Source organism: Halopseudomonas yangmingensis, from assembly GCF_900114825.1.
In the GTDB taxonomy this organism is placed as follows: Bacteria; Pseudomonadota; Gammaproteobacteria; order Pseudomonadales; family Pseudomonadaceae; genus Halopseudomonas; species Halopseudomonas yangmingensis.
The window spans coordinates 1-84,142 of record NZ_FOUI01000014.1 but is presented as its reverse complement, the minus strand read 5'-3'; the positions used below and the strand labels follow the sequence as shown (position 1 = coordinate 84,142).

Sequence of the window (84,142 nt, the reverse complement as noted above, 5' to 3'; positions counted from 1 at the left end):
GACAATGTGGAACTGCATGAGATTGCAAACCACCGAAGCCGTACTTCATCACTGACCCAATTCGCGATGGCGTGAAAGCATAGGCCCACACGACACCGCTAAAGAATTGCTTGACGACCATAGAGCGTTGGAACCACCTGATCCCATCCCGAACTCAGAAGTGAAACGACGCATCGCCGATGGTAGTGTGGGGTTTCCCCATGTGAGAGTAGGTCATCGTCAAGCTCCAAACAAAAACCCCGATCTGGAAACAGATCGGGGTTTTTACTTTGCGCGCGACCATACTTGTTGTCACTGCCACCCGCCCATCTGACAACTGCGCCTGGAGCAACGGTGGACAGCCGCAGGCTGCCCGCAGGGCGATGGCCGGGATGGGCCGGGTCAATGTAGGTCATCGTCAAGCTTCAAACAAAAAACGCCCACATCCTGAAGCCTCCATCCTCCATCCTCCATCCTCCAGGCCCAGGCCAACCTCAGCCGTTTTGCTGTTGTCAGTTTGTTGTCCTGAGAGAGGTTGTGATGAAATACCACGCGTTTGAGACTGGACAGGCAGAACACTTGGGTACATCCTCCCTTGTGCCAACCCAGTTTGCCTGCGCGGAGGATGCCGTGGTTTATGTGCAACGTGATGAAAATGGCCTGATCCTGCGAGTCGAGCCAAAGCCCTTCGACGAAATGACCGACCAGTTGGCGGTGCAGAGCGAAGAGCTGGAAGAGTGGTTGTGTGCCCGCGAGGAGGTCCAGCGCCGTTTGCAGCACTTGCGCAGTACCGATGCCGACATGGTGCGGGTAGTTGAGGATCTGGTAGCCCTGTTGGTCGAGCGGGATGTTATCCGTTTTACCGACTTGCCCGAGTTTGCCCGCCGCAAGCTGGATGAACGAGCCTTGGACAGAGCGGAAATCGAGGGTCTTAACAGCGAGATCGAGCAGCGACTGAGGCCTTTGGGCAAATAGCCGGCGGCTATCTTGCGTGGTCTTGCCAATCCTTATTCTTTAGCGGTTTAAGTAATAAGAAAATCATTCTAAGCTTTTTATTGTTCTAAATAAGCCGTCTTGGGTATCCTGTTGCTCCTTGAGTCAGCCTGTAGCCAGTTGCCGGAGCATCGCCATGTCACGCCAGCCTATCCTTTCTTCTTTGTTGTCGCGTTCAGGCGCCACCCTGGTGCTTGCCCTGGGTGTCAGCATGCTGAGCATGCAGGCTTCTGCCAGGGAGTTGCTCAACTCATCCTATGATATTTCGCGGGAGCTGTTTTCCGCTTACAACGAGCAGTTTGTCGAGCACTGGCAGGCGCAGAATGGTGAAGCCGTTCGCATTCGCCAGTCGCATGGCGGTTCCTCGCGTCAGGCTCAGGCAATCATCCAGGGCTTGCGGGCTGATGTGGTGACCTACAACCAGGTTACCGACGTGGATATCCTGCATGAACGCGGTAACCTGATTCCGGCTGACTGGCGTGAACGCCTGCCGAATGCCAGCTCGCCCTTCTATTCCACCATGGCTTTTCTGGTGCGCAAGGGCAATCCGAAAAATATCCGCAATTGGGATGACCTGGTTCGCGAGGACGTGAGCTCGGTATTGCCCAACCCGAAAACCTCCGGCAACGGACGCTACAGCTACCTGGCTGCTCTCGGCTATGCACAGAAAACCTTCGGTGACGACCAGTCGGCGATTGATGCTTATCTGCGTGGCTTTTTGGGCAATGTGGCCGTGTTCGATACTGGTGGCCGTGGCGCTACCACAACCTTTGTCGAGCGCGGCATCGCCGATGTGCTGCTGACCTTCGAGTCCGAGGTCAACAATATCATCGCCGAATACCCTGATGCGGGCTTTGAGGTTGTGCTGCCCAAGGTCAGCTTTCTGGCCGAGTTTCCGGTGACCTGGATTGACCGCAATGTGCAGCGTAACGGTACAGAGGAGCTGGCCAGGGCGTATCTGCAACACTTGTACAGCGAGCAAGCCCAACGCCTGATTGCCGGGTTCAGTTACCGCGTCCATGATCCTGTGGTGCAGGCCGAGTTTGCTGACCGTTTTCCGGCACTTGAGCTGTTGCCGATCGAGGCGATCACGGGTGACTGGGAAACCGCCATGCGCGAGCACTTTGCCAACGGCGGCAAACTCGACCAGTTGCAGCGGCGTTAAGCGGAATTGGCTGTGAATACCAAACGCGGCGGCTTGCTGCCGCGCCTTACCTCCCGTCCCGGCAAGCGTGTGCTGCCGGGATTTGCTTTGAGCATGGGCGTTTCACTGCTGTTTGTCAGTCTGGTGCTGCTGCTGCCGATCAGCGGGCTGGTGGTGGAAAGCGCCGGCATGAGCTGGGCCCAGTACTGGGCGGTTGTCAGTGATGAGCGGGTGGTGGCCTCCTATCGCGTGACGCTGTGGGCGGCCTTGATTGCGTCGTTGTTCAATGGGGTGGTCGGTCTGTTGCTGGCCTGGGTCCTGGTACGCTACAGCTTTCCCGGCAAGCGTGTGGTGGATGCGTTGATGGATCTGCCCTTTGCCCTGCCGACCGCGGTGGCCGGCATCACGCTGGCTGCACTGTTTGCCGAGAACGGCTGGTACGGACAATGGCTGGCAACCTTGGGCATCAAAGTGGCCTTTACCCCGCTGGGTATTATTGTGGCCATGTCCTTTACCAGTTTGCCCTTTGTTGTGCGGACTGTTCAGCCGGTGCTCGAGGACCTGCCAGTGGAGGACGAGGAGGCGGCAATCAGTATGGGAGCTTCCGACTGGACGGTGTTCCGTCGCATTCTGTTCCCCAGTCTGTGGCCGGCCCTGATGACCGGTATCGCCTTGTCCTTTACCCGCAGTCTCGGCGAGTTTGGCGCCATTATCTTTATTGCCGGTAACATGCCGTATGTCAGCGAAGTGACCAGCCTGATGATTTTCATTCGACTTCAGGAGTTCGACCATGCGGCGGCCAGCGCGATTGCCTCGGTGGTGCTGCTGGCCTCGCTGATTCTGCTGTTCGGCATCAATCTGTGGCAGGCCCGCTATCTGCGGCGTCTGCACGGACGTTGAGGAGTAGCCATGCAGCGTACGTCGGTTCATCGTGTCGGTGAGCAGCGCTGGGTGCGCTGGACGCTTATTTGCCTGGCGCTCGGGTTGACGCTGCTGTTACTGGTCATGCCTCTGCTGCTGATTTTTGTCGAAGCCTTTTCTGGCGGAGCGCAGACCTGGTGGGCCAACCTGACCGACTATTACACCCTCAGGGCAATCGGCCTGACGCTGCTGGTGGCCGCATTGACGGTGCCGCTGAACCTGCTGTTTGGCGTGTTCCTCGCCTGGCTGGTAACCCGCTTCGAGTTTCCCGGGCGCAAGCTGCTGATCACCCTGATCGATATCCCCTTTGCCGTGTCTCCGGTGGTGGCCGGTCTGCTGTATTTACTGTTGTACGGCAGCAACGGCTGGCTGGGCGGCTGGCTGATGCAGCACGATGTGCAGCTGATGTTTGCCTGGCCGGGTATTGTCATGGTCACTGTATTCGTTACCTGCCCCTTTGTTGCCCGTGAGCTGATTCCGCTGATGCAGCAGCAGGGTCGCGAGGAAGAAGAGGCTGCCGTGGTGCTGGGAGCCAGTGGCTGGCAGCTGTTCCGGCGGGTGACGCTACCGAATATCCAGTGGGCGTTGCTGTACGGCGTGGTACTGACCAATGCCCGTGCGGTCGGCGAGTTTGGAGCGGTTTCGGTGGTATCCGGCAATATCCGCGGAGAAACCAATACCCTGCCGCTGCATATCGAGCTGCTGTATCAGGACTATAACGCGGTAGGTGCCTTTACCAGTGCGTCCCTGCTGGCGGTAATCGCCCTGGTCACATTGCTGGTAAAGAGTTTTGTCGAGTGGCGCCAGGCGCGCCAGCGTGCCCCCTTGCATGAACAACAGGAGCAGGGCTGATGAGTATCACCCTCGAGCAGATCAACAAGTCCTTCGGGGCCTTCCGTGCGCTCGATGATATTTCCCTGGCAATCGGTGACGGGCAACTGGTTGGCCTGCTCGGGCCCTCGGGCTCTGGCAAGACCACCTTGCTGCGCATCATCGCAGGCCTGGAAAGCGCGGACAGGGGGCGCATCCTGTTCCAGGGCGAGGATGTCACCGGCTTGCACGTGCGTGAGCGGCGAGTGGGTTTTGTTTTCCAGCACTATGCGCTGTTCCGGCATATGACGGTTGCCGAGAACATTGCCTTCGGGCTGGATGTATTGCCGCGCAAGTCAAGACCTGTCGCTGGCGAAATCCGTCGGCGGGTCGGTGAGCTGCTGGAAATGGTACAGCTCTCGCATCTGGCCGGGCGTTATCCGTCGCAGTTGTCCGGTGGCCAGAAACAACGCATTGCACTGGCGCGCGCACTGGCGATGCAGCCCCAGATACTGCTGCTGGATGAACCTTTCGGCGCACTGGATGCCCGGGTGCGCAAGGATCTGCGCCGTTGGCTGCGTAACCTGCATGACGAACTGCACTTCACCAGCGTATTTGTTACCCATGACCAGGAAGAAGCTCTGGAGCTGTCTGACCAGGTGGTGGTGATGAGTGCCGGACGTATTGAACAGGTCGATCAACCCCAGGCACTCTATGCCCGTCCCGACAGCCGTTTCGTGTTTGATTTTCTTGGTCATGTGAACGTGTTTGACGGCACGCTGGACGGCCGTCTGCTGCAGCAGGGTGAGGCCTGGATACGTCTTCCCGAGAACCGCGAAGGGGCGTCGTCCGTGCAGGTCTATTTGCGTCCCCACGAAGTGCGTCTGCAGTTGCAGCCGGTGGCGCACGCCCATCTGCCGCTGCAGGTGGAGGCGATCAATCTGATCGGTGCCGAGGTTCGCCTGGAATTGCGTCCCTGTGGCTGGGAGGCTGCGCAGCTATGGGAAATAGGCATCACCCATGCCGAGTTCAACGCCTGGCAGCCCAGGCGTGGCGACCGCTGCTTTGCTGTGCCGGATGTCGGTCACCTGTTTGGCGCGGGCAATGCAGCGCCCGAGACGCTCTATTGGGGGTGAGTGCGGGGCTGGGCAGAATGCCTTGGGTCTGCTTAAATGCGGATGGAGCTCATGACGAGTTCATTACAGGACACCCGCCATGAAGGCGGAATCACTACCGGAGCAATGACCATGTTGAAAAAGACTCTGCTGGCGGCCCTCGTCAGCTGCCTCGGCGTTACCGCCGCCCATGCCAACCCCTATCAGCCCAATGGGTATCTGTTTGGCAGTGTCGGCCAGTCAAAAGCAGACGTTTCTCTTGGACCTGTTCCTGCAGGGCTGTCTGCTTCTTTGGACAAGAAAGATACAGCCTACAAGGTCGGTGCTGGTATTAATCTGAATCCCAATCTGGCGGTAGAATTCCAGTATGTAGATCTCGGTGAACTCACAATAAAAGCGACCGATGGCATTGATAGGCTGAAAGGCACTGAGGATTCATATGGTCTTGGTGCAAACTTGGTTGGCACCCTGCCACTTGATGATTTCGCGCTATTTGCCAAGGTTGGATACCATCAGGTGAAGACGAAATGGCGTACATCCATAACGAATTTTGGCTCTGGCAGTGATACTGAAAAAGAGTGGGTGACTTCTTACGGCATAGGTGCAGGCTATGCCGTAAATGAATCCTTTTCGATTGTTGCCGAGTATGAGCGCTACCGGAAAGTGGCTGGTGAATACCACGTTGATATGTTGTCAGCTGGTCTGCGCTACAACTTCTGATTGTTTCCGGCATGATACAAAAGGGCCTGCATTGCAGGCCCTTTTTTGTGCGTGTGTCATCAGTCTGTCGCAGGTGATCAGTAGGATTGGCAGCCCGGCCGGGGGATTTTTTGCTCGAAGCGGGCAGGGGGTTGTTTTATAATGCGCGGCTTTCTCGGGGTTGCCGGGCGCCGTCCGGCCGAATGACAGCTTCAGGGGGTATCAACGAATTGATCCAGACGCCGTACTATCTGATCGACAAGCTCAAGCTCAAGCGCAACATGGAAATCGTCCAGTACGTGCGCGAGCAGTCCGGAGCCAAGGCCCTGCTGGCCCTCAAGTGCTTCGCCACCTGGTCGGTGTTCGACCTGATGAGTCAGTATATGGACGGCACCACGTCCTCCTCGCTTAACGAGGTGAAACTGGGGCGACTCAAGTTCGGTGGCGAGACCCACGCCTACAGTGTGGCCTGGGCCGACCACGAGATCGATGAAGTGCTGGCGAACTCGGACAAGATCATTTTCAATTCGATCGGGCAGCTCGAGCGTTTCGAGCAGGACTCGGTGGGCCATACGCGTGGCCTGCGCCTCAATCCCGGTGTTTCAAGTTCTGAATTCATCATCGCCGATCCGTCACGTCCGTTCAGCCGCCTTGGCGAATGGGATGCGGAAAAGGTGATGAAAGTCATCGATAAAATATCCGGCTTCATGATCCACAACAACTGCGAGAACGGCTCGTTCGAGCTGTTTGATCGTATGTTGTCGCAGATCGAGGAGCGCTTTGGCGCGCTGCTGGAGCAGGTCGAGTGGGTCAGCCTGGGTGGCGGCATCCACTTTACCGGTGACGGTTATCCGCTGGATGCATTCTGCGCTCGCCTCAGGGCATTCTCTCAGCGCTATGGCGTACAGGTCTATCTGGAGCCTGGCGAAGCGTCCATTACCTTGAGTACCTCACTGGAAGTGACAGTGCTCGACACCCTGTACAACGGCAAACAGCTGGCGATCGTCGACAGTTCGATCGAGGCGCATATGCTTGACCTGCTGATCTACCGTCAACCGGCCAAAATGGCAGCCTGTGATGGCCCTCACCAGTACATGGTGTGCGGCAAGTCGTGCCTGGCCGGGGACATCTTCGGTGAGTTCAATTTTGACCATGAGCTGAAAGTCGGCGATCGACTGTCGTTTATCGATGCGGCTGGTTACACCATGGTCAAGAAGAACTGGTTCAACGGCGTGCAGATGCCGTCGATCGCGGTGCGCCAGCTGGATGGCAGCATCGAGCTGGTCAGGGAATTCGGATTCGAAGACTTCGTCAGCAGCCTCTCCTGAGGTGTCGTCCAACCACTCGCTCCTGGCCTGTTTCAAGGAGGCGTTTCGAGGAACTGAAATGAAGAAGAACGTTCTGATTGTTGGTGCCGGTGGCGTGGCCCAGGTGGTCGCGCACAAGTGCGCCCAGCACAATGATGTGCTGGGGGATATCCATATCGCCTCGCGGACGCTGGACAAGTGCCAGCAGATCGTCGACAGCGTTAGGGAGAAGGGCAGCCTCAAGGTTGCCGGTGAATTGCAAGCCCATGCCCTGGATGCGCTCGATGTCGAGGCCACCAAGGCGTTGATTGACAAGACACAGTCGCAACTGGTGATCAATGTCGGATCGGCTTTCATCAATATGTCGGTACTCCAGGCCTGCATCGAAACCGGTGCCGCCTACCTGGATACTGCCATTCACGAAGATCCGGACAAGATTTGCGAGAATCCGCCGTGGTATGCCAACTACGAATGGAAGCGCAAGGCGGTCTGTGCAGAGAAGGGTGTTACCGCGATTCTGGGTGTCGGCTTCGACCCGGGTGTGGTGAATGCCTATGCGGCACTGGCGGTCAACGACTACTTTGACAGCGTCGACGCGATCGACATCATCGATATCAATGCTGGTAGCCATGGCAAGTATTTCGCCACCAACTTTGATCCGGAGATCAACTTCCGCGAGTTTACCGGTCGGGTCTGGTCCTGGCAGAACAGCCAGTGGACCCAGAACAGCATGTTCGAGGTCAAGCGTACCGATGACCTGCCGGTGGTCGGCACGCAGACCAGTTATATGACCGGGCATGACGAGCTGCACTCGCTGTCCCAGAACCTCAAGGTGCCGAATATACGTTTCTGGATGGGCTTTGGCGAACACTACATCAACGTGTTCACCGTGCTGAAAAACCTGGGGCTGCTGTCCGAGCAGCCGGTCAGGACCGCCGAGGGGCTGGAAGTGGTTCCGCTCAAGGTGGTCAAGGCGGTGTTGCCGGACCCGTCTTCGCTGGCACCGAACTACAGCGGCAAGACCTGCATCGGCGATCTGGTCAAAGGCAAGAAGGGCGGCGTGGACAAGGAAGTGTTTATCTACAACGTTGCCGACCATGCCGAGGCCTACCAGGAAGTCGGTAGCCAGGGCATCTCCTACACTGCTGGCGTGCCGCCGGTGGCCGCCGCAATTTTGATCGCCAACGGCAGCTGGGATGTGCAGAAGATGGTCAACGTTGAAGAACTCGATCCCAAGCCGTTTATCAAGTTGCTCAACGAGATGGGTCTGCCGACCCGGATCAGGGACGATCAGGGCGATCGCGCCCTCGACGTCTGATCCACAGCACCGGGGCCGAAAGGCCCCGGTGTCGTTTCAGTAGCCTGCGCGTCCCGGTCGCAGGCGATTTTTCCGTGCGGGATTGTCATGCAGTCGGGCGACTGGCATGGTTTGGGGATTGCCTGTGCGGAGCCGTTCTGATGCTGCAGTTTACCCGTCTTGTTGTGTTGTGTTGTGCCATATGGGGCATGCCGGTATTGGCGGCTGATAGTGCCTGTCAGGCCTCCCTGTCGGGGTATCAGGCGTCGATTGAGCGTGCACCGGTTCGTCTGGTGTTGCTGGATTCGCGCGGACAGGTGCTGCGTGAGCATCCGTTGCGCAGCGCCGATCAGTTTCACGCCACGGCAGACAAGGTTTATTTGTTGGCCGCCGAACAGCGGCATTCATTCGTGCTTCTGGTGCCGGCCCTGGATGAGCTCTGGGAAATCAGTCTTGATCCGCAGGCAAAGGATATCCCCCAGGGTTTTATCCACGATTACCGAATGCGTGAAGGGGAATTTATTCCGGGCTATCTGAATCCGCGGCGCAGTCGGACGGGTACTGCCTATCAGCGCTGGCAATTGAGCGCTGACCAGTCCTTGCTCAGGCTGACTGAGGCGGATGGAGGCGGGGTGGTTTTCAGTCTTGATGCGCGGCGTGTAGTGGCACCATTGCCGGTAGATCAGCATCCGCAGCTTCATGCGGTACGCTGGGCTCAGACAGGGCATGGTCCCTGTCGTTGACTCAGTTGCGGCGTCGGCTGAACAGCATAAGCAGCATTCCCAACAGCACTATGCTGCCACCCAGCATGGCTACCTGTCCTGCCAGGCGCCGCTCATCTTCCAGAAGCGCCTGTGGGTTCAGTTCTCCGGCGGCGACCTGGTCGACCTTGTCACCGGCTCTGTTCTTGAAGGGATCGGCAGGGCTGTGGAACAGGTTCACCCTGCTGCCTACCGGAAAACGCTCGGCATAGTCGGCCCTGACCGACGTCGGCACTTCAAGATCTGCCGGTGAGTGAGGCAGGCGAACTACCAGTGAGTGTGTCTGGCCGCCGGCGGCGCGTTTCAGTTCGATATGCTCGATTACTTCAAAGCTGGCGATGCGTCCCTCGCGTGCCAGTGGCTGGTGTTCTATCCAGAACATGATGCCGAGCAGGGCGAGAAACAGTGAGCCGGTAATGATAAACAGCAGGCCGACATTCTTCATCAGCAGTAGTCCCTTGGGAATCAGGTCAAACGAGTGCCGTCACTGTGCAGCAGCGCAACCGGTTAGACAAGCGGCAATGGCTGGCGCCGCAAGATCCGCGACAGGTTGTCGCAGCTAGCTGCCTGGAAACGTTTCGATTCGGAGAAGGCTGGAATAGCCCGTTGCAGCACACCGCCTGCTGGCCAACGGGTGGCAGTGAAACCCGGCGATCAGCCTGTGAGTGTCTTCGCAGGCTGATCGCCGTACGGCCGCGTCAGTCGGTGTAATCGCGGAAATGTACCGATATGGAGCGCACCTTGCTGGATGCCCAGTTGGGCACATTGATGCGCTGTACGGCGCCGCCACGGCGGGAGGTCAGTTCGATGGCAATTACCCCGTCAGGCTCGAGCGTACCGGGAATATGCATGTCCAGTCCCGACATAAATGGAATGGCATGGAATACCGGGTCGGCCATTAGCAGATTGCTGACGCCGTCGGTATTGCGGTCATGCAGGAATATATTGCTCAGGCGCTTGAGCAGGGGGCCTGTTTGCGGAGTTACCACATTGATGCCATTGACCCGCAGCTGGTCATTGCGCTCCCCCTGGTCACCCCAGAGCTCCATGTCACGGCTGATGCTCAGGTTGCTGTGGTTGGCGCTGCGGGCCAGCAGTGCACCGACACCGGTACCTGGGGCTGAGGTGTTGAGCCGGATCTGATAGCTGTCTGTCTGGTAGGGCTCGCGGTAGAAGTAGTGATCGGCATTGGCCACGCCCGGACGACGCAGGACGAACTCATAGCTACCGCCACGGTTGATGGCAAACGGGCCCCAGTGGCCATCGCTGGCGATTGTCTGGCTGTGTGCCGGGAGGTCAGTCAGTGCGCGTCCTGTAGCAGGATCAACTTCGCTGACTTCCAGTACTGTTCCCAGTGCTCCGCTGTTGGCAGGAAACAGGTTGGCGCGTCCGGCAATCCACACCTGGTCACCACTGTTGACGGGGATAACTGTAGTGGCAGGGGCAGCGCCGGCATTGAAGAATGCATGCATGCGTGCAAAGGAGTCTGCCGAGGTGGCTACCTCAATGTGCCCTACCGGATCCTCTTCAGGTGGATAGACGTTTTCGGCACCGGTGACGGATTGGTCAACGTACTGCCCCCACAACACCAGATTTGGTACATCACCAGGCGGGCTGTCACCGGGACGACCGTCGAGGTTGATATAGGCTGCAACCTTGGTCGCCCGTGCTGGATCTGCAAGGTACAAGCGACTGACTTCGGTACCCATGGAGTGTCCCATCAGGTTGACCTGGTCGAAGCCGGTGGCCTGACGCAGGGCATCGATGGCTGCATCCAGTTCCGTGGTGGTCAGGGTAAAGTCCGGCGGGCTGGTGTTGTACTCGTAGGTGGCCAGGTGGCTGCGGGGGTAGCCATTGGCAATGAAACGCTGGGCCTGGGACTCGAATTGCGAGGCAGAACCGGCACCGCCATGAACGAAGATTACCGGACGCTTGTTGAAATCGATGCCCTTGCCATCGGCCGCATCCAGGGAGTCCTGCAGGTGCAGCCAGGCGGCCAGACGCTGGCGCAGATTTCGAGGGCCATTGGCAAATGCGCTGGCGCTGTTGAGTTGATCAAGCAGGTCTGCAAGCGAATCTTCGAATGCCGTGTTGTCATTGAAATCAATCTGGAAACCAGGGGTGCTCGAGATGTGATTACGAATCGCATCCTTTACGGCTGCCTCCAACTGTATTCCATTGTTCAGATTGCCATCGGCATCCAGAGTCTGCAGCAACCGGGTAATGTTGATGGCTGCTGTATGGCTGCTGTCATCGGCGTGGTTGACCAGGTCCAGTGGTGACAGCAATGACTGACCCGCAGCACTGCCCAGTTCCACGCCGCCCAGACTGAAGGTCAGGGTTTCACCCCGGCGATAGCTGAAAGCACCATCGGCATTGGTAACCCCCTCGCGGCTGGCGGTGCGGTATTCCAGTCCGCTTACCGGGCTGTCAATAAAGATACCGGTCTCCAGGCTGTTGGTGCTTCCTGAACCGCCACCGGAGAGACAGCCGGAGAGAGCGGTAACCACCAGTCCGAGCAGTGGCAGGGAGTAGGGGCGATGTTGTCTGAATAGTGCAGTGGGTTGCGGCATGGCCTTGCCTCATTCTTGTAATTGTTGATAAAGGCGCAATTGCTGTCATTTGTATTAAAAGGTTACTAATAAGACAAAATCGACAATAGGCTCGAAAAAGTTAGTCGAGGAGCTGGCTTTGGTCAAATAGATGGGTTTGCTGTGCCGCAAGGGTTTGGTTGTTTGGGGACATGCAACAAAAACCCCCGGGCAGCGAAGCTGGCCGGGGGTTTTGTCTTGCGTCGATGCTTAGCAGCCGAACTTGGCCTTGAACTCGCGGCGACGGCGGTGCAGGACCGGCTCGGTGTAGCCGTTGGGCTGCTTGCAACCCTCGATGCAGAGCTCCACGGCGGCCTGGAAGGCCACGCTGTCGTCGACGTTCGGCGCCATCGGACGGTAGGCCGGGTCACTGGCATTTTGCCGATCGACCACCGGTGCCATGCGCTTGAAGGTCTCCATCACCTGGGTCTCGCTGCAGATGCCGTGACGCAGCCAGTTGGCGATGTGCTGGCTGGAGATGCGCAGGGTAGCGCGGTCTTCCATCAGGCCGATATCGTTGATATCCGGCACCTTCGAGCAGCCGACACCCTGGTCGATCCAGCGCACCACGTAGCCAAGAATGCCCTGTACGTTGTTGTCCAGCTCCTGCTGGATTTCCTGCGCAGACCAGTTGGTATTTTCCGCCAGCGGGATGGTCAGGATGTCATCCACTGACGCCGGTGCGCGCTTGGCCAGTTCGGCCTGACGCTCGGCCACGTTGACCTTGTGGTAGTGCAGGGCGTGCAGGGTGGCAGCGGTCGGCGAGGGTACCCAGGCGGTGTTGGCACCGGCCATCGGGTGACCGATCTTCTGCTCGAGCATGGCGGCCATCAGGTCCGGCATCGCCCACATGCCCTTGCCGATCTGCGCGCGGCCCTTGAGACCGGTGGCCAGACCGATATCGACGTTGTTGTTCTCGTAGGCACCGATCCAGCGGGCGCCCTTGATGTCACCCTTGCGAATGAAGGCACCGGCCTCCATCGAGGTGTGGATTTCGTCCCCGGTACGGTCAAGGAAGCCGGTGTTGATGAACACCACGCGCTCGCTGGCGGCCTTGATGCAGGCCTTGAGGTTGACCGTGGTGCGGCGCTCCTCGTCCATGATGCCGACCTTCAGGGTGTTGCGGGCCATGCCCAGCATGTCTTCGACGCGACCGAACAGCTCGGTGGTGAAGGCGACTTCTTCCGGGCCGTGCATCTTCGGCTTGACGATGTAAACCGAACCGCAGCGGGTGTTCTTGCGGGTGGTGTTGCCATTCAGGTTGTGCAGGGCGATCAGGCTGGTGACTGCGCCATCCATGATGCCTTCCGGCACTTCGTTGCCGTCCTTGTCGAGGATTGCCTCGTTGGTCATCAGGTGGCCAACGTTACGCACGAACAGCATGGAACGGCCATGCAGGGTCAGCGTCGAGCCATCGACTGCGGTGTATTCGCGGTCCGGGTTCATGGTACGGGTGAAGGTGCTGCCGCCCTTGCTGACGCTTTCCGCCAGATTGCCCTGCATCAGGCCCAGCCAGTTGCCGTAGACCACTACCTTGTCCTCGGCATCCACGGCGGCCACCGAGTCCTCGCAGTCCATGATGGTGGTCAGCGCCGATTCCATCAGGATGTCCTTGATGCCGGCCGGGTCGGTCTGGCCGACATTGCTGGTCGGGTCGACCTGGATTTCGAAGTGCAAGCCGTTGTTCTTCAGCAGCACGCCCTGTGGTTCGGCCGGGTTGCCGACGAAGCCAACCAGCTGTGCCGGGTTACGCAGGCCGGTCTGGCTGCCGTCCTTCAGGCTGACCAGCAGCTGGCCATCGCGGATCACATAGGCGGTTGAGTCGAGGTGCGAGCCGCTGGCCAGCGGTGCTGCTTCGTTCAGGAAGTTGCGGGCAAAGGCAATCACCTTGTTGCCGCGTATCTCGTTGTAGCCTGGACCCTTGGTGGCGCCGCCGTCCTCGGAAATCGCGTCGGTGCCGTACAGCGCATCGTACAGCGAACCCCAGCGGGCGTTGGCGGCGTTCAGGGCAAAGCGGGCGTTCATCACCGGCACCACCAGCTGCGGGCCGGCGAGGGTGGCGATTTCCTCGTCAACACTCTGCGTGGTGGCCTGGAAATCGGCCGGCTCGGGCAGCAGATAGCCGATTTCCTGCAAGAATGCCTTGTATTCGGCGTGGTTGTGCGGCTGGCCGGCACGTGCCTGATGCCAGGCGTCGATCTTTGCCTGCAACTCGTCGCGCTTGGTCAGCAGGGCACGATTCTTCGGTGCCAGATCGTTGATCAGGGCTTCCAGGCCGGCCCAGAAGGCCTGGGCATCCACGCCGCTGCCGGGGATGGCGCGCTCGTTGATGAAATCGTGGAGAACCTTGGCAACCTGCAGACTGCCGACCTGGACGCGTTGAGTCATGGAAAATCCCTCACTCTTGAGACATTCCTGCGGCAAGCTGCAGCAGGGGGTGGATTCTGGAGACGCAGCATGTTACACGATGATCGGTTGCAAATCATGCCCGTCACATGGAAATCTGTGCCTGCTGACGTCTGTTGTGTCTCTCTTCCCCTGTATGGATTTTCCATGGATCACGCCCTGATAGAACGGCTGGCGCAACAGTTGCCAGCACTGGACCTGCAACGCCCGCTGGATCAGCAGGCGCAGCGCTATGCCGGCTACTACGGCATCGACTTCAGTGAGCGTGCCAGCCAGCATCTGGGACAGGTAGATGCCGGGCATGGCTCGCTGGCCGTGCAGGTCTGGCGGCCGCCGCAGGCGCGCGGCACGCTGATCATCCTGCATGGCTATTTCGACCATATGGGCCTGTACCGGCACCTGATCGAATGGGCGCTGGGCAGGCGTCTGGCGGTGCTTGCTTTTGATCTGCCGGGGCATGGTTTGTCGAGTGGCGCGCGTGCCAGCATTGACTGCTTTAGCGAGTATCAGCAGGCGTTGGATGTGGTGCTGCGGGAGGCTGCCCTGTGGCAGCTGCCGGCGCCCTGGCATCTGCTTGGCCAGAGTACCGGCGGGGCCATTCTTGTCGACCGCCTGCTGCATGGCAGTTTGCTCGAGCAGTGGGCGCAAACGGTCTTGATGGCGCCGCTGGTGCGTCCTCGGCAGTGGGGCTGGTCGCGTATGGGGCTGAAAGTACTTGGCCATTTTACCCGCCAGCTAGAGCGGCGATTTACCGATAACTCAGGCGATCAGGCTTTTTTGCAGTTTATTCGCGAGCAGGACCCGCTGCAGTCACGGGTATTGCCAGTGGCCTGGCTACGCGCGCTGGAACAGTGGATTCCCCGGATCGAGATGGCCGGCGCGGTTGCCCACGCGCCGCTGGTCGTGCAGGGCGAACAGGATGGCACGGTTGACTGGCACTACAACTTGCAGGTGCTCGAAAGCAAGTTTGCCGGTATTGAGTCATTTCTGCTGCCGCAAGCCCGCCACCACCTGGTGAATGAGCAGGACAGCCTGCGTGGGCACTATTTGCAGTGGCTCGAAGGCAAACTGCAGCTCAGGGATTGAGTGCCTCGCGGGCGGCCAGTTCGACCGCCGAGAGGAACTGCTGTCCAGCCTCGGATTCGGCCCAGCCAAGATAGTTGATCAGCTCCTGGTCGCTGAGCGGCGCATAGACCTGTGCCAGGCTGTCCGGGAGGTTGGCCTGCAGTTCGCCACGCAAGCGCTGGCGCTGGCCATCCAGGCTCTGTGTCGGAATCTGCAGCAGCCCGCCCAACAGGTCATTGGCGCCTTGTACCGCCAGCGAACCTATCGCCACGCCGGCTTCAACACCCAGTTCGACCACCGGCAATCGTTCTCCCAGACGCTGCAACAGAGCCTGACGGGTCGCCGGTACGGCGGGCCTGGCTGTGCGTTGCTGTAGGGCGCGGATGCCTGTGCTCGAGGTGGCTTTGGTTTCCAGACCGACAATTTTGCGGCCCAGTTCGCTGGTGTAGAAAGCGTGGGCCTTTTGTTCGGTTTGCGTGTCCAGTGCCACGGCAAGGCGCGCTTGGGCACGTTGGTGCATACCCTCTGGCTCGAAGCGCTGCCGGCTGCGCTGTTCCAGCGGCTGGCGCAGGCTCTCCGGCAGAACGCCCAGATAACGCTGCTGCGCCTGTTTCAAGGCTATCTGGAAGTGCTCCTGGTGGCGCTGCATGCCTGAGTCACGGTAAAGGTCGGCGTGCGTAGCCAGGCTGAAGAGGCACAGCAGCAGGCCGCCGAGAGTTGGTCCGGCGAAGCGTGTGAACAATGGCATGGTGCAGTCAATCTCCGGAAAGGGTGGGGCTGCGGGGTGGCGAGTGTGCCGCAGCCGAGGGGGCTTGTCGATGCACGGCAAAGCGCTACAATGCGCGGCCTCCCGCGCGAAGCCGGCCCTGTCGTCCGACCGGCTGCTTCGACGCGCAGCATTGCTGTCTGTCCCCTTTGAGTACATCCATGATGAGCGAGTTCCGTTTGCCCGAGACGGCGGCCTTTGATGCCGTGGTCGACGATCTGGTGCAGCGCGGCTGGTCGGTGTGTCCCGGTCTGCTGCCGGCGCCGCTGGCACAGGCGCTGGAGCAGCGTTGTCGCTGGTTGTGGCAGAGTGATGCGCTGACCCCGGCGGCGATTGGGCGCGGCAGTGACGAGCAGGTGATCAGTGAAATCCGCGGCGATCATACCCGCTGGCTGGAGCAATGCCCGCCGCATCCGGCGCAACAGGCCTACCTGCAACTGGCCGACAGCCTGCGCGAGGCGCTGAATCGCAGCCTGTTCCTCGGGTTGGAGAGTTTCGAGACCCACTATGCACTGTATCCGCCGGGCAGTGGCTACCGCACGCACCTGGACCGCTTTCGTGACAGCCCGTTGCGCACTGTGACGCTGGTCAGCTACCTGAACAGCGGCTGGAGTCCTGAGCTGGGTGGCCAGCTGCGCTTGCATCTGCCGGAGCAGACGCTGGATGTGCAGCCGTTATCGGGCACCATGGTGGTCTTTATGAGTGATCGTATCCTGCACGAGGTGTTGCCGGCACAGGCCGAGCGCGCCAGCCTGACCGGCTGGTTCCGCCGCCGCCCGGACAATCCGCTACAGTGGTAACAGGCCTATGGCTGGGGGGACGGATGGAGAGGGTTCTGGTGAGCAGTTGCCTGCTCGGTGAGGCGGTCCGCTACGACGGTGGCCGCTTTGCCATGTCGGCGCTGCTGCTGCGCTGGCAGTCCGAAGGGCGTCTGCTGTCATTCTGTCCCGAGGTGGCCGGCGGGTTGCCGGTGCCACGGCGCCCGGCGGAAGTGCCCGGCGGGCAGGGGGCTGCGGTGCTGGCTGGGCTGATTCCGGTGCACACGGTCGATGGTGAGGATGTCACCGGTGCCTTTCTGCGAGGTGCTGCGCGGGCCTGCCAGCTGGCAGCCGAGCAGGGTGTCCGCTTTGCCCTGCTGAAGGCGCGCAGCCCGTCCTGCGGCAACCGGCAGACCTACGATGGCCGCTTTGCCGGGCAACTGGTGGATGGCGAGGGCGTCACCGCCGCCGCGTTGCGCCAGGCCGGGGTGCGGGTGTTCAATGAAGCGGAGGCTGAACAGCTGGCGGCCCTGCTGGATCAAAACTTATAACGCAAAACGCCGCCGGGCACGGGTGCGCGGCGGCGTTTGCTGGTACATCAGTAGTCAGAACAGCACGCGGCAGCGGATGGTGCCTTTGACGTGCTGCAGCTTCTCCTGGGCCAGATCCGAGTACTCGGCATCCACATCGATCACGACATAGCCGACCTTTTCGTTGGTCTGCAGGTACTGACCGGAGATGTTGATGCCGTTTTCCGCGAATACCCGGTTGATTTCGCTCATCACGCCGGGGATGTTCTGGTGGATGTGCAGCAGACGGTGCTTGCCCGGGTGCGACGGCAGCGCCACTTCGGGGAAGTTGACCGAGGTGATCGAGGTGCCGTTGTCGCTGTAGCGGACCAGCTTCTCGGCCACTTCCAGACCGATATTGGCCTGCGCTTCCATGGTCGAGCCGCCGATATGCGGAGTCAGGATGCAGTTGTCGAACTCTCGCAGCGGGCTGATGAACTCATCCTTGTTCGAGCGCGGCTCAACCGGGAACACGTCAATGGCAGCGCCATTCAGGTGCTTGTCGCGCAGTGCGCCGGCCAGGGCATCGATATCCACTACGGTGCCGCGTGCGGCATTGATCAGGATGCCGCCCTTTTTCATTGCACGGATTTCCTTCTCGCCGATCATCCATTTGGTGGCGGCGGTTTCCGGTACGTGCAGGGTAACGATGTCGGCTTCACCGAGCAGTTCGTTCAGCGAGCTGACCTGACGGGCATTGCCCAGGGGCAGCTTGGTTACTACGTCATAGAACAGCACTTGCATGCCCAGGCCTTCGGCCAGCACGGACAGCTGGGTGCCGATCGAGCCGTAGCCGACGATGCCGAGTTTTTTGCCGCGGATTTCGTAGGAGTTGTCGGCGCTCTTGATCCAGCCGCCACGGTGGCAGGAGGCGTTCTTTTCGGGAATACCGCGCAGCAGCAGTATGGCTTCGGCCAGCACCAGTTCGGCTACCGAGCGGGTGTTCGAGTAGGGTGCATTGAACACCGCAACACCGCGCTGCATGGCGGCGCTCAGGTCGACCTGGTTGGTGCCGATGCAGAAGCAGCCGACGGCAACCAGCTTGGGTGCGTGGGCAAAGATATCTTCGGTCAGCTGGGTGCGTGAGCGGATGCCAATAAAGTGTGCATCGGCAATCGATGCTTTCAGCTGGTCGTCCGGCAGCGAACTGGTGTGGTACTCGATGTTGGTGTAGCCAGCGGCCTTCAGGGTGTCGACGGCCGACTGGTGTACGCCCTCGAGGAGCAGAAACTTGATCTTGCCTTTGTCCAGCGAGGTCTTGCTCATGGTCTCAGTTACCCGCAATGCTGATTGGAGAAGCCTGGAGGACAAATTCGGCAGCCGGGCTGTCGGAGTTGTCCTGTTTCGGAAGCCGCGTATGCTAGCATAATCTCCCTTTTTTGATGCCTGCATGCGTATGAATTGTGTTCAGGCGCTGCGTGAATTTCCTTTGAGGCGCACATGACCCCGCAAGCCATCATCGAAACCCTGAAAACCCTGGTTGACCCGGACAAGGTGCGCACCGATGCCGATTCCCTGAATGCCTGGGGCAAGGACTGGACCAAGCATTTCGAGCCGGCGCCGCTGGCCATCGTGTTCCCCAGGAGCATCGAGCAGGTGCAGGCGGTTGTGCGCTTTGCCAATGCCGAGCGGCTGGCGCTGGTGCCCTCGGGCGGACGTACCGGGCTGTCGGCTGGCGCGGTGGCGGCCAATGGCGAAATCGTGGTGTCCTTCGATTACATGAACAGGATCATCGGGTTCAACGAATTTGATCGCACCGTGGTCTGTCAGCCCGGGGTGGTGACGGTGCAGCTGCAGCAGTTTGCTGAGGAACAGGGGCTGTATTACCCGGTGGATTTTGCCTCGGCGGGTTCCAGCAACATCGGCGGCAATATCGGTACCAATGCCGGCGGCATCAAGGTCATTCGTTATGGCATGACCCGTAATTGGGTGGCCGGGCTGAAGGTGGTCACCGGTACCGGCGAGCTGCTGGAGCTGAACAAGGATCTGATCAAGAACGCCACCGGCTACGATTTGCGCCAGCTGTTTATCGGTGCCGAGGGCACCCTGGGCTTTGTCGTCGAGGCGACCATGCGCCTGGAGCGGGCGCCGAAGAATCTCACGGCGATGGTGCTGGGTACGCCGGATTTCGATTCGATCATGCCGGTCTTGCATGCCTTCCAGGGCAAGCTGGATCTGACCGCCTTCGAGTTCTTTTCGGACAAGGCGATGGCCAAGATCATGGGGCGCGGTGACGTGCCGGCGCCGTTCGAGACCGATTGCCCGTTTTATGCGCTGCTGGAGTTCGAGGCGCTCAACGAGGATATCGCCAATCAGGCGCTGGAGATCTTCGAGCACTGCGTAGAGCAGGGTTGGGTGCTGGACGGGGTGATGAGCCAGAGCGAGCAGCAACTGCAGAACCTGTGGAAATTGCGCGAGTTCATTTCCGAGACGATTTCGCACTGGACACCCTACAAGAACGATATTTCGGTAACGGTCGGCCAGGTGCCGGCCTTCCTGCACGATATTGATGCGATCGTCGGTGAACACTACCCGGATTTCGAGATTGTCTGGTTCGGCCATATCGGCGACGGCAACCTGCACCTGAATATCCTCAAGCCGGAAGCCATGTCCAAGGATGAGTTCTTCGGCAAGTGCGCGACGGTGAACAAGTGGGTATTCGAGATCGTGCAGAAGTACAACGGTTCGATCTCCGCCGAGCATGGTGTGGGCATGACCAAGCGCGATTACCTGCACTACAGCCGCAGCCCGGCCGAGATTGCGCTGATGAAGGGGGTCAAGGCGGTATTCGACCCCAACGGCATCATGAATCCGGGCAAGATTTTTGTCTGAACCCTAACCCCCGGGTTGCTTTGTTTGCAGGGTGAGCGGCATTGCCAGGCCCCTGTTCTGGACACGCTGTAAATACGTCCCTGTACGCTCGGCGATGCCCATCCCTGGGCATCGACGGTCCAGATCAGGGGCCTGCCAACACCGCTTGCGGACGCTGCGGCTGCCAGCTTCAACCCACCTCTTTCAAGGATTTGTGATGTCTTACCAGCACCATTTTGCCGACAACAGCCCGATCAGCCTGCCCTTGGGCAAGGTGGTCTGTGTCGGGCGCAATTACGCCGAACATGCCCGCGAGCTGAACAACCCGGTGCCGGCCGAGCCGCTGCTGTTTATCAAGCCGGCCACGGCGGTGGTGGCGCTGGATCAGCCGCTGCACCTGCCGCAGGGCCTCGGTGCGGTGCATTACGAAACCGAGATCGCCCTGCTGATCGGTCAGACCCTGAGCGGCGACGTCAGCGAGCAGCAGGCAATCGCGGCGATTGCCGGCATTGGTCTGGCGCTGGACCTGACCCTGCGCGAACTGCAGGACCAGCTTAAGGCCAAGGGGCATCCCTGGGAGCGCGCCAAGGCGTTTGACGGCGCCTGTCCGCTGTCGGCCTTTGTCGAGCCCGCGCAACTGCCTGATCTGACCGCGATTCCCCTGCAACTGCGGATCAACGGCGAGCTGCGCCAGCAGGGCAACAGTGCCGAGATGATCACCCCGATCATCGCCTTGCTGCGGCACATCGCCGGGGTATTTACCCTGCAGCCGGGGGATGTGGTGATTACCGGCACGCCGGCCGGGGTCGGCGTGCTGGCCAGTGGTGATCAGCTGCAGCTGGCCATTCCCGGTGTGCTGGAGCAGACGGCTTCTATTGCCTGAAGCACTCAAAGTCACAGGCTTGTCATTGGCTTGCCTGTGGTCTGAACTTTTTCGGACTCACTCCCTCCAACCTGCACCTTGCGCTGTCCCGGAGTCTGCGTGTGAGAATCAGGTTGTGGTTGTTACTACCCATTGTTGTGCTGCTTTTGGCTGCTCTTGTGCTGCATTTTTTGCGGCTGGATGTGCTGCTGTGGCAAAGCTGGCGGCTAAGCTCGCAGGCCTTGCCCGAGCAGGCGCTGAACCTGGCGCGCTACCGGGTAGATATCGAGGCGTTGCCGGTCGCGGGTATTGATGATGACTTGTCGGCGCTGACCTTCAACAGCCAGACCGGCACGCTGTGGTCGGTACTCAACGGCGAGCCGCTGCTGGTCGAATTGAGCACCGACGGGCGCTTGCTGCGAAGCGTGCGCCTCGAGGGTGTCAGCGACATGGAAGGTCTGACCCATGTCGAGGGCAGGCGTTTTGTGATTGCCGAGGAACGCAGCCAGCGCCTGATTCTTCTGGATTTGCCTGATGAGGCCCAGGTGCTGGATGTGTCGGGTCTGCCGAGTCTCAGTCTGGGACTGGATGGCGAGGGTAACAAGGGCTTCGAGGGGTTGTCCTGGGACGAGCGCCAGCAGCGTCTGCTGGTGGTGCGCGAGCGTGATCCGCTGCGGGTGTTGGAGGTGCGCGGCTTTGTCGATGCCGACCCGCAGACGTCGCTGCGGGTCGAGGTGCGTGAACTCAAGCCCAGCGATTCGCCGACCCTGTTTATGCGCGATCTGTCATCGCTGACCTGGCATGCTCCCAGCGGTCATCTGCTGCTACTGAGTGACGAGTCGCACATGCTGGTGGAGTATGCCGCTGATGGGCAGCCGTTGAGCCTGCTCGGCCTGTGGCGCGGCATGGCCGGTTTGCGCCGCACGGTGCCGCAGGCTGAAGGGGTAACTGTCGGCCCGGACGGCGCTATCTATCTGGTCAGCGAGCCAAACCTGTTCTACCGTTTTACGCCGCAGCCCTGAGCCGTTGGCTCAGGCTTTCAGCTGTTTGACCCCGTCCGCCGTGCCAAGCAACAGGATATCGGCCGGGCGGGCGGCGAACAGGCCGTTGCAGACCACCCCGACGATGGCGTTAAGTTGCTCCTCAAGGCGTCGCGGATCGTGGATCAGCATATTGTGCACATCCAGAATCACATTGCCGTTGTCGGTGATGCAGCCATCCCGATAGACCGGGTCGCCGCCGAGTTTGACGATTTGTCGGGCAACGTGACTGCGCGCCATGGGAATTACCTCGACTGGCAGCGGAAAGGCCCCAAGGGTATCCACCAGCTTGCTCTGGTCGGCGATGCAGATAAAGGTTCTGGCGACGGCGGCAACAATCTTCTCGCGGGTCAGCGCAGCGCCGCCGCCCTTGATCAGTTCCAGGTGAGCGTTGGCCTCGTCGGCGCCATCCACATAAAAATCCAGCTCTGCCACGCTGTTCAGATCGTAGACCGGAATGCCATGTTGTTTCAGGCGCTGGGCGGTGGCCTCGGAGCTGGCCACGGCGCCGTCGAAGAAGCCCTTGTGGCGCGCCAGTGCATCGATAAAGCAGTTGGCGGTGGAGCCGGTGCCCACGCCGATGATGCTGGAATCCTGCAGGCTGGGCAGTATCAGGTCGACAGCCGCCTGGCCAACGGCCTGTTTCAGTTCGTCCTGGGTCATGGACTGGTCCCCTCCGATCACGGGCAAAGCGCGGATTATACGGCCGGCAGGCCGTCTGCGTGTAGTCGCCTGCCGGTCGATTCGCTAGACTGGCGGCTTTGCAGTCGACCCGGATCAGGCCCGCCATGCTGGAAACCTACGTCAAGAAGATACTTTGCTCCCGCGTTTACGACGTGGCGGTGGAGACGCCGATTCACCCGGCGCCGTTCCTTTCCGAGCGCCTCGGCAACACCGTGCTGCTCAAGCGCGAGGACCTGCAGCCGGTGTTCTCTTTCAAGATCCGCGGCGCCTACAACAAGCTGGCACAGCTGACTGATGAGCAGCGGGCCAAGGGTGTCGTAGCCGCCTCGGCTGGCAATCATGCCCAGGGGCTGGCCTATGCCGCCCGGCATATGGGCGTCAAGGCGACCATTGTGATGCCGCGCACCACGCCGGAAATCAAGGTCAAGGCGGTGCGCGCGCGTGGTGCCCGGGTCGTGCTGCATGGCGATGCCTTTGACGAGGCGCTGGCCTACTCGCAGAAGCTGGTCAAGGAGAAGGGCTTCACCTACATCCATCCCTATGATGATCCGGACACCATTGCCGGGCAGGGCACGGTGGCCATGGAGATTCTGCGCCAGCACCAGGGCCATATTGATGCGATCTTCGTGCCGGTCGGCGGTGGCGGGCTGGCCGCCGGTATTGCCGCCTACGTCAAATACCTGCGCCCGCAGATCAAGGTGATCGGCGTCGAGCCGACCGAGGCTGCCTGCCTGAAGGCGGCGATGGATGCCGGTGAGCGGGTGGTGCTGAGTCAGGTCGGGCTGTTCGCCGACGGTGTTGCGGTGGCGCAGATCGGCGAGCATACCTTCGAGGTTTGCCGGCACTATGTGGATGAGGTGATCACCGTTTCCACCGACGAAATGTGCGCGGCGATCAAGGATATCTACGACGATACCCGCTCGATCTGTGAGCCGGCCGGTTGCCTGGGCGTGGCCGGCATCAAGAAATATGTCGAGCGCGAGGGCTGTCAGGGCCAGGTGCTGATTGCCATCGATTCCGGTGCCAACATCAATTTTGACCGCCTGCGGCATGTCGCCGAGCGCGCCGAGCTGGGTGAGCAGCGCGAGGCGCTGCTGGCAGTCACCATTCCGGAGCGGCCGGGCAGTTTCAAGGCGTTCTGCCAGGCGATCGGCAAGCGCGCCATCACCGAGTTCAACTACCGTTACCACGACAGTGGCGAGGCGCATATCTTTGTTGGTGTGCAGACCCACCCTGAGCTGGACCCGCGCGGTGCTCTGGTGCAACAGCTGTGCGATCAGGGCTTCCCGGTGCTGGACCTGACCGACAACGAGCTGGCCAAGCTGCATATCCGTCACATGGTCGGTGGGCACGCGGCGCAGGTGACTGACGAGGTGGTGCTGCGTTTCGAATTCCCCGAGCGCCCCGGCGCGCTGTTCAACTTCCTCAACAAGCTCGGCGGGCGCTGGAATATCTCGATGTTCCACTACCGTAACCATGGTGCTGCCTGGGGGCGGGTAGTGGCCGGTCTGCAGGTGCCGGAGGACGAGCGCAGCCAGGTGCCGGAGGCGCTGGCGTCGATCGGTTATCCGTACTGGGATGAGAGTGACAATCCGGCCTACCGGCTGTTTCTTGGTTAGTGCTGCTCCTGTTCGGCGTGACAGGTGCGGTTGCGGCCCTGGGATTTGGCCTGGTACAGGGCCTGGTCGGCCAGTCGAATCAGATCCGAGGGGCTGAGTTCGGCCATGGGCATCAGGCTGGCTGCGCCTATGCTGACAGTCAGGCGCTGTAGAGGGCTGCCCGGATGGGCAATCTGTAAACGTTCGATTGCCCGGTGCAGGTGCTTTGCTGCCCGCTCACACTCGGCTGCATCAGCCCCCGGCAGTATTACCGCAAACTCCTCGCCACCGTAGCGGCAGGCGCATTCTCCCTCGCGCATCAGACCTTGTCCCAGTGCTGAGGCCAGTTTGCGCAGGGCATCATCGCCAGCCTGATGACCAAGCAGGTCGTTAAAGGATTTGAAGTGATCCACATCCAGCATCAACAGGGCGAGGGGCTGCTGCTGTCGACGCTGTCGGCGCCATTCACTGGCCAGCGCCTGGTCGAAGTAGCGCCTGTTGAACAGGCCGGTCAGCCCGTCCTGTTGTGATTGGCGACGTAACTGCTCGGCAGCTTCCAGTTGGGCTGCGTTGTTGCGGCCGATACAGATCAGGTAATCGCGGCAATGCCTGGACAAGACCCTTGTGCTTATCTCGACAGGTATTGTGTGACCGTTGCGGTGCCGGAGTGTTTGCTGGCTGACGCTGGCCCCTGCATGTGCTGCTGAGGTTTGCCAGCTATCTATCCATTTGCCATAACCGCACATCACGTCTTGCGGAGCAATGCGCAGCAAATCGCGCAACTCATGTTCGCTGTAACCCAAGGCTACCCAGCAGGTGCGGTTCATGTAGATGACTTCTGTTGGCTGCAAACCGATCAGAAACAAAGCGTCCTTGCTGTGATCGGTCATGTCCAGAATCAGTTGCAGTTTGCTCTGGCTGGCCTGCAGGCTTTGCTCGATATCAAGGCGATGGGCAATCTCGCTCTGCAGGCGACGGTTGCTGATCCGTAAGGCTTTGGCCTTGCGTCTGCTCCCGAGCAGCAGCCACAAACTACTGACCAGAAGCAGGCTGGTCAGCACGCCACTGAACAAAACCATTTCCGGTAAATGGGTCTGGCTCTGGCGGACCAATGACTGGCTGGGTCTGGCGGTCAGCAGGATATCGCTACGATTGGCCAGACGCAGGGGCATTTGTATGGCTGGCAGGTGATCAGCGAGCGTGTCTGGCTGGTGGATGAACAGCCGCTCTCCGGCAGTCGAGAAATCCAGTATCAGGTGACGGTTGCCAATGCTGCCGGTTAGCTCGGCGAGCAGTTTCTGCGGTCGAAATACGCCGATCAGAAAGCCATCGAATACAGGCGGCTGGCTGCGCTGTGCAACCACGGGCACATAGTAGGTCAGCCCCGGGCCGCCCTGGCGCAACTCGAACAGCGGGCTGAGTGCCGGTTGCAGCGTATCGCGGATCTGCATCAGTACCGGATACCCTGGGTGCTCTGGCGAATACTGGAAGCCCAGAGCCGCTTCGTTGCCGATCAGGGGCTCGGTCCAGCGGATGCGCAAGTCCGGGTCAAGCCACTGGATCGCCTGAAAACTGCTGTAGTCGCGGGTCAGCATCAGTGCGTCATGGCGCCACAAATCAGGGGTGTCACGGTGCACAGGCCAGCGTTCCGCAAGCCGTTCCAGCGCGGTAATCTGCTGGTCGAAACGGCTCTCTATGCGCTCGGCAAGCGCACTTGTTTCAAGTTTGAGGCGTGCCAGTGTTTGCTGTTGCTCGGCCGTCTGCAAGGCATGCCAGGACCACAGGCTGCTGCCGATCAATATGGCCAGCAATACTCCCAACAGACATTCAGGGATCAGGGAGTGGGCTGTCTGGCGCGCTGCAGGCATGGGTAAATCTATCCTTGTGCCATGCTGTCAGTCAGTTGCAGCACGGCACCCTGAGTGGAATTACCTTGACGGCATAGGACTGAAGCTCCTGTCCTGCACATTCTTTTCCGTTATTTCCCGGCGGCGTTCAGCAGAATCTGCCATTGCTCCGGTGTTACCGGCATGACCGAAAGCCGGCTGCCACGAGCCAGTAACGGGAGGGCTTCGAGGCCTTCCAGTGTGCGAATCTGTGCAAGTGACAACAGGGCGGCAAACTTTTTCTGGAAAACCACTGGAACCGCTACCCAGGGCAACTGCTGTTCAGTGCTGCGTGGGTCGTAGCCCGCTGCTGCAGGATCAAGAGCGCTTAGATCCGGTCTGGCCTGGCCGTCAATCCGGCCAATGCCGGCGATCCCCGGGGGCTGGCAGCTTGAGTGATAGAACAGAAACAGGTCGTCGGCCTGCATTTCTGCCAGGTAGTTGCGCGCCTGATAGTTGCGCACTCCGTCCCACAGGGCCGGGCCACGAGAAAGGTCATCAATCGAAAAACAGTCGGGTTCGGACTTCATCAGCCAGTAGGCCATGCGCGTTACCTGTGAAGGGGGTGTTGACAGATTCTGTTTTCAGGGGTAATAAAGCCTTCGCTCGTGATACCAAAAGCGGGAATGTCTCATGGCTCTTGGCCATCAAGTATCGAGGCATCAACAACAAGATTGCCCTTAAGCATTGAAATGGAGGCAACCATGCGGCGCAAGCCCGATCTTCTATGGGTTCTGGTTCTGATTTTCGGACTGGGAATAGTGACCACAGGCTATACGGAAAGTTATTTCGAGCGTTCTGCCGGAAATGGTTCGACGCTCAACGCCCCTTGAACAGCAGCTGCCGGTCGCTGGCTATAAGATCTGCCGGGATATCCCAGTCGGCAATCGGGAGCCGGTCAACCTGCTGGCAATGGTGAGCCAGGCCGACCAGTTGCGGTCCTGGCCAGTTGCGCCGGAGGCGCCGCCAGGCCAGCGCTCTGTCATAAAAGCCGCCACCCATGCCCAAGCGGTTGCCCTGCGCATCAAAGCCAACCAGCGGCATCAGCAGGAGCTGCAGACGCCAGAGCGCTACCTGTTGTCGAGGGTTGGCAACAGGCTCACGGATACCAAAGCGGTTGGTATGCCAGCGGGTGTCTGCGGTGAGGCGCTGGAATTGCATGCGCCGGCGGGGCCAGCCAGCAACTACCGGCAGATAGCAGTGTTTGCCCTGGCGTCGGGCTTTTTGCAGCAGTCGCTGTGGATCGATTTCACCGTCATTGGCCAGATAGAAAGCAATGTGACGGCTGCGCAGAAAAAGCATGCTGCCGCCAAGCAGGCGCTCCAGGGCGCGGCTGGCGTCACGCTGCTGACGCGGAGTAAGGGCGCGGCGCGCTTCTCGCAGTTTACGGCGAAGTGATTGGCGTGAGTCTGTCATGCTGGACAAGGCAAACTGGAATCCCCGGGAATGCCGCTGTCGGGTTAGCCCTTGAACCCGAAAGTTCAAGGCGGAGAGCAGGGTGCGGCTTCAGGCTTTCCGGCGAGCGGACATGCACACCGCCGCGACGGCCACCCCCCTGGTACAGAAGTATCGGCTCAGGGACATCTCCGACTGGCAAACACCCCAGGGACGAATTCACTATACCTGAGTCCGGAGGCTTACCCAAGCGGCTTGGGTCTAAACCGCCTGGCCGGGGGACAGTATCTGGTCAAGACGTTTGACCAGATCATCGATCATCTGTTGCTGGCGGCCTGACTGTTCATCGTGGCTGCGACTGCCGGTAATCATTGCATGACTGATATTGAGTGCTGCCATCACTGCAATACGTTCCACGCCTACAACCTTGCCGCTGCTGCGAATCTCTCGCATGGTTTCATCCAGATGGCGTGCAGCCTGCTCCAGATTATAACGCTCCTCCGGGGGGCAGCTGACGCGGTATTCCTTGTCGAGGATATGCAGGGTGACGGTCGACGGCTGGGTCATGCATCGTGCTCCAGGGCTTTCAGGCGGATGATCATGGCTTCGACCTTCTGTCGGGCCAGATCGTTCTTCTCGATCAGTTGCTGGCGTTCTTCACGCCAGTGTCTTTCCTGCGACAGCAGGTGCTGGTTCTGCTGTTGCAGGTGCAGGCACAGATCGATCAATTGGTTGACCCGCGCAGCCAGAGCGGTGATGTCGGATTGATCCATGGGCGTAGGCAAGTCCAGACGAATGGAGTGGGGTGGCGATGGTGCCGGAAGGCAAACAGCTTCCCGGCCGTTTGATCTGCCGGCCACTATAGCAGGCCGCTGGCGGCGGTCAAAGCGCCGCACGGCGGCTGGCAGCAAGCCGGGGGCTGCTTCTGTTATCCTTGCGCGGTTGCTCACGTTTCGAGGCCCTAGATGATGCCTGCCCTGCCCGCCGTATTCGAATTTGATCGTTATCTCGACGTATTTGCCGACATGGCTGCCAGCGGCTCGCCCGCGGAGCTGCACGGCCATCTGGTTGGCCGGTTGGCCGCCGGCACGCGGTTTGATCATGCCACCTGGCTGAATCTGGCCAGTGAACTTGCAGAGGCTACCCAGAGCGCCAACGAGGCGGGCAAGCTGCTGCTGATCCAGCTGCAGGATGCCAGTCTGGCACTACTGGCTGGCAGCGGTTTCGAGTTCACCCTGCTGCTGCCCGACGACAGTCAGCCGATGCTGCTGCGCAGCGAGGCGCTGGGGCGCTGGTGTCAGGGCTTTCTTGGCGGCTTCGGTCTGGTCCCGCGCGAGGCGGCGTTGACCGAAGAAGTCGAAGGTGTGCTCGCCGACTTTGCCGCTATCGCCCAGATTCAGGGTGAGGAAGAGGATTCGGACCAGGCGGAATCCGACTTTATGGAACTGGTCGAATATGTGCGCATGGCCAGCCTGCTGGTATTCAGCGAATGCCAGCCGTCCGAGCGCGATGACCAGCCGCCGGCCGCCCTGCACTGATACCCCGGAGACCCCTGATGCAGATCCCCCGACAGGAATACAGTCGTCGGCGCAAGGCGCTGATGGCGCAGATGGTGCCGAACAGCATCGCCGTGTTGCCAGCGGCGCAAGTACGCACGCGCAACCGCGACACTGAATACCCCTACCGGCAGGACAGCGATTTCCAGTATTTGACCGGTTTTCCCGAACCGGAGGCGGTGGCGGTTCTGATTCCCGGTCGGGCGCACGGCGAGTTCGTACTGTTCTGCCGTGAGCGTGATCCCGAGCGCGAGCTGTGGGACGGCTACCGGGCCGGTCAGGAGGGCGCGGTGGCCAGCTATGGCGCCGATGATGCCTTCCCGATCAGCGATATCGACGACATCCTGCCCGGCCTGATCGAGGGGCGCGAGCGGGTCTACTACGCGATGGGTGCCAACCCCGAGTTCGATCGCCGGCTGACCGGCTGGATCAACAGCATCCGCAGCAAGGCGCGCCTTGGCGCGCAGCCACCGAACGAGTTCGAGGCCCTTGATCATCTGTTGCACGACCTGCGCCTGTACAAAAGCGCGGCGGAACTCAAGGTAATGCGCGAGGCGGCAAAAATTTCCGCGCGGGCGCATGTCCGCGCCATGCAGATCTGCCGCCCCGGTCTCCATGAATACCAGCTGGAGGCCGAGCTGATACACGAATTCATGCGCAGCGGCAGCCGTGCCCCGGCTTATTCGTCGATCGTCGCTGCCGGCCGCAATGCCTGCATCCTGCACTACACGGAAAACACCAGTCAGATCCGTGATGGCGATCTGGTGCTGATTGATGCCGGCTGCGAGCTGGACTGCTATGCCAGCGACATCACCCGCACCTTCCCGGCCAACGGGCGCTTTTCCGCCGAGCAGCGGGCCATCTACCAACTGGTGCTGGATGCCCAGCGCGCCGCCTTTGCGGTGATTGCACCGGGGCGGCACTGGAACGAGGTGCATGAGGCCTCGGTGCGGGTGATTACCGCCGGCCTTATAGAGCTGGGGCTGCTGCAGGGCGAGGTGGATGAGCTTGTAGCCGCCGAGGCCTACCGGCCGTTCTACATGCACCGGGTCGGTCACTGGCTGGGCATGGATGTGCACGATGTCGGCGAGTACCGTGTGGGTGGTGAATGGCGGGTGCTCGAACCGGGCATGTTGATGACCGTCGAGCCCGGTATCTATATCGCCCAGGACAACAGCGACGTGGCGCGCAAGTGGCGTGGCATCGGCGTGCGTATCGAGGACGACGTGCTGGTTACCCGTAATGGCTGCGAGATTCTTACCGGCGATGTGCCGCGCGAGATCGACGAGATCGAGGCGCTGATGGCTGCGGCGCGCAGCGGGGAGCACTGAGCATGGCCGGGGTGATCAGCATTGTCGGCGGTGGCATGGTTGGTGCCAGCCTGGCGCTGGCACTGCAGCGCAGCGATGCCGGGCGTGACTGGCGCATCCGCCTGATCGAGGCGCTGCCGCCCGCTGCCAATGCCTGGCAACCCAGTTACGATGCCCGTTCCACCGCCCTGTCCTGGGGCAGCAGCCAGCTGTTGCGCGAACTGGGTGTGTGGTCGCAGCTGGCCGAGCGTGCCGAGCCGATCCGCCATATCCATGTGTCCGACCGTGGCCATCCCGGCATGCTGCGCATGCATGCCGAGCAGGAAGGGGTGCCGGCACTCGGCTATGTGGTGGAGAACGCCTGGCTGGGCCAGGTGCTGCTTGGCGCCCTGGATCAGCAGCGCATCGACTGGCTGGCGCCGGCGCGGGTCACCGCCCTTCAGCCGGCTGATCAGGGCTATCGACTGCAGGTCGAGGGTGACGGCCAGTCGCACTGGCTGGATACCGACCTGCTGGTGCTGGCCGATGGTGGCCGTTCCGGACTGCTCGAGCAGTTGGGGATTCACCGTCAGGCGCGACCCTACGGGCAAACCGCGATCATTGCCAACGTCAGTACCAGCCGCGCCCATCAGGGCGAAGCTTTCGAGCGATTCACCGCCGATGGCCCGATGGCCCTGCTGCCGCTGGTCGAGCAGCGTAGCGCGCTGGTCTGGACCCTGCCCGAGGATCAGGCCCGGCAGGTGCTGGCATTGACCGATGCGGCCTTTCTGCGCCGCCTGCAGGAGGCCTTTGGCTATCGCCTTGGCGAACTGTTGCGGGTTGGCGAGCGTTCCAGCTACCCGTTGCAGCTGATCGAAAGTGACGAGCAGGTGCGCCCGCATCTGGTGGTGCTGGGCAATGCAGCGCACAGCCTGCATCCGATTGCCGGACAGGGCTTCAACCTGTCGCTGCGCGATGCCATGGCGCTGGCCCGGCATATCCGGCAGGCGTGGGCAGAACAGGCCGCCCCTGGCGAACTGGCGCGGTTGCAGGCCTATCTGGTCGAGCAGCGCGATGACCAACGCCTGACCATCGACTTCAGTGATCGCCTGACCCGGCTGTTCAGCAACCGCCAGACCCTGCTGGGGGTGGGTCGTACCCTGGGCTTGCTCGGGTTGGATCTGCTGGCACCGGCCAAATCCCTTTTTGCCCGCCGCGCCATGGGCCTGCGCAGCTGATACGGAGAGCCTGTCATGCAATTCGATGCGGATGTGATCATTGTCGGTGCCGGCATGGTCGGTGCCACCCTGGCCAATGCGCTGGCCGACAGCCCGCTGCGGGTGTTGCTGGTGGACGCGCTGGATCTGCAGCAGCGCTTGCCGGTGCAGCCCGGCGCCTCCGGCTACGAGCCGCGGGTCAGCGCCTTCAGTGCTGCCTCCGAACGTATCCTGCAACGCCTTGGCGTCTGGCAGCGGCTGCCGCCGGAGCGCCTGTGCGGTTACCGGCACATGCGCGTATGGGATGCCGAGGGCACTGGTGCGATAGCCTTCGATGCCGAGGCGTTGGGTGAGTTGCGCCTTGGCCACATCATCGAGAACACCCCGGTGCAGCAGGCGTTGCTGGATGCGCTGCAACAGACGCCGGTGCGCGTACAGGGCCAGCGGCGCACCCGGGTGCTGGTCAAGGAGGATGCAGGCTGGCGGCTGGAGTTCGAACAGGGCGAGGCGCTGCGCACACCTTTGCTGGTAGCAGCGGATGGCGCCCAGTCGCGGGTTCGTGACCTGGCCGGCTTCGAGATGCGCGAATGGGATTACCTGCACCACGCACTGGTCACCACGGTGCAAGTGGAGCAACCGCATGCCGATACGGCCTGGCAGCGTTTTTTGCCGAGCGGCCCGCTGGCTTTCCTGCCGCTGCCGTCGCGCGATGGCCGGCACTATTGCTCGATTGTCTGGTCGCTGCTGGCCGAGCCGGCCGAGGCAATGATGGCGCTGGACGATCAGGCCTTTGCTGCGGCGCTCAGCGAAGCCATCGAGCAGCGGCTCGGGCGGGTGCTGGCAGTGGATCGGCGCTACCGCATTCCGCTGCGCCAGCGCCATGCCAAACGCTATGTGATGCCGGGACTGGCACTGGTTGGTGATGCTGCCCATAGCATTCACCCGCTGGCCGGGCAGGGCGTCAACCTGGGCATGCTGGATGCTGCCTGTCTGGCCGAGGTGCTGATGCAGGCGCAGTCGCGCGGCGAATCCTGCGCCGAACTGCAGGTGCTGGAGCGTTACCAGCGCCAGCGTATCGGACACAATCTGGGCATGATGGCGGCGATGGAGGGCTTTGAGCGGCTGTTCCATGCGGAGGCGCTGCCGCTGCGCTGGTTGCGCAATGCCGGGATGAACTGGATGGACGGCCATGGCGTCCTCAAGGCGGCGATCATTCGGCGCGCCATGGGGCTGGAGGGTGACCTGCCGGCACTGGCCAGGGGCTCGCTTACAGTCTAGGCGGATGTGACGAGAGGACGCAGTTGCAACTATAAAGGTGAATCATTATCATCTACGGCAAGTCCACCATCACGAGGCTTCATCATGTTCCTCAAGCGTTCTGCCGTCATTGCCAGTCTGGCCCTGGCCAGCTTTACCGGGTTTGCCCAGGCCAAGGAGTTGGTCGTCTACTCCGCTCGCCAGGAGCACCTGGTCAAGCCGGCCTTCGATCTGTACACCGAAACCACCGGCGTCAAGATCAACTACATCACTGATGGTGAAGCGCCGTTGCTGGCGCGTCTGCGTGCCGAGGGTGCCAACACCCGCGCCGACCTGCTGATTACCGTGGATGCCGGTAACCTCTGGCAGGCCGAGGAGCAGGGCGTGCTGCGTGCAGTCAAGTCGGACGTGATCGAGGCCAATATTCCTGCCCAGTACCGTTCCAGCAACGGCCAGTGGACCGGCTTGTCGCTGCGTGCACGGACCATCGTGTATTCCACCGAGCGGGTCGATCCGGCCAGCCTGAGTACCTATGAAGCGCTGGCTGACGATGCCTGGAAGGGTCGCATGTGTCTGCGCACCTCGAAGAAGGTGTACAACCAGTCGCTGACCGCGACCATGCTGGAAACCCTGGGTGAGCAGAAGACCGCTGAAATCATCCGTGGCTGGGTCGCCAATCTGGCAACACCGGTGTTTGCCAACGACACCGCGCTGGTAGAGGCAATTGATGCAGGCCAGTGTGATGTAGGTATCGTCAATACCTACTACTTCGGCCGTCTGCAGAAAGACAAGCCGGGCATCAAGGCGGCGCTGTTCTGGCCGAACCAGAATGATCGCGGGGTGCATGTGAACATTTCCGGTGCCGGTGTTACCAAGCACTCGAAGAACCCCGAAGAGGCGATCCGTTTCCTCGAGTGGCTGACCACCGAGCCGGCCCAGCGGGTATTTGCCGACATCAATCAGGAGTTTCCGGCCAACACAGCGCTGGCGCCCTCCGAAGAGGTGGCGGCCTGGGGGCCGATGAAGACCGACACCATCAACGTCGAGGTGGCAGGGCGTCGTCAGGCCGAGGCAGTGATGCTGATGGATCGCCTGCGTTGGGACTGAATTGCGTCTGATCAATATTCGCGTTTGACAATGCGTTTATACTGCACGCCCGGCCATAGTGCCGGGCGTGTGTTTTTCTGATCCGGAGTTGCCGTGCTGCCCAAGAGCCTGCCCGACCTGCCACACTGGCGCCTGCTGAGTTATTTCAGCGCGGCGCTGGTGATGATGCCGCTGCTGGTGCTGCTGCTGAGCTGGCAGCAGGTGGACAGCATGATCTGGGGGCATCTGCTGCAGACCCAGTTGTTCAGGCTGATCGGCAATACCCTGGTGCTGGTTGGTGGTGTGGGCGTTGGTGTGGTGCTGCTGGGGGTGTCACTGGCCTGGTTGACCAGCATGTGCCAGTTTCCCGGCCGGCGTTACTTCGACTGGGCGCTGATGCTGCCCTTTGCTGTGCCGGCCTACGTGCTGGCTTTTGTGATGATCGGTGTGCTGGATTTTGCCGGGCCCTTGCAAACCTGGCTGCGCAGCTGGCTGGGCAACGACTTCCAGCTGTGGCCGGTGCGTTCGACTGGCGGGGTGGTTATCGGTCTGGTGCTGGTGTTCTACCCCTACGTCTACATGCTGGCGCGCAGTGCCTTTATGGCGCAGGGCCGCGGGCTGATGGAGGCGGCGCGGATTCTCGGGCTGACCCCCTGGCAGGGTTTTCTGCGGGTGGCCTTGCCGATGGCGCGCCCGGCCATCGGTGCCGGTGCGGCATTGGCGATCATGGAGACGCTGGCTGACTTCGGCGCGGTCTCGGTGTTCAACTACGATACCTTCACCACGGCCATCTACAAGACCTGGTACGGTTTCTACAGCCTGCAGACCGCCACGCAGCTGGCCTGTCTGCTGCTGCTGTTTGTCTTTCTGGCCCTGTTTGCCGAACGCCGGGCGCAAGGCAGCAAGCGCTTTCCGGCGCTGGACCGGCCGCGTGCCGGTGCGCTCTACCAGTTGACCGGCTGGCGCGGCTGGCTGGCCACCGGGTTCTGCCTGCTGGTGCTGATGGTGGCCTTTATCATCCCGGTGGCGCAGCTGCTCTGGTGGTTGTTTGGCAGCGGGCTGGGGGATCTGGACAGTCGCTGGTGGGCGGTGATCCGCAATACCCTGATGCTCGGTGCCATGGCGGCTTTAATGACCGTAACGCTGGCGATACTGCTGGTGCTGGCGCGCCGCCTGCAACCGCTGCGGCGGGTCAAGGCAGCGGTGGCGCTGGCCAATCTGGGCTATGCACTGCCCGGTTCGGTGCTGGCGGTCGGCATCATGTTTGCCTTCAGCTTCCTCGATAACCAGTTGCTGATTCCGCTGCGTCAATGGCTGGGTAACGAGCAGGCCGGACAGTTGCTGCTGGGCAGCCTGTTCGCGCTGTTGCTGGCCTACCTGATCCGCTTTATGGCGGTTGCCCACGGGCCGCTGGATACCGCGCTGGCGCGAATCCGCCCGTCGCTGCCGGAGGCCGCGCAGAGCCTTGGGCAGAATGGCTGGGCGGTGTTCTGGCGGGTCTACCTGCCGTTGCTGCTGCCCGGTGTGCTGAGTGCTGCACTGCTGGTGTTCGTCGATGTGCTGAAGGAAATGCCAGCCACCCTGCTGATGCGTCCCTTCGGCTGGGATACCCTGGCGGTGCGCATCTACGGCATGACCACCGAAGGCGAGTGGGCGCGCGCGGCCCTGCCGGCGCTGACCCTGGTAGCGGTCGGCCTGCTGCCGGTAATCGTACTGATCCGCCGCTCGGCACGCGGGTATTAGGGAAACACTAACTAATTGCAGTGAGCCGGAAAGCGCAATCCCCGGCAAGCGGTTCTGGACCGTCGATAGCCAGGGATGGCTAGCGGCGAGCCCCCAGGGATGGGTTTACGGCGTGTCCGGAACCGCTTGCCGGGGATTGCGCGTGCACTGTAATTATTTGGTCCGAAGTCCCCCACCCCGTCAACCGACCAGCCGTCATCCACAGGCCGAGACAGCGCCGAACAATCTGGCTACAATTCGCCCTTTCCGTCGGGTGGCTGCATGCCGTCATCCGTGTCCAACCTGATCCGTGATTGAAGGAAGGCGCCATGGGCCTGCGTACCCCCCTCTATGATTGCCATCTGGCTGCTGCGGCCAAGATAGTCGACTTCGGTGGCTGGGACATGCCGCTGCACTACGGGTCGCAGGTCGAGGAGCACCATTTGGTGCGCCGTGACCTGGGCATGTTCGATGTGTCGCACATGTGCGTGGTGGATGTCACCGGCAGCGAGGCTACAGCCTTTCTGCGACACCTGCTGGCGAACGATGTCGAGCGCCTGAAACTGGTCGGCAAGGCCCTGTACAGCGCCATGCTCAACGAGCAGGGCGGGGTGATCGATGACCTGATTGTCTACCTGACCGCCGACGGCTACCGGCTGGTGGTGAATGCCGGCACCCGCGACAAGGACATCCAGTGGATGACTCGTCAGGCTGAAGGTTATGCTGTGCGCGTTGAACCGCGTCTGGATCTGGCCATGCTGGCGGTACAGGGGCCGCGCGCCCGTGAGGTGGTGGCCTCGGTGGTCAGCGACCGGCGTGCCGCGCTGATCAATGACCTCAAGGTGTTCCAAGGGCTGCCGGAGGGCGACTGGTTTATTGCCCGTACCGGCTACACCGGGGAAGACGGCCTGGAAATCATGCTGCCGGCCGGCGAGATTGCCGAGCTGTGGAACACCCTGCTGGCCGAGGGCTGCAAGCCCTGCGGGCTGGGTGCGCGGGATACCCTGCGGCTCGAGGCGGGCATGAACCTGTATGGCTCGGATATGGACGAAACTGTCTCGCCGCTGGCGGCCAATATGGGCTGGACCATTGCCTGGGAGCCGGACAGCCGTGACTTTATCGGGCGCAAGGCGCTTGAGGCGCAACGTGCCGCCGGCGACCAGCCGAAGCTGGTCGGGCTGGTATTGACCGAGCGTGCGGTGCTGCGTGGTCACCAGAAGGTGCTGGTGCCAGGTGTTGGCGAAGGTGAAATTACCAGCGGCAGCTTCTCACCGACCCTTGGCTGCTCGATTGCCCTGGCCCGGGTGCCGGCGGCCACCGCCGAGCAGGCCCAGGTCGATATTCGCGGCAAGCTGCTGGATGTGCGGGTGATCAAGCCCGGTTTCGTGCGTCACGGCAAGGCCGTGTTCGAATAATCATTTTATTGTCCCTGTCGAGGATTCTTCCATGAGCAACATTCCCGCCGATCTGCGTTATGCCTCCAGCCACGAGTGGGTGCGCGTCGAGGCCGATGGCACTGTCACCGTCGGCATTACCGATCACGCCCAGGACCTGCTCGGCGATGTGGTGTTTGTCGAGTTGCCGGAGGTCGGTCGCCAGCTGAAGGCTGGTGAAGAGTGTGCGGTGGTCGAGTCGGTCAAGGCCGCCTCGGACATCTACGCTCCGCTCAGCGGCGAGGTGGTGGCGATCAACGAGGTGCTGGTGGATGCCCCGGAAACCGTCAATGGCGACCCCTACGGTGCTGCCTGGTTCTTCCGTATCCAGCCCGCCGACAGCGCCGAACTGGACAAGCTGCTGGACGCCGACGGTTACGGCGCCTCGCTCTGAGCCAGCGTCCGGCCAGCACTGCCAGCGTCGGCTGACGCTGGTGTTTTCTCAGGCCCCGTCATGCACGGGGCCTTTGTACTTATCCATGCGTGCAGGTGAATACCCATGAGTCACACCCCGAGTCTCCGCGAGCTGGAACAGACCGATGCCTTTATCCGCCGCCATATCGGCCCGGATGCCGCCGAACAACAGGCCATGCTGGAGACCCTCGGCGTCCCCTCGCTGGATGCGCTGATCACCGAAACCGTCCCCGGCAGCATCCTGCGCAGCGAGCCGCTGGCGCTGGGTGAGCCGCGCAGCGAGGCCGAGGTGCTGGCCTACCTGAAGGCGGTTGCCGGACGCAATCAGGTGTTCACCTCCTGTATCGGCATGGGTTACCACGGCACCCTGACGCCCAACGTGATCCTGCGCAATGTGCTGGAAAATCCGGGTTGGTACACCGCCTACACGCCCTATCAGCCGGAAATCGCCCAGGGCCGTCTGGAAGCCATTCTCAACTTCCAGCAGCTGTCGATCGACCTGACCGGCATGGAATTGGCCAGCGCCTCCTTGCTGGACGAGGCCACCGCCGCCGCCGAGGCCATGGCGCTGGCCAAGCGTCAGGCCAGGAGCAAGAGCAACCTGTTCTTTATCGACCGTGACTGCCACCCACAGACCATCTCGGTGGTACAGACCCGCGCCGAGGCCTTCGGCTTCGAAACGGTGGTGGATGATGTGGCCAATCTGGGCGCCCATCAGGTGTTCGGCGGCCTGCTGCAGTACCCGACCACCTGGGGCGAGATCCGCGACCTGCGTCCGCTGATCGAACAGTTGCACGCGCAGAACGCGCTGGCCTGCGTCTCCGCCGACCTGCTCAGTCTGGTGCTGCTGACGCCGCCGGGCGAGCTGGGTGCCGATGTGGTGTTCGGCTCGGCCCAGCGTTTCGGCGTGCCGATGGGCTACGGCGGCCCGCATGCGGCCTTCTTCGCCACCCGCGATGCCTACAAGCGCGCCATGCCGGGCCGCATCATCGGCGTGTCGGTGGACAGCCGTGGCAAGCGTGCGCTGCGCATGGCGCTGCAGACCCGCGAGCAGCATATCCGCCGGGAAAAGGCCAACTCGAATATCTGTACCGCACAGGTGCTGCTGGCCAATATCGCCAGCTTCTACGCGGTCTACCATGGGCCGGAAGGGCTGAAAACCATCGCCCGCCGGGTGCAGCGGCTGACCGCGATTCTGGCCGCCGGCCTTGAGGCCTGTGGCATCCGCCGGGTCAACCGGTACTTCTTTGATACCCTGACCCTGCAAGTGCCGGGTCGTGCCGCCGAGATTGCCGAGCGCGCCCGTGCTGCCCGCATCAACCTGCGGCTGATCGATGCCGACCAGTTGGGTGTCAGTCTGGATGAAACCAGCACCCGCGCCACCGTCGAGCAACTGCTGGCCTGCTTTGCCGGCGATGCCCACGGCCAGCAGATCGAGCGTCTGGATGCCGCTATTCAGGGCGAGCCGGGGATTCCGCAGGAACTGCAGCGCCAGTCGGCCTTCCTCAGCCATCCGGTGTTCAACAGTTACCACTCGGAAACCGAGATGCTGCGCTATCTGAAGTCGCTGGAAAACCGCGACCTGGCGCTGAACCATTCGATGATTCCGCTCGGCTCCTGCACCATGAAACTGAATGCCACCGCCGAGATGATCCCGATCACCTGGCCGGAGTTCGGCCAGCTGCACCCCTTCGTGCCGCGTGAGCAGGCCGCCGGCTACACGCAGATGATCGGCGAACTGGAGAGCTGGCTGCGCGAGATCACCGGTTTCGATGCGATCTGCATGCAGCCCAACTCGGGCGCGCAGGGCGAATACGCCGGCCTGCTGGCGATCAATGCCTATCACCAGTCGCGTGGCGAGGGGCACCGCAATGTCTGCCTGATCCCGACGTCGGCGCACGGCACCAACCCGGCCTCGGCGATGATGGTCAGCATGCGCGTGGTGCTGGTGGCCTGTGACGAGCAGGGCAACGTGGATATCGAGGACCTGCGCCTGAAGGCTGCCGACAATGCCGACAACCTGTCCTGCCTGATGATTACCTATCCCTCGACCCACGGGGTGTACGAGGAAGGCATCCGCGAGATCTGCCAGATCATCCACCAGCACGGCGGTCAGGTGTACATGGACGGCGCCAACCTGAATGCCCAGGTGGCCCTCAGCCGTCCGGCGGACATCGGCGCCGACGTGTCGCACATGAACCTGCACAAGACCTTCTGCATCCCGCATGGTGGCGGCGGTCCGGGCATGGGGCCGATCGGCGTCAAGGCGCATCTGGCGCCCTTCGTCGCCAATCACCCGGTGGTGCAGCTGGATGGCCCGCAGCCGGGCAATGGTGCGGTCAGTGCCGCGCCCTGGGGCAGCGCCAGCATTCTGCCTATCAGCTGGACCTATATCGCCCTGATGGGCGCGCGCGGCCTGCGCCAGGCCACCGAAGTGGCGATCCTGAATGCCAACTATCTAGCCAGGCGGCTGGGCGAGGCCTACCCGGTGCTTTACAGCGGCCGCAATGGCCGGGTGGCGCACGAGTGCATCATCGACATCCGCCCGCTCAAGGCCGCTTCCGGGATCAGCGAGGAGGATGTCGCCAAGCGCCTGATGGACTTTGGCTTCCATGCCCCGACCATGTCCTTCCCGGTGGCCGGCACCCTGATGATCGAGCCGACCGAGAGCGAGTCGAAGGCCGAGCTGGATCGCTTTGTCGACGCCATGCTGACCATCCGTGCGGAAATCGCCCGGGTCGAAAGTGGCGAGTGGAGTGCCGAGGACAACCCGCTGCACAACGCCCCGCACACCCTGGCTGATATCACCGGTGACTGGCAGCGCGGCTACTCGCGGGAGCAGGCGGTATTTCCGCAGCCCTGGGTGGCGGCCAACAAGTTCTGGCCGGCGGTCAACCGTATCGACAACGTCTACGGCGACCGCAACCTGTTCTGCGCCTGCCCGCCGCTGGAAGACTATCAGGCCTGAGGTGCACCCGCCCTGTCGCCGGGCTGGCGGCAGGGCTGGTGTTGTGGTTACCCGTGGGGGTAGAGTCAATGGATGGAAGACAGCGAGATCTGCCCGATGAAAAAATCCCCTGCCAATGCAACTGGCGCCGACAGCAACAACCAGCTGCGGCTGTGCCGGGTTGGCATAGACACCTACCGCGAAAACGTCGCCTACCTGCACCGTGACTGTGCCATCTACCGCGCCGAGGGCTTCCAGGCACTGGCCAAGGTCGAGGTGCGCGCCAATGGCCGGCGCATTCTGGCCAGCCTCAACGTGGTGGATGATCCGCGGATTGTCGAGTGCAACCAGCTGGGGTTGTCCGAGGATGCCTTTGCCCAGCTGGGGGCTGAAGAGGGACACCCGGTCAGCGTCTCGCCGGCCGAACCGGCCACCTCGATTCCGGCCTTGCACCGCAAGATTGCCGGCGAGCGCCTGAGTCGTGCGGACTTTGCCGGGATAGTCCAGGACATTGCCGAGCACCGTTACTCGAAGATCGAACTGACCGCCTTTGTGGTGGCCTGCAACCAGGGCGAACTCGATCGCGAGGAGGTGTTCTTCCTCAGTGATGCCATGAGCCGGGTCGGTCGGCGGCTGGACTGGCAGGAACACCCGGTGGTCGACAAGCACTGTATCGGCGGGATTCCCGGTAACCGTACCTCGATGCTGGTGGTGCCGATTGTCGCGGCGCACGGCATGCTCTGCCCGAAGACCTCGTCGCGGGCCATCACCTCGCCAGCCGGCACCGCCGACACCATGGAGGTGCTGGCACAGGTCGAAATGCCCTTCGAGCAGCTCACCGAAATCGTCCACCGACATCGTGGCTGTCTGGCCTGGGGCGGTACCAGTGACCTGTCGCCGGCGGATGATGTGCTGATCTCGGTGGAGCGCCCGCTGTCGATCGACTCGCCGGGGCAGATGGTCGCCTCGATCCTGTCGAAGAAGGTCGCCGCCGGCTCCACCCATCTGCTGCTGGATATTCCGGTGGGCCCCTCGGCTAAGGTGCGCTCGATGCCCGAGGCACAGCGCCTGCGCAAGCTGTTCGAGTTCGTTGCCGGGCGTATGGGGCTGACCATCGATGTGGTAATCACCGATGGCCGCCAGCCGATCGGCAGCGGAATCGGTCCGGTGCTGGAGGCGCGGGATGTGATGCGGGTATTGATGAATCACCCCGAGGCGCCCAACGACCTGCGCCAGAAATCCCTGCGTCTGGCCGGGCGCATGCTCGAGTTCGATCCCGATGTGCGCGGCGGCGACGGTTTTGGCATTGCCCGCGACATCCTCGATTCCGGCCGTGCGCTGGAGCGCATGCGGGCGATCATTGAAGCCCAGGGTATGCGCGATTTTGACCCGGAAAATCCGCCGCTGGCGGCGCTGGCCTTCGAGGTCCATGCGCCGGCCGCCGGCTGCGTGATCGGTATCGACAACCTGCAACTGGCGCGCATCGCCCGCAGTGCCGGCGCACCGCGCTCCCAGGGCAGCGGTGTCGATCTGCTGGTCAAGCTGGGTGAAAACGTGACTGCCGGACAGCCGCTGTATCGAGTGCACGCCGCCTATCCGACCGAGCTGGCGTTTGCCAGAGCCGCCTGCGAGCGCGCCTCCGGCTATACGCTGGGTGAGCGTGGAGAATTCAGTCCCCTTAATGTGGAGTTTTGATGGACGCACAACTCTTGTATCTGCCCGAGGAACGGGCCGCCGCCGAACGACTGGCCAGTGTCTGCGGGATTCCTGCCGCCGAAGTCAGCAGTCACCGCTTCCCCGATCAGGAGCTGCGCCTGACCCTGCCCTGGGCTGAGGATCAGCCGCTGCCCGAGACGCTGGTGCTGTACCGCTCGCTGGACCGTCCCAACGACAAGCTGGTCGAGCTGCTGCTGATCGCCCGGCATGCCCAGTCCCTGGGTATCCCGCGTCTGCTGCTGGTGGCGCCCTATCTGGCCTATATGCGCCAGGATATTGCGTTTAATCCCGGAGAAATCGTCAGCCAGCGCATTGTCGGACAGTTTCTTGCCGAGCTGTTTGACGGGGTGATAACGGTTGATCCGCACCTGCATCGCATCAGCCACCTGAGTGAGGCGATACCGCTGGCGGACGCCATCGCCTTGTCCGGTGCGCCGCGCCTGGCGGATCTGATCGGTCAGCGCCGCCAGCAGCCGCTGCTGATCGGCCCGGATGCCGAATCGGCACAGTGGGTGGAACTGGCGGCGGCGCGTATCGGCTGTGACTACGCGATATGCAGCAAGGTCCGGCATGGCGATCGGCAGGTCGAGGTGAGCCTGCCGGTGCTGGATGTCAGCGGCCGTCAGGTAGTACTGATGGATGATGTGGCCAGCTCCGGACGCACCCTGGCGCGGGCCTGCGAACAACTGCTGGTGGCCGGTGCCGCCTCGGTGGATGTGGCGGTGACCCACGCGCTGTTTGCCGGCGATGCGCTGCAGGAGATACATGCGGCCGGGGTCGGCGAGGTATGGAGCACTGATTGTATTGCCCACCCGAGCAATGCCATCGATATGTCACCAGTACTGGCCGAGGCCTTGCTGCGGCTACTGCGTTGAACTGACGCCATTGTCGGCGGTCTTCAGCTGGTAGTCGCTGATTGGCTGCGAGGGTACGAGATGATTGAAAAACTTTTCCAGAGCAGCCGCTATCTGGTGCTGGTGGCGGTGCTGACCTCGGCGGTTTCGTCGCTGATTCTCTATCTGCTGAGCATCAATGTGGTTGGGCATATGCTGCTGGATCTGGTGGAGCAAATACCAAGTGGCCCGGATGGCGGAAAGCTGGTTGCGGTTCGTCTGCTGAAAGTGCTGGATCTGTTGTTTATCGCTATCACCTTTCAGATCATCGCGGTCAGCCTGTTTCGGATTTTCATTACGCCGATGCGGGTAGAGGATAGCGCCTTCCTGCGTGCGCTGAATGTGAAAAGCTTCCACGATCTGAAGATAACCCTGCTGCAGGTATCCATGGTTATTCTGATGATCCTGTTTCTGGAGCAAGCGGTGGAGGCTGGCGGTTCGCTGGAAACCCTGTATTTCGGAATAGCGGTCGGGCTGGTTACCTTCTCAGCGGTATATGCCTGCAAGGCACTGAAGTAGACAGGTTTCAGTTGCTCATCTGCTGCTGGCGTGCCCTGTGCACCAGTGCCTGAAACAGGCGGCGCTGACGGCGTTGCAGCAGCAGAAACTCCGGATGCCACTGCACGCCCAGCAGGAAGGGATGGTCCTTTGCCTCAACCGCCTGGATGATGTTGTCCAGATCGCGGCCACTGACCTGCAGTCCCTCGCCAACCCGGTCGATGGCCTGATTGTGCAGGCTGTTGATGCGTCCTTGCGAGGTTTCAAGTAATTGCTGTAGACGACTGCCCTCGGAAACCAGCAGGGTTTTCAGCGGCAGGACGGTCCAGCGGTTCGAGGTCATACGCCGGTGCGAGCGTAACTCTTGCAACAGGTTGCCGCCGCAGCGAGCGTTCAGCAGTTGTGCCCCACGGCAGATGCCCAGCAGTGGCAGGCGCTGTTGCAGCGCATGGTCGATGATCGCCGCCTCAAGTGCGTCGCGTTCAGGATCATGTCTTGGCTGTATTTCCGGCTCGGCGGCATACAGCACCGGGTCTATGTCGTGGCCGCCGGTAATCACCACGCCGTGGTGGCCGATCGTTTCCAAGATATCCCCAGGCCTGACCTGTATGGGCCGGGCGCCGTAGCGGTACAGGGCTGCCGCTACCAGCCAGCGTGGCGCCAGGGCGCCGCGACCTGGTCCGGTCACCAGAATGGTCGGACGCATCAGCCTGACCCGGTCAGCCACTGCTGTTCGACCTGTGCCGGCCAGTCATCCAGTAGTCGCATCAGTCCGCCGTCCAGATGCTCCAGACAGGCCCGTCGACAGGCGGCCAGTCGCTGTGGCTCAGCCGCCAGCCGTTCGACCTGCAGCCAGTCCTCCCAGGCATCGCGCACACCCCAGCCAGGCTGGTCGATACGGCAGTCGGGCAGACGGTAGTGAAAGGTCGGACGTGCCTTGATGCGCGAGTCGTCGATGGCGCGTGTAACCCGTTGCTCATCAAGGTGGCGAAACAGCGGCAGCATGTCGAGCGCCCGGTTGCGGGTCGGGTTGTATTGCAGGTAGTCGTCGATCAGGGTTGGCAGGTCCGGCTGGTAATTGTCGTCCAGCACCCGTTGCAGGTATTCTGCGGGGAAGGGGTCGACATAGCTGGTCAGGCGCCGGGTCAGGTCGATATCACAACGCTGGCGCAGCCAGTCATGCAGGCAGAGGAAGGCTTGCAGGTGAGCCAGCAGGCTGGCGGCAGAGCTGTCAGCCACCTCCGGATTGAGTTGCATGCCAAAGGCATTGGTCAACTGGTCGCCGGTGCCCTTGGCACCGGCCACACGCAGTCGCTCAATCAGTCGGTCGACCTGGGGCAGGCGCTCCAGCGGCAGTGGCGGACTGACCAGTTCCAGCGGCACCAGCGCCTCCGACAACCAGGCCAGTACAGCCTCCGCAGAGCTCATCAGCTCATCACTGAGCTGGTTGTTGTCGCGTTGTTCACGACCAAGCTGCTTGAGCAGCGCAAAGTCCAGCTCGACTACCCAGTCTCCGGCTGGATCACCAACGAGGGTCCGCTCGTAGCGGCTGCTGTGTTCTATCCGGCAGTCGAGAAAGTCCGCTGCCAGTTCGGCCAGCCGGTCGAGAGACAGGCCGTTCATCTCCAGTTCGACACCTATCCTGCGTTGTTTGCCGTCTTTGCCATGAGTGTGTGGCGGCATCGGGTAGTTGTGACTGTCCATGGGGCTCTCCAGTGTTACGACGGGCAGGCAGTAAGCATGCTGCATACAGCCGGTAACCGGTTGGTGTAGAATTGCCTTGTGCTCACTCCACAGGACAGTTCAGGGTCTTTTGTCATCAATGAGCAAAACCGCCGATTTTCGTGCCATAGAAAGGCAGCTTGCCGAGCAGCTGGCAGCACTTGAGCGCAAGCAGCCATCACGCCAGCCATTCTCCGAACAGTTGCAGACATTGATGCGCGAGTACAGCCTGTCTGCCGCTGATGTAGCGGCCATTCTCGAGTCCTCCCAAGACTGACATCTCTGCTGTGGCCGGGTCAAAGCCTCCTTCCTTCCTTGCGCGGCGACAGTGACTGTTGTCGGGCAATCTCAGGCCGCAGCTTCGTAGTTGCGCTATTGATTGTTTCATATTGTTACCGCCCCAAAGGTTTCATGCTGGCCGAATGCCGGTTATCATTGGGGTGTCATTGAATAAATCAATCAGAAGATAAAAGATTGGAGCAAAATACTATGGCAAACGAGCATGATGCCGCCGATGCCAGGCAGGCCACCGAGATGGCTGATGGCATTCCTGCGCCGACAGGGGCAGCCAACCTGATCGATACCGACTATGTGGTGGGTCAGGACAACTTTTCCGGTGGGATTACCATACGGCTGGATATACACAGCGTGGTGTTTCTGGTCTCGGCATTCAGCATCGTACTTTTTGTTGTACTGACGCTGGCACTCCAGGCGGAGGCTGCCGCCGTGTTTACCAGCATGCGCGGCTGGCTGACCACTAATCTGGCTTGGTTCTTCATTGGTGCTGCGAATATTTTTGTGGTGCTGTGTCTGGCACTTATCGTTTCGCCACTGGGCAGGGTTCGCATTGGTGGGCGGGACGCTACGCCGGACTTCTCCCGCCTGGGCTGGTTTTCCATGCTGTTTGCCGCTGGCATGGGCATTGGCCTGATGTTTTATGGCGTCTCCGAGCCGATGTCACATTACGCAACCGCCTATGCTGGTGTGTCGGTTGGCGAGGATGGGCTGCGCACCGACTGGGCACCTTTGGCAGGCGCCGCCGGTGATAGTGAGCAGGCCCTGCGGCTGGGCATGGCGGCCACCATATTCCATTGGGGGCTGCATCCCTGGGCAATCTACGCGATTGTGGCGCTGGCGCTGGCGTTGTTTTCCTTTAACAAAGGATTGCCGTTAAGCGTGCGCTCGATCTTCTATCCGATTCTGGGCGAGCGGGTCTGGGGCTGGCCCGGGCATGTGATCGATATTCTGGCAGTATTTGCCACCATCTTCGGGCTGGTGACCTCCCTTGGCTTCGGCGCCGAGCAGGCAACGGCGGGACTCGGCTATCTGTTTGGCTGGTCGACCGGCAATGTCACCAAGGTACTGCTGATTGTCGGCATCACGGCGATTGCGCTGCTGTCGGTGCTGGCCGGTCTGGACAAGGGCGTGCAGCGGCTATCGCAGCTGAATATGGGTCTGGCTTTTGCCCTGCTGTTGTTCATCATTCTGGTGGGACCGACGCTGGCGATACTGGGCGGCTTTTTCAGCAACCTCGGCAGCTACCTGACACACCTGCCGGCACTGTCGAACCCGATCGGGCGTGAGGATGCCAACTTCAGTCAGGGCTGGACCGCCTTCTACTGGGCCTGGTGGATCAGCTGGTCACCCTTTGTCGGCATGTTTATCGCGCGGGTCAGCCGTGGTCGTACGGTTCGTGAATTCCTGATTGCCGTCTTGCTGGTGCCGTCGCTGGTATCGGTATTGTGGATGAGCGCTTTTGGGGGCACGGCGATTGACCAGCTTGCCGGCAGCGGTTTTACCGCCGTGCGCGATGCCGCGCTTGAGCTGCAGTTGTTCGTGATGCTCGGTGAGTTGCCACTCACAGCCATAGCGTCTTTTATCGGCATCGTGCTGGTGGTGGTGTTCTTTGTTACGTCGTCGGATTCAGGGTCGCTGGTAATTGACACCATCACCGCGGGCGGCAAGGTCAATGCCCCGGTTCCGCAACGGGTGTTCTGGGTGATCATCGAGGGTGTGTTGGCGATTGCCTTGCTGCTGGGCGGCGGCCTGGTCGCTCTGCAGGCAATGGCAGTATCTACCGGGCTGCCCTTTACCCTGGTGCTGCTGGTTGGCTGTGTGGCGATCGTCAAGGGCCTGATGAGTGAGCCGCGCGACTAGCGCGGCTGTTCAGCTCCAGAAGTTGCGCACAGGCTGTTGCGGGTCGAAATGGGTGGCGACCTGTGCTTGCAGCAGTTCGGCAGTAGCCAGCGCATCGCTCAGGGCGTGGTGTGCCGGGTACAGCGGCAAACCGTAACGCAAGCGGCTGTCAGCCAGCCGGATCGAAGCGGGCTGGCGGCCCAGCAGCCGCGCCAGCATGCCCGGCTGACGCCTGCCTCGGTGCAGGCGGGCCTCCAGCTCCATGCTGTCGATCAGTGGAAACTGCAACCCCTCGGCAAAGCGCCGGCGCACTGCCATGTCGAGAAAACCGCGCTCAATGGTGCGGTAATGCACCACCATCACCTTCCCGCGTAACTGCTGCAACAACTCGTCCATGACCTCGTCAAGCGAGGGCGCCTGGCTGATCTCGCTGTGGGTGATGCGATGGAAGGTCACCGATTCCGGACTCAGTGGGGTGTCCGGGCGAACCACCCGGTACCAGGCATCGGCGCAGCGAATCCTCTGTAGATCAAAGGGCATCAGCCCGATGCTGACAATCGAGTGCCGGCGCGGGTCCAGGCCGGTGGTTTCCACATCCAGAGCGACCAGCGGCACTTCAGCCAATGGTGTGTCGGCTGACACGCAGCCACTCTGGTAAAAATCGCGCAAACCGGGCGCGCGGGCAGTCTGTCCAAGGCTGGCCAGCAGGCGCTGCCAGTCCGGGCCTCGCGGTTGGGGGGGGGGCGGCCTCACAACTTGCGTACCGCAGGCAGGCTGGGATAGCGGAAGCGCAGGAATTTCTGCGCATTGCTCAATACCTGGAAGGCATCCTTGAGGCTGTGGCGTTCGGCGGCGGAAATCTTTTCCGGCTCGATATCGTTATCCGGCTCGCGTCCCGCCTCGATATCCATGGCTTGATGACGTATCCGTACCAGACTGAGAAACTCCAGGGCATAACGCAATTTTTCCACTGACTCCGGCGGCATCAACTTTGTGGCGGCAATCGCATCCAGCCGTTCAAAGGAGTTCTGTGCCTTGCTGCCACAGGCCAGCGCATGCACACGGATCAGGTCGGTGAGGGGGGCGGTGCCACGGCGCTTGAGGTTGATGATGTTGTTCTGTTCGCCGTCCTTTTCCATCACAAAGGTGCGGAAGATTCCCAGCGGCGGTGTGCGGTTCAGCGCATTACGCGCCAGCGCCGCGAGGAATGGCTCGTTGCGTGCAGCCTGTTCGGCCAGCAAATCACGCAGGCTCTCTGCCAGCTCGATTTCGCCGGCTACCGGGTCCAGGTCGAAGAAAATGCTGCTGTTGAGCAGGGCTTCCGGGTTGGGGCGGCGAATCCAGTCGCTGAAATAGTTCTTCCACACGCGCAACGGCTGGCGCCATTGCTCATTGCTGGCCATGATGCCGCCCTTGCAATGGGTGTAACCGCAGGCGGCCAGACCATCACAGACGAACTCCGCCAGTTGCCGGAAATACTCGCCATGCAGCGCCGGGTCATAGCTGTCATCGAGGATCAGCGCATTGTCCTGATCGGTGACCACCAGTTGCTCGTCGCGCGCCATTGAGCCGTGGGCCATAAAGCAGTAGGGAACGGGAGCTGGCCCGAAGCGCTCATGCGCCAGTTCCAGCAGGCGCTGGGTAAAGCCGCGCCCGATGCTGGACATGGATCGACCGATCATTTGAGCAGTGGCCTGATCATTGACCATGCGGACATAGGTGGCACGCACATCCGGCTGCAGCGCCGCCAGATCCTCAATGCTGTGCTTGTTAAAGATGTTGGTAACCAGATACAGGCTGCTCTGGGTCTCGTAGCGGATAATGTCGGAGAGACTGATAACACCCACCGGACGCCGCCGGTGCAGGATCGGCAGGTGATGGATGTTGTGCCTGAGCATGCACAGCATGGCATCGAACACCGAATCGTCATCCTGCACGGTAATTGGATCGCGCGACATCACCTCGCAGATCAGGGTGCTGGCGGGCAGGCTTTCGGCTACCACCCGGGTGCGAAAATCACGGTCGGTGACAATGCCGACCATTTGCGGTCCCTGGTGCGCGATGTCAGTGCCCTCGGCCGCCACGACCATCAGCGAGGAAATGCTCTGCTCGGTCATGATCTGTGCGGCCTGTTGCAGGGTGGCATCTTCCTGTACGGTCACCGGCAGCCGATTGATCAGCGTGCGCACGCGGATGTTCTGCAGTTCGCTGGCTTTGCCCTGATTGGTGATTGCCGACTTCAGCGGTGACTGACCTTCAGCGCCAACAAACTCGGCAAAACCGTCGTGCTCGTCACATAACTGCTGGAACAGTACATCGGGAATAAAATAGATCAGCGTGTCTTCGATGGCGCGTACCGGAAAGCGCGTACGGTTATGCCGAAGCAAACCGGCCTGACCGAAGAAGTCTCCCTCACCCAGCCGGTTGTACAGATCCCCGTTGCGCCGCTGCACCTCAACGGCTCCGCTGCGGATGTAGTGCAAATCGGTAATCGGCTGGGCAAATTCGAGAATTTGCGTGCCCGCTTTGAAATAGCCGATCTCAACCTGTCTTGCGAGGTCTGCCAGCGTGTCCTCGGGCAGACCGTCGAAGGGCGGAAAACGGCTAAGATGGTCGCGAATCTCGATCAGTTCGACCTGCATGGCGGCCTCGTTGGCTGGGTGGGCAACACAGGTTAACAGCGGCCCGAGCCAAGGAAAACCTTGGGCTGGCGCAGACCAGGCCTTGGTCTCTAACCGTGATCCTGACCATGCTGCATCTGGTGCTGATGCTGGTGGTCCTGCTGATGTTCCTGCATTTGCGGCATGCTGTGCTGGCGAGGAGGCTGGTCGCCGCGGAAATTCTCGAAGTTCAGATCGGCATAGGCAAACAATCGGCCGCCATGACGCTCGGAAAACGCCTTGGCATCCGGGCGCGAAGAGAAGGGCGCCGGCGAATGGCCCATGGCCCCCGGCTGGTCATGACCGATCACATAGATCGCATCTTCTGCGGGCATCCAGGCATCGTCCGCCGGCTCGTGCCAGCTGGTGCGCGACAGGTCGTGCACCATCAGCAGACTGATGGCTGGCGCTGATTCCGGCTGCCAGGCCCAGGACAGCATGTCATGTACCGAACAGAAAGGCAGAATGCGGCCGTCGCGCAGGCAAGCCTGAGCCTTCGGACCCGGGTAGTTGACAATGGTCATGCCGCACAAGGCGCAGTCATGCTCATCAGTAAGAATCAACGGGGTGCAGCTGGCGGCCTGGTTGCCACCGTCGCCACTGCAGCCAACCAGTTTCAGTACCGGTACGCTGGCCAGCAGCAGGAGCATCTGTCGACGATTGATCATGGGGCTTCTCCTTGGGGAAATCAGCTCTTGCGCGCGGCGAACAGCGCCGCAGCCAGTGACAGGGGCACCAGAATCCAGCCAGCAAGAATCGCCAGCAAGCCGCCCACAGAATGGCTCTGGTCCTGGAATACACTCAACAGACCGCTACTGGCGGCACTTTCTTCAAAGCCCAGCAGGTTGACCAGACGGAACACATCGGTCGGGTTGATCAACAGCAGGAAGCGGAACAAGCCACCGTCGATCTTGCCTTCGGTACCTACCAGCATGCCCAGAAGCACCAGATCGTAGACCAGCACAAAGAGGAACCAGGTCAACAATGCCAGGCCGGCTGCCCGTGACTTGATCCGGGTGCTGACACTGATCAGATAGGCCAGCGCCAGAAAGCACCAGCCGAGCAGGATCGCACTGAGGATGAACAGACCGAAGGGGCCGGCCAGATTGGCGAAGGTGGCCTGTTCCGCCAGCAAGACGATCAGAACAGCTGCAATACCGAAGCCCAGTGCGGTGGACAGCGCCAGAATCAGTCCGTGGCCAAGGAACTTGCCTGCCAGCAGACCGCTGCGGGTCAGCGGATAGGTCAGCAGAAGCAGCAGTGTACCCTGCTCATCCTCGCCAACGATGCTGTCATAGGCCAGCAGCAGAGCGATCAGGGGGATCAGGAAAACCGCCAGGCTGGCCAGACTGACAATGGTGGTGGAAATGCGGGTAAAGCCGACCTCACCCGAGGCGGCAGCACCGAACCAGGCGAGTCCCATTGCCAGCAGCGCAAAGGCCAGGGTAATGGCAACTATCCAGCGGTTGCGCAGTCCGTCACGGAACTCCTTGCCGGCTACGATCAGAATGGCTTGCATCAGTGGGCCTCCGCGCTGCGGCCAACAGTGTCGAAATGGGCATACAGGGCATCCAGTGCCGGTGCCTGTACATTGATGTCGCTGATGCTGGGTTGCTGCAGCAGCAGGCGCAGGGCGTCCAGCTTGCTGGCGGGCGGCGATTCCAGCAGCAGTTGCTGGCGATCATGGCTGACCAGTTGCACGGCTATCTCTGCCAGCTGGTGGCCAAGGCGTGCGTCCAGTTCCTCGCCGCGAGCCTCTATGCGTAGCGGCAGACCAGCCTGCTGGCGCAGTTCATCGATAGTGCCGGTCGCCAGCAACTGACCCTGGCAGAGAATCGCCACGCGGTCGATGTAGGGTTCGACACCCGGTAAAACATGGGAGCAGAGAATCACACTGGTGCCCTTGCCACGCAGTTCATCAATCATGCCGTAGACATCCAGTACTGCCATAGGGTCCAGGCCCACGGTAGGCTCGTCAAGCACCAGCAAGCGTGGCTCGCCGAGCAGTGCCTGAGCCAGCCCGAGTCGTTGGCGCATGCCCTTGGAGTAGGTGCGCACACGACGATCGGCGGCATGCGCCAGCCCCACACGCTCGAGTAACTGGTCTGCCTGGCGTCTGTCGATACGCTTGAGACGGGCAAAATAGTGAAGTACTTCACGGCCGTTAAGGTTGTCATAGAAACTGACGTTTTCCGGCAGGTAGCCCAGCCGGGTGCGCAAGGTATGCGCATTGGCGCCACGCGGGTCCTCGCCGAGCACCTTTACACTGCCCGTGCTGGGCGCCAGTACACCAAGCACCATTTTCATCATGGTCGATTTGCCGGCGCCGTTGTGGCCGAGCAAGCCAAGCACTTCGCCGGGTTCAACACTCAGGGTCAGGGGTTTCAGCGCTTCGAGCTTGCCGAAGCTGCGACCGGCCTGATGCAGGCTGACAACTGAACTCATGAAACTTCCTCCAGGGAACGGGTAGGGCGCATCAGCGGGAAGCTGTCCTTGACTCCCGGCGGTCGCAGGACCGGGAAGGCGCGCTGCACCCAGCGCAGTAATTGCACAGCCGGGCTGTTCATCAAAACCCGGGCCATCGGGTAGGTCCACAGCAAGCGGTCGACGGCATCATTGGGTTCGTGGGCGACATCGCCAATGCCGTCGCTGTCCATATCCCAACCAACGTAGTCGGTCCAGAAGTTGCCTTGCCCGTCGTGGGACCACTCGCTGCCGCCGGTTGCCACATACATGACCTGGGAGCGGTTGTTGACCAGATTGTTACGGTAGATGCGGTTGTTGCTGGAGCCGGCAGTCAGGTGCACGCCAATGGCGGTGTTGGCCATCAGGTTGTCGCGGATCACGTTGCTGTTGGCGTTATACAGGAACAGCGCCTTGCCCTCGGCACCGGTAATCCGGACATCAGTGCCGGGTGATGTGCCGTGGTCGATGTTCAGGGCGGTATTGTTCTCGATGGTCGAGTTCTTCAGGTCATTCAGCAGAAAGCCGTAGTTCTGGTCGCCATCGGCATGGTTGCCGTGAACGTGCAGTGTGTGTGAAGCCATCAGCGCAAAGCCGGTACGGTTGCCCCAGGTACGGTTGCCGGCAATCTCGTTGAAGTGTGAAAACATGTAGTGCACGCCGTAACGCTGGTCGTGCAGCTGGTTGCCGATCAGCCGGTTGTTATTGCTGGCATCCATGTAGATACCGTCACGGGTCAGTTCGACGCGATTATTCTTGACGGTGGCCTTGCTGACGTTGAACAGGTGCAGGCCGTTGCCGCGATCCTGGGAACGCAGACTTACGTCACCACTGATATGGTTGCCCTCCAGCCAGCTGTCCTTCGAGGAATCCAGCCAGATGCCAAAGGCGCGGGCATAGATGCGGTTGTTGAGGATGCGTGCATTGTCAGCATTGCGGCCAACGAATATGCCTGCTTCCAGTTCGGCAATCAGCCGGCCGGCATTGCGTAGCGTCAGGCCGTCCACGGTGACATCCGGGGCCTTGACTGTGAGGATGCTGCCGGTGCCCTCGCCGTCAACAACAGCGTCGGGTTCAGCGGTCAGTCGAATGCTGCGCTCGATGACGATCGAACCGATATGTTCGCCAGCCAGCAAGTGCAGATGGTCGCCGTCCTGCGCTTCGGCCAGGCGTGCGGGCAACTCACCCGGAGCAACCTGGATGATGGCGGCTGACAGCAGTGTTGACCAGCCGATCAGGGCGGTCAGCAAGAAAGTCTGTGTGATCTTCATGTTTATGAAGACCGGGGGCATCCCTAACGGATGCCCCCGGTCAGATCTCCCGAGTGAGGATCAGGCTTCAACCAGCATGCGCCCGCCCATCTCCATATGCAGGGCGTGGCAGAACCAGTTGCAGTAGTACCAGAACACGCCGGCCCTGTCTGCGGTGAAGGTGATCGAGGCGGTCTGTTGCGGGCTGACCTCCATGCTCACGCCGTGGTCGACCATGCAGAAGCCGTGGGTCAGGTCCTCGATCTGGTCGAGGTTGGTGACGATCACGGTAACTTCATTGCCCTTCTTCACGGTGAACTCGTTGATGCCGAAGCTCGGCGCCACCGAGGTCATGTATACGCGTACCTTGTTGCCGTCGCGGATGATCTTGCTTTCGGTGTAGACGTCCACGCCGTCGGCCTTGGCCATGGCGATGGTGTCGGCGAAGTAGGGGTCGTTACGCTCCCAGATCTGCTTGGTCTTGATCTGGTCGCGACGGATGACGGTGGCATCATGCGGTTCGGCAAAGGTCGGGGTGTCGTGCACCAGTACCATCTGGTCACCGGAGATATCGATCATCTGATCGTTTTCCGGGTGCAGCGGGCCTACCGGCAGGTAACGGTCCTTGGAGAACTTGTTCAGCGAGAACAGCCACTTGCCATCAGCGTCCTTGGACTCCGAGAGGGTCGCATGGTTGTGGCCCGGCTGATAGTGCACGTCCAGCTTTTGTACGATGTACTCGACGTTCTCGCCGTTGTAGTTGCGTACCGCCTTTTCCATGTCCCACTTGACGATCTGGCTGTCGAGGAACAGTGAGGTGTAGGCAAAGCCGCGACCGTCATAGGTGGTGTGCAGTGGCCCGAGGCCCAGCTCCGGCTCGGCGGCTACCACATCACGCTCATCACTCAGTTTGCCGGCGAACAGGTCGTCGAGCTTGGCGATTTCGATCATGGTAACGGTCGGCGACAGCTTGCCGGCGGCGATGAAGTACTTGCCATCGGTGGAGGTGTTGCAGCCATGCGGGTTCTTTGGAACCGGAATGTAGCGGGTTACCTTGGAGCCCCGGCGACCGTTCACTACCGGCACCTTGGAGTCGCCGATGGTAGTGAAGTCACCGTTCTTGACGGCTTCCTCGATCAGGTGGATGTTGAATACCACCACCCAGTCACGCTCGGCGCGCATCTTGCCGGCCAGGCTGACCTCTCCCTCGGAGTTGTAGCAGGTAGCGGCAGCGTACTTGCCGGTGTAGTCGGCATCGGTGTTGTCGAGGTTGCCATCGACCAGTACCTGCCACTTGACTTCCATGGTGTCGGCGTCAATCGCGCTGTACATGGTGAAGTACTTGCTGGGATCGTTCAGGTCACGGCCGTCATTCGGCTTTGGCACCATGTACTCGCCGTTGGCAAATACATAGCCGGTACGCGGGGCTTTCTGCAGACGCAGGCCGTGAATCGCCTGGACGTTCGGTACAGTAACCATGGCGTCGGTCTTGAATACATCCAGGCGGATACGTGCGACGCGGGTGTTGGCCTTGTCGTTGATAAACAGGTAGCGGCCGTCGTGGCTACCGTCGGTATAGCTGACGTGCGGGTGGTGAGCATCACCGTTGAAGAAGCGGTGGCTGTCGCCCATGATCCGCTTGGATTCGTTGGTGTGGCCCCAGCCGGTGGCCGAGCAGTGGTTGAATACCGGAATGCGCATGATTTCGCGCATCGAGGGTACGCCATAGACGCGTACTTCGCCGGAGTGACCGCCACTCCAGAAACCGTAGTACTCATCCAGCTCACCCAGCGGGACGTGCGGGCTGTTGCCGGATTTTGCCGGGGCGGCGGTAGCCGGGGTGCTTTTCATCAGCATGCCGCCGGTGGCACCGGCTGCGCCCAGCAGGCCAACGGCTGCGGTGCCTCCGAGGAAGCGGCGACGGCTGGGGCTGTCGGGCTTTTGCTCGTCCTTCTTGATTTCGTCAGTCATGGTTGATTTCCTCTCTGCTTTTGATCGCTTGCCAGTGAATCCGGCGGGTTACAGCTGTTTGACCGGGATGTCGCCGACAACCTGATCGCGTGCAGCGGGTGCTGCACGTGATGCCTTTTGCCGCCGCTTGCGGCGTGCCACCAGCGGCGGGCATTTTTCGTCGTTCCAGTAGGTCACCTGGCAATCCAGGCAGTAATGGCATTCATTGGCGTTGATGGTGCCGTCCGGATGAATGGCCTGTACTTCACACTCGTTGGCGCAGATACGGCAGGGCTTGCCGCACTCGTTATGCCGCTTCAGCCAGTCAAACAGACGGATACGCGCCGGAATTGCCAGGCCAGCACCCAGCGGGCAGACATAGCGGCAGTAGAACTTGCGGTTGACGATGGAAATCAACAGCAGAACCACAGCGTAGAAGACAAAGCCCCACTCACGCTGGAATTTCAGCGAAATGGCGGTCTTGAACGGTTCCACCTCGGCATACACTTCGGCGGTGGCCATCGACTGCAGGGAAATCGCGAACAGCCCCAGCAGTACCAGATATTTCAGTGCCCAGAGTCGCTCATGGACGGCCCAGGGCAGTTCGATCTGACGGATTTTCAGTTTGCGTGCCGCCTCGTTGATCAGCTCCTGCATGGCACCGAACGGGCACAGCCAGCCGCAATACACGCCACGCCCCCAAAGCAGCAGGCTGACGGCCACAAAGCCCCAGAGGATGAACATCATCGGGTCCATCAGGAAGGTGGACCACTTGAAGTCGGTGAACAGCGCGTTGACGAAGGTCAGGATGTTCACCACTGACAGTTGCGCCAGCGCGTACCAGCCGATGAACACCACAGTCCAGATCAAAAAGCCGGTGCGCAACGTGTGTAGCAGGTTCGGGCGACGCGCCAGCCAGTCCTGGAACAGCAGGATCAGGGTCAGCACAAACAGGCCGATTGACAGTACAACGATATGCAGCACACGGTCTTCCCAGATAGATACCCACAGCGGCTTGCTGGTATCGCTGGCATCCATGGCTGATTGCGGTGCAGCCGGGTAATCAAAGAGTGCCGCCGGCGGGTCATAATCCATGCCAAAATTGACGAAGGCTGAATCCAGTGCGCCTATCTGGCGACGTACCAGCAGCTCCAGTTCCCAGTGGCGGCCAGGGTCGAAGCCGTGCTCGTCACGCACCACGAAAATATCCAGTTCGCTGAACGATGGCGTACCTTCGGCAACAATGTAGGGAGCGCGAATCAGGTCGGTGTCGCGAAACTGGATGGAACGGTCGCCTTGGTGCAGCTGGATGCGGTCGAAGATGCCGCCCCGCACAAAGCCGGACCCCTTGAATGAATAGCGTCCGTTGGCCATCAGCAGGATCGCGTGTTCGCCTTCCTGCAGGCGCCCCATGACCTGTTCGAAATGGTAGTCGCCGAGCAGGTTGCGGCCGATGGTCGGAGCATTCAGGTAGGCCGCATAGAGGTCGATAAAGGTGTCGCTCTTCTGCTCGGGCCGGGATACGTCAACCTTCTCGGCGGGTGTGCCGATAAAGGCCTCGTCAATTTCGCCGCGGGTCAGGTGTAGCAGCGAAATTCCGCCGCTGGCACGCAGCTGGTCCCAGCTGGCCGCCTCGAACTGGTCGCTGCGCACCAGTGCCAGCGGTGCCGCGCCGGCATCACTGACCAGGCCATGCCCCAGCGCTACTTCACGGGCACTGCGCATGATGCCTTCACCCATCACCACCACGGTCACTGTGGCACCGGACAGCGCATCGACATACTCGAAGCCTTCACGCTGGCGGCTGGACAGTCCGACACGCACGTTGTCGTGGATGCTGCGGCCAATGTACTGGTCAACGAACTCGGTCAGCTTGTGTTCGGGAATCCCCACCAGCATGATCGGCTCGCTGTGCTCCAGCACCTGCACACCGGTGACCAGACCCTGCATGTCCATACCGACACGCATGTTGACCGGCTTGCCGGAATAGGCCGGAATTGGCGCTACATCATTGGTCTCGAAGATCAGGCCGACTTGCTGGTCGCCCTGGAATACCGGCTGTGCCGGCGGTGTCCCGGTTACTTCCTCAAGGCGGTCGGCATCGGCAAAGAAATGGCTGAGTTCGAAGGCAGTGGCCTGCCCGCTGACAAGCAGGCTGGTGCAGATCAGTAACAGGGTTGGCAACAGCAATGATGGACGCATGTCGGCTCTCTTCAGGCTGCAGGTTCTGTGGCGGTAAGCCACCGGAAAAGCGACCGGGCGGAAAAGGCCGCCAGTCTCACGGAGGTGCTTTGCGTCGCGGCGCAAAACACGGATTGGTCGCTGTCAGGCGACCATTGCCGGAGAGCCTGCGTGGGGCAGGTATCCAGGCTGCTGCAGATCATTTGATGAATCCCTTCTGCTATAGTGCCGCAAGGTCTGGGGCAGACTTTGCAGCACTTGATTATTGGCAATCAGGTTATCAGTACCAAACCTGCGGTTATTTGACTGGGGTCAAACATGATCCCGAAAGCGACCATAGGTCGCAGGAGAAAAGAGATGAGTCAGGACAGTGTTGCCGAGCGCTTCAATCGCCCCGGTATTGCGCATGCCCGTTTTCTGTATCGCGAGTTCGCTTTTCAGCTGGATGGCATTCCCGAGCTGATCCGTTTGCGTCTGTATCGTCGTCTGGGAGAGAACTGGTTCGAGGTGGAGCAGAGCCACTATTTGCAGACCCCGGGAATGGCTTTGCCGGCTATGCCGGACAGTGCTGGCTATGATAACGAGCAGGCGGCACTGGATGAGGTGTTGGGGCAGTTTTCCGAGACCTGGCAGGCCGCCACCAAGGCCGGTCATGATCCCGATGCCGACTGGCTGTTGCCCAATCGTGATTTCCACTGATCGGGGTTGCGCACTTATCCGGGCTTTCCGCTAAGTGCGCGTTTGCCGGGGGCTCGTCCTGAGCCGCCGGCAATGCTGGCTGCCAGTCTTACGCGCTTTGCTTGATGGCTTGCTGTAGCAGCGAGAAGGCCCATTCGTCCATGCGGGTAATCTGCTCCAGGCTCACCTCGTGACCCAGTTCGTATTCCACCAGCTCAACCGGATGGCCCAGTTCAGTCAGGCGGTCACGGGCATGCCGAGCCAGTTCGATGGGCGTGTTTTCGTCGTTGCTGCCATGCAGTAGCAGAATCGGTAGTGTGGCATTGGCCGGGTGGCGTTCGGCCTGCAAGGTATCTTCCAGCAGTAATTCTCCGGCAAACATCACGGCGCCGGCCAGCGGCTGTGAATAGCGCAACGCACTGAACAGTGCCAGGCTGGCTCCCTGGGAAAAACCGCCGAGCAGAATACAGGTCGAGGGAATGCCGCGAGCGCACTCGTCATCCAGCAGGGTATGGATGCGCGCGGCATTCTCGCGAATACCTTCGACATCTTCGCCGGCTTCAGCCGGATCGCCTTTGATATCGAACCAGGCGCGCATCGGCATTCCGCCCCTGACGGTCACCCGGCGCAGCCCGGCGTTAGGTGCCAGATGGTGCAGCCCCAGTTCGCGACTTTGGTGCATGTGTGTGATGAACGAGTCCATGTCTGTCCCCGTAGCGCCCAGGCCATGCAGCCAAAAGGTGCTGGCGTAAAGCTCCGGGCGGGTATAGACCTCGATGCAGTCCTGTTGTTGTGCAGTTCTCATGCGTTCTCCTCATGTCGCAATGCGCGGATGGTAGCACGTCGTTGTTCGGCTCTGCGGGTATGCGGCGCCTTGCCGCTGTTCTCCATGCTCCGCAGAGTATTGCTGGCGCGACAAGGCGTCACATGTACAGACAAAGTTGATTTGCATCAAGCGCCCAAGGGCTTGGGCTGATTATCCTCACAGCCATATCAATGCCTCAAGGAGTCAGGTATGGACCTCCCCAAGCCCCGGTGGCTGTTGTCTCTATGTCTCATTGCTGTGGTACCTGCAAGTCATGCGCTGGACGAAGCGCGCCAGCAGACGCTCAAGCACCTGCTGGTCCAGGACTGTGGTTCCTGCCATGGGCTGTGGATGAAAGGCGGGCTGGGCCCGGCACTGACCCCCGAGGCACTGGCCGGCAAGAGTCGCGAGTATCTGGTGGGTACAGTCATTCACGGCCGGCCCGGCACCGCCATGCCGCCGTGGAAGGCGTTGCTCAGTGAAGAGGAAGCCGGCTGGATGATCGATCGACTGCTGCAAGGAGTGGAACCATGAAAGCCCTGATAAGTCTGGCATTGGCCAGTGTGTTGCTGAGCGGCTGTGCCCTGCAGTCAGGCCCTGTGGAAAGACCGCTGCGTGCTACCGGTGATTTGGGTCTGGTGATTGAACGGGCTACCGGCAGTGTGCAGATCGTTGAGCACAGCAACAACAGCAGCCTGGCGCGGATCGAGGGGTTGGGCGATCTGTCGCATGCCACGGCCGTGTTCTCGCGGGACCAGCGCTATGCCTACGTGTTTGGTCGCGATGGTGGCCTGACGCAGATCGACATGCTGCAGGACCGCATCGTCAACCGGGTGATCCAGGGTGGCAACAGTATCGGCGGTGCGATCAGCCAGGATGGCCGGCTGATTGCCGTGGGCAACTACGAGCCGGGCGGTGTGCGCGTGTTCGATGCGCAGACGCTGGACATGCTGGCGGACATTCCGGCCACGCCGATGCCGGACGGCAGCCGCAATGCGCGGGTGGTTGGCGTGGTGGATGCCCCTGGACAGCAGTTCCTGTTCAGCCTGTTCGACACCGGTGAGATCTGGCAGGCCGATTTCAGCCAGCCGACGGCACCGCAGCTGACCCGCTTTGAAAATATCGGTCGCCAGCCCTATGACGCGCTGCTGACCCCGGATGGTCGCTACTACATCGCCGGACTGTTCGGCGAAGACGGTCTGGCCAAGCTGGATCTGTGGAACCCGCAGCAGGGCGTCACCCGGGTGCTGGATGGCTATGGTCGCGGCCAGGAAGCACTGCCGGTATACAAGATGCCGCATCTGGAAGGCTGGGCACAGGCCGGCCAGCTGATGTTCCTGCCGGCGATCGGTCAGCACCGGGTGCTGGTGATGAATGCCGAGAACTGGGAGCAGCAGGCCGCCATCAAGGTTGCCGGGCAACCGGTGTTCGTCATGGCGCGTCCGGATGCGCGGCAGGTCTGGGTCAACTTTGCCTTCCCGGACAATCAGCTGATCCAGGTGATCGATACCCAGAGTCTGCAAGTAATCAAGACCATCGAGCCGGGCCCTGGCGTGTTGCATATGGAATTTACCCCGCGTGGCGAGCAGGTCTGGCTGTCGGTGCGTGACCGCAATGAATTGCAGGTATGGGACACAGAGACACTGGAGCTGGTGAAGACCCTGCCGGCGCAAACGCCGAGCGGCATCTTCTTCAGCAGCCGCGCACACCGTATCGGTCTCTAGGAGCCGCCCATGGACGATCTGACCCTGGCAATCATCGACGGCTTCCAGCACGGCCTGCCAATTTGCGCCAATCCCTGGCAGGCGATTGCCGAGCAACTGGGCTGTAGCGAACAGCAGGTGCTGCAGTGCCTGCAACAACTGGAGCAGCAGGGCGCGCTGTCGCGGGTCGGGCCGGTGTTCGAACACAGCCGTGCCGGCGCCAGCACGTTGGCCGCGCTGGCGGTACCCCCGGGACGCATCGAGGAGGTGGCAGCGCGCATCAACGCGTTGCCGGAGGTCAATCACAATTACCAGCGCGAGCACCAGTGGAACCTCTGGTTCGTGCTGACTGCCCCGGATCAGGCACACCTGCAGCGGGTGCTGGAAAACATCCGCCGGGACATCGACCTGCCGTTGCTGGATCTGCCGATGCTCACCGGCTATCGCATCGACCTGGGCTTTCCGCTGGGGCAGCGCTCGCGGGTGCCGGTATGAACGCCATGCAACAGAAGGCCCTGCGCGCCCTGCTGGAGCGCGGCTTGCCATTGGTCGAGCAGCCCTGGCAGCAGCTGGCCGGGCAGATCGGCTGCAGCGAGCAGCAGGTGCTGGAACAGGCGCAGCGCTGGCAGGATGAAGGGTTGTTTCGGCGTTTCGGGCTGGTACTCAAGCACCGGGCGCTGGGCATCGACGCCAACGTGATGCTGGTAATGGATATCGATGATGCCGAGGTCGACGCGCTGGGCCAACGCCTTGGGCGCGCCGCCGGCGTCAACCTGTGCTACCGCCGTCCACGGCGTCCGCCGCACTGGAATTTCAATTTGTTCTGCATGATTCACGGGCGTAACCGTGCTGCTGTCGAGGCCCGCGTTGCCGAGCTGCTGGAAGAGCATGGCCTGTCACGACGTCCCCACCAACTGCTGTTCAGTACCCGCGCCTTCAAACAGCGTGGTGCCCGCTACAGCCTGTCGGAGCCACAGCATGGATGAGTTTGATCGGCGTTTATTGAATCGCCTGCAACAGGGCCTGCCGCTGGTGCCGCAGCCCTGGCAGCAGCTGGCTGCCGAGTTGCAGTGCAGCAGCCAGCAGTTGCGCCAGCGGGTGCAGCAACTGCTGGACGACGGCACCCTGACCCGTTTCGGGCCGATGTTCGACATCGAACAGCTCGGCGGCGCCTTCACCCTGGCCGCGCTGGCAGTGCCCGAGGAACGCTTTGATGCGGTGGCCGCGCAGCTCGACGGTATGCCGGAAGTGGCCCACAACTACCGCCGCGAGCACGCCTGGAACATGTGGTTCGTGCTGGCTTGCGACAGCCCCGAGGGCATTGACCGGACTGTTGCGGCGATTGAAGCCGCCACGGGCCTGCCGGTACTCAACCTGCCCAAGGAGAAGACATTTCATGTCGGCCTGCATTTCGCCCTCTGACCTGCGCCTGGCGCGCCAGCTGGTCGAGCTTACCGAAGCCGGCCTGCCGCTGGTCGACGACCCCTGGCAGTGGATCGCCGAACACCTTGGTCTGGATCTGCAACAGACCCTGTCGTTGCTGCAGCGCTTGCAGGATAGCGGGGCAATCCGTCGGATTGCCGCAGTACCCAACCACTATCGGCTCGGTTACCGGCACAACGGCATGACCGTCTGGGATATTGCCGACGAACAGGTCGATGAGCTTGGTGCCCAGGTCGGCGCCTTGCCCTTTGTCAGTCACTGTTACCGGCGTCCGCGTCGCGATGGCTGGCACTACAACCTGTTTGCCATGGTGCACGGCACCGATGCCGCCGCCATCGAGGACTATCGCGCGCAGATCCGCCAATTGCTCGGCAGCGCCAGCCGCGCCGACAGCATGCTGGTGAGCAGCCGCATCCTGAAAAAAACCGGGCTGCGCATTGCCCGCCGCCGCGAGGAAACCACGCCATGATGAGAATCAGTCACTACCTGCGCGCATTGGCCGGGGTCAGCCCGCCACCGCGCGTCGCCAAACCCGGCAGCACCCGCCCGCCAGTGGTGATCTGGAATCTGCTGCGCCGCTGCAACCTGACCTGCCGGCACTGCTACGCCACGTCCGCCGACAGCGAGTTCCGTGACGAGCTGGATACTGCCGAGGCGCACCGGGTGATCGACGACCTGCACGAAGCCGGTGTGCGGGTGCTGATTCTCAGCGGCGGTGAGCCGCTGCTGCGTCCGGACATCTTCGAGTTGGCCGACCACGCGCGCGACAAGGGCTTCTATGTGGCGCTGTCGAGCAACGGCACGCTGATCGATGAAAGCAATATCGAGCGCATTGCTGCTGCCGACTTTGACTATGTCGGCATCAGCATCGACGGGCTGGAAGCGGTGCACGACGACTGGCGCCAGCTCAAGGGCAGCTTCGCCGCCTCGATGCGTGCCATCGACCTGTGCCGCAGCCGCGATATCCGGGTCGGCCTGCGCACCACCCTGACCCAGAACAACTATCCGCAGCTGGATGCGCTGCTGGAGCTGATGCGCGAACACGATGTGCAGAAGTTCTACCTGTCGCACCTCAATTACAGTGGCCGCGGTCGCCGTAGCCGTAGCATGGATGCGCACCGGCAGATGACCCGTGATGCCATGTGGCGGATTTTCGACCGCGCCTGGGAAGACGTACAGGCCCATCGCGATACCGATTTCGTCAGTGGCAACAACGATGCCGATGCGGTGCTGTTGCTGCAGTGGGCAGCGCAGAACCTGCCGCACAAGGTCGAGGAACTGGAAGGACTGCTGCGCGCCTGGGGCGGCAATGCCTCGGGAGCCGGGGTGGCGAATATCGACAATATTGGCGACGTGCACCCGGATACCTACTGGTGGCAACACAGCGTCGGCAACGTACGTCGGCAGAGCTTCCGCGAGATCTGGCTGGAGCGTCCCGAACCCTTGCTGCAGCAACTGCGCCAGCATCCGCGGGCGGTCACCGGTCGCTGCGGCGACTGCCGCTGGCTGTCGATCTGCAACGGCAACACCCGGACCCGAGCCTGGGCCGATGGTGACCTGTGGGCAGAAGATCCTGGTTGCTACCTGAGCGATGAAGAGATCGGCCTTGAGCCGGCGCAACGAATTCCCAGCGTGGCCCTCTAGGCCACCTGCCCGTGATGCTTTGATCAGTCAAGGAGCCAGTATGGCCCAGACAATACCCTTTCCGGCGTTGGCCGGAACCCCACTGGCGGCCGGCGAAGTAGCGCTGGTCGGCGCTGGCCCCGGCGATGCCGGACTGCTGACCCTGCGCGGCTGGAGCCTGCTGCAACAGGCCGATGTGCTGGTCTACGACCGGCTGGTCAGCCCGGAAATCATGGCTCTGCTGCCCGACAGCCTGCCGCGCCACTTTGCCGGCAAGGCCAGCGGTCATCACAGCATGCCGCAGGAGCAGATCAACGATCTGTTGCTGCAACTGGCCCGTGAAGGCCTCCGCGTGGTGCGGCTTAAGGGCGGAGACCCCTTTGTGTTCGGGCGTGGCGGCGAGGAAATCGAATACCTGCTGCAACATGGCATCAGCTGTCAGGTGGTGCCGGGCATCACCGCTGCCGCCGGTTGTACCGCCTACGCCGGCATCCCGCTGACGCACCGCGACTGTGCGCAGTCCTGCCAGTTTATAACTGGTCATTTGCAGGATGACGGCGCCCTGAGCCTGCCATGGCAGAGTCTGGCGGTATCCACCAATACCCTGGTGTTCTACATGGGGCTGGCCAGTCTGGATGAGATCAGCCGTCAGCTGAGCGCCCACGGCATGTCGCCAGAGATGCCGGCAGCGCTGATTGCCAACGGCGCGCGGGTCGACCAGAAGGTACTGCGTGGCACCCTGGCCACGCTGCCACGGCTGGCGGCCGAGGCCGGGCTGGTGCCACCGACACTGACCGTGATCGGCAAGGTGGTCGCGCTGTTTGATGACAAAGCCGTAAGTTTTCCCGCACGCCTGCTGGCGCAAACCCAGCCCGTGGAGGCATGCCCATGCGAGTGATACGTTCCCTGCTGCTGGGTGTCAGTCTGCTGCCGGTGCTGCCGCTGGCTGCCAGTGAGGCCTTGTATGTCCAGCATTGCCAGTCCTGTCATGGCGAGCAGCGCCTGGGCGGTGCCGGCCCGGCGCTGTTGCCGGTAAGTCTAGGCCGCCTGAAGCCGGATGATGCCCGCGAGGTGATCCGGCATGGCCGGGTTGCCAGCCAGATGCCAGCCTATGAGGCGCTGCTGGACAGCAGTCAGATCGATAGCCTGGTTGACTACCTGTACCAGCCGCCGTCAGTGCCGCCGGTATGGACCGATCAGGACATCCTGGCGAGCCATAGGCAACTGGTCGATCTGGCCAGCCTGCCAGATACCCCGCAGCACGGTGCCGATCCGCTCAACCTGTTTGTGGTGGTGGAAGCCGGCAATCACCATGTAGTGATTCTGGATGGCGACCGTTTCGAGCCGCTGGCACGTTTCCAGTCGCACTTCGCCCTGCATGGCGGCCCCAAGTTCTCGCCGGATGGGCGTTTCGTCTACTTTGCCTCGCGTGACGGCTGGGTTACCAAGTACGACCTGCACAACCTGACCATGGTCGCCGAGGTGCGGGCTGGGCTGAACACCCGCAACATGGCGGTCAGTGATGACGGGCGCTGGATAATGGTTGGCAACTACCTGCCGGGTAATCTGGTGTTGATGGATGCCACTAACCTGTCACTGATCAAACAGATTTCTGCCGACGGACTGGATGGCCGCAACTCACGGGTCAGCGCCGTGTATACCGCGCCGCCACGCCACAGCTTTGTGGTGGCACTGAAGGACGTGCAGGAAGTTTGGGAGTTCCCCTATGCCGGGGAGCCGGATTTCGTGCCGCGCCGGATGCCCGCTGCCGACTACCTCGACGACTTCTCCTTTACCCCCGATTATCGCTTCCTGCTGGCCTCCTCGCGCAAGGCCCATGGTGGTCAGGTGATCGATCTGGATAGCGGCGAGGCAGTGACCGATGTGCCCTTGCCGGGCATGCCGCACCTGAGCTCTGGTATCTACTGGCAGCGTGACGGGCGCTGGGTGTTTGCCACACCGAATATCCGACAGGGGCTGATCAGCGTGCTGGATCTGGAAAGCTGGCAATTGATTACCGAGATTCCTACCGAGGGTCCGGGCTTCTTTATGCGCAGCCATGCCGATTCCAAGTATGCCTGGACCGACGTGTTTTTCGGCCCCAACAGCGAGGCGGTGCATCTGATCGACAAGCAGACGCTGACGCTGGCGCATACCCTGCGACCGATGCCTGGCAAGAATGCCGCGCACGTTGAGTTCAGCCGTGACGGCAGCCATGTGCTGCTGAGTGTCTGGGATACCGACGGGGCGCTGCTGGTGTACGACGCGCGCACCCTGGAAGAGGTCAAGCGTATTCCGATGAACAAGCCGTCCGGCAAGTACAACGTCTACAACAAGATCAACTACGCGGAGGGGACCTCGCACTGAGCGAGGCCCCCGGCCCAGGGGTTACACCTTGGGCAGCGTAGCCAGCGCGGCGCGGATTGCCTCGTCCGGGTAGCTGTAGTTTTGCAGCTCACCGGCCAGGTACTTGTCGTAGGAGGCCATGTCGAAGTGGCCGTGCCCGGACAGGGTGAACAGGATGGTCTTCGCCTCGCCACTTTCCTTGCAGCGCAGCGCCTCCTGGATGGCCGCATGTACCGCGTGGTTGGACTCCGGTGCGGGAATGATGCCCATGGTCTTGGAGAACAGTACGCCGGATTCGAAGGTGCCCAGCTGCGGTACGGCCACCGCCTCCAGAATGCCCTCATGGTAAAGCTGCGAAACCAGCGCCGAATCGCCGTGGTAGCGCAGTCCGCCGGCATGGATGCCGGGCGGCATGAAATCGTGGCCGAGGGTGTACATCTTCATCATCGGTGTGAGGCCTGCGACATCGCCGAAGTCGTAGGCATAGTGGCCACGGGTCAGGGTCGGGCAGGAGTCCGGCTCCACCGCCACCAGCCGGATATCGCGACCGGCGGCCTTGTCGGCGAGGAACGGGAACATCATGCCGCCGACGTTCGAGCCGCCGCCACAGGGCGCAAAGATCACATCCGGGTAGTCCCCAACCTTCTCCAGCTGCTTCTTCGCCTCCAGGCCGATCACCGTCTGGTGCAGCAGTACGTGGTTGAGCACCGAACCCAGCGCATAGTTGGTGTCGCTGCGCGAGGCGGCTTCTTCCACCGCTTCGGAGATCGCGGTACCCAGCGAACCCTGGTTGTCCGGGTCGGCGGCCAGCACCCGGCGACCGGCCTCGGTATGCATCGACGGGCTGGGGATCACCTCGCCGCCCCAGGTCTGCATCATCGAGCGGCGGAACGGCTTCTGGCCGTGGCTGACCTTGACCATGTAGATACGCACCTGCAGGCCGAACATGCTGCCGGCCAGCGACAGCGACGAGCCCCACTGGCCGGCGCCGGTCTCGGTGGTCAGTCGTTTGATGCCGGCCTCGCGGTTGTACCAGGCCTGTGCCACCGCCGAATTGACCTTGTGCGAGCCGGCCGGGCTGACGCCTTCGTACTTGAAGTAGATCTTTGCCGGCGTGCCCAGTGCCTGTTCCAGCCGGTGTGCACGATACAGCGGAGCCGGGCGCCAGAGACGCAGAATCTCGCGCACCTCGTTGGGGATCTCGATCCAGCGCTGGCTGCTCATTTCCTGCTCGATGATCGCTGGCGGGAAAATCGCCTGCATCGCATCCGGCGTCAGCAACTGGCCGTCCGGCCCCAGATAGGGCGCCGGCGGGTTGGGCATGTCGGCCACCACGTTGTACCAGTGGGTGGGAATCTCGGATTCGTCGAGCAGGATCTTGGTGTCGGTCACAGTGGTCTCCGGTGCAATGACTATGGATGACTGGGCGCTACCGGGTGGCAGCGCGCCCTGTGCCAGCATTCTGCACCATTTTGGCGCTGAAACATTTGTCCGGGATCAGCTTTCAGTGGCTGGCGGCCTGTTCCAGTGCCGGCAGATCAACAATCTCGATACAGCCCGGCTGCAATCGCAGCACGCCCTGCTGCTCCAGTTCGCGCAGTAGCTGGTTGGTGGTCTGGCGGCTCAGCGACAGCATCTGCGCCAGACGCTCCTGGGTCAGGCGGATCTGCTGCTGGGTGGTGCGGGCATCGCCGTAGCCACGGGCAATCAGTAACAATCGCCGGGCCAGTCTTGGTCCCGCCGGAAGCAGACTGAGATCCTCGGCATTGTTGAACGCCAGGCGCAGTTTGTGGCACAGCAGCAGGGCAAACTCGCGCCACCAGTGCGGTTGTTCGGCGAGCAACTGCTGCAAGGCCGCCTGCGGAATGCACAGCAGGGTGGTCGGGCCGGCGGCGCGCACATCGTGGGTGCGCGGCTGGGCATCGAACAGCGCGATCTCGCCAAACCAGGTGACCGGCTCGGCCACCGTCAGCAGCACCTCGCGGCCCTCGGCATCCAGGGTGCCGACGCACAGCGCGCCCTGCAGCACGGCAAACAGATCGGCGGATTGCTCACCACGCGGAAACAGCAACTGGTTCGACTGTAACTGGCGCAGTTGTGCCGCCTGCAGCAGTGATTGCTGCAGCGCCGGCGGCAGATGGCGGAACCACAGGCTATTGTTCAGCAGGGGCAGCCATTGGCTGATCGAATCGGGCATGGGTGTCGGCTGGCTGACAGACAGGCAGTGAATGGACCGCCATCATAGCGGCAAAACAACAGGAGGGTGAGCTATGCAGGACGCCCAGAACAACCGGGTGATCGTGGTCGGTGGCGGGATTGCCGGGATTGTCACCGCGCTGGAGCTGCTTGAGCACGGCCAGCCGGTGACCCTGCTCGAGCGCGGCACGCGTGAGCGCTTTGGCGGGCTGGCCAACGAAGCGTTTGGCGGCATGCTGTTTGCCGGTACCGACCTGCAGCGGCGCAACGGCATTGCCGACAGCGCCGAGCTGCTGCGCGCCGACTGGTACCGCGCCGCCGAATTTGCCGAGGATGATCACTGGCCGATGCGCTGGGCCGACACCTACATCCAGCGCAGCACCAGCGATGTCTACCAGTGGTTGCGCAGCCATGGCATCGGCTTTGTGCCGGCGGTGCAGTGGGTCGAGCGTGGCGAGTTCACCGCACTGAATACGCTGCCGCGCTACCACGTGATCTGGGGTACCGGCTGGCACCTGACGCAGACGCTGATCAAGGCGCTGCTGGAGCATCCCCAACGCGGTCTGCTGGAGCTGCGCTTCGGTCACCGGGTCGAGCAGTTTTTCCAGCAGCAGGACCGCATCTGTGGCGTGCAGGGCGAGGCCGATGGCCAGCCGTTCGAGCTGCACGGACGGGCCGTGGTGGTCGCCAGCGGGGGCATCAACGGCAATCTTCAGCGGGTGCGTCAGGTCTGGGACCGGGCCCGCTATGGCGAGCCGCCGCAGCTGTTGCTGAACGGCTCGCACCCGGAGGCCGACGGCCATCTGCACGATCAGGTGGCCGAGCTCGGCGGTCGGGTGCTGCGCCTCGGGCAGATGTGGAACTACGCCGCCGGTATCCGCCATCCGCAGCCTCGCTTTGCCGATCAGGGCCTGTCGCTGATACCGCCGCGCTCGGCGCTGTGGCTGGACTGCCGCGGCCGGCGGGTCGGACCTCACCCGATGATGAGTGGTTTTGATACCCATCAGCTGTGTGGCCGGCTGGGCCGGCTGGAGGACCAGTACGGCTGGCTGCTGCTGAACCGGCGCATCCTGCTCAAGGAAATGGCCATCTCCGGCTCCGAGGTCAACCACGCCTTCCGCGAGCGTGACAGCCTGCGACTGATTCGCGAAATGCTGTTCGGCAACCGGGCCCAGGCAAGGCTGCTGCTTGAGCAGTGCCCGGATGTGCTGAGTGCCGACAGCTACGAGGCGCTGGCGCAGCAGATGAATGCGCTGGTCGGCAATCACAAGGTCAGCGCGGACCAGCTGCGCGCCAGCGTCGAACCCTATGATGCGATGATTGCGCGTGGCCCGCGCTTCCATAACGACGCCCAGTTGCGCCGCCTGCGCCAGCTGCGCAACTGGCGCGGCGACCGCCTGCGGCTGCTGAAGAACCAGCCGATCAACGACCCGAAGGCGCTGCCACTGGTGGCGATCCGCGTCATGCTGCTGTCACGCAAGAGCATGGGCGGTATCGAGACCGACGTGCAGTCGCGGGTGCTGGACGCCGCCGGCCAGCCGATCCCCGGCCTGTATGCGGTGGGTGAGGCCTGCGGCTTTGGCGGTGGCGGCATCAGCGGCATCCGCTCGCTGGAAGGCACCTTCCTGTCCGGCTGCATACTCACCGCACGCATCGCCGGTCAGGCGCTGGCCGGCATCAGCGCTTCTTCCCCAACCCTGCCTCAAGGACCCCAACAATGAAAAAGACCGGCGCCTGGCTGCTGCGATACGCCCTGGAACAGATAGGTGTGCGTTATACCTTCGGCATTCCCGGTGTGCACAACACCGAGCTGTACGATGCCCTCAACAGCAGCGAGCAGATCACCCCGCTGCTGGTCACCCACGAGGGCGGCGGCGCCTTTATGGCCGATGCCATCAGCCGCACCACCGACAGCCTCGGCACCCTGCTGGTGGTGCCGGCGGCCGGCCTCACGCATGCCGCCAGCGGGATTGGCGAGGCCTATCTGGACGGCATTCCGATGCTGGTGCTGTCCGGCGGCATCCGTACCGACTCGGCGTTCCGTTACCAGCTGCACGACATCAACCAGCAGCAGCTGCTGCAGGCGATTACCAAGGCGCAGTTCAAGGTTGAATCCCAGGCCGAGCTGGTGCCGACCCTGTTCGAGGCGGCGCGGATTGCCCTGGAGGGCGAGCAGGGGCCGGTTTTCGTCGAGATTCCGATGAATATCGGGATTTTCTCCGCCGAGATTGCCGAACCGCTGCCGACCTTCAGCGCGCCGACCCCGCCGCCGCTGGACCAGGCCGGGCTCGACGGCCAGCTGGAGCTGGCCCAGCGGCTGTTGCAGAGCGCCAGGCGGCCGGGCATTTTCGCTGGCTGGGGCGCACGCGACTGCGAGGCGCAACTGATCGAGCTGGCCGAGCGCCTCGGCGCGCCGGTGGCCACCACCCTGCAGGGACTGTCGGTCTTCCCCGCCAGCCACCCGCTGGCGGTCGGCTTCTCGTTCGGCCCGCACGCGGTCCCGGCGGCGCAGAATGCCTTCGCCGAGTGCGACTGCCTGCTTGCCATCGGTACGCGCTTCTCGGAAATCCCCACCGGCAGCTTCGGCCTGCCGGTGCCCGAGCAACTGATCCATCTGGATATCAATCCGGCGGTGTTCGACGCCAACTACCCGGCCAGCGTGCGTCTGCCGGGTGATGCCGGCCAGCTGCTGGCGGCGCTGCTGGATCGGCTGCGCAGCAGTCAGGCCGAGCCCCGCGACAGTCGCGAGCTGCAGGCGCGCATCGCCGCCGACAAGCAGGCCTATCTGGACGAGTGGTATGCGCACAAGGGCAAGTTCGAGCGGGTCAATCCGGCGCGCTTCTTCAGCGGCCTGCGCGCGCTGCTGGCGGATGACGCGATAGTGGTAGCCGACGACGGCAACCACACCTTCCTCACCGCCGAGCTGATGCCGATCCTGCGCAACCGGCATTTCATTTCACCCACCGATTTCAACTGCATGGGCTACTGCGTGCCGGCCAGCATCGGCGCCAAGCTGGCGCATCCGCAGCAGCAGGTGGTCGGTATTGTCGGTGACGGCGCCTTCCTGATGACCTGCATGGAGCTGTTGACCGCCAGCAGCAACCGCCTCGGCGTGGTGCAGTGCGTGTTCAACGATGGCGAGCTGTCACAGATCTCCCAGGCCCAGGAAATCCCCTACAACCGCAAGGTCTGCACTGTGCTGCCCAAACCCGACTTTGCCGGCGTGGCCCAGGCCACCGGCAGTGCCTATCTGCGACTGGACAACGACCAGCAGATCGACTCGGTACTGAAGCAGGCGCTGGCGATTGCCGAGGGCGGGCAGCCGGTGGTGGTCGATGTGCGCATCGACTATTCCAAGCGCACTCGCTTTACCAAGGGCATAGTCGCAACCAACCTGAAGCGGCTGGATACCGGCACCAAGCTGCGCTTTGTCGGCAGGGCGCTGCTGCGGCGGGTGACTGGCTGAGGTTCAGGTCCCGCAAAAGGTTTGCTGTACCTGCTCGTGGGGCAGCGGCAGCTGGCACCAGGGCGCGCAGCCGGGGCGGCTGGCATAGGGCTGGCGCAGCTGCTCCAGCAACCCCAGCAGCGGTTGCAGGTCGTCGCGTTCGGCAGCCTGCAGTGCCCGCTCCACCTGATGGTTGCGGGCAATCAGTTGCGGGTTGTGGCGGTTCATCAGCGCGCTGGATTCGGCCAGTGACTGCGCCTGCTGGCTGCGCCGCTGCTGCCAGCGCTGCTGCCAGGCAGCGAATTCTGCGCTGTCGAACAGCGGCTGCGGCGGCAACTCGGCGAGCGCTGCCGGGTCGCCGCCAAGGGCGCGGAAACTGTTGGTGAAGTCGGCCTGCTGCGCCTGCAGCAAATCCAGCCAGTCCTCGATCAGCGCGGTATCCTCCGGCTGCGCCTCGAACAGCCCCAGCTTGGCGGCCATGCCATCCAGCCAGTGTTGCTGGTAAAGCCTGGCGTAGTCGGCCAGTGCCTGCTGCGCCAGTTCAATGGCGACTTCCTGCGACGGATCCAGCAGCGGCAGCAGTGCTTCGGCAAGGCGGGTCAGGTTCCACTGGCCGATGCCCGGCTGGTTGACCCAGGCGTAGCGGCCCTGCTCGTCAATCGAACTGAACACCTGACGACGGTTGAAGGCATCCATAAAGGCACAGGGGCCGAAGTCGATGCTCTCGCCGGCAATGCTCATGTTGTCGGTATTCATCACCCCGTGGATAAAGCCGACCTGCATCCAGCGCGCAATCAGCGCAGCCTGGCCCGCCACCACCGCCTGCAGCAGCGCCAGCCAGGGATTGTCGGCCGCGCGGCAGTGCGGGTAATGGCGCTCGATGCACCAGTCGGCGAGCGCCCTGACCAGCTCGGCGCCACCCCGGCGGATGGCATATTCGAAGGTGCCGACCCGCACATGGCTGGCCGCCACCCGGGTCAGTACCGCGCCGGGTTGCGGCAGCGGGCGCAGCACCGTATCGCCGCTGGCCACCACCGCCAGACTGCGCGTGCAGGGAATCCCCAGCCCGTGCAGCGCCTCGCTGATGATGTACTCGCGCAGCATCGGCCCGAGTGCCGAACGGCCATCCCCGCGTCGGGAAAAGGGCGTCATCCCCGAACCCTTCAGCTGAATGTCGTAGCGCTGGCCGTCCTGCGCCAGCTGCTCGCCGAGCAGCACCGCGCGGCCATCGCCAAGCAGGGTGAAATGGCCGAACTGGTGCCCGGCATAGGCCTGTGCCAGCGGCTGGCTGCCAGCGGGCAGGGCATTGCCGGCCAGCACGGCCACACCCTCAGCACTGTCCAGCTCGGCAACGGACAAACCCAGCGCCTCGGCCAGCGGCTGATTCAGCAACAGCAAACGCGGGGCCGGTACCGGCACCGGTGGCTGGGCCTGATGCAGGCTGTCGGGCAGGCGTGCGTAGCTGTTGTCGAGGTTCCACATGGCGGGCTCCGGGTGGCTCAGGGCAGAAGGCGGGAATCACTGCGGGGCATTGTGCAGCAGCCGGTGCCGGCGCGCCAAACCGTCTTGGCAGCACCCGGCAAAAGGCGCAGTATTTGCGCTGCTGCCAACCGGATAAACACTGCCAGGCATGGCGCCATTCCAACAACAAGATAAATCCGGAAAGCCGCTTTGCAGCGATTTTCCCGCCGTCTGTCAGGGAGACAGGATGCAAGCCCCCTCCGCTATCCAGCACCGTGAACACGCAATGGATAACCTGCGCGCGCTGATGATGTGGCTGGGCATTGTCCTGCATTCGGCAATCAACCATATGACCGGGCCGCAGATCGTGCCCTGGCGCGACGCCGCAACCACCCAGCTGGCCGATCTGCTGGTGGTGGTGATTCACAGTTTCCGTATGCCGGTGTTTCTTATCATCGCCGGCTACTTTGTCGCCTTGCTGGTCGAGCGGCGCGGTGCCCGGCAGATGCTCGGGCATCGACTGCGCCGTCTGGCGCTGCCCTTTGTGCTGTTCTGGCCGGTGATCTTTGTCGCCACCGCGTTGCTGGTGATGCTCTATGTGCACCGCGCCGAACTCGGTCATTTCGGCCTGCAGCCGGATCTGGTGCCGGTGCTGCCGGACGCCCCGCGCATTGCCACCATGCATATGTGGTTTCTCTACCAGCTGAGCGGGCTGGCGTTGCTGACCTTCGCCCTTCTCTGGCTGGCGCCAAGGCTGCCCGCCGCACTGCGCACGCTTACGCCTGGGCTGTTCCATTGGCTGGCCGAGCGCCCCTGGGGGTTTGCCGTGCTGGCCCTGCCGCTGGCATTGATCGGCATGCAGTACCCGCATGCGGTGCTGGTGGTCAACGGCTCCTTTGTCCCGCCGCTGGCCGAATGGCTGTACCACGGGCTGTTCTACGCCTTCGGCTATTGCCTGTATCAGCAACGGCAGAGGCTGCTGGCTGGCTACAAGCGGTTGGCCGGTTATTACTTCTGGGGCGGCTTGCTGAGTTGTCTGCTGGCGCTGCTGCTGCTCGACCAGTTGCTCAGGGGCGCCTCCGGCTTTGCCCTGCAGCTGCTGACCGCCTTCAGCTACAACGCCACCACCTGGCTGTGGAGCTTCGCCCTGATCGGCCTGGCGCTGCGCTACCTGAATCGCCAGCATGCCGTGCTGCGCTACCTCGCCGACAGCTCCTACTGGGTCTATCTGGTACACATGCTCGGCACCATTGGCTTTGGTGCCTTGCTCTACGGGGCGCCGTTGCCGGCCGAGCTGAAGATACTGCTGAATATCATCGCCACCACGCTGGTCGGGCTGGCCAGCTATCAGCTGCTGGTACGCAATACCCGGATTGGCCAGTTGCTGAATGGCAAGCGCATAGCGCCGGCAGGTAAGGCGGGGCATCTGTCGGCGGGCTGAACAGCCGGCAGAAATCCGCCCACTGTCGCCTTTGCCGCTACAATGCCCAGTCAGGTACTTGCACCGCATCTACACAGGAATAACCGCATGACCAGCAGCCAAACCCCGGTGATTAAAGACACCCGCTTTGGTGTGCTGGCACCCAAGCACAGGGCCGTCACCTGATATGAGCTACAAACCGCCCTTCACCATTACCGCCGAGATTCTGAATCTGGCACCCGCTGTTTTTGTCGCTGCCGCTGGAAAGTGTGATCAAGGAACACCAGCAGCAGTACTACCAGGCCCTTGAGCAGGCGGATCGGCAGGCTGATAGCACGCCTTTTATCCACTTTATGTTGTCGGTGATTGCGCAAACGCTGGCACAAAACGCCCCTGTAATCGCCTCTGCAAATGCCCCTGTAAATTGGCAGGTGGACGTGAGCGGGTTGAAAACCCCGGACGCCATTGTGGCCTTGCTGACCGAAAATCCTGAATTAACGCGCCAGCAACTGGCCGATGCCATCGGCAAAGACCTGCGTACCATTGCCCGTGCGCTGGCCAAACTGCAACAAGCCGGAAAAATAACGCGAATCGGTTCGGATAAAACCGGCCATTGGGAGGTTCACCTGTGACGGATCGCAAGCCATTCGCACCCTTGCATTGTGAGTACGGGCGCTGACACAGTACCTTGCTGGCAGCCTACAAAAAGAGATGGGAAGGCAGAAGCCCTATACCTGCCCGCAATGCCGGGTTTACAACCGCACCCTGCAACAAGGAGGTTGTCATGAGCAATAGCATCGAGATCTACCAGTCTGAAGATGGCCAGGTGCAGCTGGAGCTCCGGCTGGAGCAGGAAAGCCTGTGGCTGACCCAGGCCCAGATGGCCGAACTGTTTCAGGTCAAGCCGCAAAACATCACCATGCACCTGAAAAATGTCTTTGCTGACGGGGAGTTAGAGGAGGCGGCAACCTGTAAGGATTTCTTACAGGTTCAGGCGGAGGGCGGCAGGGAAGTCAGGCGCAAACGTAAGTTCTATAACCTCGATGCCGTCATCTCGGTCGGCTACCGGGTCAATTCGGCCCGCGCCACCCAGTTCCGCATCTGGGCCACCCGAACCCTGAAGCAGCATCTGGTGCAGGGCTATACCGTCAACCGGCGCCGTCTGCAGGAACGAGGCATCGAGTTCGAGCAGGCCGTGCGCCTGTTGTCGCGCACCCTGGCCAACCAGCAGCTGGTCAACCCCGAGGGCGAGGCGGTGCTGTCGGTGATCAGCGACTATGCCCGTAGCTGGAGCCTTTTGCAGGGTTATGACGAGCAGAGCCTCGGTGCGCTACCCAACAAGCAGGCCAGCATGCGGGCGCTGGGGCTGGATGAGTCGCTGACCGCAATAGCCGCGCTGAAAAAGACACTGATCACCAAGGGCGAGGCCACAGAACTGTTCGGGCAACTGCGCGGTGACGGTCTGGCCTCGGCGCTGGCCACCATCGAGCAGGGCTTTGGTGACGAGCTGTTTTATCCCAACGTGGCCAGCCGGGCGGCCCATCTGCTGTATTTCGTTATCAAGAATCACCCGCTGGCAGATGGCAACAAGCGCAGCGGGTCGTTCCTGTTTTTGTGGTATTTGCGCATCAACCAACACCTGTTGGCCAGGCCGGTGGAACAGCTGATCAATGACAATACTCTGGTGGCACTGGCACTGCTGGTGGCCGAAAGCCAACCCGACCAGAAGGCGCTGATGATCCGGCTGGTCGAGCACTTTATCCTGCTGAAGGCGGATAGCTGAGTGAGCCCGATACGAGACAAGCCCCCTTTTACCCTCACCTCCGATATCCTCAATCTGGCGGCCGATATCAGCCAGCAGGTGGGGCGGCTGGATGCCAGTTTGTTAAATGCCTCACCGCAGTTACGCAAGCAAAACCGCATCAAAACCATTACCGGCACGCTGGCCATTGAAGGCAATACCCTGACGGAAGAACAAATCACCGCCATTGTGGAGGGCAAGCCGGTGCTGGGCAGCGTGTGCGAACTGGCCGAGGTGAAAGGCGCCATTGTCGCCTATGATGCGCTGCCCCGGTTTCAGCCAGCCAATCTTGATGACCTGCTCGCTGCCCATGCCTGGATGATGAGCGAGGTGCTGCTGGATGCCGGCGCGTTTCGCAATAAAGGGGTAGGTATTCATAAAGCCGGGGTGATGCAGCATGTGGCGCCACCCGCGCATCAGGTAGCGGGCTTGATGGCGGATTTGGCGGGGTGGCTGCAACAGGCCAACGACCACCCGCTGATTACCAGCAGCGTGTTTCACTACGAATTCGAGTTTATTCACCCCTTCAGTGATGGCAACGGCCGCATGGGCCGACTGTGGCAAACCCTGATCCTGTCGTGCTGGCACCCGCTGTTTTTGTCGCTGCCGCTGGAAAGTGTGATCAAGGAACACCAGCAGCAGTACTACCAGGCCCTTGAGCAGGCGGATCGGCAGGCTGATAGCACGCCTTTTATCCACTTTATGTTGTCGGTGATTGCGCAAACGCTGGCACAAAACGCCCCTGTAATCGCCTCTGCAAATGCCCCTGTAAATTGGCAGGTGGACGTGAGCGGGTTGAAAACCCCGGACGCCATTGTGGCCTTGCTGACCGAAAATCCTGAATTAACGCGCCAGCAACTGGCCGATGCCATCGGCAAAGACCTGCGTACCATTGCCCGTGCGCTGGCCAAACTGCAACAAGCTGGAAAAATAACGCGAATCGGTTCGGATAAAACCGGCCATTGGGAGGTTCATCTTTGACGGATCACCAGCCTTTTGCTGATACGGTTGTCCCAGGTGTGCTGGTGGTTGTGGGTATCTATCTGCTGCTGCAGTGAAGCAGTCTTAAAGGGAGTTTTGAATGGGATTCAAGGTAGAGCCAGTCACGCTGGCGGGTGAGCATGTGCGGCTGGAGCCGCTGTCGCTGGCGCATGTCGAGGGTCTGTTTGCCATCGGCCAGCAGCGCGAGGACTGGGCCTACCTGCCGGTGCCTGGCCTTTGCGCAGCAGCCGATGCACGGCAGTGGGTGGAGCAGTCACTGCAGCTGGCCGAACGCGGGGCGCAGTGCCCCTTTGTGCTGGTGCACCCGGCAAGCGGGCGGCCGATGGGCAGCACGCGCTTCATGAATATTCGTGAGCGTGATCGCGGACTGGAAATTGGTTACAGCTGGCTGGGCCGGGATTATCAGCGCACGGCGGTGAATACCGAGGCCAAGTACCTGTTGCTCAGTCATGCCTTCGACGCACTTGACGCCCTGCGTGTCGAGCTGAAGACCGACCTGCGCAACCTGCGATCACAGCGGGCCATCGAGCGTCTGGGTGCCCGGCGTGAAGGGGTATTTCGCCGGCACATGCTGGCCCAGGATGGCCATGTGCGCGACTCGGTGTACTACAGCATTACCGATCTGGACTGGCCGGGTGTACGGGCCGGACTGCAATCCCGCCTGCAGCACACTACTCCAGCAACGCCACCGACTTGATCAGCGCAAAGACCGCCAGCCCCGGCGCCAGTTGCAGTTGCTCGACGGCGCGGCGGGTGACTTCGGCCAGCAGCAGCTGGCCGTCGGCGGTGCGGCAGGACACCAGCTGCTGTGACGGGCGGATCGGGTCGATGCGTTCGATGCGTACCGGCAGGTGGTTCTGGATGCTGATGCGTTGCGGGTCGTCGAGGGCCAGGCTGACATCCTGGGCGCGAATATGCAGGCGTTGCAGCTGACCGGGCCGGGATGGCTGACGGCTGCTCAGCCACAGTCGCGATGCGGCCGGGCCGAAGGCGCGCAGGCCGTCAGCCTGCGGCTCGCCCAGTTCGCCGAGCAGGATGCTGGCGGCGCCCTGATCGGCGAACAGCGGCGAATCCGGGCGGGCCAGTGCCTGTTGCAGCGACTCGATGCACTGGATGCGCCCGTCCTGCATGAAGACCACGCGATCCGCCAACCGCTGCACCTCTTCCGGGGCATGGGTGACCAGCAGCATGGGCACGCCGGCCTCCGTCGCCAGCCGCGACAGGAACGGCATGATCTCGCGCTTGGTCTGGCTATCCAGTGCCGACAGTGGCTCGTCCAGCAGCAGCAACTGCGGGCTGGTCAGCAGTGCCCGGCCAAGGGCAAAGCGCTGGCGCTGGCCGCCGGACAGCTGGTCGATGCGCCGCTGCAGCAGATCCTCAATCCCCAGCAGCGCGCACACCTGATCCGGGTGCAGCCGGCGCAGTGCCTCGGGGGTGCGCCGGTAGCCGTACAGCAGGTTGTCGCGGGCCGACAGGTGCGGCAACAGGCTGGGTTCCTGAAACACCAGACCGATGCGCCGGCGATGCAGCGGCACAAACTGCCGGCCATCCTGCCAGCACTGCCCGGCAAACTGCACCCGCGCGCCGCGCACCCGCTCCAGCCCGGCAACAATCCGCAGCAAGGTGGTCTTGCCGCAGCCGGATCGGCCGAACAGCGCGGTCACGCCCTGCAGCGGCAGTTCGGTATCGACCTGCAGGCGAAATTCATCGGCCAGTTGCAGCTCGGCGCTGATCCGCAGGTTCATGGGCGCACCACCTGAAAGCGCCGGCTGATGCCGTAGACCAGAAACAGCGTGACAAAGGCAAACAGCAGCAACAGCAGCGACAGGCGATGGGCCGCGGCATGGTTCATCGCCTCGGCATGGTCGTAGATCAGTACCGAGAGCACCTTGGTTTCACCGGGAATGCTGCCGCCGAGCATCAAAATCACCCCGAATTCACCCAACGTATGGGCGAAGGTCAGGGTGGCGGCAATCACAAAGCCGCCCTTGCTCAATGGCAGCACCACGCTGACAAAGCGGTCGAACCCGCTGGCGCCGAGACTGCTGGCCACCTCCAGCGGGCGCCGCCCGAGCGAGCTGAACGCCTCGCACAGGGGCTGCACGGCAAACGGCATGGAATAGATCACCGAGGCCAGCAGAATGCCCTCGAAGGTGAAGGCCAGGTGCGGCAGGCCGAAGCGCTCCAGGGTGCCACCGACCCAGCCGTGCGGGCCCAGCGTCACCAGCAGGTAAAAGCCCAGCACCGTCGGCGGCAACACCAGCGGCAGAGCCACCAGCGCCTGCACCACGCCGCGCAGGCGCGAGCGGCCATGCGCCAGCCACCAGGCCAGCGGGGTGGCCAGCAGCAACAGGATCAGCGTGGTGTACAGGCACAGTTTGAGGGTCAGCTCAATCGCCTGCCAGTCCGCCGGGCCGAGTCCAAGAAGATCCATCAGGGTTGCTCACCCGGCAGCAAAAAACCGTAGCGGCGCATGATCGCGTGCACCTCGGGGCTCTCGATAAACGCCACAAAGGCCTGCGCCTGCGGCTTGTCGGCAGCGCGCCGGGTAATCACATAGCCCTGCAGCAGCGGGCTGTGCAGGGCATCATCGATCAACAGGTAAGGATGCTCGGCCAGCCCCGGCGCCATCGCCAGCGACATCGCGATGATGCCGACCTGCGCCGCACCGGACTGGGCCATCTGCGCCGCGTGGGCGATGTTCTCGGCAAACACCAGTTTCGGCTCAACCGCCTCCCAGACCCCGGCAGCCTGCAGCGCCTGCTGGGCACGCAGCCCGTAGGGGGCATGTGCCGGCTGGGCAATGGCGATGCGCCGGATCGCCGGGTCGCTCAGCTGCGCCAGGCTCAGTTGCCCGGCATCCAGCGTATTGCTCCACAGCACAATCCGGCCCAGGGCATGTACCTGCGGTTCACTGCTGGTCAGGCCGCGCTCATGCAACTGCTCGGCAAAAGCGATATCGGCGGCGAACAGCAGGTCGAAGGGCGCGCCGTTGATGATCTGCGTGGTCAGCTTGCCGGACGAGCCGTAGATCACCTGCACCTGGGTATCCGGCTGCTGTTGCTGCCAGAGCGCGACAATCTCGTCGAGGGCAAAGCGCAGGTCGGAGGCCGCGGCAATGCGCAGCGACTGGGCCAGCAAGGGGCCGCTGGACAGCAGCAGGGTCAGCAGCAGGGTGGCGCGGGCAAGGTATTTGAGCAGTGACATCGGCGCTCCTCGGAGCCGGGTTGAAAGGTACCAGGTGGTGGCGGGTAAGACGCAGCTTAGGGCCTTACGCAGGGCAGTGCAATTGCCAGTCATTATGATAGCGGGCTGTCACTCGGTGTCGCCTCGGCCTGCAGCCCGGCTGCCTGGCTAATGTCAGCGTCCGGCTGCACCGATGCTGCATCCTCCAGCGCCAGATAGCGCCGCAACAACGCCTGCTCAATACGGCCCTTCCGGCGCGCCGGCACCGGGAACCGCACCAGCAGATCAATTTCATCGGGCTTGGGAAACAGCAGCGTCACCCGTGGCTCCACCGAAGGCACATCCAGCCCCTGGCGCCGGCCCAGACGAACCAGATGCTTGCGCGCCGCCTCGATAAACTCCTCACAGACCTCATTGGCAGCCTGTAGCAGATGCCGCTCGGCACGCGCCCAGTCATCCTTGCGCGCCAGCGGCAGCACCGTGGTGTGCAGCACATAGTCCTCGGTAAAGCTCTCGTTGATCACCGCCTCACTGAGAAAGATCGAATTCGGCAACACCACCGCCCGCCCGGTCTGCTGGTGCGACAGCTGCTCCGGGCCAATTTCCAGAATGGTCGTGGTCAGCACGGTCAGGTCGATCACATCGCCGCGCAGCTTCTTTACCTCTATACGGTCACCCAGATGGAACATCCCGGCACTGGAGCGCAACACCCCGCCGGTAAAGCACATCAACAGCTCCTTGGTCGACAGGATGATCGCTGCGGCAAAGGCCACCACCGACAACGCCAGGGTGCGCAACTGGTCGGCCCACACCACCACCAGCAAAAACACCCCGGTAATCACCGCTACATTGCGCGCCATCACCAGCCAGCGCCGCTGCGACTCATGGGTCGACCAACTGACCCGGCGAATGCTCGCCGCTGCCAGCCGCCAGACAATGGTCAGCGCAATCACCAGCAGCACGCTGCTGATCAGCTTGCCGAGGAACACGCTTTCAGTCAGGTTGTCGAGCAGGTTATCCATAAACAATCACCGGCAGATAAAGAAGGAAGCATAACGCAGGATAGTGCCCGAACCCCGGCAGGTCATGCCAGCAGTCTTCAATGTCACAGCCGCAAGCCTCAACGTCACTCCTGCGATGCTCAATGCCACTCCCGCGATGCTCAATGCCGCTCCCGCGATTTTCATCGTCACTCCCGCGAAGGCGGGAGCCCAGTAAACCCAACCCCCACACCCACGCACCCTTGGCACCGGCAGCAAATAAATGCACTATCGAACCAACTGCCAGCGCGCAGCCCTCCTGAGGCATGGATGCCACACAACCCCGCATCCCACCCAGGCCCGGCCACGCTGGTTAGATCGCATGCACGGTTTATAACCGCACGCGGTATAACATGCGAGGTTTGCGGTTTGATTGGCACAGGCTTTTGAAAGTTATTAGGTTTTTGGTGTTGCTGTGCTGGGGATAGATCGCGTGTTAGTACTGCGTGCTAGAAAATATCAATGTTAGCGATATTGCCAAGCAGCGTAGAGTTCTAATTCAACCAAGATGGGGAGCGACGATTTATGAAGAAGTTTGAAAGCTTAGAAGATATTGCACATGCGTTGGGAGATGGCGGCCCGTTCAATCCAGACATAGAATACGAGACCGTCGAAGACCTTGTCGATGCCTTGGTAGACTTGGGAAATACCGATAAGGTTTTTGCACTCCACGATGATCATCTGGGATTAAAGGGTGACCTTCCTGCTGACTTTCTCAACACTCCGTTAAGTGAAGCTGATAAGCCGAAATTTGAGTCCGCGATAGAAGCTGTGATTGAGCAGGCGGATATAATTATTCCCCTTTCCGAACGGCAACTATCTGAAGACGACCTTGAAGAAATAAGGGAAGACAAATTGTATAGGGGTGAAGATGTTGACGACTAGGATCTGTCGCTAACAAAGCCAAGCACGGCGACGGCTTTTTCGTTACGGCTTCGCCTTCACTGCAAAGCCGCGCGTGTTGGCGGCGTTATGCCTAAAAGGAGTCGACATTGAATTTCTTAAAGTATGATCTTGGCAATCTCAAGAGAGGCGAGGTGGTTGAGGTAACTTTGTCTAGTGGCGCGAATGTTCGGCTGATGGATAGCTCTAATTTCAGCAGCTATAAGAACGGACGGAAACATAGGTTCTATGGTGGTTTAGCGACGAAATCACCAATACGAATAGCAGTTCCGAATTCTGGCCACTGGTATGTTGCTGTTGATATGCAAGGATTGCGCGGCAGTACAAATGCCTCTGTTCGTGTTGTGCCCGGGGCCTTGCCTGAAATCCAGGAACGCCCGCTTTCTGAAGTACCGAGTTTGCTGCGGGACAATGTTCCGCCTCCTACAGAAACTGGTGGAGAGACGCATGATGTATTTATCTCTCATGCGTCAGAAGATAAAGATGAATTTGTTAGGCCACTTGCCAACGCATTGATAAATGAAGGCCTGAACGTTTGGTACGACGAAATGACGCTTAGGATTGGAGATAGCCTAAGGCAAAAAATAGACAAAGGCTTAGCTAATAGTCGCGTTGGGCTGGTAGTTCTTTCCCCTTCGTTTATTTCAAAGGGCTGGACCAATTACGAACTTGACGGAATCGTTACGCGCACCGTCTCCGGCGAGCAGGTTCTACTGCCAATTTGGCATAACATTACAAAGCAGCAAGTCGTTGATTATAGTCCGTCTCTGGCTGATAAAGTCGCTAGGAGCACCGCTACTCATACTATCAATGAAATTGCGGCTGAAATCGCTGAGCTTATAAGGTCGAGGGCATAACAAATTGCTGCACTCGGAAAAATTACTCGCTGCGCTCGCAATTTTCCGGTGAGCAAGGGCGTTATGCATTCCTGGAGAAAGTAGTTGAAAAGGATATTTCCGCTGTTAGCAGTAATCGTCGTCACAATGATATTAATCTCAGATATCGGATTGATCATAAAGTACTATCAAAAACCAAAAGCATATGCACTAATGGAAAATATTTCATTTGTCCATTATTTTTTCTTACATAGAAACGGATATCAGTTCGCACTGACCAAGTCATTTTTTTCGGCTCTATTATTGGCTATGTGGCTATGGCGACTAATCTATCCAGCAAAGGTATATGCGCTCGGATATGCCACATTTCTGTATTCGTTTGTCTGGGTTTCAATTGGCGTTCTTGT

78 protein-coding genes, 1 rRNA gene and 1 other RNA gene are annotated in these 84,142 nt (G+C 61.6%); 50 read left to right on the top strand and 30 right to left on the bottom strand.

The features are described 5' to 3' along the window. Window positions 1-109: 109 nt before the first annotated feature. The 10 genes from rrf to BMZ23_RS12175 all read left to right on the top strand — a co-directional run bounded on the left by rrf (window position 110) and on the right by BMZ23_RS12175 (window position 9,008). Window positions 110-225: ribosomal RNA gene (gene rrf / locus BMZ23_RS12220) — 5S ribosomal RNA — on the top strand. Window positions 226-609: 384 nt separating this feature from the next. Beyond that, window positions 610-954 (top strand): tryptophan synthase subunit beta, encoded by a 345-nt coding sequence (locus tag BMZ23_RS12215; protein ID WP_093477788.1) that lies wholly within the window; start codon window positions 610-612, stop codon window positions 952-954. A gap of 154 nt (window positions 955-1,108) precedes the next feature. Then, entirely contained in the window at window positions 1,109-2,137 is a 1,029-nt protein-coding gene (gene cysP / locus BMZ23_RS12210; protein ID WP_093477765.1) for a thiosulfate ABC transporter substrate-binding protein CysP, read from the top strand. A 12-nt stretch (window positions 2,138-2,149) separates the two neighbouring features. Next, a complete protein-coding gene (gene cysT / locus BMZ23_RS12205) occupies window positions 2,150-3,016 on the top strand; it encodes a sulfate/thiosulfate ABC transporter permease CysT (RefSeq protein WP_281242331.1) in 867 nt (288 codons plus the stop codon). A 9-nt stretch (window positions 3,017-3,025) separates the two neighbouring features. Continuing rightward, window positions 3,026-3,889 (top strand): sulfate/thiosulfate ABC transporter permease CysW, encoded by an 864-nt coding sequence (gene cysW, locus BMZ23_RS12200; RefSeq protein ID WP_093477762.1) that lies wholly within the window; start codon window positions 3,026-3,028, stop codon window positions 3,887-3,889. Then, a complete protein-coding gene (locus BMZ23_RS12195; protein ID WP_093477759.1) occupies window positions 3,889-4,983 on the top strand; it encodes a sulfate/molybdate ABC transporter ATP-binding protein in 1,095 nt (364 codons plus the stop codon). The genes cysW and BMZ23_RS12195 overlap by 1 nt, the downstream gene beginning before the upstream one ends. 111 nt (window positions 4,984-5,094) lie before the next feature. Further along, a complete protein-coding gene (locus BMZ23_RS12190) occupies window positions 5,095-5,682 on the top strand; it encodes a porin family protein (protein WP_177197283.1) in 588 nt (195 codons plus the stop codon). Between the two features lie 209 nt (window positions 5,683-5,891). Then, entirely contained in the window at window positions 5,892-6,989 is a 1,098-nt protein-coding gene (locus tag BMZ23_RS12185; protein ID WP_093477783.1) for a carboxynorspermidine decarboxylase, read from the top strand. A gap of 58 nt (window positions 6,990-7,047) precedes the next feature. Beyond that, window positions 7,048-8,286 carry a saccharopine dehydrogenase family protein gene (locus BMZ23_RS12180; RefSeq protein WP_093477753.1) on the top strand — a complete coding sequence of 413 codons (1,239 nt, stop codon included), beginning with the start codon at window positions 7,048-7,050 and terminating at the stop codon, window positions 8,284-8,286. Between the two features lie 140 nt (window positions 8,287-8,426). Then, window positions 8,427-9,008: a hypothetical protein gene (locus BMZ23_RS12175; RefSeq protein ID WP_093477750.1), complete on the top strand. Its 582-nt coding sequence runs from the start codon at window positions 8,427-8,429 to the stop codon at window positions 9,006-9,008. A 1-nt stretch (window position 9,009) separates the two neighbouring features. On the opposite strand, the gene BMZ23_RS12170 is transcribed toward BMZ23_RS12175, so the two are convergent. The 3 genes from BMZ23_RS12170 to BMZ23_RS12160 form a co-directional block, all read right to left on the bottom strand. After that, window positions 9,010-9,471: a DUF3592 domain-containing protein gene (locus BMZ23_RS12170; RefSeq protein WP_093477747.1), complete on the bottom strand. Its 462-nt coding sequence runs from the start codon at window positions 9,469-9,471 to the stop codon at window positions 9,010-9,012. A 253-nt stretch (window positions 9,472-9,724) separates the two neighbouring features. After that, window positions 9,725-11,599 carry an alpha/beta fold hydrolase gene (locus BMZ23_RS12165; protein WP_093477744.1) on the bottom strand — a complete coding sequence of 625 codons (1,875 nt, stop codon included), beginning with the start codon at window positions 11,597-11,599 and terminating at the stop codon, window positions 9,725-9,727. Window positions 11,600-11,827: 228 nt separating this feature from the next. After that, entirely contained in the window at window positions 11,828-14,005 is a 2,178-nt protein-coding gene (locus BMZ23_RS12160) for a malate synthase G (RefSeq protein ID WP_093477740.1), read from the bottom strand. Window positions 14,006-14,170: 165 nt separating this feature from the next. On the opposite strand from BMZ23_RS12160, the gene BMZ23_RS12155 reads away from it, so the two are divergent. Then, entirely contained in the window at window positions 14,171-15,109 is a 939-nt protein-coding gene (locus BMZ23_RS12155) for an alpha/beta hydrolase (protein ID WP_093477737.1), read from the top strand. Here BMZ23_RS12155 and BMZ23_RS12150 read toward each other — a convergent pair. Continuing rightward, complete coding sequence (locus BMZ23_RS12150) at window positions 15,099-15,836, bottom strand: DUF2059 domain-containing protein (protein ID WP_093477734.1); 738 nt, start codon at window positions 15,834-15,836, stop codon at window positions 15,099-15,101. The two genes, BMZ23_RS12155 and BMZ23_RS12150, sit on opposite strands and share 11 nt — an antisense overlap. Window positions 15,837-16,015: 179 nt before the next feature. Between BMZ23_RS12150 and BMZ23_RS12145 the strand changes: the two genes are divergently transcribed. Both BMZ23_RS12145 and BMZ23_RS12140 read left to right on the top strand, forming a co-directional pair. Continuing rightward, window positions 16,016-16,654: a 2OG-Fe(II) oxygenase gene (locus BMZ23_RS12145; protein ID WP_245748221.1), complete on the top strand. Its 639-nt coding sequence runs from the start codon at window positions 16,016-16,018 to the stop codon at window positions 16,652-16,654. 23 nt (window positions 16,655-16,677) lie between these two features. Then, complete coding sequence (locus BMZ23_RS12140) at window positions 16,678-17,163, top strand: 2-thiouracil desulfurase family protein (protein ID WP_093477728.1); 486 nt, start codon at window positions 16,678-16,680, stop codon at window positions 17,161-17,163. Window positions 17,164-17,217: 54 nt separating this feature from the next. On the opposite strand, the gene serA is transcribed toward BMZ23_RS12140, so the two are convergent. Beyond that, window positions 17,218-18,447 (bottom strand): phosphoglycerate dehydrogenase, encoded by a 1,230-nt coding sequence (serA, locus tag BMZ23_RS12135; RefSeq protein ID WP_093477725.1) that lies wholly within the window; start codon window positions 18,445-18,447, stop codon window positions 17,218-17,220. A 174-nt stretch (window positions 18,448-18,621) separates the two neighbouring features. On the opposite strand from serA, the gene BMZ23_RS12130 reads away from it, so the two are divergent. The 3 genes from BMZ23_RS12130 to BMZ23_RS12120 all read left to right on the top strand — a co-directional run bounded on the left by BMZ23_RS12130 (window position 18,622) and on the right by BMZ23_RS12120 (window position 21,876). Continuing rightward, a complete protein-coding gene (locus BMZ23_RS12130) occupies window positions 18,622-20,013 on the top strand; it encodes an FAD-binding oxidoreductase (RefSeq protein WP_093477722.1) in 1,392 nt (463 codons plus the stop codon). Between the two features lie 196 nt (window positions 20,014-20,209). After that, window positions 20,210-20,875: a fumarylacetoacetate hydrolase family protein gene (locus BMZ23_RS12125; RefSeq protein WP_093477719.1), complete on the top strand. Its 666-nt coding sequence runs from the start codon at window positions 20,210-20,212 to the stop codon at window positions 20,873-20,875. A 101-nt stretch (window positions 20,876-20,976) separates the two neighbouring features. Then, window positions 20,977-21,876: an SdiA-regulated domain-containing protein gene (locus tag BMZ23_RS12120; protein ID WP_245748219.1), complete on the top strand. Its 900-nt coding sequence runs from the start codon at window positions 20,977-20,979 to the stop codon at window positions 21,874-21,876. A 9-nt stretch (window positions 21,877-21,885) separates the two neighbouring features. Here the strand turns inward: BMZ23_RS12120 and rpiA are convergent, their stop codons facing one another. Continuing rightward, the gene (rpiA, locus tag BMZ23_RS12115; protein WP_093477713.1) at window positions 21,886-22,557 is read right to left on the bottom strand and encodes a ribose-5-phosphate isomerase RpiA; all 672 of its coding nucleotides are present in this window, start codon (window positions 22,555-22,557) and stop codon (window positions 21,886-21,888) included. 125 nt (window positions 22,558-22,682) lie between these two features. Between rpiA and ilvA the strand changes: the two genes are divergently transcribed. Then, entirely contained in the window at window positions 22,683-24,197 is a 1,515-nt protein-coding gene (ilvA, locus tag BMZ23_RS12110; protein ID WP_093477710.1) for a threonine ammonia-lyase, biosynthetic, read from the top strand. Here the strand turns inward: ilvA and BMZ23_RS12105 are convergent. From BMZ23_RS12105 to BMZ23_RS12080, 6 genes are all read right to left on the bottom strand, one after another. After that, window positions 24,194-26,044: a diguanylate cyclase gene (locus tag BMZ23_RS12105; RefSeq protein WP_093477707.1), complete on the bottom strand. Its 1,851-nt coding sequence runs from the start codon at window positions 26,042-26,044 to the stop codon at window positions 24,194-24,196. The two genes, ilvA and BMZ23_RS12105, sit on opposite strands and share 4 nt — an antisense overlap. A gap of 110 nt (window positions 26,045-26,154) precedes the next feature. Next, window positions 26,155-26,607 carry an EVE domain-containing protein gene (locus tag BMZ23_RS12100; protein WP_093477704.1) on the bottom strand — a complete coding sequence of 151 codons (453 nt, stop codon included), beginning with the start codon at window positions 26,605-26,607 and terminating at the stop codon, window positions 26,155-26,157. Between the two features lie 274 nt (window positions 26,608-26,881). Next, window positions 26,882-27,478 (bottom strand): 5-formyltetrahydrofolate cyclo-ligase, encoded by a 597-nt coding sequence (locus BMZ23_RS12095; RefSeq protein WP_093477701.1) that lies wholly within the window; start codon window positions 27,476-27,478, stop codon window positions 26,882-26,884. A 17-nt stretch (window positions 27,479-27,495) separates the two neighbouring features. Then, window positions 27,496-27,674: non-coding RNA, 6S RNA (gene ssrS / locus BMZ23_RS12090), on the bottom strand. Window positions 27,675-27,718: 44 nt separating this feature from the next. Further along, entirely contained in the window at window positions 27,719-28,024 is a 306-nt protein-coding gene (locus tag BMZ23_RS12085; RefSeq protein WP_093477698.1) for a cell division protein ZapA, read from the bottom strand. Further along, the gene (locus BMZ23_RS12080; RefSeq protein ID WP_093477696.1) at window positions 28,021-28,230 is read right to left on the bottom strand and encodes a TIGR02449 family protein; all 210 of its coding nucleotides are present in this window, start codon (window positions 28,228-28,230) and stop codon (window positions 28,021-28,023) included. Before BMZ23_RS12080 ends, BMZ23_RS12085 begins: the two co-directional genes overlap by 4 nt. Window positions 28,231-28,425: 195 nt before the next feature. Between BMZ23_RS12080 and BMZ23_RS12075 the strand changes: the two genes are divergently transcribed. From BMZ23_RS12075 to BMZ23_RS12020, 12 genes are all read left to right on the top strand, one after another. Continuing rightward, on the top strand, window positions 28,426-28,995 hold the full coding sequence (locus tag BMZ23_RS12075; RefSeq protein WP_218143602.1) for a UPF0149 family protein: 570 nt from the start codon (window positions 28,426-28,428) through the stop codon (window positions 28,993-28,995). Window positions 28,996-29,012: 17 nt separating this feature from the next. After that, window positions 29,013-30,344, top strand: a complete 1,332-nt coding sequence (pepP, locus tag BMZ23_RS12070; protein WP_425431696.1) for a Xaa-Pro aminopeptidase — start codon at window positions 29,013-29,015, stop codon at window positions 30,342-30,344. 2 nt (window positions 30,345-30,346) lie between these two features. Beyond that, window positions 30,347-31,540: a 2-octaprenyl-6-methoxyphenyl hydroxylase gene (gene ubiH, locus BMZ23_RS12065; protein ID WP_093477682.1), complete on the top strand. Its 1,194-nt coding sequence runs from the start codon at window positions 30,347-30,349 to the stop codon at window positions 31,538-31,540. Between the two features lie 15 nt (window positions 31,541-31,555). Continuing rightward, window positions 31,556-32,797, top strand: coding sequence for an FAD-dependent monooxygenase (locus BMZ23_RS12060; RefSeq protein WP_093477680.1), 1,242 nt, complete (start codon window positions 31,556-31,558; stop codon window positions 32,795-32,797). An 84-nt stretch (window positions 32,798-32,881) separates the two neighbouring features. Further along, window positions 32,882-33,883, top strand: a complete 1,002-nt coding sequence (locus BMZ23_RS12055) for an extracellular solute-binding protein (protein ID WP_093477677.1) — start codon at window positions 32,882-32,884, stop codon at window positions 33,881-33,883. Between the two features lie 162 nt (window positions 33,884-34,045). Further along, window positions 34,046-35,605, top strand: a complete 1,560-nt coding sequence (locus tag BMZ23_RS12050; RefSeq protein ID WP_093477777.1) for an ABC transporter permease — start codon at window positions 34,046-34,048, stop codon at window positions 35,603-35,605. 308 nt (window positions 35,606-35,913) lie between these two features. Next, window positions 35,914-36,999 (top strand): glycine cleavage system aminomethyltransferase GcvT, encoded by a 1,086-nt coding sequence (gcvT, locus tag BMZ23_RS12045; protein ID WP_093477674.1) that lies wholly within the window; start codon window positions 35,914-35,916, stop codon window positions 36,997-36,999. A gap of 31 nt (window positions 37,000-37,030) precedes the next feature. Further along, window positions 37,031-37,411 carry a glycine cleavage system protein GcvH gene (gcvH, locus tag BMZ23_RS12040; RefSeq protein ID WP_093477671.1) on the top strand — a complete coding sequence of 127 codons (381 nt, stop codon included), beginning with the start codon at window positions 37,031-37,033 and terminating at the stop codon, window positions 37,409-37,411. A gap of 105 nt (window positions 37,412-37,516) precedes the next feature. Continuing rightward, a complete protein-coding gene (gcvP, locus tag BMZ23_RS12035; RefSeq protein WP_093477670.1) occupies window positions 37,517-40,399 on the top strand; it encodes an aminomethyl-transferring glycine dehydrogenase in 2,883 nt (960 codons plus the stop codon). Between the two features lie 96 nt (window positions 40,400-40,495). After that, window positions 40,496-42,073 carry a thymidine phosphorylase family protein gene (locus BMZ23_RS12030; RefSeq protein ID WP_093477774.1) on the top strand — a complete coding sequence of 526 codons (1,578 nt, stop codon included), beginning with the start codon at window positions 40,496-40,498 and terminating at the stop codon, window positions 42,071-42,073. Further along, a complete protein-coding gene (locus BMZ23_RS12025; protein ID WP_093477669.1) occupies window positions 42,073-42,969 on the top strand; it encodes a ribose-phosphate diphosphokinase in 897 nt (298 codons plus the stop codon). The genes BMZ23_RS12030 and BMZ23_RS12025 overlap by 1 nt, the downstream gene beginning before the upstream one ends. A gap of 60 nt (window positions 42,970-43,029) precedes the next feature. Then, the gene (locus tag BMZ23_RS12020) at window positions 43,030-43,506 is read left to right on the top strand and encodes a YqhA family protein (RefSeq protein WP_093477666.1); all 477 of its coding nucleotides are present in this window, start codon (window positions 43,030-43,032) and stop codon (window positions 43,504-43,506) included. Between the two features lie 7 nt (window positions 43,507-43,513). Here the strand turns inward: BMZ23_RS12020 and BMZ23_RS12015 are convergent, their stop codons facing one another. Beyond that, entirely contained in the window at window positions 43,514-44,191 is a 678-nt protein-coding gene (locus BMZ23_RS12015) for a gamma-glutamyl-gamma-aminobutyrate hydrolase family protein (protein WP_093477663.1), read from the bottom strand. After that, entirely contained in the window at window positions 44,191-45,189 is a 999-nt protein-coding gene (locus BMZ23_RS12010) for an amidoligase family protein (RefSeq protein WP_093477660.1), read from the bottom strand. The genes BMZ23_RS12015 and BMZ23_RS12010 overlap by 1 nt, the downstream gene beginning before the upstream one ends. Window positions 45,190-45,307: 118 nt before the next feature. Here BMZ23_RS12010 and BMZ23_RS14990 point away from each other — a divergent pair, with 118 nt between their 5' ends. After that, window positions 45,308-45,484 carry a hypothetical protein gene (locus tag BMZ23_RS14990; protein WP_177197282.1) on the top strand — a complete coding sequence of 59 codons (177 nt, stop codon included), beginning with the start codon at window positions 45,308-45,310 and terminating at the stop codon, window positions 45,482-45,484. Window positions 45,485-45,696: 212 nt separating this feature from the next. Then, on the top strand, window positions 45,697-47,364 hold the full coding sequence (locus tag BMZ23_RS12005) for a BCCT family transporter (RefSeq protein WP_093477657.1): 1,668 nt from the start codon (window positions 45,697-45,699) through the stop codon (window positions 47,362-47,364). 9 nt (window positions 47,365-47,373) lie between these two features. On the opposite strand, the gene BMZ23_RS12000 is transcribed toward BMZ23_RS12005, so the two are convergent. The 8 genes from BMZ23_RS12000 to nosR form a co-directional block, all read right to left on the bottom strand. Further along, a complete protein-coding gene (locus tag BMZ23_RS12000; protein ID WP_093477655.1) occupies window positions 47,374-48,096 on the bottom strand; it encodes a 3'-5' exonuclease in 723 nt (240 codons plus the stop codon). Continuing rightward, window positions 48,093-49,985: a DUF294 nucleotidyltransferase-like domain-containing protein gene (locus BMZ23_RS11995; protein WP_093477652.1), complete on the bottom strand. Its 1,893-nt coding sequence runs from the start codon at window positions 49,983-49,985 to the stop codon at window positions 48,093-48,095. The genes BMZ23_RS12000 and BMZ23_RS11995 overlap by 4 nt, the downstream gene beginning before the upstream one ends. Before the next feature lie 89 nt (window positions 49,986-50,074). Then, a complete protein-coding gene (locus tag BMZ23_RS11990) occupies window positions 50,075-50,671 on the bottom strand; it encodes a nitrous oxide reductase accessory protein NosL (RefSeq protein ID WP_093477650.1) in 597 nt (198 codons plus the stop codon). 20 nt (window positions 50,672-50,691) lie between these two features. Beyond that, window positions 50,692-51,522 carry an ABC transporter permease gene (locus tag BMZ23_RS11985; protein ID WP_093477647.1) on the bottom strand — a complete coding sequence of 277 codons (831 nt, stop codon included), beginning with the start codon at window positions 51,520-51,522 and terminating at the stop codon, window positions 50,692-50,694. Next, complete coding sequence (locus BMZ23_RS11980) at window positions 51,522-52,448, bottom strand: ABC transporter ATP-binding protein (protein WP_093477644.1); 927 nt, start codon at window positions 52,446-52,448, stop codon at window positions 51,522-51,524. The genes BMZ23_RS11985 and BMZ23_RS11980 overlap by 1 nt, the downstream gene beginning before the upstream one ends. Then, on the bottom strand, window positions 52,445-53,737 hold the full coding sequence (locus tag BMZ23_RS11975) for a nitrous oxide reductase family maturation protein NosD (protein ID WP_218143601.1): 1,293 nt from the start codon (window positions 53,735-53,737) through the stop codon (window positions 52,445-52,447). Before BMZ23_RS11975 ends, BMZ23_RS11980 begins: the two co-directional genes overlap by 4 nt. 60 nt (window positions 53,738-53,797) lie before the next feature. After that, complete coding sequence (gene nosZ, locus BMZ23_RS11970; protein ID WP_093477632.1) at window positions 53,798-55,687, bottom strand: TAT-dependent nitrous-oxide reductase; 1,890 nt, start codon at window positions 55,685-55,687, stop codon at window positions 53,798-53,800. 48 nt (window positions 55,688-55,735) lie between these two features. Continuing rightward, window positions 55,736-57,868, bottom strand: coding sequence for a transcriptional regulator NosR (nosR, locus tag BMZ23_RS11965; RefSeq protein WP_093477629.1), 2,133 nt, complete (start codon window positions 57,866-57,868; stop codon window positions 55,736-55,738). Between the two features lie 336 nt (window positions 57,869-58,204). On the opposite strand from nosR, the gene BMZ23_RS11960 reads away from it, so the two are divergent. Next, window positions 58,205-58,546, top strand: coding sequence for a hypothetical protein (locus tag BMZ23_RS11960; protein WP_093477626.1), 342 nt, complete (start codon window positions 58,205-58,207; stop codon window positions 58,544-58,546). A gap of 88 nt (window positions 58,547-58,634) precedes the next feature. On the opposite strand, the gene BMZ23_RS11955 is transcribed toward BMZ23_RS11960, so the two are convergent. Next, window positions 58,635-59,330: an alpha/beta hydrolase gene (locus BMZ23_RS11955; RefSeq protein WP_093477623.1), complete on the bottom strand. Its 696-nt coding sequence runs from the start codon at window positions 59,328-59,330 to the stop codon at window positions 58,635-58,637. A 210-nt stretch (window positions 59,331-59,540) separates the two neighbouring features. Between BMZ23_RS11955 and BMZ23_RS11950 the strand changes: the two genes are divergently transcribed. The 9 genes from BMZ23_RS11950 to BMZ23_RS11910 are packed head-to-tail and all read left to right on the top strand — an operon-like array spanning window position 59,541 to window position 66,466. Beyond that, window positions 59,541-59,864, top strand: coding sequence for a c-type cytochrome (locus BMZ23_RS11950; RefSeq protein WP_093477612.1), 324 nt, complete (start codon window positions 59,541-59,543; stop codon window positions 59,862-59,864). After that, a complete protein-coding gene (locus BMZ23_RS11945) occupies window positions 59,861-61,054 on the top strand; it encodes a cytochrome D1 domain-containing protein (RefSeq protein ID WP_093477599.1) in 1,194 nt (397 codons plus the stop codon). The genes BMZ23_RS11950 and BMZ23_RS11945 overlap by 4 nt, the downstream gene beginning before the upstream one ends. 9 nt (window positions 61,055-61,063) lie before the next feature. After that, window positions 61,064-61,528 carry an Lrp/AsnC family transcriptional regulator gene (locus BMZ23_RS11940; RefSeq protein ID WP_093477598.1) on the top strand — a complete coding sequence of 155 codons (465 nt, stop codon included), beginning with the start codon at window positions 61,064-61,066 and terminating at the stop codon, window positions 61,526-61,528. Further along, window positions 61,525-62,019 (top strand): siroheme decarboxylase subunit beta, encoded by a 495-nt coding sequence (ahbB, locus tag BMZ23_RS11935; protein ID WP_093477597.1) that lies wholly within the window; start codon window positions 61,525-61,527, stop codon window positions 62,017-62,019. The genes BMZ23_RS11940 and ahbB (BMZ23_RS11935) overlap by 4 nt, the downstream gene beginning before the upstream one ends. Further along, on the top strand, window positions 62,012-62,455 hold the full coding sequence (locus tag BMZ23_RS11930) for an Lrp/AsnC family transcriptional regulator (RefSeq protein WP_093477596.1): 444 nt from the start codon (window positions 62,012-62,014) through the stop codon (window positions 62,453-62,455). The genes ahbB (BMZ23_RS11935) and BMZ23_RS11930 overlap by 8 nt, the downstream gene beginning before the upstream one ends. Continuing rightward, complete coding sequence (ahbB, locus tag BMZ23_RS11925; RefSeq protein WP_093477595.1) at window positions 62,430-62,945, top strand: siroheme decarboxylase subunit beta; 516 nt, start codon at window positions 62,430-62,432, stop codon at window positions 62,943-62,945. Before BMZ23_RS11930 ends, ahbB (BMZ23_RS11925) begins: the two co-directional genes overlap by 26 nt. Further along, the gene (gene nirJ, locus BMZ23_RS11920) at window positions 62,942-64,120 is read left to right on the top strand and encodes a heme d1 biosynthesis radical SAM protein NirJ (protein WP_093477586.1); all 1,179 of its coding nucleotides are present in this window, start codon (window positions 62,942-62,944) and stop codon (window positions 64,118-64,120) included. Before ahbB (BMZ23_RS11925) ends, nirJ begins: the two co-directional genes overlap by 4 nt. Window positions 64,121-64,160: 40 nt before the next feature. Beyond that, entirely contained in the window at window positions 64,161-64,997 is an 837-nt protein-coding gene (gene cobA / locus BMZ23_RS11915; RefSeq protein WP_093477584.1) for a uroporphyrinogen-III C-methyltransferase, read from the top strand. Next, window positions 64,988-66,466, top strand: coding sequence for a nitrite reductase (locus tag BMZ23_RS11910; RefSeq protein ID WP_093477575.1), 1,479 nt, complete (start codon window positions 64,988-64,990; stop codon window positions 66,464-66,466). The genes cobA and BMZ23_RS11910 overlap by 10 nt, the downstream gene beginning before the upstream one ends. A gap of 21 nt (window positions 66,467-66,487) precedes the next feature. Here BMZ23_RS11910 and BMZ23_RS11905 read toward each other — a convergent pair whose 3' ends face one another. Continuing rightward, a complete protein-coding gene (locus BMZ23_RS11905) occupies window positions 66,488-67,837 on the bottom strand; it encodes a TrpB-like pyridoxal phosphate-dependent enzyme (RefSeq protein ID WP_093477771.1) in 1,350 nt (449 codons plus the stop codon). Between the two features lie 112 nt (window positions 67,838-67,949). After that, window positions 67,950-68,642 carry a Crp/Fnr family transcriptional regulator gene (locus tag BMZ23_RS11900; RefSeq protein ID WP_093477574.1) on the bottom strand — a complete coding sequence of 231 codons (693 nt, stop codon included), beginning with the start codon at window positions 68,640-68,642 and terminating at the stop codon, window positions 67,950-67,952. Window positions 68,643-68,715: 73 nt separating this feature from the next. Between BMZ23_RS11900 and BMZ23_RS11895 the strand changes: the two genes are divergently transcribed. Both BMZ23_RS11895 and BMZ23_RS11890 read left to right on the top strand, forming a co-directional pair. Next, window positions 68,716-70,362: an FAD-dependent oxidoreductase gene (locus BMZ23_RS11895; protein WP_093477573.1), complete on the top strand. Its 1,647-nt coding sequence runs from the start codon at window positions 68,716-68,718 to the stop codon at window positions 70,360-70,362. Beyond that, window positions 70,359-72,107: a thiamine pyrophosphate-binding protein gene (locus BMZ23_RS11890; protein ID WP_093477572.1), complete on the top strand. Its 1,749-nt coding sequence runs from the start codon at window positions 70,359-70,361 to the stop codon at window positions 72,105-72,107. The genes BMZ23_RS11895 and BMZ23_RS11890 overlap by 4 nt, the downstream gene beginning before the upstream one ends. 3 nt (window positions 72,108-72,110) lie before the next feature. Here BMZ23_RS11890 and BMZ23_RS11885 read toward each other — a convergent pair whose 3' ends face one another. Further along, complete coding sequence (locus tag BMZ23_RS11885; RefSeq protein WP_093477571.1) at window positions 72,111-73,568, bottom strand: protein adenylyltransferase SelO; 1,458 nt, start codon at window positions 73,566-73,568, stop codon at window positions 72,111-72,113. A gap of 226 nt (window positions 73,569-73,794) precedes the next feature. On the opposite strand from BMZ23_RS11885, the gene BMZ23_RS11880 reads away from it, so the two are divergent. The 5 genes from BMZ23_RS11880 to BMZ23_RS11860 all read left to right on the top strand — a co-directional run bounded on the left by BMZ23_RS11880 (window position 73,795) and on the right by BMZ23_RS11860 (window position 78,467). Further along, entirely contained in the window at window positions 73,795-74,988 is a 1,194-nt protein-coding gene (locus BMZ23_RS11880) for an acyltransferase family protein (RefSeq protein ID WP_093477570.1), read from the top strand. A gap of 227 nt (window positions 74,989-75,215) precedes the next feature. Further along, a complete protein-coding gene (locus BMZ23_RS11875; RefSeq protein WP_245748217.1) occupies window positions 75,216-75,599 on the top strand; it encodes a winged helix-turn-helix transcriptional regulator in 384 nt (127 codons plus the stop codon). Window positions 75,600-75,751: 152 nt separating this feature from the next. After that, window positions 75,752-76,750, top strand: a complete 999-nt coding sequence (locus BMZ23_RS11870) for a virulence RhuM family protein/type II toxin-antitoxin system death-on-curing family toxin (RefSeq protein WP_093477568.1) — start codon at window positions 75,752-75,754, stop codon at window positions 76,748-76,750. Continuing rightward, a complete protein-coding gene (locus tag BMZ23_RS11865; RefSeq protein WP_245748215.1) occupies window positions 76,751-77,749 on the top strand; it encodes a Fic family protein in 999 nt (332 codons plus the stop codon). 100 nt (window positions 77,750-77,849) lie between these two features. Then, on the top strand, window positions 77,850-78,467 hold the full coding sequence (locus BMZ23_RS11860; protein ID WP_093477567.1) for a GNAT family N-acetyltransferase: 618 nt from the start codon (window positions 77,850-77,852) through the stop codon (window positions 78,465-78,467). Here BMZ23_RS11860 and modC read toward each other — a convergent pair. The 4 genes from modC to BMZ23_RS11840 form a co-directional block, all read right to left on the bottom strand. Further along, complete coding sequence (gene modC / locus BMZ23_RS11855) at window positions 78,442-79,515, bottom strand: molybdenum ABC transporter ATP-binding protein (protein WP_093477566.1); 1,074 nt, start codon at window positions 79,513-79,515, stop codon at window positions 78,442-78,444. The two genes, BMZ23_RS11860 and modC, sit on opposite strands and share 26 nt — an antisense overlap. Continuing rightward, window positions 79,512-80,204: a molybdate ABC transporter permease subunit gene (gene modB, locus BMZ23_RS11850; protein WP_093477562.1), complete on the bottom strand. Its 693-nt coding sequence runs from the start codon at window positions 80,202-80,204 to the stop codon at window positions 79,512-79,514. Before modB ends, modC begins: the two co-directional genes overlap by 4 nt. Next, window positions 80,204-80,977, bottom strand: a complete 774-nt coding sequence (gene modA, locus BMZ23_RS11845) for a molybdate ABC transporter substrate-binding protein (protein WP_093477559.1) — start codon at window positions 80,975-80,977, stop codon at window positions 80,204-80,206. Before modA ends, modB begins: the two co-directional genes overlap by 1 nt. Before the next feature lie 92 nt (window positions 80,978-81,069). Continuing rightward, a complete protein-coding gene (locus tag BMZ23_RS11840; RefSeq protein ID WP_093477556.1) occupies window positions 81,070-81,978 on the bottom strand; it encodes a mechanosensitive ion channel family protein in 909 nt (302 codons plus the stop codon). 543 nt (window positions 81,979-82,521) lie between these two features. Here BMZ23_RS11840 and BMZ23_RS11835 point away from each other — a divergent pair. Both BMZ23_RS11835 and BMZ23_RS11830 read left to right on the top strand, forming a co-directional pair. Further along, on the top strand, window positions 82,522-82,881 hold the full coding sequence (locus BMZ23_RS11835; RefSeq protein ID WP_093477553.1) for a hypothetical protein: 360 nt from the start codon (window positions 82,522-82,524) through the stop codon (window positions 82,879-82,881). Between the two features lie 107 nt (window positions 82,882-82,988). Continuing rightward, entirely contained in the window at window positions 82,989-83,756 is a 768-nt protein-coding gene (locus BMZ23_RS11830) for a DUF1883 domain-containing protein (RefSeq protein WP_093477551.1), read from the top strand. The last annotated feature ends 386 nt before the right edge of the window (window positions 83,757-84,142 follow it).

What these genes read in the sequence shown, in the direction of transcription:
- cysP (WP_093477765.1), top strand. Translation starts at nt 1,109, where the DNA reads ATGTCACGCCAGCCTATCCTTTCTTCTTTGTTGTCGCGTTCAGGCGCC.
- cysW (WP_093477762.1), top strand. Translation starts at nt 3,026, where the DNA reads ATGCAGCGTACGTCGGTTCATCGTGTCGGTGAGCAGCGCTGGGTGCGC.
- BMZ23_RS12195 (WP_093477759.1), top strand. Translation starts at nt 3,889, where the DNA reads ATGAGTATCACCCTCGAGCAGATCAACAAGTCCTTCGGGGCCTTCCGT.
- BMZ23_RS12190 (WP_177197283.1), top strand. Translation starts at nt 5,095, where the DNA reads ATGTTGAAAAAGACTCTGCTGGCGGCCCTCGTCAGCTGCCTCGGCGTT.
- BMZ23_RS12180 (WP_093477753.1), top strand. Translation starts at nt 7,048, where the DNA reads ATGAAGAAGAACGTTCTGATTGTTGGTGCCGGTGGCGTGGCCCAGGTG.
- BMZ23_RS12175 (WP_093477750.1), top strand. Translation starts at nt 8,427, where the DNA reads ATGCTGCAGTTTACCCGTCTTGTTGTGTTGTGTTGTGCCATATGGGGC.
- BMZ23_RS12170 (WP_093477747.1), bottom strand. Translation starts at nt 9,471, where the DNA reads ATGAAGAATGTCGGCCTGCTGTTTATCATTACCGGCTCACTGTTTCTC.
- BMZ23_RS12165 (WP_093477744.1), bottom strand. Translation starts at nt 11,599, where the DNA reads ATGCCGCAACCCACTGCACTATTCAGACAACATCGCCCCTACTCCCTG.
- BMZ23_RS12160 (WP_093477740.1), bottom strand. Translation starts at nt 14,005, where the DNA reads ATGACTCAACGCGTCCAGGTCGGCAGTCTGCAGGTTGCCAAGGTTCTC.
- BMZ23_RS12155 (WP_093477737.1), top strand. Translation starts at nt 14,171, where the DNA reads ATGGATCACGCCCTGATAGAACGGCTGGCGCAACAGTTGCCAGCACTG.
- BMZ23_RS12150 (WP_093477734.1), bottom strand. Translation starts at nt 15,836, where the DNA reads ATGCCATTGTTCACACGCTTCGCCGGACCAACTCTCGGCGGCCTGCTG.
- BMZ23_RS12145 (WP_245748221.1), top strand. Translation starts at nt 16,016, where the DNA reads ATGATGAGCGAGTTCCGTTTGCCCGAGACGGCGGCCTTTGATGCCGTG.
- BMZ23_RS12140 (WP_093477728.1), top strand. Translation starts at nt 16,678, where the DNA reads ATGGAGAGGGTTCTGGTGAGCAGTTGCCTGCTCGGTGAGGCGGTCCGC.
- serA (WP_093477725.1), bottom strand. Translation starts at nt 18,447, where the DNA reads ATGAGCAAGACCTCGCTGGACAAAGGCAAGATCAAGTTTCTGCTCCTC.
- BMZ23_RS12130 (WP_093477722.1), top strand. Translation starts at nt 18,622, where the DNA reads ATGACCCCGCAAGCCATCATCGAAACCCTGAAAACCCTGGTTGACCCG.
- BMZ23_RS12125 (WP_093477719.1), top strand. Translation starts at nt 20,210, where the DNA reads ATGTCTTACCAGCACCATTTTGCCGACAACAGCCCGATCAGCCTGCCC.
- rpiA (WP_093477713.1), bottom strand. Translation starts at nt 22,557, where the DNA reads ATGACCCAGGACGAACTGAAACAGGCCGTTGGCCAGGCGGCTGTCGAC.
- ilvA (WP_093477710.1), top strand. Translation starts at nt 22,683, where the DNA reads ATGCTGGAAACCTACGTCAAGAAGATACTTTGCTCCCGCGTTTACGAC.
- BMZ23_RS12105 (WP_093477707.1), bottom strand. Translation starts at nt 26,044, where the DNA reads ATGCCTGCAGCGCGCCAGACAGCCCACTCCCTGATCCCTGAATGTCTG.
- BMZ23_RS12100 (WP_093477704.1), bottom strand. Translation starts at nt 26,607, where the DNA reads ATGGCCTACTGGCTGATGAAGTCCGAACCCGACTGTTTTTCGATTGAT.
- BMZ23_RS12095 (WP_093477701.1), bottom strand. Translation starts at nt 27,478, where the DNA reads ATGACAGACTCACGCCAATCACTTCGCCGTAAACTGCGAGAAGCGCGC.
- BMZ23_RS12085 (WP_093477698.1), bottom strand. Translation starts at nt 28,024, where the DNA reads ATGACCCAGCCGTCGACCGTCACCCTGCATATCCTCGACAAGGAATAC.
- BMZ23_RS12080 (WP_093477696.1), bottom strand. Translation starts at nt 28,230, where the DNA reads ATGGATCAATCCGACATCACCGCTCTGGCTGCGCGGGTCAACCAATTG.
- BMZ23_RS12075 (WP_218143602.1), top strand. Translation starts at nt 28,426, where the DNA reads ATGCCTGCCCTGCCCGCCGTATTCGAATTTGATCGTTATCTCGACGTA.
- pepP (WP_425431696.1), top strand. Translation starts at nt 29,013, where the DNA reads ATGCAGATCCCCCGACAGGAATACAGTCGTCGGCGCAAGGCGCTGATG.
- ubiH (WP_093477682.1), top strand. Translation starts at nt 30,347, where the DNA reads ATGGCCGGGGTGATCAGCATTGTCGGCGGTGGCATGGTTGGTGCCAGC.
- BMZ23_RS12060 (WP_093477680.1), top strand. Translation starts at nt 31,556, where the DNA reads ATGCAATTCGATGCGGATGTGATCATTGTCGGTGCCGGCATGGTCGGT.
- BMZ23_RS12055 (WP_093477677.1), top strand. Translation starts at nt 32,882, where the DNA reads ATGTTCCTCAAGCGTTCTGCCGTCATTGCCAGTCTGGCCCTGGCCAGC.
- BMZ23_RS12050 (WP_093477777.1), top strand. Translation starts at nt 34,046, where the DNA reads ATGATGCCGCTGCTGGTGCTGCTGCTGAGCTGGCAGCAGGTGGACAGC.
- gcvT (WP_093477674.1), top strand. Translation starts at nt 35,914, where the DNA reads ATGGGCCTGCGTACCCCCCTCTATGATTGCCATCTGGCTGCTGCGGCC.
- gcvH (WP_093477671.1), top strand. Translation starts at nt 37,031, where the DNA reads ATGAGCAACATTCCCGCCGATCTGCGTTATGCCTCCAGCCACGAGTGG.
- gcvP (WP_093477670.1), top strand. Translation starts at nt 37,517, where the DNA reads ATGAGTCACACCCCGAGTCTCCGCGAGCTGGAACAGACCGATGCCTTT.
- BMZ23_RS12030 (WP_093477774.1), top strand. Translation starts at nt 40,496, where the DNA reads ATGAAAAAATCCCCTGCCAATGCAACTGGCGCCGACAGCAACAACCAG.
- BMZ23_RS12025 (WP_093477669.1), top strand. Translation starts at nt 42,073, where the DNA reads ATGGACGCACAACTCTTGTATCTGCCCGAGGAACGGGCCGCCGCCGAA.
- BMZ23_RS12020 (WP_093477666.1), top strand. Translation starts at nt 43,030, where the DNA reads ATGATTGAAAAACTTTTCCAGAGCAGCCGCTATCTGGTGCTGGTGGCG.
- BMZ23_RS12015 (WP_093477663.1), bottom strand. Translation starts at nt 44,191, where the DNA reads ATGCGTCCGACCATTCTGGTGACCGGACCAGGTCGCGGCGCCCTGGCG.
- BMZ23_RS12010 (WP_093477660.1), bottom strand. Translation starts at nt 45,189, where the DNA reads ATGGACAGTCACAACTACCCGATGCCGCCACACACTCATGGCAAAGAC.
- BMZ23_RS14990 (WP_177197282.1), top strand. Translation starts at nt 45,308, where the DNA reads ATGAGCAAAACCGCCGATTTTCGTGCCATAGAAAGGCAGCTTGCCGAG.
- BMZ23_RS12005 (WP_093477657.1), top strand. Translation starts at nt 45,697, where the DNA reads ATGGCAAACGAGCATGATGCCGCCGATGCCAGGCAGGCCACCGAGATG.
- BMZ23_RS11995 (WP_093477652.1), bottom strand. Translation starts at nt 49,985, where the DNA reads ATGCAGGTCGAACTGATCGAGATTCGCGACCATCTTAGCCGTTTTCCG.
- BMZ23_RS11990 (WP_093477650.1), bottom strand. Translation starts at nt 50,671, where the DNA reads ATGATCAATCGTCGACAGATGCTCCTGCTGCTGGCCAGCGTACCGGTA.
- BMZ23_RS11985 (WP_093477647.1), bottom strand. Translation starts at nt 51,522, where the DNA reads ATGCAAGCCATTCTGATCGTAGCCGGCAAGGAGTTCCGTGACGGACTG.
- BMZ23_RS11980 (WP_093477644.1), bottom strand. Translation starts at nt 52,448, where the DNA reads ATGAGTTCAGTTGTCAGCCTGCATCAGGCCGGTCGCAGCTTCGGCAAG.
- BMZ23_RS11975 (WP_218143601.1), bottom strand. Translation starts at nt 53,737, where the DNA reads ATGAAGATCACACAGACTTTCTTGCTGACCGCCCTGATCGGCTGGTCA.
- nosZ (WP_093477632.1), bottom strand. Translation starts at nt 55,687, where the DNA reads ATGACTGACGAAATCAAGAAGGACGAGCAAAAGCCCGACAGCCCCAGC.
- nosR (WP_093477629.1), bottom strand. Translation starts at nt 57,868, where the DNA reads ATGCGTCCATCATTGCTGTTGCCAACCCTGTTACTGATCTGCACCAGC.
- BMZ23_RS11960 (WP_093477626.1), top strand. Translation starts at nt 58,205, where the DNA reads ATGAGTCAGGACAGTGTTGCCGAGCGCTTCAATCGCCCCGGTATTGCG.
- BMZ23_RS11955 (WP_093477623.1), bottom strand. Translation starts at nt 59,330, where the DNA reads ATGAGAACTGCACAACAACAGGACTGCATCGAGGTCTATACCCGCCCG.
- BMZ23_RS11950 (WP_093477612.1), top strand. Translation starts at nt 59,541, where the DNA reads ATGGACCTCCCCAAGCCCCGGTGGCTGTTGTCTCTATGTCTCATTGCT.
- BMZ23_RS11945 (WP_093477599.1), top strand. Translation starts at nt 59,861, where the DNA reads ATGAAAGCCCTGATAAGTCTGGCATTGGCCAGTGTGTTGCTGAGCGGC.
- BMZ23_RS11940 (WP_093477598.1), top strand. Translation starts at nt 61,064, where the DNA reads ATGGACGATCTGACCCTGGCAATCATCGACGGCTTCCAGCACGGCCTG.
- ahbB (WP_093477597.1), top strand. Translation starts at nt 61,525, where the DNA reads ATGAACGCCATGCAACAGAAGGCCCTGCGCGCCCTGCTGGAGCGCGGC.
- BMZ23_RS11930 (WP_093477596.1), top strand. Translation starts at nt 62,012, where the DNA reads ATGGATGAGTTTGATCGGCGTTTATTGAATCGCCTGCAACAGGGCCTG.
- ahbB (WP_093477595.1), top strand. Translation starts at nt 62,430, where the DNA reads ATGTCGGCCTGCATTTCGCCCTCTGACCTGCGCCTGGCGCGCCAGCTG.
- nirJ (WP_093477586.1), top strand. Translation starts at nt 62,942, where the DNA reads ATGATGAGAATCAGTCACTACCTGCGCGCATTGGCCGGGGTCAGCCCG.
- cobA (WP_093477584.1), top strand. Translation starts at nt 64,161, where the DNA reads ATGGCCCAGACAATACCCTTTCCGGCGTTGGCCGGAACCCCACTGGCG.
- BMZ23_RS11910 (WP_093477575.1), top strand. Translation starts at nt 64,988, where the DNA reads ATGCGAGTGATACGTTCCCTGCTGCTGGGTGTCAGTCTGCTGCCGGTG.
- BMZ23_RS11900 (WP_093477574.1), bottom strand. Translation starts at nt 68,642, where the DNA reads ATGCCCGATTCGATCAGCCAATGGCTGCCCCTGCTGAACAATAGCCTG.
- BMZ23_RS11895 (WP_093477573.1), top strand. Translation starts at nt 68,716, where the DNA reads ATGCAGGACGCCCAGAACAACCGGGTGATCGTGGTCGGTGGCGGGATT.
- BMZ23_RS11890 (WP_093477572.1), top strand. Translation starts at nt 70,359, where the DNA reads ATGAAAAAGACCGGCGCCTGGCTGCTGCGATACGCCCTGGAACAGATA.
- BMZ23_RS11885 (WP_093477571.1), bottom strand. Translation starts at nt 73,568, where the DNA reads ATGTGGAACCTCGACAACAGCTACGCACGCCTGCCCGACAGCCTGCAT.
- BMZ23_RS11880 (WP_093477570.1), top strand. Translation starts at nt 73,795, where the DNA reads ATGCAAGCCCCCTCCGCTATCCAGCACCGTGAACACGCAATGGATAAC.
- BMZ23_RS11870 (WP_093477568.1), top strand. Translation starts at nt 75,752, where the DNA reads ATGAGCAATAGCATCGAGATCTACCAGTCTGAAGATGGCCAGGTGCAG.
- BMZ23_RS11860 (WP_093477567.1), top strand. Translation starts at nt 77,850, where the DNA reads ATGGGATTCAAGGTAGAGCCAGTCACGCTGGCGGGTGAGCATGTGCGG.
- modC (WP_093477566.1), bottom strand. Translation starts at nt 79,515, where the DNA reads ATGAACCTGCGGATCAGCGCCGAGCTGCAACTGGCCGATGAATTTCGC.
- modB (WP_093477562.1), bottom strand. Translation starts at nt 80,204, where the DNA reads ATGGATCTTCTTGGACTCGGCCCGGCGGACTGGCAGGCGATTGAGCTG.
- modA (WP_093477559.1), bottom strand. Translation starts at nt 80,977, where the DNA reads ATGTCACTGCTCAAATACCTTGCCCGCGCCACCCTGCTGCTGACCCTG.
- BMZ23_RS11840 (WP_093477556.1), bottom strand. Translation starts at nt 81,978, where the DNA reads ATGGATAACCTGCTCGACAACCTGACTGAAAGCGTGTTCCTCGGCAAG.
- BMZ23_RS11835 (WP_093477553.1), top strand. Translation starts at nt 82,522, where the DNA reads ATGAAGAAGTTTGAAAGCTTAGAAGATATTGCACATGCGTTGGGAGAT.